Origin of the sequence: Niastella vici, assembly GCF_002077945.1 — a bacterium.
GTDB lineage: Bacteria > Bacteroidota > Bacteroidia > Chitinophagales > Chitinophagaceae > Niastella > Niastella vici.
The window spans coordinates 1-114,662 of sequence record NZ_LVYD01000061.1 but is presented as its reverse complement, the minus strand read 5'-3'; the positions used below and the strand labels follow the sequence as shown (position 1 = coordinate 114,662).

Below are 114,662 nucleotides of genomic sequence, written 5' to 3'. Positions count from 1 at the left end.
GCGTTAACCAAAGGCAAGGGTGTCCTCCGTGAGGAGGAATCTGAAGGAAGCCGGCGGTAAATCTCCGGCCTGACGAACAGGAGGCGGATGAGGCAATTATCTGTGGGCGAGTTTGCAAATCAAAACAAAGCCCTAAACTATCCGAAACAGGTAGTTGTATATCTGACAGGTATATGGAGAGAAAGTTTGCGCATCTTACCCGGGGAGATCTGTTAAACCGTGGACGGAGGGAGAAGCGCCGCCCGAAGGAGCAAGAGCATATAGTGATATATGCTCGTTTAACAGAAGTCAGCCGAAGCCATAGTATCCCGCACCAGCGGGAGAAGGGCCGAACATTAAACGTCCGCGGAGTATCTCCGGAAATGGGATGATCGTAAAGAAAGCAGAAAACTTCGAATGGAGAGCTGCCCTGCAAGAGCTATGCTGGAAGCAGAAGGGTACCAGGGAGCGCTGAGCGACATCTTGAAAGAAGGAAGGAAACAAGGAAACAGGAGAAAAAAAAGTAGATGGAATGTTATTGGAAGAAATCTTAAGCAGGTCAAACATGCTAGCTGCTTACGACCGTGTGGTTGGCAACAAAGGAGCTGCCGGCATAGATGGAGTAGAAGCCGGAGACTTCCAGTCTCAGTTACAACGAGACTGGGCACAGGTCAAACTCCAACTGGAAAATGGGAGCTACCAACCTGGAGCAGTAAAGCGAGTAACGATCCCCAAACCCAATGGAGGTGAACGACATTTAGGGATACCCGCGTACATGGACCGGCTGATCCAGCAGTCTATCTCGCAAGTATTAGTGAAACAATACGAGCCTACGTTCTCAGAAAACAGTTATGGGTTCCGCAGTGAAAAGAACGCACATCAGGCAGCCTTGAAGGCAAAGGAATACATCAATGCTGGTTACAGCCATGTAGTAGACCTTGATCTGTCGCAGTTCTTTGATCGTGTCAACCATGACTACCTGATGAACGAGCTAAGCCGTCGAATAACGGACAAGCGAGTGCTAAAGCTGATCCACAAAATACTTCGAAGTGAGATAGTAGAGGGAACAAACCGCATACCCTGCAAACAAGGCGTTCCTCAAGGCGGCCCGCTAAGTCCCCTATTGTCAAATATTATCCTTGATAAACTGGACAAAGAGCTGGAAAAGCGAGGCCTCCGATATGTAAGGTATGCCGATGACTGTAGTATTTACGTAAAGAGCAAACGTTCTGGAGATCGTGTAAAGGAAAGCATAACCCGTTACATAGAGAAGGAATTGAAGCTAAAGGTAAATACCGAAAAGAGCAGTGTAACCCGCCCATGGTAGATGAAGTTGCCGGGGTTTACCTTTTACCACCGGAAAGGAGAAAAGGGGCTTAGCGTTCACCGCAAAAGCATTGCAGCGTATAAGGATAAAATCCGTGTAATTACATGTAGAAGCAAACCTTATAGTATGTCACTGCGGCTGGAGCGCATCCGTCAACTAAATCAGGGATGGGGTCATTACTTTAGACTAAGCGACGCAAGAACGGTGTTTGAGGATCTGGACAGATGGGTGAGGAGCCGCATCCGCCTATGCTACTGGCAGCAATGGAAAAGGACCCGAACCAGAATCGAAGGACTGACGAAGTTGGGTATATCGCCCAATCAAGCCTACCAATGGGGTAATACCCGCAAAGGGAAATGGCGAAGCGTACAAAGTCCATTACTTAGACGAGCACTGAGTAAAAGCTACTTAAAGAAAGAAGGCTTTACTAGTCTGATGGACATCGTAAAGCCCTCCTGAAACTGTTTATGTTTAATGAACCGCCGTATGCCGAACGGCACGTACGGTGGTGTGAGAGGCGCACCGTGAGCCTATGGCTCACGGCCGCCTACTCGATCGATAGGTCAATTTTTTATTTTTTACGCCCCAATATTCTATCCATTGATTCGGAATAGTTTAGACGGTTCGATTCCAGGACCGAGGGCTGGTGATGAAAAATACATGATATGGTGTAACGAAGTGTTGAATATGCGAAGAGTGGTGTAACTCAATATGAAAAGCAACGATCATGCATTACCGTAGTCTAGAATTCACCTGTCATTTTCAGAAAGTCATCCAGCCGCTCAATCCCAGTCTTTCATATAGATAGTTTTGCGGTTGAGCGCCTGCAATTCTGCTAATTCCAATGCGCTGTTTAATCAGAAAAAAAGAGCAATACGAATCCGTGTTGTTCTTTTTTGGCAATTTACATTACTAATTCAAAAATTGTTCTCTGTATTCTGTTGGAGTAAGACCAATTTCCTTCTTAAACAACCGGGAAAAATAAGGTGGGTTTTCAAAGCCTAATTGATAGGCTATTTCTGCAACGGTGTTATCTGTACTCATCAAAATATTTTTAGCCTCATTCACCAAGGCAATGTGTATATGGTCTAATGCAGTTTTGCCAGTCTCCTGTTTTAGTAAGTCGCTTAAATACCTTGCAGACAGAGCAAGTTCTGATGCCATGTATTTTACGGTTGGCAATCCCTTTTTCTGAAGCATACCACTTTCAAAATACTGTTTCAAAATTTCAGTAAATTTAGATACCGTCGTGCCTGACAATACTGTTCTATTTAAAAACTGCCTTTTGTAAAATCGTTGTGAATATTTTAAGATAGAGTCAATATGTGTTAAAATAATTTCTCTGCTGTACTCATCCTGGTTGTTATAGTATTCGCCTTTTATTTTATTGAACAGATCCCAAAGTGTTTCTTCCTCTTTTGGTGATAAATGCAGGGTTTCGTTGGTTTCGTAATCAAAGTAACCATATTTTTGAATGCTGGAGTGCAAAGCATGATTGGTCAAAAAATCTTCGTGAATATAAATCATAAAGCCTTTTTCTGTCAGTTCTATATCGTTCATTTGTATAATCTGATTGGGCTTTAAAAAAAACATAGAACCATTATCGTGGTCATATTTTGTTTTGCCGTACATAACTGTACCTGACTTTACCTTTTTCAAGGCTATTTTATAAAAGCCCAATGTAAATTCTGTTTCTGCAAATTTGCAACCCCTTATATCGTCAAAGGTTACCAAACCAAGTAAAGGATTTTCCGGTGGCGGAAAACCGTTTCCGGTATATAATTCGGTGATTGTTTTATAATGTTTCATTGTATTGTCATTTCAAAATTATCATAATCTTCGCTTTGAAGCATAGATTTACAATAACTGTATAAATGTGAAATTTACTAAATTCTTCAAACTTCTTCAAGATAAGTAACAACAGGGGCAGCCATAAGTTTATCATTCAAAAAAGCAAAAAACGTTTTAATATAATCCTGCTCCAAATGCCACTCGTATGTGTCTTTTGAAGTATAAATTGCAAATATGACAAGAGTATTTGGTTCATCTTTTTTTCTTGTGAGGTTAAATGCTTTACAACCTTCCTCAAGCAAAATAATATCTCTTGCTGCTGATGCCTTTACCAACACCTCGCTGATAAATTCAGGATTTACCTGGAGTTCTACATGCGTAATAATTTTATCGTTTCTCATAATTTTTAAATTGATGGTTTAGCTGGGATATCAGAATTCCAAATATCTCTGTACATTTTCCATTCGCTATTTTCCTGTTTCCAAATCACAACAAATTTGCCTTTATCAATAGAGATATTGTTCTCAACAAAAAGTTCATAATTGCCTGTTTCTACAACCAGTTCTGGTCCGCCCATTACTTCGTTTGCCGTTAATTTGATATAACGCACCCCCATTTTATATGCACCATCAAAAAATGAATTGATGGCATCTGTGCCGCACATTTTCGGAAAGTTAGTTGGAAATATACAGCCATCGTTTGCATAATGTTTTGCAAATTGCATAGCATCGCCTTTTGCAAAATTCTCACCGTAAGCAATGTGATTTTCCTTAATGCTTTGTTTTATTTCATCTAAATTGAATTGTTCCATTCTTTCTAAAATTTAAAATAGCGGTGTTACTTTATTTTTCACACCGCTATTAATTGTTATATAATTATTTCTTCTGCTGCTGTACTTGTTTGTTTCCTTCACCAAGATAGAACCCCATATTTTGCTCTAATTTCTCTACACCTATTTTACCATACATTGCTCCGAAAATCGGCACTCTTAGTTGTAAACCTGGCCACGATAATGATTTAAGAAATTCAGCATAGGACGCTAAACGTTCAGCCTCAGAAGGTGCAGCCACCAAATTAAGTTGTTGCTTAATAGTAAGCAATGCTGTTTTATCAAATGTAGCCAGGCGATTTGCCAATTTATTTACAAATGAATCCAATTCAGCATTTGGTAATGTTCTTGTAACCATGCCATATTTTTCTGCTATCGTAGCATCGTAATCATTTCCAGTTGCAAATACTTCCAGGGCTCTGTCTTTCCCAATTAATCTTGGAAGCATATTGGTGCCACCACCGCCAGGGAACAGACCAACGCCAACCTCTGGTTGTTCAAAAACTGCCAATTCTTTACTTGCATATCTCAGGTCAAAAGCCATAGTTAATTCATCGCCACCACCTTGTGTACGCCCCTTTATAGAAGCAATTGTAATAAACGGTGCACTATGAATATTAGTGATTAAATCAACCCACATTGGTTTCCCATCAGCAGTTCTTTGAGCTGCAAAATTTGCAAATTGTGTCAAATCAAAATGGTTAAAGAAATACCCTTTCACATCGCTTGAAAAGATGACCACTTTTACTGTTGAGTCTTTACTTAAATCTTTAATTATTTCATTTAAAGAAGAAATTGTTTCAGGCACGATCACATTAATAGGTGGATTTGCAAATTTTACCTTGCGAATTTCTGCTGATACTTTCTCTACGCTTATGGTGCTCTTCGGAGTTGTTTGAGCATAACTGTTTATATTGAAAACCGAACCAAAAAATAATACCAGTAATACTTGTAAATTTTTCATTTTGTTGTTTTATTTAATGATAATTAATCTTTATTTTTTTACTTATTTAGTTTTTAAGAAAAGTGGAGATGTACCCAGCAGCTAGTTCAGGATATTGATGTTGTGGCCCGTGGCCGGCATCAGGAAAGACAATGAGTTGCATGGTTGGGGCTTTACGAACCAGCGGATACCAGTTATCTACGGCAAAAGAGATATCATGGTCGCCAGAAATTACCATTACAGACGTTCTGAGTGTAGCATAAGCAGCCCTGAAATTTTCTTTATCTTCTACAACTGCTGCATTTGGTGCAAAGTATCTTTGAAGCACTTCAGGCTTTTCAGGTACTTTGGATTCATCCAGTCTTTTTGAAATTCTTTCGATTGATTTACGTGCGGCTTCCCGGCTTTTTTCTGACTTTGGTTCGAAGAATAAGATTACATAATCCTCCAATTGGAGCTCTTTATTTGGCTTCATCCCACTTTTAGCAAAAGCAGGATCCATAGGGATTTCATTTTTACCCATCGCATTGGCATCAATAACTACTGTTTTTGCAATTCGTGAAGGGTATAAAAATGTGACATATTGAGCGATCCAGCCACCATAAGACCAGCCCAACATATTAAACTTGTCAATCTTCAGGTAATCTGCCAGGCTGATTACTTCCGCAGATAAGTCTTGCATGGTTAACGGTAATTCTCCTTCAGAATAACCGATTCCTGAATAATCAAAAGTGATCACCGTATTCTGCTTTGCTAATAAGTCAAGAAACAGTGGGTCCCAGGTGTCTAATGTACCCCTGAAACGATTTGCCATAATTAGCGGTACACCGCTTCCAAATTTTCTATACGCAACTTTGTGATGGTTTACAATTGCAAATTGCGTTGTTGCTTTTAAAGAAAGCGATTGGACGGTTTTACCTGCTACATTTTGTGAATAACCGGTTATTGAATTGAAACAAAGAGCTATAAATAATATAGCTACTAATTGTATTTTTTTCATTTTTATTTATTTGAAATAAATTTCAATTCTGGCAGAGAAGTACCCCCTTTTTTAAAATTGACTGTCTATCTTATTTTGCCTGGTTCATCATGGCAAAGGCTTCCGATGGTGAATCCAAAAAGAATTTTCGAAATTCGGCTGTTTGCCCAACCTGAATTTCATAAACATTGTTTTCAATAGCATCTTTTAGTGCTTGTGCTACTTCGCCTGCCGGCATTCCATGCTCGCCACCTATATCTTTTGAAAATTCTGTGTTCACCATCGGGGGCAACAGTTCAAACACTTTAATTGCTGTATCCTTTGCTAAACTATGCCTGAGAGAAAGTGTATAGGAATGCACCGCCGCTTTGCTATCAGAATAGGTAGGCAATAAAGATTGGGGCGAATAAGCCACAATAGAAGATACGTTTACAATGGCAGCATCCTTCTGCTTCTTTAACAGCGGCAGCAATTTTTCTGTAAGCCTTATTACCGAAAAATAATTGGTAGCAAACTCTTCGGTAGCTTTTTCAAAGGCTGTTGCATTTTCGTTATGCGTATAGGCAAAGGCCCGGCCTGCGTTGTTAATTAGCACACTTAAGTCAGCATGTTCTTCCGTTACTTTCTGCACTAAACTTTGTACATTATCCTCGTTATTGATGTCGCAACGAATGGCTGTTGCACCAGGCAATGTTTCTGCGGCTGCTTTTAATTTGCTTTCTGTTCTTCCAACAATAATAATTTTGTTGCCGTTTGCATGGAGCAGTTTTGCAATTTCATATCCAATACCAGAACCGCCTCCGGTAATGAGAACTGTTTTATTCGTGATATTCATTTCGTATATTTTTAGATTAATCGTGCTGTTGTTTATTGTGTTTTACTTTTACCAAAAGTGCCTTTTCAATATTTCTATCCGGTATTAGCCAAACGATATTTATAACCAGAAAACAGACTGCTGAGATCTGCGGAATGAATAAGGCAAATAGCATTGCGACAAAATAAATTGCTCCCGTAATCCTTCCTCTCTTTCCCTGTTTTTTTAAAGCTGTCATTAAACTGGTTTCATGTTGCCATGAGGCTATTATAGTTTGTTGTAAAATGTAGTAAGCCGCCCCGGTGAACACGAAATTCAAAGCATATAAGAAAACAGGAATTTTATCAAAATGTGTTTCACCCATCCACTTAGTAGTAAAAGGAACTAATGATAGAAAAAACAAAAGGGTAAAGTTTGCCCAAATGATTTTACTGTTTACAAGGGGTAAAGTGTGCATTATATGATGATGATTTCCCCAGTAAATGCCAATAGAGATATAGCTTGATACATAACTTACAAACACTGGCAACATTGCTGCAAGCGCTTTCCAGCTTGCTTCGTGTGGTGTTTTCATCTCCAGCACCATAATTGTAATAATGATGGCGATGATTCCGTCCGTTAGCGCATCTATTCTGTTTTTGTTCATGGCTCTATGTTAGCAGCTTACCTGCAATTACCTTGTTGTGTAAACATTATCCATTGCCCTAAGAGGCTAAAATTTGTCCAGGCTTTTCAGCATCGTACTTTCAAACATTTTTGGGGCGAAACTGCGTAAAAAAACAATCATACCTGACTGCTTTCCAACAGGGTTACTGAATTTGGGCTCTTTAGTACCAATTAATTTCGTTATTGTATTTACTACTGCTTCAGGAGACTGTGCATCATCTAACCCTTTTTGCGTGAGTGCATTTACTTTCTTTCTGTAATTGTTGTAATCTGCAATTTCATTGCCTTTGGGGGTAACAGAATGTTGCCCAATATTGGTTTTAAACCATACTGGTTCAACAACGCTTACTTTAATATTGAATTGATTTAATTCATACCGCAGTGATTCGAAATAACCTTGCACTGCATGTTTTGAAGCAGAATAGAAAGACAGATTTGGCGGACCAATCAATGCAACAATAGAACTTACAGTAATAATTTTCCCATAACGTTGCTTCCTGAAATAAGGCAATAAGGCATTGGTTACTCTAACAGTTCCCCAAAAGTTTGTTTCAAGCTGCTGCCTTCCTAATTCAATAGGTGTTTCTTCTGCAATGCCCGTTACCATATAACCGGCATTGTTCACTAATACATCAAGGGTTGAAATTTTTGAAAATAATTCTTTGGCAAATGCCTGAATGGAATTATCATCAGCAATATCCAACCGTAATAATTGGAATGCAATTTTGCCTTTGTATTTTTCGGGTTCACGGCTGGTGCCTATTACATTAAACCCTTTTTGATGCAGTTGTGTCGCCAGCATCAATCCAAAACCTGATGATGCCCCGGTAATTAAAATTGTCTTGCTCATTATTATATTTATTTTGTTGTTGAAATAATGAGGCAAAGCTACCTTTAGGGTATACCGTGGTTGTTATACAGAAGTATGGAAGTGTGATACATTTTTACGGATACTAAGCTGATAAATGTAGTATTGCTAGTTATTGTTGAAGTGTCCGGACTACTGAGATAGATATTCGTCTGCTTGGGTGGGTGGGCTTTGTGTCGAGGTTTTGTGTGCCTTGCAATGTGCTAAAAATAGTGTGAGGTACCATCATCTAAGTTATAAATGATTCAAAATCAATTGTTTTAATGAATAGATGTCTTTTAAATCTTCTATCTCCTGGTTCGATAACTCCTGGTTCGATAATTCTAAAACACTTCGAACCCTGAACCATAGAGCTTAATAATATTGTAAATTTTACACAAGCAGGGGCTAAACGCAAAAACAAGTGCTGGCGCTATCGCGCCTGGCATTTTCCATTTGTCCGGCTTGGCGAGCAAGCTCGCCACCCTCCCAAATGCAAAATGCCCCTAACTGATACCCAGAACTTAAGGATTCCTGTTCTGGGCACTTGAAAGCTGTGTAAGTCATTTATTTACAGGGCTTTTTAGTTTAGTGCTTGTCAAAAATGTGTCACTTTTTTACGCTTTCTACCACTATTTCTGACGCATAATTGACATACTCAATGACACGCACAACCGGAGGAACATGACCGGCACATTGTGTTTATTAGAATTCATTCTATACATTTGATTCGTGGTTTGTCGTACCGTTCCTTTTAAAACACCCTACGTCCTTATGCCCTCTAAATATCTACTGCATTTTACTTATGTCACTTCCATATTATTGTTGTGTTTATTACCTGGTGTAAAATGTCTTGCTCAGGCTCCCAATATCGAATGGCAAAAAACGTATGGAGGCACCGACAATGATGAAGCGGAAAAGATTATTCAAACTAACGATGGCGGATATATCATTTTAGGGTGGACATACTCCAATAATGGAGATGTTACCGGGCAACATACTGGCGGTGATGGCGATTGCTGGATTATAAAAACCGACCCCGTCGGAAATATTTCATGGAAAAGAACAATAGGTGGTACCGGTTATGAAGATGGGCTTGATATAAAACAAACGAACGATGGCGGGTATATTGTTTGCGGCCACATGGTCCTGACATGATTTCGGTTACAGTGGGCATTTTATTGTACAAGGATTTTGCATCATAACGTGAAAGTGCCCAGACCTTCGGATTTACTTCACCAGTAGCCAGATGTTTCCTTTTTTATCTTCGATTATTGCAAAAGCCCACCTCTGCGATACCTTAGTAAAGGTTCTGCCGTCATGGCGCCAAAGGCCATAATTGTCACCAAGCCAAATGTTTCCTTTTTTATCTTTGATTATTGACCAAACGTTGTTAAACGCTTTACCGTCTTTGTTTTTGAAAACGGTAAATGTTTTTCCATCATAAAAAACCGTTTATCATATCATCATTGATCCGGCGATATTAGTTTGATATCTTTCCTTGCGGAAATTCTGATTGTAAATAAGAATGTAAACTTTGTAAATAAAAGCTTGACACTATGCATCTTAGGCAAAATCTGCACCCCGGACGACGGAAATACCTGTTCGCATTGATACTGGTCTCATTTATCTCCGTAATCTGCGTGGCTTTCAGTATGGGTAGTGACGATTTTGATATTTCCCGGAGGGAGGTTTTACTCCGCCGGATCGGACATGAAATACTCCTGCAGTCGGGCGATAGTACATCACGGATACTGCCGGTAAAAAAGATCGCTGAAAATGAATACCAGATCAGTTTTGAGAATGCGTTTACTTTTCAACCAGAATCCCTGGTGAATACTACCCAGCGCTTGTTAGCCAAAGACCCGCTCGCCAGTGATTACGTTGTTAATGTACTGAACTGTGCCAATGCCAGTGTAGCCTATGGATATGCTATATCAAAAAATAAGAAAGATGATATTATAGCCTGTAAAGGAAGAAGGCAACCCGTAGGATGTTATATGATCAACATTAAATTTAAACCAACGGGTATCATTACAGCAAAGAATGGATATTTACTGGGCGGCCTTTCATTTTTAGCATTTGTTGGATTTATGTTTTTTAGATATGCTAAACCGAAGAAGGCCTTACCTGACAATCAGCATAATGATGAAAGCAAGCATAATGAAATGTTCACTATGGGTTCAATGTCGTTCAACGCGGAGGCCCGTAAGCTCATGATAAATGGACAGACTATCGACCTGACCAGAACTGAAACCCGTGTACTACGCATTTTCGCGTTGTCGCCTAACGTGGCTATAGAGCGAAGCCGGCTACAAAAAGAGATATGGGAAGATGAAGGTGTTATAGTAGGCCGCAGTCTGGATATGTTCATTTCAAAACTTAGAAAAAAACTGGAACCTGATCCAACTATCAAAATTGCTGTTATACGCGGCAAAGGATATAAGCTGGAAATCAGCTCTTAAGAAAATCTTTCCGTTCCGTCTATCGGTTTGAAGGATCGTCGGCTATAGGCCAAAAAGGGGCTATAGTGGCGATGATCAAAGGTACTCAGGCAGGTCCCAGAGGTAGCGTGGGAAATCATTTTGCAATAGCCGAAATGTGTTTCTTCCTTCATACTTTTTTATAGGAATTTCAAATACAATCCACTGGTCATACCCTAATAAACCGGATCATTCCGAGTTATGACTGCTTTTATTGATAACAATCAACATTTCTGGTTCATTTTTATTCCTACTTTTATATTAAATATACGTTACAGAATTTTTTACTGATCAAGGCTTAATTTACATGTAGCAATGTTCAGGCTCTATTAGCAGTAATAAATTAATTCCAATCAGGTATCACCTAAAGAAACCCGCACCTCGCCAACCTGTTTTAAAACCCTATATTATCCCAAGATCATTATCAAAGGAATGACTGGCTATTTGTCTTTCCCGGAGGAGGAGAGACGTTGGTATTATAATCATCCGATTTTGAATAAAAATCTATAATAGTATGATTAAAAGGCATTTCCTTGCAAATATTCTTTCCGTCATTAGTTTGTTTTTACTCGTTTTCCTTGCATTTAATGCAATGTTCTCCCGATCTGCTGCTCAAACGGCCAGATGGATAGCCCCTAAAGACGCCGATAATTTGAAGAATCCACTGGTGGCCAACAGAAGCGTATTGGCGGCTGGCAAAGCTTTGTATACTGCAAATTGTGGCCCCTGTCATGGCGATAAAGGTCGTGGTGATGGCCCTGCGGCTTCCGGCTTAAATCCCAGGCCAGCCGATCACACTTCTGGTACTGTGCAAAACGAAACAGACGGCTCCCTTTTCTGGAAAATCACTGAGGGCCGCACTCCAATGCCCTCCTATAAAAAGGTATTTACCGACGAACAGCGATGGGAGCTTGTCACTTATATCCGATCGCTTGCAAAAATGGCTAAGAAAAAATAGCACTAACCGCTAAATGAAATTTATAATTTAAATGAATTTTTATGACCCCGGTAAAAACCATAACGCGATTGATGATCTTTACACTTGTTTCTTCTGTAACGACAAGCATAGTAAACGCACAACTTGTTACAGCAGCAGATTCAGCTCTTATTGAACGCGTAGCTGCGCTGGAAAAGCAGGTTGCAGATATCAAACCCGCCGAAAGCCATTTTATGGTTGTGGGGCTGGCCACATTTGGCTATGTTTCTTCAACATCAAAATACAAACCGCCGTCAGGGCCACATCAAATTATTAAAACAAACAGTTTTCCTGATGCTGACCGGTACGAATTCAGCCCCATGCTGCTTTGGCGGCATGGCACAAAATGGCTTCTTGAATTTGAGCCATCCTATACCGGCGGCAACCTGGAAGTGAACTGGGCTGATTTAAGTTATTATGCCGCTCCCGGACTAATCATTAGAGGTGGTTATTTTGTATTGCCCTTCGGTATTTATAACAGGCGATTGGCAGCAGGCTGGATCAATAAATTGGCCCCTGACCCCGAAGGAATTGATCTGCCAGGAACCGATTTCGGTATAGAAGTAAGCGGTGGGCTTCCTCTGGGCAATATGAAATGGAGCTATGCAGTAAGCCTTACGAATGGACTGCAACTTTTGCCCGATGGAGAGCTTCAAACAGCAGGCGTTACAGATAACAATACCAAAAAAACAGTGTGCGGTCGTCTTGGATTGCTGCCTTTTTCCAACTCATCTCTTGAAATAGGTATTTCCGGGCTTTATGGTGGTACAGGTGATGCCGACTCCCGATTTAGTAAAGCAAACAGCACAATGTATGGGGTCGACCTAAACTATGTTAAAACTTTCACGCCTATTCTTATAAACGTGAAAGGACAATATAACAGAAGCACCACCGATAACCAGCAATATATCAAACCTACCGATTCAACGCTTTACACCTTCGACAACAAAAGTTCTTCGGCTTTTGCACAAATATCTATCAGACCTGTATCTGCGGAAAGTAACCTGGTAAAGAATCTTGAGCTGGCATTCCGATATGTTAATTTTAAGACTCCCGAAAATTCTAACTGGGGACAAAAATACAATGAAGAAGATATCGGACTGGATTACTGGTTATCATGGAGGTCTGTACTTAAGTTTACCTACGCCTGGACACACTCTACAAGTACGGCTAATGTTTCGGCCGGAGGCATTCCTGGTACAACAGATACGAACAATCTGTATTTACAATTTTCCATTCAACTTTAATAAATCAGCATATGAAAATGTATAAAATTAAAAAAAACACATTGGTCATGGTAGCGGGGTTGAGCATATTGCTGGTTGTTCTTATAAATAGCTGCGTGGAAAGCCGGAAAGTTGCTGAAAAAACAGGGGCACAGCTTTGGGCTGAAAATTGCCAGAGATGTCATAATACTCCATTTGCGAATTCATTTTCCCACGAGCAATGGATAACGATTGGCATGCATATGCAAACAAGGGCACAGCTTACCGATAAGGAAAGAGACAAGATTATTTCATTTTTAAATCAATGACTCCGCCCACCTTTTCCTGTAAACAGAAATAATTCATCCTCAACGCTTTGAAGAGTATATGTAAAGTTGGGCCCTGACGAAAGATGAAAACTGGAACGTGCGCACGCCTTACTTATCTGATTTCAAATAGAATTCCAGATTTGAGTAGATAGATATAATATATAATTACTATCACTGGCAAAATGGTAGCGATAGTTTTATTTGATTTAAATAATCGGTATTGCAATTTTCGCCAGGGCAACATAAGCGGCAGTTTTATTGAGTTTGCTTTGCTGTGCCCAATTTGATGTCTGGGAATTTAATGGTAAGTTTTTGTCCGCTAAGGTTCATATTATACTTATCCTCTACCGTCGATACTATGTCTTCTATTTGTTCTGTGATCTTTTCCAGTTTGGGTATTAGGGAATATTCCTTTTCCGGTTTATCAAACAATTGAATAATAATCGCAGCTGCTTTGTCTACTTGTTTTGACAACTGCCTGCGATACTTTGGTGGAAAATTTTCATGTCCGGTAACTGTGTATTTTGAGTTTTTTAGTTGGTCTATATTATCAAAGAAAGTAGCAAGCCAGCTAAGGGATGGGTCGTTTACAATCTTTTGTTTCAGCGCAAATAAATTCCCTGTCTCTAAAGAAAATTGCTTTACCTGAATTGAAGTGTCTTTTTGCGCATGAAGCAAATTAAATGAAGATAGAGCAAAGAATACCATAAAGAACAATGTGAGTAAAAATTTCTTCGTCATAGTTTATTTTTTGTTGTGCGGAATAATTGCCGTTTGCACTTAAGTATATGCCGTCAATCGCCTTTGCCTGATCATAGTAATAGTATTCGCCTTTTCCACATATCATCAAAGAACTCTCAAAAGTAATTTCTTCGTACTAACGTGCAAATAGCGCCCGGTAGTTTTAATGTTAAAATGCAGTAAAAATCGCGCGTCTCTGGTCCCACGTGGCCGGGTGATATTAAGAAAACAAAACTTTAAAATTTACATATTACCCCAGGCTGGCATAAACATCTTGTTAGCAAAGTGGGGGAGAGAAGCCCTGATATGGCCGCATAAGGCTTGTGTAACATTCTTCATAGTTTTTTATTGGAAGTTTTTTATAGCAGCCTATACTACATTGTATGAAATTGTTTGCTATGAAAAAAACGCTGCTACTTTTCGGCGGAGCACTATGCTGCTTCGCATTTTCTTCATGTTCAAAAAACAAGGCAGGAGATAGTACACTGGATATTAACGCTGCCCATACTGAATCGTATGCTGCTAAATGCGGATGTGTACCTGCTGACTCCAGTATCTTTGATGCAACCTGTTTGGTGGCGCCCAATTCGCACTTAACGCAATTAGGTGAAGGTTTTAGTTTCACGGAAGGCCCTGCTGTTGATAAACATGGCAATATTTTTTTTACTGATCAGCCCAATGACAAGATCTATAAGTGGTCATCAAACACCGGCATGATCACCCCATTTTTAACGGGTACCGGCCGCTCGAACGGAATGGAATTTGACCGAGATGGAAATCTCATTACCTGTGCCGATATGCATGGTGAATTATGGAAGATCGCTCCAAATGGAAGCCATACCGTGCTGGTAAATAATTACAATGGCAAATTACTGAATGGTCCCAATGATGTATGGATCAATCCTCAAAATGGGGGTATGTATATTACTGACCCGATATTTCCAAGAAGTTATTGGGATGCCGGTGACCCCCGCCAGCAGGCATGGCCGCCTACTCATTCTGAACAGGCTGCAAGTGGCAAAGGCGGTTATGTATATTACCTGGCTCGCGGCAGCCACAACCTGGTAAGGGTAACAACCGAGGCAATGGGCTGGGACGCTGACGGTTGGCCAAACGGTGTTGTAGGAACGCCTGATGGAAAAAAGCTGTACGTGAACAAATGGGCGCCCGATATCAATACTGCCGGTACCTGGGTTTTTGATATTAAACCTAACGGAACCCTTGCCAACATGAAGAAGTTTATAGATATGGGTGGCGACGGAATGTCGATGGATGAACGGGGTAATATTTATATAAGCAACTCATATGGGGTAACCGCTTTTGCTCCCAATGGCACCAGGATATTCAATGTGCCTACAGGTGGCGGCGCAACGAACAATGTTTTTGGGGGAAACAATAATAAGACCTTATTTATCACCGGACCGGTTGACAAGTTAACTGCGTTAAAGATGAATGTAAAAGGCGTGGAAAAATTCAATTAGTTAACAATAAGCAGTAAGGGTTCAGAGGATGGCCGGCTGTCATATTTTTATATGTCAAACCGGCCTTTTCCTTTGTATCAAAACCGCACACCCGCTTACCAAAACCGAACAATAATATTCCTGGTATTCGTATATTGCTTTGGTAATCATATGTGATAAAAATTGGCACTTTATTATATAAGAAACCGGCATAATTAGCAATTGAACCGGTTGCTCCGGCATTATAATATGAATACGACCTTAAAAAAATGGCACCGCCGCTCAGGCATTATCATCGCAACTTTCTTATTGTTTCATGTACTTAATCACCTTTTTGCTTTGGGAGGCCCTTCGCTGCACATAGCTGTAATGAACCTGTTCCGTCCTATTTACAGGTTTTGGCCAATAGAGATCCTTTTATTATCAAGTGTCCTGTTTCAGGTTATAAGCGGTCCGGTACTGGTTATTAAGAAAGGATTTTTAAGGCAGCCTGTTTATGTTATTATCCAGGTTTTGAGCGGGTTATACCTGTCTTTTTTCATGATCTACCATGTGCGGGCTGTGATGCTGGGCCGCTACATGTGGAAGGTTAATACAGATTTTTATTTTGCGGCCGGGGTGGCCAACCGGTATCCCGAAAAATTATTTTTCATTCCCTATTATACGCTTTCGCTTGTATGCCTGTTTGCACATATTGCCTGCGTGCATTATGTAAAAAGAATGGAATATCTTCAGAAGATGCCGGATGCAGCCACCGCAGAGAAATTATTACGGAAGTATAATCGGGAAACTATTGGCATCAGCCTTACAGGAGGTGTAATTACCCTGTTGATAATGCTTGCCCTGTGCGGCGTATTTTATAACATTTGATCTTCTGGATCTCGTTGCCGGTTATTCCTTACGTTGCAACCGGCCAGGAATTCAATTCGCGGGATGCTGCATCAGACCTCAAGTAGCTTTACCTTACTTAATGTAATCGATTGCAATATAGTCAGTTTCACGTTTTAGCAACAGCTTCCGGTGGAAGCCGGTAATGCATCGATATAAAATTCCTTATATTCGAAAAAAAAATCGTCGCTATTACTGGGTAAATCGCGATTTTGTGTACTATCAGGGGATTCTTGTGCTGAACAACACGGGGTCTTTCTTAATAAATTTGTAGGGATGCGTTTTTTTACATCGATTGTATTACTGCTGCTGTCGCTTGCTGTTTTTGCCCAAAGTGAGCACTATAATTTTTCCAAACTCGATATTCATACCGGACTTTCCCATAACCAGGTAAATGCTATTCTGAAAGATAAGGATGGATTTTTATGGTTCGGTACTCAGTGGGGCCTCGACCGCTATGATGGATATTCCTTTAAAATATACAGTAAAATACCTGGTGACAGTACTTCGCTGTACGACAATTTTGTACTCTCGCTTGCTGAACTGCCCGATGGAAAAATGTGGGTGTTTAATAGAGGCGGCGGCTGTATTTACGATCCCAAAACGGAGAAATTCGATGCTGATTTAAACAAATACTTACAAACGCTTGGGTTACCTGCGGGTGATGTTAAAACTATAGTAAAAGGAAACAACGGGCGATATTGGTTTTTATACGACGTGCTTGATCTATACCAGTACTCGGCTACAGAAAGAAAAGCGGAACCTTTCAGACGGCCGGGTTTTAAGCCCAATGAGGGGGAAAAAATAACTTCCGTTAAAGAAACTGCAGACGGCAAATTATGGCTGGTGTATCAAAATGGTTTATTGCAGCAATATGACATTGCTTCCAAAAAGGTTATTTTCTCGACGGATGCTTTTCAAAAATTGCATAAAGAAAATGATGTTCATTCTCTTTTTGTAGATAATGAAGGAGATCTCTGGCTCTACAGCTTTAGATACGGCGTTGTTTATTACGATCCGCATGATAATTCGATAAAACAGTTTAATGAAAATTCGTTACCCACGCGATTGAGTTCTAACCTGGTAAGCCAGATAGTTCAGGATAACAATGGTTTAATTTGGGTGTCTACCGATCATGGTGGAGTCACTTTGATCGATAAGAAGAACAATTTCAGCACCAGTTATTTGTTAAACAATCCCAAAGATCCCAACAGCATCAGCCAAAACAGCATTAATGCATCGTATAAAGATGATGACGGCATCATTTGGCTGGGCACCTATAAACAGGGCGTTAATTATTTTAACAGCAACATTGTCACGTTTCCGAGGTATCACCACCAGGAGGCAAATGCAAAGAGTATTCAGTACGATGATGTGAACCGTTTTGTGGAAGATAAGTGGGGGAATTTGTGGATTGGCACAAATGGCGGCGGTTTAATCTATTTTGACCGCAGGAACAACACCTTCAAACAATACCAGCACGATCCCGGCAATAAGAACAGCCTCAGTAATAATGTAATTGTAAGCCTGTGCATCGATCATGCAGGCGTACTGTGGATCGGTACTTACTTTGGCGGCCTTAATAGTTTCGATGGAAAAACTTTCACGCGCTACCGGCATAATGACAACGATTCGTCAAGCCTGTCTAATGATAATGTATGGGAACTATATGAAGACCGCGATCAGCAGTTATGGATAGGCACGCTGGGCAGCGGGCTCGATAAGCTTGACCGGAAAACGAACCGGTTTGAACATTTCACCTTTAACGATGCCGGCCGCAGCCCATTCCCCCTTACTTATATTTCTGCACTGCTTCAGGACAGGAAAGGTAATTTATGGATCGGAACTGCTTCTGGGATCGTGGTGCTGGAAAAAAATAAAACGGCTCCGGTATTTTATTACCATACCAACGATAAAAAGAGTTTAAGCAACAATAATATTTTCTGTTTTTTAGAAGACAGTAAAGGACGGATGTGGGTAGCTACCCGGGAAGGGATCGACCTGTTTAATGAGCAAACAAAAAACTTTCAGGTATTTACAACTTCAGATGGTTTGCCGCATAATATTATCCTCGATATTCTTGAAGATGATCATGGAACATTCTGGCTTTCTACCCCCAACGGGCTATATAATGCTATTCCCCGGCAAAAAGAAAGTGGCCCGGCTTTTTCTATCATTGCTTACGATGAAATGAACAACCTGCAGAATAGAGAGTTCAACGAAAGTGCAGCGCTGAAAACAAAGGCCGGTGAATTGATCTTCGGAGGGCCGTCGGGTTTTAATATCATTAACCCCGGCGACATCCGCAAACCGGTTTACCATCGAAAAATTGTGTTCACGGGTTTGCAGATCCTGAATAATGATGTAGCGCCCGGTGAATTGATGAACGGCCGGGTACTGCTGCAGCAATCTGTAACCCAATCGCAAACTATTGATCTGAAGTATAAAGAGAACGTTTTTTCCATCGAATTCGCTTCATTGGGTTTTGCTTACGGCCCCCGTGAAAAATACGCCTATATGATGGAAGGCTTTAATTCAGATTGGTTGTATACCGATGGCGATCATAGAAGAGTCACCTATACCAACCTCGATCCGGGCCATTATAATTTTAAAGTAAAAGTGCTGAATGGAGATGGGACCTGGAGTGACGTAAAGAATTTACAGATCAATATTCATCCCCCTTTCTGGCGAACACCGCTTGCCTACATTATTTATACCCTGGTTACTGCTGTATTGTTGCTGTTGGCCCGGCGTTTTTTCCTTGAAAGGATCCATATGCGCTATGAAGTAAAGCAGCAGCGGCGGGAGGCGGAAAGGGCCCATGCGCTGGAACAGTTAAAGACAAAATTCTTTACCAACGTTAGCCATGAGTTTCGTACCCCATTGAGCCTCATCATTGCTCCTTTAGACAGGATCATTAAAAATACAGCAGATGAAGAGCAGAAAAAGCAGTTGAACCTGGTTCAGCGAAATGCAAAACGGTTGTTGAACCTGGTAAACCAGTTGCTCGATTTCAGAAAAATGGAGGTGCAGGAAGTAAAATTACATCCCGCAATAGGCGATATAGTAAGGTTTAGTGAAGATGTGAGCCACTCGTTTATGGATATCGCCGAAAAAAAAGGCATTCAATTCGCCTTTTCATCAAATGTGAGCAGTCTTGAAATTTATTTCGATAAGGATAAAATAGAAAAGATCCTGTTTAACCTGTTGTCGAACGCCTTCAAATATACCCAGGATAACGGACAGGTGAGTATCAACCTGGAGTACAATGCGCCTGTTAATAATGAAGTGGATGGAACGCTGGCCATAGCCGTAAAAGATACAGGTATAGGCATTCCTGCCGATATGCAGGAAAAGATCTTCGAACGGTTCTTTCAAACAGACGTTCCCCAAAGTATGGCCAACCAGGGAACCGGTATTGGTTTGGCCATTACAAAGGAGTTTGTAAAACTGCACAATGGCGTAATAACCGTAAAAAGCGAACCCGAGAAAGGCACCTGCTTTACGGTTTTGCTTCCGGCCAAAAAGATCTACGAACCTGTGGTGCGCACAGCCGCTACTTCCATACCGGTACAGGATATGGAAGAAGTACTGGCTGAAGAAAGTAAAAAGACCGATAAAAAGAAAACGATCGTAGTAGTAGAAGATAATGAAGACCTGCGGTTTTATTTAAAAGACAATTTGAAAGCACAATACCATGTTGAAGAAGCCACGAATGGAAAGGAAGGGTGGGAAAAAATAAAACAGTTGAATCCCGACCTGGTAGTGAGTGACATTATGATGCCTTTGATGGACGGCGTTGAGCTGGCCCGGAAGATCAAGACGGAAACGCTTACCGCCCACATTCCGGTTATTTTGCTTACGGCCATGGGTAGCGAGGAGAAACAGTTGGAAGGCTTTAAAGTGGGCGTAAACGATTACATAACCAAACCGTTCACTTTTGAAATACTGGCCTCCCGCATTAGGAATCTGCTGGCCCAGCAAAAATTACTGCAGAAAAGGTTCCAGAAGCAAATTGAGGTCAATCCTTCAGAAGTAACAGTAACCTCTGTTGATGAAAAATTCCTGCAGCAGGCGCTGGAAATTGTAGAAAAGCAACTCGATAATCCCGATTTTTCGGTAGAGGACCTCAGCCGCGACATGTGTATGAACCGGGTAACCCTGTACCGGAAGGTGCAGTCGCTTACCGGTAAATCGCCCCTGGAATTTATCCGTTCCATCAGGTTGAAAAGGGCCGTTCAATTACTTGAAAAAAGCGGGAAGTCGGTTAGTGAGATCGCCTACGAAGTGGGGTTCAATAGCCCAAAAGTATTCACTAAATTCTTTAAAGAAGAATTCAATGTAACTCCCTCGCAATATGTTGCCAGTAAAAAAGACAAACCCGTTTAAGGGCTGTTTTTGACAAAAGTCTCTTGAAGATCAGTATTTTGCAACATTTCATGCACTATTCTGAAACAATTGGCCCCCCTGGCTGAGCAGGCAGAAGAATAGTTTTACAGCATCAAAATCTATCAAAGATTGCTGTATATGAAAATGCGACTATGGCTGTTGCCTGTGTTATTATTTTACAATTCCGTTGTTGCACAATCCAACTTCATACGAACAAGATCATTTAATGACGGCTGGAAATTCTTTTTAGGTGATGCGCCGGCTGATGAACCTTCTTTCCCCGATAACAACTGGCTAAAATTAAACCTGCCCCACAACTGGTGTATTGAAACGCTTTTTGACAGTACCAACCCAACCGGTACGGGCTGCGGCGTTTTACGGGGCGGCATTGGCTGGTACCGGAAAGCACATTACGAAAAAATTTTGGTTGATGCTAATACTTAAATGTTCACATTAGCACACGAAACGGGCCTATTTCTATAGCGCCCGTTCTTTAAATTTTACAGATTTAAAAAATATATATAATCACAGTAATGAAAGCATTTGTTTCCACCCTTTTTTTGTTAACGATGTACGCAGGTTATGCGCAGCAATCAGTAAAAGGCGGTTCGGCTACAGAACAAAAGATAAGTGAACTTATAAGCCAGATGACCCTGCCCGAAAAAGTGAGCCTGCTGCATGGCAATTCGAAGTTTTATGTAGCAGGTATAAAAAGGCTGGGCATTCCCGAATGGGCGCTGAGCGACGGGCCACATGGGGTACGCGCCGAGGTTAACCGGCACGATTGGGCATATGCCGGTTGGACGAACGATTCAGCCACCTGCTTTCCCCCGGGAACAGCGCTGGCCGCTACCTGGAACCCGGCGCTGGCCTATAAGCAGGGGTTGGTGTTGGGTGAAGAAGCCCGTTTTCGCAAGAAAGATATCTTATTGGGCCCCGGCGTAAACATTATTCGTTCACCATTGTGCGGAAGGAATTTTGAGTACATGAGTGAAGACCCCTTGCTGGTTTCAAGGATGGCCGTTGCATATATTAAAGCGCTGCAATCGAAAGATGTGGCAGTAAGTGTGAAGCACTGGCTGGCCAATAACCAGGAAGCGCATCGCGACTCTGTTGACGTAAGCATGAGCGAAAGGGCCTTGCGCGAAATATATTTGCCGGCATTCAAAGCTGCGGTAATGGAAGGCGGCGCCTATACCGTAATGGCTGCTTACAACCGGTTCAGAGGCGAATGGTGTTCAGAAAATGAATACCTGAACCGCCAACTGCTGCGTAAGGAGTTTGGCTTTAAAGGCGTGCTCATGACCGATTGGTCTGCTGCCCATACAACCGTAAAAGCGGCTTTAACCGGGCTCGACCTTGAAATGGGCACCGATAAAAACAATTACAACGAATGGTATTTTGCCGACCCGTTAATTAAAGCAGTAGAAGAAGGAAAGGTACCTCAATCGGTGGTTGATGAAAAAGTGGCCAACGTATTGCGTGTTATGTTCAATACAAAAATGTTTGATGAGCAAAAAAGGGCAGCCGGTAAAATGAATACGCCCGAACATCAGCAGGCTGCCTATAATTCCGCTGCCGAGGCGGCAGTGCTTTTACAAAATAATGGAAAGCTGCTGCCGTTGCATTTTGATAAATTAAGATCGATTGCCGTTATTGGTGATAATGCTACCCGCAAACATTGCGGCGGCGGGCTCAGTTCAGAAATAAAGACCCTGTATGAAATTACGCCCCTGCAGGCCCTGCAGCAAAAGTTTGGCGACAAGGTGAAAATAAACTATGCACAGGGGTACGAAAAGCAATCTACATTTAAAGAAGGCAATAACGCAGGCCAGTCCGGTTCGGCCAACGTAAACTGGAAGCTGATCGATGAAGCGGTGGCCGTTGCAAAGGAGTCGGATGTAGTGCTCATCTTTGGCGGGTTAAACCATGATTTTGATACCGAATCTTCTGATAAACAAAATATGGACCTGCCGTACGGGCAGGAGATCCTGATGCAGGAAGTAGCGAAAGCTAATCCCAATACCGTAGTAGTGATCATTGCCGGGTCGCCGGTACAACTGGCCGGCATAGTTAACCGGGTGCCTGCTATTGTGTGGTCGTGGTTTGGTGGCATGGAAGCGGGCAATGCAGTGGCCGATGTACTAAGTGGTAAAGTAAATCCCTCGGGCAAGCTGCCATTCACGTTGCCGGTATCCTTAGCACAATCGCCTGCACATGCCCTCGGTAATTACCCGGGCCGTGACCTGAAAGTGAAGTATGAAGAAGATATCCTGGTAGGGTACCGCTGGTTCGATACAAAGAAAATACAACCGCAATTTCCCTTTGGGTATGGGCTTTCGTATACGGGTTTTTCCGTTAGTCATTTTGCAACAGATAAAATAAGTTATGGAAAAAATGACATCATTCATGCCAGCTTCACTATTAAAAATACGGGCAGTGTTTACGGTGGTGAAGTAATGCAGTTATATGCAAGCGACCCGGTTTGTTCGGTATTGCGTCCGGAGAAAGAGTTGAAGGCTTTTGAAAAAATATTTTTGAAGCCCGGCGAAACAATGACGGTGAGCATGGAAGTGAAAGTGGCCGACCTGGCATTTTATGACGAATCAAAAAAAGCCTGGAATACAGAGTCAGGCGAGTATGTTTTGCAGTTAGGTAATTCGTCGCGCCATATTTTTCAACAGGTAAAAATTTCAGTTAAGTAAGACTATGATCAGAATGACAATGAATAAAGCAATTAGCCGGTCAGTTTTTATAGTATCAATATTTTTATTCCCTTTGCTGTGTAATGCGCAGCTCACATTGTCAAAAGTATTTGGCGACAATATGGTTTTACAGAGAGGGATCTCAATTCCTGTTTGGGGAACCGCAAATCCCGGATCAGTTATATCAGGGCAATTGGGAACAGTGGGTGCAACGGCAAAAGCCGGAAAAGACGGGATGTGGACGCTTCACTTTCCAAAGTTTATCGCAGGCGGCCCTTATACGCTCAAAATAAATGAACAGGGAAAGCCCAATACGGCAATTGAGTTAAAGGGAGTTCTTATAGGTGATGTTTGGCTGGCTTCAGGACAATCGAATATGGAATGGCAGGTGCAGCAGGCAGCGGATGCGCGTAAGGAAATTGAAAATGCTAATTTCCCTCAAATACGTTTTTTTGTGGTTGAGCATGATAAAAAATTAAAGCCTCAATCAGCTATTCTGGCCGGTAAATGGAAAGTTTGTGATACCGCAAATGTAAAGGACTTCTCGGCGGTGGCTTATTATTTTGCGCGTAAGCTGCACGGTGACCAGCATGTTCCGGTTGGTATTATTCAAAGCACCTGGGGCGGAACGCCGGTAGAAGCCTGGACGAGCCGCGATAAGTTGCTTACATCGCCCATTACCAGGGCTCGTACACTCAGTAATGATACCCTTAGTTTTGACCGGGAAGATTTTGTGACCGATAGTTTGAACTGGATCCGCATTTGGCATCTTGTTTACAATCCGCAGAATAATGCCGATAAAATATTTCCGGCTCCGGAATATAACGATGCAGGATGGGCGCCTGTTGAAATGCCCGGTGTGCTAAAAGATTTTGGGATTGGATATTATGAAGGAATGGTTTGGCTGCGGAAAAAGATAACATTGCCTGAATCCTTTGCGGGAAAAGACCTCACGGTGAACCTGGGCCATCCGGAGATGAACTATTCGCTTTATGTAAATGGACAGGAGATCTGTAAGAATATCTGGAATTCCAGTCCCTCTCATTCTTATACCATTCCGGCGCGTTTGCTGCAGCGTGGAGAAAATACCATTGCTGTGCGGGTGGCCATGCTGTGGGGCGGTGGCGGCCTGAATCAGCCGGCAGATGATCTTTATATTACCGATGGCGCTTCTACCATTTCTTTAGCGGGGAAATGGTTGTATAAAAAAGACCTTGAGCCCGCTTTTCCGAAAATACTCAACTATCAGTATTACCCCACCGTGCTTTTCAATGCCATGATAAACCCGGTTATTCCTTATGGCATTAAAGGATTTATCTGGTACCAGGGCGAAGCCAATGCACAGGCGGCTTACAATTATAGAAAATTATTTCCCATGCTCATCACCGATTGGCGGCAACGCTGGCAACAGGGCGATTGTCCATTTTTGTTTGTTCAGCTGGCGAATTTTATGAAAACAAAACCGCTTCCCACTGAAAGTGAATGGGCCGAATTGCGTGAAGCGCAAACGCTCACCTTATCTCTGCCTAACACCGGCATGGCATGCATCATAGATATTGGTGAAGCGAATGATATTCATCCAAAAAACAAGCAGGAGGTGGGCCGCCGGTTGGCATTAATTGCCAATAAACAGGTGTACAAACAAAATGTTATTGCATCAGGGCCACTATTTAAAGAATTTAAGAAAGAAGGGAATCGCATCCGCATCAATTTTACCAATACAGGGGCAGGTCTTTCAACCAAAGATGGAAAAGAGCTCACGGGTTTTGCCATAGCGGGTAAAGACAAACAATTTTATTGGGCAAAAGCCATTATTGAAGGAGACCATGTGATCGTTTCCTGCGATAAAGTGGCTGAGCCTGAAGCCGTGCGCTATGCCTGGGCCGATAACCCGGTGTGTAACCTGGTGAATTCAGAAAAACTGCCTGCTATTCCTTTCAGAACGGATGTGTGGAAAGGAATTACTGAGAAATAAAACAGAAAGCCGTGAACAGGTACAAAAAAAGATCGGAAGAATGGGTTCTTGCTCTTTTTTTCATTCTTATTACAGTAGAGCTGGCTAACGCCCAAACGGCAATGATAAATGTACAATCGAGGAATGTAACAAGTTTAAATGGCGATTGGAGCGTTATTATTGACCCCGCTGGTAGTGGTCAATGGCAGCAGGTTTGGTTAGAAAAACAGCCACAAAAGAAAACCGATTTTTTTGAGTATTCGTTTCAGGGCGCCCCGGTATTGAAAGTACCGGGTGACTTTAATTCCCAATTGTGCGAATTGACCTGGTATGAAGGAACAGTCTGGTACAAAAAAGAATTTAATTACAGGGCCCAAAAGGGGAGGAGGCTGTTCCTCCATTTCGGGGCTGTTAATTATTGGGCCGATGTGTATGTGAATGGTGAAAAAGCAGGAAGCCATGAAGGTGGTTTTACTCCTTTTCAGTTCGAAATTACCGGCAAAGTAAAGGATGGGCCAAACGCATTAGTTGTTAAAGTAAATAATGGGCGTTATAAGAGCGGATTGCCTGGCCTGGGGTACGATTGGTTAAACTATGGCGGCATAACACGTGATGTTGACCTTATAGAAACCGGCAACACTTTTATTGAAGATTATAACATTCAATTAAAAAAGGGCAGTTTAAATACTGTTTCAGGTTGGGTGCAGTTAAATGGAAGCCAATTGGCCCAAAACATTACAGTAAAAATTCCGGAACTCAACATCTTTTATAAAGCAAGAACGGATAATGAGGGTGTGGCAAAGGTGGAATTTTCAGCCGCTTTTAAGCTATGGAGTCCCGGATCTCCTAAACGGTATAAGGTAATGATCGAAAGTGAAACAGATACCGTTGAAGATAATATAGGGTTCAGAAGTATTGAAGTGAAAGGAAGTAAAGTAGTGCTAAACGGAAAACAGCTCTTTTTGAAAGCGGTAAATATTCATGAAGAAAATCCATTTAAAGGAGCCCGGGCATCTTCAGCGAAGGATGCTGTTTTATTACTGAATGCGGCTAAAGAGTTAGGCTGTAATCTTGTTCGGCTGGCCCACTATCCGCACAATGAGCATATGATTAAAGAAGCTGAAAAGATGGGGTTAATGGTATGGAGCGAAATTCCGGTATACCAGCATATTGATTTTGCCGACAGTTCCCTTCCGTCTAAAATGGAGGGAATGCTTAAAGAGATGGTGCGGCGCGACAGGAATCGCTGCGCGATCATAATCTGGAGCCTTTCGAACGAAACCTATCCGGGAACTCCGGGCCGCGATAAAGCGCTTGCTGAACTTACAAAAAAATGCAAAGCCATTGATTCTGCAAGATTGATCACCCATGTTATAAATACCCAGCGTTACCAAAACAATACTTTCGATTTGTGGGATACGCTTTACCGGCAGGCTGATATTATTGCCATCAATGAATATATTGGCTGGTATACTCCCTGGCAGGGTTTACCGGCTGCTACAAAATGGACATTGGTTTGCCCCGAAAAACCGGTATTTATCTCAGAGTTTGGCGGTGAAGCATTATATGGCAATAAAAACGTGCCAACGGATGAAGCTGCTTATTGGACCGAAGCGTACCAGGCAAAAATATATACCGATCAAATTGAAATGTTTAATACGGTGCCTGATTTATGCGGAGTATGTCCCTGGCTGTTGTTCGACTACCGGTCGCCAGGCAGAATGCACCCTGTATATCAGAAAGGATACAACCGGAAAGGATTGTTGTCGGATAAAGGAGAAAAGAAGAAGGCCTGGTATATAATTAAAGAGTATTATAATTCGATTCGATAAAGAATATAAAAATGATCAGAATTTCCTGGCTGCCGCTGTTGTTTCTTTGCCTGTTATTTGTATCAGCTGCAACAGCGCAGAACAGTAATACCAAAATTTCCTTCGATTTTGACTGGCGGTTTGCTTTGAACGATCAGCCCGGCGCTGAGCAGCCTGAATTTGATGATGCCAAATGGCGGGTACTCGATGTTCCGCACGATTTCAGCATAGAGCATGCTTTCGATTCCGCCTATACCACCGGCCCCGGTGGCGGTTATACGTATAGCGGTATTGGCTGGTACCGGAAACATTTTAAAACCGCAGCCAATCTTTCGGGCAAAAAAGTATGGGTGTTGTTCGACGGCGTTTATCGCAACAGCGAAGTCTGGATCAACGGGCATTACCTGGGCATAAGGCCATACGGTTATTCTTCTTTTTATTATGACCTCACGCCCTATTTAAAACCCGTGGGTCAGCAAAATATCATCGCGGTAAAAGTGAATACCACCCAACAACCAAATTCAAGATGGTATACGGGTTCGGGTATTTACCGGCATGTATGGCTGGTTGCAAAGAACAGCCTGCATCTTGAACAATGGGGTGTTTTTGCCCATACAACGGAAGCAAACGATGAAAAAGCCAGCATTGACGTATCTGCTGAATTGCGCAATGAAAACAATGTTGATCAGTCATGCACCGTGATCACAAAACTGATAGATGCAACAGGAAAGGAAGCGGGCCGGGCCCAATTCAATGTGAAAGCCGCATCAGGTGTAACACAAAAAATAGATCAACATATCACGATCAACAAACCTGCTTTATGGTCTGTTGAACAACCCAATTTGTATCGGTTACAGGTAGAAGTGCGATCGGGTGGAAAACTGATCGATCAGCATGTTACTCCATTTGGCATCAGAATAGCTCATTTCGATGCCAGTAAAGGTTTTTTGTTAAATGGGAAACACGTGAAACTGAAGGGGGTGAACAACCATCACGATGGCGGGCCCCTGGGCGCCGCCGTACTGGATGGCACGTATAAACGCCGCCTGCAAATATTGAAAAGCATGGGCTGTAATGCGCTTCGTATGAGCCATAACCCGCCCTCACCTGAATTACTTTCGTATGCCGACAGTCTCGGTTTTTTGGTAATCGACGAGATCTTTGATGAATGGATGGACGGAAAAACGCCTGCCGGTTATGCCCTGCAATTTACCAACTGGTACCAAAAGGATGTGGCAAACTGGATCAGGCGCGACCGCAACCATCCCGCTGTTATTGCCTGGAGCATTGGCAATGAAGTAAGAGAGCAGTATAATAAAGAAAATGCATTGAAGATCACAAAAATGCTGATGGATGCTTCGCGCATGTATGATACTACGCGCCCGTTTACCGCAGCCTGTAATGAGATCCTCAATGTGAATTCCTTTGGAATGGGCGAACTGCTCGATATAGTTGGTTATAACTACCAGGAAGCGTATTACAGGCCTGACCATGAAAAATATCCCAACCGCGTGATCTTTGGTACTGAAACGGTGATGTATCCATACCACCCCGGCAATTGCAACCAATTGCACTCTTATGAGCAATGGCTCGAGGGGCAGCTAAAAGATTATGTGGCCGGCGAATTTCTTTGGACCGGCTTCGATTATATTGGCGAAGCAGGTATTGGCGATGTGGGTACAGGTTGTGAATTCTGGAGAAAATGGCCAACCTGGCCCTGGCGTGGCGCTTCCTGTGGCGTCGTTGATATGTGCGGTTTTCCAAAACCCGGGTATTGGTTCAGGAAGGCGCTTTGGAATGATGAACCAATGGTTCATATTGCTGTTCAAACCGATCCTTCGGCAAGAGACAGGGACCTTTGTTCTTTCTGGAGCTGGCCAAAAGTGGAAACCCATTGGAACCATAACAGAAAGGGCGATACGCTGGCGGTACATGTGTATACCAATGTGCCCGAAGTTGAATTGAAATTGAATGGAAGGTCATTGGGAACGCGCAAATGGGACCTTAACAGGGAAGCCTTTCTTTTCTGGGAAATACCGTATGAACCAGGTAAGCTGGAAGCCATTGGGAAAACAGCAGATGGAAAAAGAGTTTCCTTTGCTGTGCAAACTGCGGGCGAACCAGCTACAATAAAACTTTCGCCCGACCGGAAAGCGCTGAAAGCAAACCGGCAGGATGTAAGTTATGTTGCTGTACAGCTCCTTGACGCCAACGGCGTACCGGTGCCTTTTGCCGGCAATAACATCACATTTCAAGTTACCGGCGCCGGAAAACTGGCAGCAGTAGGCAACGGTGATCAGCAAAGCCATACCCCGTTAAAAGGGACCCAGATGGAAGCCTGGCAGGGAAAATGTATGGCCATTATTCAATCAACAGACAAAAAAGGCGAAATAATCATTACCGCCAGAAGCGGAAAGCTTCCGGTAGCAACGGCGGTCCTGAAGGCGGAATAAAAAGAAAATCCGGCTTTCGTTTAGGGTGAACTTTGGTTCTATTGACTATTACACAGCAATAGTCATAAATATTTTTAAATGATGAAGATCGTAAGCCTGTTTACCGTTTTATTTCTTCTTTCCATTGCCTGCTTTTCCCAGCCGGGATTATCCGCTTTTCCGTTATCGTCCGTTGAATTGTTGAACAGTCCGTTTAAAGAGGCGCAGCAAATCGATCTGCAATACCTGCTGCAACTGGACCCCGATCGTCTTTTGGCCCCCTTCTTAAAAGAAGCCGGCATAGCACCCATCAAAGAAAATTACGGTAATTGGGAAAGTATCGGGTTGGATGGCCACACTGGCGGGCATTATTTGTCGGCCCTTGCAAACATGTATGCCGCAACCGGCAACAAAGATGTGTTGGGCCGGTTGAATTATATGATTGACTGGCTCGATTCGTGCCAGCGAAAAGATGGGCATGGATATGTAAGCGGAGTACCTCGTGGAAAAGATTTGTGGAAAGAAATGGCAGAAGGAAAAATAAAAGCAGGCAGTTTTTCATTGGGCAACCGGTGGGTACCACTTTACAATATTCACAAATTGTTTGCCGGGCTGCGCGATGCGTATTTGATTGCAGGCAATGAAAAAGCAAAAGCAATTCTCATTAAATTGTCCGATTGGTTTATTTCCATCACCGCAGCGCTCACCAATGATCAAATGCAGCAAATATTGAAGACCGAACAGGGCGGTATCAATGAAGTGTTTGCCGATGTAGCAGCTATCACCGGCGATCATAAATATTTGGAAATGGCCAGGAAGCTATCGCATAAAGCCATATTGTCCCCGCTTTTGCAGGGAAAGGATTCTTTGACTGGTTTGCATGCGAATACACAAATACCCAAAGTGATCGGTTTTAAGCGCATTGCCGAGATCGACGGAGATACTGCCTGGGCGAATGCCGCAGATTTTTTTTGGCACACGGTTGTTCAACACCGAACCGTTTCCATTGGCGGCAATAGTGTTCGCGAGCATTTTCATCCGGCCGCCGACTTTTCTTCCATGATCGATGATGTGCAGGGGCCCGAAAGCTGTAACACCTACAATATGCTGCGCCTTACAGAGAAATTGTTTCTTTCCAATCCTAAAAGCGCTTACCTCGATTATTTTGAAAGGGCCCTCTACAATCATATTTTATCTTCCCAAAGCCCTGAAGGAGGATTTGTTTATTTCACGCCCATGCGGCCACAACATTACCGCGTGTATTCGCAGCCGCAGGAATGTTTTTGGTGCTGCGTGGGTACCGGCATGGAAAATCATGGGAAATATGGCGAACTCATTTACGCCCATGACGCCAATGATCTTTTTGTGAACCTGTTTATGGCATCAAAGCTTGAATGGAAAGAGAAAGGCATTTCATTGGTGCAGCAAACGAACTTTCCATACCAGGAAACATCTTTGCTTAAGTTTACTATAAAAGAACCTAAACAATTTAAAGTGCATGTGCGGTATCCTGGATGGGTGCCAAACGGGCAAATGCAGCTAACCGTGAATGGCCGGCGTTTACCTGCAACGAAAGATGAAAATGGCTTTGTGGTCATAAACAGAACATGGAAAACAGGCGATGTGATTGCCGTTCGGCTGCCTATGCATGCTGCCATGGAGTATTTACCAGATGGGTCACCATGGGCTTCCTTTTTGTATGGGCCAATTGTACTGGCTGCTAAAACAGATACTTCGAACCTTGTTGGGTTGAGAGCCGGCGGAAGCAGAATGGGACATGTAGCCGGCGGGCCGCTTTATGCAATTGACAAAGCGCCGGTGATCGTTTCTTCCCAGGGCAATCCTGCTTTACAATTAAAGGCGGTGAAAGATAAACCCCTTCATTTCACCGCGGCTAATGTAATATATCCGGCTACATCCAGGAATTTAATACTCCAGCCTTTCTCTACCATTCACGATGCCCGCTACATGATCTACTGGCGGGTGACTGACGAAAAAGGGTTGAAAGAAATGCTGCAAAATTTAGCGCAACAGGAAAAACAAAAGCTTGAACTCGAGAATAACACTGTTGATCAGGTTGCACCGGGCGAACAACAATCGGAGGTAGATCATCAGTTCAAAGGTGAGAATACAGAAGCCGGAATATTCAAAGACAAACATTGGCGCAGTGCGGGTGGATGGTTCAGCTATCAATTAAAAAATAGCCGGCATGCAGCAAAGAAGTTGCGGGTAACGTATTACGGAGCCGATAAAAGCAGCTTTGAGATTTTTATAAACGGCGCTTTATTAAAGAACGAAAATTTAGATGGCGCAAAGGGAAATTCGTTCTTTGATGTTGATTATGTTATACCGGATAATATGCTTAACCGGGAAACCGAAGCTGTTGAGGTAAAATTTTCGGCTTCCGGCAACTCAAAGATGCGGGGCGTTTATTATGTGCGGTTGATGAAATGATTGTATAAAACATAAACTTTTTTAAATGAAACGCCGAACATTAATAAAAGGAATGGCGGTCACACTGCCTTCTCTTTGGTTATCACGGGCGCTGGGAAATAATTTCATTGAAGCGCCATTTTCAGGTGAGGCCATTGCAAAAGGCCCATTCCTGCCTTCGTGGGAATCGTTGCAGCATTATAAAACCCCCGAATGGTTCAGGGATGCCAAGTTTGGCATGTGGGCGCACTGGGGGCCACAATGCCAGCCCGAAGCGGGCGACTGGTATGCAAGAAATATGTACGAGGAAGGATCAGGACAATATAAGGTCCATCTTCAAAAATACGGCCATCCTTCAATATTTGGTTTTAAAGATGTGATCAACGAATGGAAGGCCGCAAACTGGGACCCTGAGGAATTAGTGAGCCTGTACAAAAAAGCAGGTGCAAAATATTTTATGGCCCTTGCCAATCACCACGACAATTTTGATTTGTACGATAGTAAGTATCAGCAGCATTGGAATGCTACCAAAATCGGCCCTAAAAAAGATCTGATCGGCGGTTGGGCAAAGGCAGCCCGCAATAATGGCCTTCCCTTTGGCGTAAGCGTTCATGCTTCACATGCATGGCGTTGGTACGAAGTGGCGCAACGGGCCGATAAAACCGGTCAGTATGCCGGCATTCCTTACGATGGAAAACTGACCAGCGCAGATGGCAAAGGAAAATGGTGGAATGGATTGAACCCCCAGGAATTATATGCACAGGACCATCCCTTAAGCGAGAACAGTTGGGATAATAATTTCGACGTCGGGCAATGGGATTGGGGCAATGGGGTATGCCCGCCCGGCAAGGCATACATCGAAAAGTTTTACAACCGCACTATTGACCTTATCAATAAATACAATCCTGAGCTTGTTTATTTCGACGATGACCAGCTTCCCTTATGGCCTGTTAGCGATGTGGGCTTGCGCATTGCCGCTCATTTGTACAACAAAAGCATTAAAGAACATGGAGCGCTTCGGGCAGTGCTCAATGGAAAAAAGCTGAATGAAGATCAACGCAAGGCCATGGTATGGGATATTGAAAGAGGACAGGCAAGCGAAATTAAACCGCTGCCCTGGCAAACCGATACCTGCATTGGCGGCTGGCATTATGATCGTGGAATATATGAACGCAACGGTTACAAAACAGCTAAAACGGTTATTCATAGTTTGGTTGATATTGTGAGCAAGAATGGCAATTTAATGTTGAACATACCTGTACGCGGTGATGGCACCATCGATGAAAAAGAAAGAAAGGTTGTTGAACAAATTGGTGCCTGGATGAATGTAAATAGTGAAAGCATTTATGGAACCAGGCCATGGAAAATATTTGGGGAAGGGCCTGCACAGGAAAAAAAACTGGCCGAGCAGGGCTTTAATGAAGGAAATGGAAAACCATTTACCCATGAAGACATTCGCTTTAATGTAAAAGGAGAGGTGTTGTATGCTACAGCCATGGGCTGGCCCGAAGACGGAAAAATTGTAATAAAAAGCCTGGCGAAGAACAGTCCGCATTTCCCGAAAGAAATTCAAAAAGTAGAGTGGTTACCCACAAAGCAATCATTGGTTTTCGAAAGAACGGAGAAGGGCCTGGTAGTGCTGCTGCCCGGCAAAACTTCTGATGAATTGTCGTATGCAAATGTGATAAAGGTCCTTTCTTAAGTTCACCCCATTACAACTATACTATAATGCGCTACGAGACTCAACGTTTCGTAGCGTTTTTTTTTGACGGTAATGCATGATGGAATGAAAATCATCTGTTTGCAACATTTATTACCATAGTCTGTAACATTCTGAGACCATACTTTAAACTTCCCGGCAATATTTTTACAGTGTTCATTTGACGATTGTTTTGCGGTATGAAACAACAGCTGTCTCATTTTGGGAATTCTTCAGTAGCCAAGTCTTATTGGCAGCAATGGCTGTTTTCACCACAACAACTTCAAGCGTTTTAATGAGCCACCCGCAAAGGGAAAAACGACCAAAACTAAACAGTTTATTTTTTTAACGCTAACGCAATTGTTTGCTTATGAGATTTTCAACGATTGTACAGAAAACTCTGTTATGGAGTTTCTCCTGCTGCCTGCTGATAGGCTTGAACAGCCAGGCACAGGAAAAGGCCGGTAAAATAAAGATTACCGGAAAAGTTCTCGCTTCTGCCGATAACAAGCCATTAGCCGATGCTTCCGTTTCTATTCCCGGGAGCTCTGCAATCACAGTTTCTAACCAGAACGGCGAGTTTACCATTGTAGCCGCCCCCGGCGACAAACTGATGATCTCCATGATCGGTTACCAGCCCAAAGAGGTGAAAGTAGGCAAGGGTACTACCATCGAAGTGAAACTGGACCAAACTTCCGTCAAACTCGACGATGTGGTGGTAATTGGTTATGGCCGGGTAAAACGAAAAGACGTTACCGGCGCCATTTCTTCTGTTACCGGCGATGAGTTGCGTAAAGTACAGCCTGCTACATTTGACCAGGCTTTGCAGGGAAAGATGGCCGGTGTAGTGGTACAACAGATCTCCGGCCAGCCCGGTGGCGCTGTGTCTGTTCAGATCCGGGGTGTATCTTCTTTCGGTTCCACTAACCCATTATATGTGATCGATGGAGTAATTGTAGGCGGCGCCGGTATTACCGGCCCGGGAGCAAATCCTTTGGCTGCCATCAATACCTCTGAGATTGAGTCGGTAGATCTGTTGAAAGACGCATCTGCCACGGCCATTTATGGCTCTCAGGCTACCAATGGGGTTATCGTCATCACCACAAAAAGAGGCCAGGTAGCAGCGCCCCGTATAACTTATGATGGCTATGCTGGTTTTCAACAAATATTAAGAAGATTACCCCTGATGAATTTGAGCGAGTTTGCAGCTTTCATTAACGACAGAAATTCCGGCATGGGCTGGGGCTTCGATACAAGGCCCGAGTTTGCCAATCCGCAGTACCTGGGTAAGGGAACCGACTGGCAAAAAGAATTATTCAGGAATGCACCCATGTCGAATCATTCAGTTTCTGTAAGTGGTGGCGATGTAAGAACGCAATATCTCCTTTCAGGTACTTTATTCAAACAGGAGGGAATTGCATTGGGATCAGACTTCAGAAGGATCTCTGTGCGGCTGAACCTCGATAATAAAACAACCAACTGGTTGAAAATAGGAACAAGCCTGCAATTGGTAAACATCAAAGAGAATGTCAATAGCACCAGCAGTAACGTAATTAATACAGCACTCAGCCAAACCCCCGATATACCGGTAAAGAATGCAGATGGCAGTTGGGGCGGCGCCTATAATCCAAACGGATGGGTGAACCCCACCGTGAACCCGTATGCTATCGCTCTTATAAATAAAGACCAGGGAAAAAGAAACCAGCTTTTCGGTAATGCCTATGCTGAGATCTCCTTTATCAAAGACCTGGTTTTGAGAAATGAAGTGACCGGAAGTTTTTCTATGGGCACTGAAGACCGCTTTTATCCCTCTTATACCTTTGGCCTTGTAGTGCGCAACACGAACAGCGCATCTTACAACTATGGCCAAAACTATTATACTACAGTAAGGAATTATCTTACTTATAATCATTTATTCAACAATAAATACAATGCCAATATAATGGCAGGCCATGAGGCGCAACTGAGCACTTATGAAAATGTAAGCGCCGCCCGCAACAACTTCCCGTCGAACAATGTACAGGTGATCAGCAGCGGCGATCCCACTACCGCCTCCAACTCAGGCGATAAAGGACAAAGTGCGCAGGAATCCTGGTTCGGCCGGTTGAATTTGGGAATAAACGACAAGTACCTGTTTACAGGTAATTTCCGTGCCGACGGGTCGTCAAAATTTGCTCCCGACAATCGTTGGGTGGCCACCTGGTCAGGTGCGTTCGCCTGGAAGCTCAATAATGAGGAATTTTTAAAGACGGTGAGTTTTGTAAATGAGCTGAAACTGCGTGCCGGTTATGGTTTAACAAACAACCAGAACATCAGGGACTACGCTTACACCTCAACGCTGGGTACAATTGCTACCGGCTTGTCGGGCATAGCCCAGCTTACTACCAACATGGCTAACCCCTATGTAAAATGGGAAAAAACAAATTATGCGAACATTGGCCTCGATGGTGCCTTCCTTAACTGGCGTATCAATTTCTCGCTTGATTATTATAATCGCAAAACCGACGGGCTGTTGATGAAAATTCCGCTGCCTACGTATTCAGGCGTAGCAACCGGATACTCTCCCGGCGCCATGGAATCACCTTATGTAAACGTTGGCTCCATCAGCAACAAAGGATTTGATCTGAGAATAAGCGCTCAAATGATCAGGAAGAAAAACTTCAGTTGGAAAACAGACTTTGTTGCTTCGCACAATATCAATGAGATCTTAAAGCTCAATACCGACGGCGCCTCGCTGCCTGGTTATTACGGCGGCAGCATTGCATCGAACTCAGTGGTGGGAAGATCTATCGGTGAATTTTATGGGTATATGGTAGATGGTGTTTTTGCCACTCCCGATGACTTTAAAACACATGCTATTCCGGCAAAGGCCGGCGTGAAGCTGCCTGTGGGCGCAGCCGGTGGTAGTATCTGGTATGGCGACCTTATGTTCAGGGATATGAATGGCGATGGCATCATTGATGAAAAAGACCAAACATTCCTTGGATCGCCCATTCCAAAATTCCAGTTGGGATTAGGCAATACCTTCACATACAAAAATTTTGACCTGAACATCTTTTTCAGCGCCAATATTGGCAACAAAGTGCTGAATGGCATGCGCATCAATGGCGAGTATCCCGGAACAAGCTATGGTTACCTGAAGTCATTGACAGGTTATGCGAAGCTTGCTTTAAAAGACCCCAATGGATCGGCTACTGATATTAATAATGTGTATGTAGTGAACCCCGAAACCCGGATCGTAGGCATCCGAAATGACAACACCAATGAAAACAACAGGATCTCGGATAAATTCATTGAAGATGGCTCTTTTGTAAGATGCAAGACCATTGCACTGGGTTATAATTTATCAGAAAAATTATTGTCAAAAGCACACCTGCATGCGCTCAGGCTTTATGTGAATGTGACCAATGCCTTCATTATTACAAAGTATAAAGGCATGGACCCTGAAATTGGTTCCTGGGACCCGCTTAGTGCAGGTATGGATAATGGTTATTATCCCCAGCCGCGTGTATTTACCATTGGAGCGAACGTTGCGTTAACCAAATAAAATAATAGTATGAAACTCATATATAAAGTATATTTCTGCTTATTCGTTGCTGCCACGTTTTCGGCAGCCTGTAATAAACAGTTTCTCGACCGCCCCCCATTGTCACAGATCAGCACCGATAATTTTTATCAAACCTCCAATGACCTCAGGTTGGCCACTGCTGCATTGTATGGAGGAAAGATCTGGGGCGACTGGAATTATAACTGTTATCTTCCGGTTGGTGAAGTGCTGAGTGGTAATATGGCGGTAGGGTATTGGGGCGATGCCGTTCAATTGCTTACATTTTCAGTTACCGGTCAAAATTCCATCATGGCCGCCAACTGGAGCGGCATGTATAAAGTGATTGCGCATTGCAATGTTACTATTAATGCCATTCAGCAAAAATCACCGGCTACGCTTGCTGAAAAAGACAAGAACGCCGCTATTGCCGAGGCCAAGTTCATTCGGGGGTTTGCTTATTACAGCCTGGCTACCTTATGGGGTGCAGTGCCTATTATCGAAGATAATAGCAAACTGATCAATTCCCCATTGGTTAACCGGGTTGCCGTGGAAGATGTTTTTAAGTTTATTACCAATGACCTTATGTTTGCCGCCCAAACCCTGCCTGTTACCGATGCACCAGGAAGAGCAACAACCTGGTCGGCCCAGGGTATGTTGGCAAAAGTGTATTTAACGATGGCCGGCCTGGGACAAACTTCAGGTGTGCGCAACCAGGCTTTTTTAGACAGTGCAAAAAAATATGCGGGCAATGTTTGTAAAAAAAGCGGTTTATCCCTGTTGCCTTCTTATGCCAATCTTTTCAGAACACAGTATAATGATAATCCCGAATCATTGTTTGCGTTGCAATGGGCGCCCGGTGGTGGCTGGCTCGAAGGAAATATGTTACAGATCTATTCGCCCGGCGGTGCCGAGATCTCGGCAAATGGATCAGCTGGTTGGTTTAGTATCCGGCCTACAGTTGATATGTTTCAGTTATACACGAAAAATGATTCTGTACGGCGCAAAGCAACTTTCATGCTTAAGGGTGATTATTATCCCGAGCTCAATGCTGCAGGCGGTGGATATACCTTTAAAGGTAATAACGGTTTAAAGAAACATATCATAGGCACAAATGTAGATAACAATGCGCCTACCATGAACCTGACCTCATCTGCCGAGCATAATTCTTTATTAAGACTGGCAGATGTGTACCTGATCTATGCAGAATCTATCCTGGGTAATAATGCAACAACCGCAGATGCCGACGCACTTTTATATTTCAATAAAGTACGTCAACGGGCAGGCATTGATCCGGTGACCGTGCTCAATGCCGATAGCATTTTTAATGAAAGAAGGATTGAGCTGGCGGGGGAAGGCCATTTCTGGTACGACCTGGTTCGGCTGTCTTACTACAATCCTCAAAAGGCAATAAGTATTTTAAACAAGCAAGACCGGGGTACGTTTACCTATGACAACGGTACGGTAACACCCGAAACCCCTTTCGGTATTATTACACCGGCTAACAGCAATACATTCTTATTCCCGTTGCCATCGGCTGAAGTAACAGCCAATCCAAAGCTGGCTGAACCACCGGTACATTATTTCTGATATTAACCGATAAAAAAAATAGAATGAACAAGAATATATATAATCGCATACCTTGTTTACTGCTTTTATTGCTTGTTGCAGCTTCCATGCTGCCTGCATGCAAAAAAGATAAAATGAGCGCACCTGTTATTACAAGTGTGAGGAATTATGCCGCTGCACCTAACGATACCGTTGTGCAAACGGTGAATGCCGGCCAGTGGGTTGTTGTGATGGGGAATAATTTAAGCAACGTTAGCAGGGCCTTTTTTGACGGCGTTCCTGCTTCCGTTAAATCAACTTTTACAACCGACCAAAGTATTGTTATTCAAATACCTTCCATTGCCTTTCAATCGGTGCCAAAAGATAAGATGGATGAAATTATGGTAGTGGGCGACGGTGGCACGGCTACTTTCAAGCTCAGTATCATTGGGGCGCCGTTCATTTCTTATGTAAGAAGCGCTTCTCCTTCCCCCAACGACACCATTGCGAAAGCTATATTTCCCGGAGAAAAGGTAAATATACTTGGATTCAATATTAAGAATCCGGTGAAAATAGCATTCCAGGGCGTTGCCGCTGATTTAACGAGTATAGTGTATACCGATTCAAGCGCTATTGTAACGGTGCCGGCTGATCTGTCGGGTGGCGATGCTACGTTAGCCAATATGATCAGTTATACAAACAATGTTGGCACCGGCACTTTCGCTATCGCAATAATTGGCCCGCCGATCATTACAGGTGTGTCTAATGAGAACCCGGCCGCCGGTGATTCGGTTTACCTGTATGGGAATAATTTCTTCGCTGTTCAAAACCTCAGCTTTGCCGGGGCAACAATTACTTCCTGGAAAGCTGCTGATGATGGATCTTCTGTTGGATTTGTTGTGCCATCGCTTTCTCAAAGCGGGCCGGTCGTAATTAAAACTACCGCGGGCACTTTCACCACAGCTTACAATGTAAATGATGTTACTACTGGAATAGTATCCAATTTTGAGTGGGGGCCACTGTTTCACTGGGATTGGTGGGGCGGCGCTGAACTCACAAGCGGCGACCCCAGTTCTGGATGGCCGCCATATGACGCTGCTTTCACAGGCAATTCATCAATGTTTCTCGCGCTGAAAACTAATGTAATGAACGCCGGGGCCGGTGATGAGTTTAGTACTGCCATTCGCATGGGTGGTGTGCAATGGTTGCCTGCAGGTAATGTTGGAGACAACGTTAATGCCTGGGCCCTCAAATTCGAGATCAATGTTCCTGCTTCATGGAATGGCGGTACCATTGGTATTAAAAGTTCCAATGGTTATATGGCGCGCTATGAACCCTGGAAGATTACTGAAACTTCCACCGCCCCCTATAAAACAAAGGGGTGGCAAACCGTAACCATTCCGCTCTCATCGTTCCGTAAAAATGATGCTACGCTGGGCGATGGTAAAGGAGCGCCCGTAACAAGCATTAGCGACCTGGTGGGAAGCTCAGGCACCAGCGACATGATACTGGTTATGCATAATTACGGCACTTCGCCAACAGCGACTGCCTTTAAAGCCGCCTTTGATAATTTCAGGGTGGTGAAAAGATAATATTATTTCTGACTGATAAACCCGCTCATAAGCACACAATGACCTGAGGATGGGCAATGAAAATTGTTCCATCCTTCAGGTCTATTAGGAGAAAATTACCTTTCTATGAATACAAAAAGTGATAAGCTCACAAAGGGATTTGCAATGACAGGATTTCTGGTTGCCGTATTGTTTTTTACCGGTTGTCATAAAAGTGGGTCGGCCGCAGCACCGGAACTTTCGGTGTCGCCCGCTGAAATCAATCTTCCGGCCGGCGGAGGTACGGCAGACCTTGCCATTAACGGAAATGCACACTGGAGCGTCAGTAATGCTGCTGCCTGGTTGCAATTAAGTAAAACAACCGGCAATAGCGGCAACAACACGATTCAGGTGACTGCAACGGCCAACACAACCGGCGCTTCGCGCTCAACTGTAGTAACCGTAAGCGCTGATAACGGCCAGGCCCGCAGAGTTACCGTTTCGCAGCTCAGCCAGATCTATCCGTCCTATAATACTTCACCCAAAACCCCTGATTCAACAGGAATGAGTGCCGCTGTGCCACTGGCAGCCAAATTCAAATTGGGATGGAACATTGGGAATACCCTGGAAGCTACAGGCGGAGAAACAGGCTGGGGCAATCCCCTGATCACCGAATCGTATGTAAAAGCTGTAAAACAGTTGGGCTTTACTGCTATTCGCATTCCATGCGCCTGGAATTTACATATTGATAATAGTGCAACTGCGCACATTGATCAAAATTGGGTTAACAGGGTAAAAGAGGTGGTGGGTTATTGTGTAAATAATGGCATGTATGTTATGCTTAATATTCACTGGGACGGTGGCTGGCTCGAAAATAACATCAGTAAACTAAAGCAGGATTCTGTAAGTGCTAAACAAAAAGCATTATGGGAGCAGATCGCTACCGCCATGCGCGACTTTGACGAGCATCTGATGTTTGCAAGCGCTAATGAACCGGCTGCTGATAATGCTGAGGAGATGGGCGTGTTAGCAGTTTATCACCAGACCTTCGTTGATGCTGTACGTTCAACAGGCGGAAAAAACAGCTACCGCGTTCTTATTCTTCAGGGGCCAAGTACATCTATGTCATTGACATACGACCTTATGAATACACTTCCTAAAGATCCGGTGACCAATCGCCTGATGGTTGAAGTGCATAATTATACGCCGGCACAGTTTTGTTTCCTTAACCAGGACGTGAGCTGGGGTAAAATGGCTTACTACTGGGGCAACGGCTATCATTCATCCATTGAGCCTGATCGTAACGCTACCTACGGAGAAGAGAACGACCACATTGCTGACTATAATAAGATGAAAACAAAATTTGTCGATAAAGGGATCCCGGTGCTGATGGGGGAGTATGGCGCCTACAGGCGTGATGGTTCCGCCAATATTCCAAAAGAGCTGGCCCTGCATAACGCTTCGGTGGACTATTGGATAACCTTTACAACGAAAGAAGCACTGGCCCGTGGCATAAAACCTTTCTGGTGGGATACAGGTGGCGCGTTGGACCGGCAGAACAATACGGTAAAGGACCAGCGTACGATCGATGCAATCATCGCAGGGGGCAAATGAAATAAATAAGCCTCGCTTAAAAGCGGTATATATATAATTGAGGTGCATGGAACAGATTGGTTAAAATCATGTAAGGTTTTTAAAATGAAATAGAGGAATAAAAGGATCAGGTATGTCTGAAATATTGAGGTGCCTGGTCCTTTTTGTAAGCCGTAGCAATAACATTTCGCACCCCAATCAGAAACATTTGTTCACCCTGTTGAAACAGCAGCGTGCTAGTTTTGTGGCAATAAAGAAATTGGAATGAATAAGATCATATTAGCTGTTTTACTGATCCTTGTTACAATTAATGCATCTGCACAATATCAAACCAGGGCCGGAGAAACAGGCCCTGGTTATTATTTGAACCCGGTTTTTGCAGGCGATTACCCAGACCCCAGTATATTACGGGATGGCAATGATTATTACATGGTGCATTCGTCATTCGAGTATTATCCCGGTTTGCTGATCTGGCATTCAAAAGACCTGATCAACTGGGAACCGGTAACAAATGCCTTATACAAGTATGTTGGTTCTGTATGGGCGCCCGACCTGGTGAAATATAAAAATAAATACTACATCTATTTCCCGGCCAATAATACCAACTATGTAGTTGCAGCCGATTCAATAAATGGCAAATGGAGTGATCCCGTTGATCTCAAAATTGGCAACATAGACCCTGGCCATGTGGTAGATGAAAATGGAAAGCGGTATTTATTTTTCAGCAATGGCGGATATGTTCCCTTAGCTGACGACGGACTTTCCCTTGCAGGTGAATACAGGCCTTCCTACAGCGGCTTTACGATACCACGGGCATGGTCTATCGAGTGTTTTTGCATGGAAGGCCCCAAACTGGTAAAGCGTGGTGAATATTATTACCTCACCGTTGCAGAGGGAGGAACGGCCGGTCCGGTAACAGGCCACATGGTAATTTCTGCCCGTTCCCGATCACTGGCCGGCCCCTGGGAAAATTCGCCTTATAATCCCATCATCCGCACTACAAATAATAATGAGCAGTGGTGTTCAAAAGGTCACGGTACTATTTTCGAAGACGCGAAGGGAAAATGGTGGATGGTGTACCACGCATATGAAAAAGGGTTTTATAATAAGGGACGCCAGACTTTGCTGCAACCCATTGAATGGACAAAAGACGGCTGGTATAAAATAGCTGCGGGAACAGGTGACAGCAAGCCAATTGAAAAACCCAATGCCGCGGCTTCCGTGCCTGCCTTTACATTGAACGATAATTTTGAAGGCAATAAATTAAAGCCGCACTGGAAATTCTTTGAAGAATACGATACAACAAGATTTCAATTGGTTGATAATAGTATTGTGATAAAAGCGAAAGGGAATGCAGTGGGCAATTCATCCCCCTTGCTTTGCATCCCATCGCACCATTCTTATATAGCCGAAGCAGAGCTGTTGATCGAAGGAAAGGCAACCGGGGGATTAGTGCTTTTTTATAATAACAATGCCTGGTCGGGCATACTGGCCGATAAGGAGAATATTTTGGTAAATCTTCACAGCTGGCAGTTTGCAACAGAAAAGAATGTAATCAACAATCACGTATATCTTCGCCTGAAAAATTTCAACAACACGGTCGATATGTATTACAGCACAGACGGGCTTACCTGGAAAAAGATCGAGAACTCGCTGGAGGTTTCAGGAATGCACCATAATGTGCTCAGCGGATTTTTAAGTTTGCGAATAGGGCTGTGTGCCACAGGCGATGGCAAAGTAACGTTTAAACATTTTAAATACAGTTCAATAAAATAGAAAACGACCTTTCGGTGAACACACTGGAATACAATAGACGATATAATCATTTAGTATGAAAAGGAACAGGATCATTTTATTTGTGCTTACTTCTCTTACTGCAACTTTTGCTTTTGCGCAAAGTAAATCACCTAAAAAGGCCGAGCCAGCCGAAAGGCGCATCAGTATTGATTTCAGCCAGCAAAAAGGCCCTTTGAATACGATGTTCAAAGAATGTGTAGGCGCCGGCAGGGCCAATGAAGGATTGCGGGCCGACTGGCAGCAGCAACTGGCTTACGTAAAAAAAGAATGTGGTTTCAGGTACATTCGCATGCACGGCCTTTTAACAGATGACATGGCCGTTTATAAAGAGGATAGAAATGGAAACCCGGAATACAATTTCATGTATGTAGATGTGCTGTTCGATTTTTTGCAAAGCATCGGTATGAAACCTTTTGTTGAATTGGGATTCATGCCTGGTGGGCTCGCCAGCGGTAATCAAACCATTTTCTGGTGGCGGGGCAATGTTACGCCGCCAAAGAATTACGATAAATGGGCAGGTTTGATCCGTACCCTTACACAACACTTTACCGAACGGTATGGTGTTGAAGAAGTAAAGACCTGGTATTTTGAAGTATGGAATGAACCCAATCTTTCACCAGGCTTCTGGTCGGGTTCACAGCAGGATTATTTCAAATTATACCAGTACACTGCGCAGGCAATTAAAAGCGTAAATAAGGATTACCGGGTGGGCGGTCCGGCTACTGCCGGCGCCGCATGGGAACCTGAACTGATCGATTTTTGCCATAAGAACAAGGTGCCCATTGACTTTATAAGCACCCATGCCTATGGGGTGAAACAGGGATACCTCGATGAGTTTGGCAACTCGGGCACCGTGCTCGATAAAAACCCTGGGAGTGTAAGTGGCGAAGTGCTTGAGTCGCGTAATGAAATTGCCCGGTCGCCAATGCCAAACCTGGAACTGCATTATACCGAATGGAGCGCCTCCTATACGCCTGCCGATCCCATCCATGATAGCTACCACGAAGCAGCGTATGTGCTGCAAAAACTGAAACAGGTTGGCAATGCGGCCAACTCCATGTCGTATTGGGTATTCACCGATATTTTTGAAGAAGCCGGGCCCCGGTTCACGCCCTTTCATGGCGGGTTTGGCATGTTGAGTATCCAGGGCATTAATAAGCCCGTGTTTTATGCATACCAGTTCCTGAACCGGTTAGGAAATATTGAACTGGTGAATAAGGATTCCGCTTCCTGGGTGTGCAGGGATTTACCGGGAAATATCCAGGCGTTGATCTGGGATTTCACCAACACCCACCCGGGCGATTCAGTGCACAACCAGGATTATTATATCCGCGATCTGCCGGCAAAGGCCAAAGGAAAGCTGCAGGTCAATATCGCCAATGTGCCCGAAGGGTCATATGCGCTTGAAATTTATAAGGTCGGTTACCACAATAACGATGCTTATGCAAACTATTTGTCGATGGGAAGGCCGTCACAGCTGAACAGGCAACAGGTAGAACAGATAAAAAAACAAAACGATGGTTCACCGGTTTATAAAGAGATCATTACTGTAAAAAATGGCATTCCTTTTTCAAAAGAATTGGAACTGCGCGAAAACGATGTGTACTTTCTCAATTTGATCAAACTTTAAATTTCTGCTTAGCAACAGGATGTGGAAGGTAGGCAGTAATTGCCATCTGCATTTTATAAGAATTTCATAACGGTAAAAATGACACCAATAAGATATTACAAACCTGAGTTAGACCTGCTTCGCCTTTGTGCATTTCTGTTTGTGTTCTTTACGCACCGGATGGACCTTGCACCAATTGATTCGGGAAAATATTACTGGGGATACCATATTAGTTTGGTGGGCGTTTTTGGCGTACCGCTCTTCTTTTTTCTTAGCGCCTTTTTAATAACAGAATTACTCACCAAAGAACAGGACCAGTTTGGAAAGATCAGTATCAGGGCTTTTTACATAAGACGCATCCTTCGTATTTGGCCATTGTATTTTACCTTCTTTTTTGGAATGGTATTGGTTACGCACTTTTCACACAAATTCGGTTATATTTCACCCGGAACACAACTTGCATTCACTTTGTTTTCCGGAAACTGGTATATTACTTTTAATGACTGGCTTCCGTCTTATCCTATTAATCCGCTTTGGAGTATTTCTGTTGAAGAACAATTATATATTTTACTTCCGTTAGTGGTGTTTTATGCCGGCAAAAGAGGGCTGAAGATTTTTTCATTTCTTGCCCTTCTGCTGGCATACGCAGCTGTTTTTTACTATGCTCAAAACCCCACAAAAGGATTTAGTGGCCAGTGGACAAATAGTTTTGTACATTTTCAATTTTTTGCTGCAGGAATTCTCCTCTCTGTTTATTTAAAAGGGTGGCAACCAAAATGGCACATAGCCTCCAGGATGGTACTATTTACAACCGGATTGGTATGTTGGTTATTAGCCTCCATTGTTTGTGAAATTCATGCCGATGCCCCACACCTTTCAACGATTCCACAAGCTGTTTGCGGCTGGTTGCTGATACTTGCCGGAGTTCTACTGTTTTTTCTTTCCCTGTATGGAACACCGTCAGCATATCTGCCACCTGCGTTAGTGTATCTGGGGCGTATATCTTATGGAATGTATGTGTTTCACATCACCATGTTTTGGTTCGTTTATGAAATATTTAAGGATGAACTGGCGTCTTTTAGTAAAATGATTGGTTTGTTTGACTGGCGTAACGAGGTTGGCTTCATAATCGCTTTCGCGGCCACAGTAATTATCTCACTATTGTCTTATAGATTTTTTGAAAAGCCATTTCTACAGTTGAAAAGGCAATTTACATTCATTCCTTCGAGGGACTAAAATGTCATAAGAATGTTGCCTTAAGTAAGACATTTGTAGCTATTTATGAAACATCCGGGGGCTGATTATGCCCTTTCAGTTACGCCCGCAACGCGATCACTTTTTTGAAGTGACCATGTTGTGGGCTTCTTTTTGCCCTTGAAAATCATGCATCTGTAACAAATCATACCATAATCTGTAACATTTTGGACCCTTGTTTTACACCGCACGACGATAGCTTTACACTATCCGTTTAACGATTGATTGTTTATATGAAATTACGAACACTGCTGTTTGGCTTATTCAATGTTGTTATCATTAATACATTATTGGCAGCAACTCCCCCTGCTTACAAAACAACGCCCAATGGCGTAATAATTTATACCGATCCGCTTGTTACCGGTACATCCAACGCCGTTAAGCTGGAGGTGATCACAGACAATATTATAAGAGTGATTGCAGCTCCGGAAAAAGAGATCACCCCAACTGAAAGTTTAATCACCGTTTATACAAAAAGGCCCGACGTTTTCTGGAACGTGATTCCCACTAAAGAAAGCATAACAGTAAAAACAAAAAAGTTGACTGCTGTTGTTGACCTGAAAACAGGCGCCGTTTCTTTCCGGGACTCGAAAGGTGAAAAAATACTGGCTGAAAAACAGCCATTGGGCCGGCATTTCGGGCCTGTGGTATTTGACGGAAAAAGATACTACAATCTTACTCAATCATTTCAAACAACCGCAGATGATGCATGGTATGGATTAGGCCAGCACCAGGACGGAATATATAATTATAGAGGTCAGCAGGTTAGTTTTTTTCAAAACAATACCGAAGTGGCCATTCCTTTTTTAGTGTCACCCAAAAATTACGGCATCCTTTGGGATAATTATTCACTTACAACGGCTGGCGATACCAGGCCGCTTCACCAGCTTGCTGCTTTACAGCTTTATTCAAAAAAAGGAGAGGCCGGATGGCTTACGGCCTCCTATGCCAACAACAAACTGCAACCACAGGAAGTAATTACCGAAAGAGCCGAGACGAGCATCGATATGCCGTTTTTAGGTGATTCAAAGATCAACCTTCCTGCTATATTTACACCTGCAACCGGCCTCGTAACCTGGGAAGGCAGCCTGGCCAGTAATCTCTCGGGCCTTCATCAATTCCGGTTTACATTTGGCGGCTCGCTGAAAGTTTGGCTCGGTGGAAACCTTGTTCTGGACCACTGGCGAAAAGCATGGAACCCTGCGCCTGCTTTGCTTTCCTGCAATTTTAAAAAGGGAGAAAAAATACCTGTCAAAATTGAATGGACCCCTGAAGGCGGCGAATCCTATTGTTCGTTGAAATGGCAGGAACCATTGAGCGCAACGGAGCAAAACAGTTTCAGTTTTTCTTCCGAAGCAGGTCAGCAAATTGACTATTATTTTATCTATGGCAACAACATGGATGAAGTGATCTCCGGATATCGTGATCTTACCGGCAAGGCGCCCATCGTTCCAAAATGGGCATTGGGTTTCTGGCAAAGCCGCGAGCGGTATAAAACACAGAATGAAATACTCACCACCATTGATGAATTCCGTAAAAGACAAATCCCGATAGATAATATTGTATTGGACTGGAGCTACTGGCGCGAAGCCGAATGGGGCAGCCAGGATTTTGATGAAAAACGTTTTCCTGCTCCCGATAGTATGATCGATGTGCTGCATAAAAAGTACAACACGCAGATCATGATCTCGGTATGGCCGAAATTTTACGAAGGCATCTCAACCTACAATGAATTCAACAAAAAGGGGTGGCTCTATAAAAGGAACATAGCCGACCGGCAAAGAGATTGGATAGGACAGGGATATATTTCCTCTTTTTACGACGCGTTCAACCCCGAAGCCAGGAAAGGATTCTGGAATTTGATCAGCAATAAAATTTACAGCAAAGGCATCGATGCCTGGTGGGTAGACGCCAGCGAACCCGATATTCTTTCTAATGTAAGTCCCGAAAAAAGGAAAGCGCAAATGTCGCCTACTGCATTAGGTCCTTCAGCAGAATACCTCAATGCGTATCCCTTACAGAATGCAAAAGGATTTTATGAAGGACAGCGGTCGGTAGACCCCAACAAGCGGGTGTTCTTACTCACCCGTTCGGGTTTTGCAGGTTCCCAACGTTATGCTGCATCGATATGGAGCGGCGACATTGGGAGTACATGGCAGGATATGAAAAATCAAATTGCCGCCGGCGTTAATTTTTCTATGTCGGGACTTCCTTACTGGACGATGGACATTGGCGGTTTTGTGGTGCCGGAAAAATTTGAAAAACCCAACGCAGAAAGCCTGGAAGAATGGCGGGAGCTGAATGCACGCTGGTACCAGTTTGGCGCATTTGTTCCTTTATTCCGTTCGCATGGGCAGTTTCCCTACCGCGAGATCTTTAACATAGCTCCTGATGATCATGCCGCTTACAAAAGTTTCCTATACTACGATAAATTGCGATATCGCCTGATGCCTTATATCTATTCATTGGCAGGCGCCGCTTATCACGAGAATTACACGATCATGCGCGGGCTGGTAATGGATTTTGCAAAAGACACGGCGGTTTTGAACATCGGTGATCAGTACCTGTTCGGGCCTTCGTTGCTTGTAAATCCTGTTTACCAATACAAACAACGCAACCGTGAACTGTATTTGCCAAAATGCGCAGGCTGGTACGATCTGTATTCGGGCAAATGGTATACCGGCGGCCAAAAAATAAATGCGGAAGCTTCATACGAACGCATGCCTGTGTTTGTAAAAGCAGGTTCCATCATTCCTTTTGGACCCGGGTTGCAGTATACCTCAGAAAAACCGGCTGATACCATAACATTGAATGTATACACCGGCGCAGATGCTTCTTTCAATTTGTATGAAGATGAAGGCGCCAACTATAATTATGAGAAAGGTGCATTCACCATCATTCCGGTAAAGTATAATGAAGCCGCAAAAACTATTACAATAGGCGACCGTAAAGGCACTTTTAATGGAATGCTGCCAAAAAGAACGTTTCGCATCAATGTGATAACACCTAATGAAGCAAAGCATTTGGAATTTGATGCCAAATGCGATAAGGAAATAATGTATGAAGGGAAGAAACTAACAATAAAAATCTAGTCAAAGTCACGTTAAATATATACATATGAAATCAACCAAAACGATTCGCTTGCGATCATTACTGCTATGGGGAATATTATCGGTATTCCTCTCGGGCACAAGTGCTTTTGCGCAAACAGCAAAGGTTACCGGTACAGTGTTATCTAAACGTTCAGGTGAGCCCATTGTGGGCGCTACCATTACGGTGAAAAAAACGAGCCGCTCCGCCGTTTCAGACATGAACGGAAAGTTTGCTATCAATGCAGATGCCGGCGAAGTACTGGTGGTGTCTTCCATTAGTTTTACCACCCAGGAAGTAAACGTGGGTTCCGGAGAAATAAGAATTCTTTTGCAGGAAGCCGACAATTCACTGGAAAATGTAATTGTGATCGGTTACGGTACCCAAAAGAAAAAATTAGTTACAGGCGCTACTTCCCAGGTAAAAGGGGAAGACCTTGCCAAATTAAACACAACAAATGCTTTACAGGCATTGCAGGGGCAGGCAGCCGGTGTTAACATAACCTCTACTTCAGGGCAACCCGGCGGCGGTTTTAAAGTACTTATCCGCGGCGCCGGAACTATCGGGAATCCAAATCCACTGTATGTTGTGGACGGGGTTCTCACCGGCGACATTACCTACTTAAACAATTCAGATATTGCTTCGGTCGATATCCTGAAAGATGCTGCATCGTGTGCCATCTATGGTGTTAATGGTGCAAACGGTGTTGTATTAATTACTACCCGCAATGGAAAATCAGGTAAAAAAGACGGGCAAATTTCAATTGATGCTTATTACGGTGTTCAAAACATTGCCCGTAAACTGCCTTTGCTGAATGCTGAACAATATGCTACCATACAAAATGAAGCAGCCATTAATAGTGGTAAAGCACCGCTCTTCACGCAGGCTCAAATTGACGATTTAGCCAAAGGGAGCAGCATTTTGCAGGCTCACGGAACCGACTGGTTGCACCAGCTGTTTTCTTCCAATGTGCCGATCCAGAATATCAATGTATCAGCTAATGGCGGATCTGACGTATCATCTTATTCGTTGGGCGGGTCATATACTGAACAGGGTGGCATCATTGGCGGTGCAAACCTGTCAGATTATAAACGTATCAACTTTAAAGCAAACTCTGAACGTAAAATGTACGGCGGCGCATTGAAAGTAGGTGAAAATCTCACTTTTTCTATGATCGATCAAAAAGGAGTAGCCGACGGCGGATTGTATTCGGGTAACGTGTTGGCCGGCGCCATAGGTACAAGCCCCTTATTGGCGATGTACGATGCAAAAGGCAATTACCTGAGCAGTCTCAATTCAACTATATATAATGGCGGAAGTTGGAATAACACCGAAGCCAACCCGTATGCGTTGATGAAATACAATAATCAGAATGCTACCAAAACGCAAAGAGTGCTGGGAAACGTTTATGCAGAGCTTGAGCCCATCAAAAACTTAAGAATAAGGTCAACCTTCGGTTTGGATTATTCTTCATCGGCAAATCATAGCTACAGGCCTGCATATGATAAGTTGTCGATATATGCTTATAACCTTTATGAAAACATTAGCCAGGGCGGATCTCAGGGATACACCTGGAACTTTGATAATACGATCAACTATCTTTTCAAGGTTAAAGAGCACAGTTTTGATGTGTTGGCCGGTACTTCAATCAGAAAAGCTCAGGGAACATGGATAAACGGAAGTAATACAGGAGCTACGCTGTTCAGTTCTTTTGATCGTGGCTATCTGACTAATTCCATGGTAACCGGTTATACAATGAGTGCAGATACTTCCGCAGCCAACAGGCAAACCCTCACTAATAGCATATCGCTTAACGGAAATGCCAATGCTGTATACGCCCTGTCTTCATTCTTCGGCCGGGTGAATTACAGTTTCAAAGAAAAATATTTAGCTACTGCTGTTTTCCGTGCTGATATGTCTACCATGTTTGCTCCCGGTTTTCGTCAATGGGGATATTTTCCATCGCTTTCTGCCGGTTGGGTAGCCAGCAATGAAGATTTCATGGCATCAACCCATACCTGGTTGAACTTCCTGAAACTAAGAGCAGGCTGGGGTACTAATGGTAATGATCGTATTGATGCCTTTAACTACCTGTCTTTAATTTCCTTATCTAATGCCCGGTACAATTTTGGTAATGATAATACTACTTTAACTCAGGGGGCATTTCCTCAAACAATTGGTGTTATAGACACCAGATGGGAAAGTTCTCATCAAACCAATATCGGTTTTGACGCAAGGTTCCTGAATAATAAATTAGACGTGAGCCTTGACTGGTACAACAAATCCACGAAAGACTGGTTGGTTCAGGCGCCTTTGTTGGCAACTACTGGTGTTCCCAATGCTCCATACATCAATGGCGGACTTGTTACCAATAAAGGAATAGAGCTTCAGTTGGCTTATAACGGAAATGTTGGCCGCGATTTTACCTATACCGTTTCGGGTTCTTATGCCTACAATAAAAATGTGGTGAACAATATTCCAACTGCCGATGGCATCATTCACGGCGGTACAAACAGTTTATTTGTTAATGGTCCTGAATTTTTCCGTGCTGCTGCCGGAAATCCTATTGGTTATTTCTGGGGTTATAAAACTGCAGGAATTTTTCAGAATACCGCCGATGTTCAGGCATGGAATGGTAAAAACGGATTACTTCAGCCGAATGCACAACCCGGTGACCTGAAATTGGTAGATTTAAATGGTGATGGAGTAATTGATGCGAAAGATAAGACCAATATCGGTGATCCCAATCCGCATCATATTTTTGGTATCCGGTTTTCAGCCAACTACAAAAACTTTGATCTTTCTGTTACAACCAATGGCGTAGCAGGTAATAAAATTGTTCAGTCTTACCGTAGTCCGGGTCAATGGGCTAACTATACAACTGATATTCTTAGCCGTTGGCATGGTGAGGGAACTTCGAATAAAATGCCCCGCATCACGCAGAACAGTTCTAACTGGGTAGAATTTTCAGATCTCTATATTCATGATGGAAGCTATTTAAGAGTTTCAAACATTACCCTCGGATACGACGTGGCTAAACTTATAAAATGGAAATATTTAAGTCAGTTCCGCTTATACGTAGCTGCACAAAATCTGATCACTTTTACAAAATACAGTGGTATGGATCCTGAGGTTGGTGCTTCCGCTCCGGATGGAACCGGCAACGGCGCCACTGCTAATAATCCTCATTCTTTTGGCCAGGGTGTTGATAATGGATTTTATCCCCGCCCCAGAGTGTACATGGCAGGTGTGAATATTAATTTTTAATTGAGAAAAAGAAAAATCATGAAAAGATATAGAGTTGTCATTATTGCAGTTGTTGCAATAATAACATTTAATTCGTGTAAAAAATTTGTTACAACCGAATTGACTGATGCCAAGCAGACCACTGTGTCCTATTATAAAACGCCTTCTCAAGCATATACTGCCCTGACAGGTTGTTACAATGGGCTCGATCAGATCTATAACAATGATGCGATCCCTTCTTTGCTGGAAGTTTTCTCTGACAACAGTTTTGGCGGCACGGGAACTTTCGACGGGTACGGATGGGCAATGATGGATGAATTTGATAAATCAGTTTCTCCTTCTGATATTTCGGTGCATTCTGGAGGCTGGAAAGCGTATTACCAAACCATTTACCGCTGTAATGTATTGTTGCAAAATATTGATAAGGTGGCATGGGGCGACAGTACTGCATTAAAAACAAAATATGCTGCCGAAGCGAAATTCATTCGTGCTTACTGTTATTTAGATCTGGTTCGGTTGTTCGAAAATGTTCCCCTGGTAATAACACCTACCCTTGCCAATGTGCCACAAGCCAGTCCTGATGAAACGTTTAATCAAATCATGACTGACTTACGTGAGGCCTCGGATAGTCTTCCTTCAGCTTCGTACAAAAGTGTACCCAGTGGAAGAATAACCAAATGGGCTGCGGAATCTTTATTGGCGCGTGCCTATCTGTACTATGCTGGTTTGTATGGGAAAACTACTATTGCCAAGGAAACAGCAGCTACTGCTTTAGCAGCAGTAGAAGATGTAATTGCCCATAGCGGACATTCATTGGTAAGCGATTTCAACACTTTATGGCCGGCACCTTCAACAGCAAAAAGTGTTGCTTATGCAGGTGAAGACAATCCGGAAGTGGTATTTGCAATTAAGTATTCTTCAACAGATAACTGGTCTGCAGATGCTACCGGAAACAGGTGGATGGTAATGGAAGGAATACGTTCACAGAGTATCTATCCTTACCAGGCTGGCTGGGGTGCATGTACTGTTGATCCTAAATTTTGGAACCTTTATGCATCAACGGATACACGCCGTTTTGCTACCATCACTTCTATAGCTGACGAAAATCTTGCTTACACTAAATCAAGTGACTGTCGCGAATACACAGGATATTTTATGAAAAAATATTCGATGCTGTGTGACAAGAGCGGAACTTCTATTGTTTCCAATTTTCAAACCGGACAGTACCAGGATTTTTTCGCCATTCGCTATTCAGATGTTTTGCTGATGGCTGCAGAATTGGGAAGTCCCAACGCTGTAAGTTATTACAATCTGGTACACCATAGAGCTGATCCTTCAGCTGCTCCTGCTACTGCTGTATCTAAAGCGGATATTTTAGCAGAACGCAGGTTGGAATTTGCGGGTGAAGGTCTACGCTATTGGGATTTATTGCGCCAGGGTATTGATGTGGCAGCTTCCACAATTGCTGCCAATACAACTGTTTCATTATTCCAGGATGGTACTGCAAATCCACCGTCTGCTTCAAAATTGCAGGCAAACATTAAAGCAACCCGCGGGTTTCAGCAAATACCTAACGACCAAATTACTTTAGCGTCAGGTACCCTGAAGCAAAATGCCGGCTGGTAATAGATATGTCTTAACCAAAAAATAAAAGGAAATGAAAAATAATTTAATAATAGTACTTGCATTTTTAGGATCAGCACTGCTGTATGCTTCGTGCAGGCCCCAAATATTTGAATTGGGTGGATTAGCCAACAAGGGTGATCTGAAGTTCACCATAGCGCCTTCATCGGCAAATCCTAATGATATTGTTTTAACAAGTTTAACACCCAATGTTACTCCATACTGGGTTACTCCTTATGGACAATCCATAAAATTAAATGATACTACCAATGTTCCTTTCCCCGGAACTTACAAATTTGTGTATGGAGTTGAAAGTGGAGGTGGTCTTGTTCTGGCCGATACAACTCTTGTAACTATAAATACTATTGATAAAAAGACCGTAAGCGACCCAATGTGGATTAAACTCAGCGGTGGGTTAGGAAATTCGAAAACATGGGTGTTGGATCTGGATGCTAAGGGGGTGAGTAAATATTTTACGGGACCATTTTACTTTGGTGGTACCGGGTGGGAATGGGACCCTGCCTTTAAAGATATTCCCTGGGCTGGCGTTTCTGCAGGCGATTATGGTACCATGACCTTTGATTTGATTGGTAATGCAAATTTTAAATCCGATAATAAAATGTTTCCTGACCTGTCGGGAACAGGTAAATTCATGTTGTACCCAGGTACAAATGAGTTGGCAACTATTGATGCCCAGGTTTTACATGACAAAGCACAAGGTGGTCAGGTGGCCAACTGGAATGCAAGAATGACAGTCAAAACACTTACCGACAGTACAATGCAACTTATTGCTAAAAAAGATGCCAATAACTGGCTCGTCTACAATTATATAACAAAACAGTATTACGACACACATTAGAGCTGTTTAAGTAATGAGGCCAGGCCTCGGATGTTAAAATTTCAATATTGCACCAGCTTTCGGGTTGGTGCAATTCTTTTTTCAGACCCTATAAAATGCAGGGATAACTCATAATAAGCAAGGGACACTGCATAAAAAGCTACTGATGAAAAATAAAAAGTTACTTATGTCTTGTTCTATAGTAACTCTGCAACATTTCATGCCATCATCTGCAACATTTGAGGGCCATATTCTACGCTGCACAGCAATAGTTTTACAGTACCTCTATTCAAACAAACATTCAAATCGATGGGCAGGAAATTAGTTCTTTTTTTGATTTTGTGCACAGCAATAAGAATGCAGGCACAGCAGGTGGCCAACCTGGCAAGTCCCGATAAGTCAATTGTGCTAAATGTGTCGTTATCTGCTGAAGGCGAAATTCAATATGGGGTACAAAAATCGGGCATAAACGTCATTGAACCTTCGGCGTTGGGGGTACTCATGAAAGGGCACGATTTTACCCGGCGCATGAAGCTGGTCACCCTGGCGGGCCCTAAGCAGGTGCTTGATAGCTACCAGATACAAAACGCAAAAAAAAGCAACATTCATTACCAGGCGAATCAGTTGACCGTATCTTTTGTAAATGATGAACAGAAGAAGATGGACATCATTTTCCGGCTATCGAATGACGGGGTGGCTTTCCGTTATTTCTTTCCCTGGATCAATGGGGAAGAACAGGTCATTCAGCAGGAAATATCTTCCTTTTGCTTCAACAAAAAAGCCAGCGCATGGCTGCAGCCTATGTCTGCGGCCAAGGAGGGATGGAATCACACATACCCAAGCTACGAAGAACATTATAGCCAGGATGTTGCCGTAGGTACAATGCCGCCCTTTCATGCCGGCTGGGTGTTCCCGGCGCTTTTTAAAACCAATGGGGTATGGGCTTTGATCACAGAAGCGGCGGTTGACGAACATTATTGTGCCAGCAGGCTGGTAAATGATTCACTCAGCCCGGTCTACCGCATTGGCATGCCCGATCCAAGAGAAGTGTTTACCGGGGGCGGATCTCTTCCCGTAAACAACCAGCCCTGGTATACACCCTGGAGAATTATTGCAGTGGGCAGTTTGAAAACTATAATGGAATCTACGCTGGGTACCGATCTGGCGCCGGCAGCTATATTAAACGATGCCGCATTTGTAAAACCCGGAAAGGCCAGCTGGAGCTGGATCAATAGCAAGGATGATTACATCACGTTCGCCGAACAAAAAAAGTATATCGATTATGCGGCTGACATGCACTGGCAATACTGCCTCATAGATGCCGACTGGGATACAAAGATCGGGTACGATAGTATAAAGATGCTGAGCGATTATGCCGCCGGAAAAAATGTGGGTTTGCTATTATGGTATAACTCCGCGGGCGACTGGAATACCGTACCCTATCATCCCAAAGATAAACTGCTTACACATGAAGCCAGGATAAAGGAGTTTTCAAGGATCAGCGGTATGGGAATAAAAGGGGTTAAAGTTGACTTCTTTGGCGGTGATGGCCAAAGTATGATGAAATATTATCTGGACATTTTAAAAGATGCAGCGGAATACAAATTATTGGTGAATTTTCATGGCGCCACGCTGCCAAGAGGCTGGCATCGAACTTACCCAAACCTGGTCACTACAGAAGCCGTAGTAGGAATGGAGATGGTAACCTTTAGCCAGGAGCATGCCAATGTGCAGGCGAATCATTGCAGCATGCTGCCATTTGCGCGCAACATCTACGATCCTATGGATTTCACCCCAATGAATCTGTATAAGCTTACCTACAGTCCTTGCGAAAGAAAAACTACGTCGGCATTCGAACTGGCGTTATCCGTTCTGTTTTTGTCGGGCGTTCAGCATTATGCCACCTCACCCGAAGGCATGGCGATGGTGCCCAATGATGTGAAGGATTTTTTAAGAACCCTTCCCGATTATTGGGATGACGTTATGTTTTTAGACGGCTATCCGGGAAAATACATTGTTGTTGCCAGAAGAAGTGGCAACCGTTGGTACATAGCTGGCATTAATGGCGGCACTACAGAAAAGAAAATAAGTGTTGACCTCACTATATTCAGGAAAAGCATGGCTACGCTTTTTATGGATGGTGCAAAGGGAGAACTGTTCTCAAAATCAGCCCTGAACACCGCAGCACAAAAAAAGTGCGATATAACAATGAAAGTAAACAGTGGTTTTGTAATGGTCGTTGAGTGATTTTTAAAAAGAAAGATCGTTGAATCGAAAACTTTCGAACCAGATTTTTTTAATCACTATAAAACCAGAAAAAGCATTTGTTGCAACCTTCGTTGGTTTTAATAGTTGTTGGGTAACCAGCAATTTTAAAGCAGATCCGGAGGGAGTTTCTACTCCTTCCTTTTCTAAGTAATTTTGTATCCTTAAACGGTTGTTGTTGAAAAAGTCGGAATTGTACCATAGAAAGTCGATTTTAGGTAATTTTTTAAGGTTATTATCTTTTTACTTTTGAGCATTTTCAACCCAAAATTGCCAGTGAAAATGCGACATCCGGGAAAAAAACATGCCCTGTTTTTTGCTTTTCTTTCCATTACAACTTCATTCGTTAATGCCCAATCTTCTTTAAAGCTCTGGTACAATAAACCCGCCACACAATGGGTAGAAGCCTTGCCCGTTGGCAACGGGCATATTGGCGGTATGATCTTCGGCGGGGTAGAGGAGGAATTGATCCAGCTCAATGAAAGTACTTTATACAGTGGCGGTCCGGTAAAAAGGAACATCAATTCCGAAGCGCCGGCTTATCTTCCTCAAATAAGGGAAGCCTTGCTGAAAGAAGAAGACTATACAAAAGCCAATCAGCTAACGAAAAAAATGCAGGGCCTGTTTACCGAATCATACATGCCCCTGGGCGACCTGGTGATAAAACAGAACTTTCACAATGCAGTTCCATCTGCTTATTACCGCGACCTCGATCTGCAACGGGCCATTGCAATAACCCGTTTTACTGTTGATGGTATTGAGTATAAGCGGGAAGTTTTTACCGCAGCTCCCGGCAACATTATGTTGATTCGCATAACATCGGGCCGTAAAGGCGCTTTGAATTTTGATGTGTTGACCAAAAGCCAGTTGCATTATAAGTTATCGGTGAATGGTAGCAATGAGCTTTTAGTAAATGGGAAGGCGCCCGCCCATGTAGATCCCAGTTATTATAATCCGAAAGACAGGGAGCATATTATATATGAAGATACTACCGGTTGCAATGGCATGCGGTTTCAATACCGCATTAAAGCAATAGCGAAAGATGGTAAAGTGGTTACTGACACTTTGGGTATTCATGTGCAAAACGCCAGTGAGGTTATGCTGTATGTAGCAGCAGCTACCAGCTTTAATGGCTTTGATAAATGTCCCGATAAAGCGGGGAAGGATGAAAAAGCCATTGCTGCTGCCCTCATCAATAATGCCATTAAATTGCCCTATGCTTCTTTAGTACAGGCACACATACAGGATTATCAGAAATATTTTAATCGCGTATCCTTCACTATAAAAGACACTGCAACTACAGGCCAAATTAATCCTTTGCCTTCCGATGAACGTTTACAGGCTTATACCAAAGGCGCTTATGACCCGGCACTGGAAACATTGTATTTTCAGTATGGGCGTTACCTGCTCATCTCTTCCTCAAGACCCGGCGGGCCGCCGGCTAATTTACAAGGCATCTGGAACAGGGAATTGAGAGCGCCCTGGAGTTCGAACTATACCATCAATATTAACACGCAAATGAATTACTGGCCGGCGGAGGAAACCAACCTGCCGGAGATGCACCAGCCTTTACTTGGTTTCATCAAAAACCTTTCCGTAACAGGCGCCAATACCGCAAAAGAGTTTTACCAGGCGAGGGGATGGGTGGCGCATCATAATTCTGAGATCTGGTGTACATCAAATCCGGTGGGAGATGTAGGCGCCGGTGATCCTGTATGGGCTAACTGGTACATGGGCGGTAACTGGCTTTGCCAGCATTTGTGGGAACACTATGCATTTACCAGAGATAAAAAATTCCTTGCCGAAGCCTATCCCATCATGAAAGAAGCAGGGCTGTTTACATTAGACTGGCTGGTAGAAGATAAAGACGGTTATCTTGTTACGGCGCCTTCTACTTCCCCGGAAAATAAGTTCAAAGATAAGAACGGTACGCAGCAATCGGTATCAGTTGCCACCACCATGGATATGTCGATCATCCGTGATTTGTTTGCTAATTTGATAAATGCTTCTGAAGTACTGGGAATTGATGCTGAATTCAGAAATACACTAAAGGAAAAAAGTAAAAAGTTATATCCCATGCATATTGGCGGTAAAGGGCAATTGCAGGAGTGGTATAAAGATTTTGAAGAAACCGATCCGCTGCACCGGCATGTGTCGCATTTGTTTGGCTTGTATCCTGGCAAAGAGTTATCTGTTACCAATAATCCTGAATTTTTTAATGCGGCCAGGAAAACCCTGGAACTGCGGGGTGATGGCGGCACCGGATGGAGCAAAGGCTGGAAAATTAACTGGTGGGCCAGGTTGCTCGATGGCGATCATGCCTATACTTTAATACGTCAGCTATTGACTTATACCAATACCGGCAGAACGGAAATGCACAACGGTGGCGGCACCTATCCTAATTTCTTTGATGCGCATCCTCCCTTTCAGATCGATGGAAATTTTGCAGGCACTGCTGGTATGGCCGAGATGCTGCTGCAAAGCCAGTTTGGCGAAATACATTTACTGCCTGCACTGCCCCATGCCTGGAAGGAAGGAAAAGTCACCGGCCTGAAAGCCAGGGGCAATTTTGAAATAAGTATACAATGGAAAAACAATGGGCTGTCAACAGCTACTGTTAAATCACTCAGTGGCGGCAGGTGTATTGTAAGGACCAATGTACCGGTAACAGTTATTGGCGTGAAAGCAAATTCGCAAAAAACAGCCTATGGCTTTGTAACTTCTTTTGACACCGAAAAAGGTAAAGGGTACCAGGTAAATGTAAAATAGCCTGCATCAAATTAATAATGTAATAATCAACTTTATATTCAATGAGAACGCTGGTATGTATAAAGCCCGGAGAGTTTGAATATGTAACCGGAGAACAACCGGAATTACAAAAAGGACAGGCTATTATAAAAATAAGGCGGATTGGCATTTGTGGAACCGATCTGCACGCTTACGAAGGCACACAACCCTTTTTTGAATATCCCCGCATCCTGGGCCACGAGCTGGCCGGTGAGCTGGTCGCCTTTGATGAGGCGCCTGGTTTTGAAATTGGCGAGGCTGTAACTTTTATTCCATATTTCAATTGTGGCAAATGTATTGCCTGCCGGTCGGGAAAGCCTAATTGCTGCAGCTCTATAAAAGTATGTGGGGTGCATCAGCATGGGGGTATGGTAGAATATCTGTCTGTTCCTTCCTGGTCTCTTGTTCATGGCGAAGGATTAAGTTTTGACGAACTGGCGCTTGTTGAACCCCTGGCCATTGGCGCACATGGGGTGCGCCGCGCGGGTGTAAGCCCCGGAGAATATGTGTTGGTAATAGGGGCCGGGCCAATCGGGTTGGGAACCATGGAGTTTGCACGCATTGCCGGCGCTAACGTAATAGCGCTTGATGTAAACGTAGCGCGTTTGAAATTTTGCAGGGAAAAGATACAGGTGGCTCATACTGTCAATGCCCTTGATCCCCATGTTGCGGAGCAATTAAAGAAAATAACATATGGCGATATGCCAACGGTAGTTATCGACGCAACCGGAAATTTAAAAGCCATCAACAGTGCTTTTAATTATATGGCGCATGGAGCCAGGTATGTTTTAATTGGCTTACAAAAAGGAGAGATATGCTTTAGTCACCCCGAGTTTCACAAAAGAGAAGCTACATTAATGAGCAGCCGCAATGCAACAAGAGCTGATTTTGAGCAGGTGATTGGTTCTATGAAAGCCAAACTGGTCGATCCAACCACTTATATTACACACCGGGTGATGTTTGAAGAAGTTAAGGATAAATTTGAGCAATGGTTAGATCCTGCCAATGGAGTTATAAAGGCAATGATCGATATGTAAAACGGGTCGTTTCTCTTAATGTTTTTGCTAAAAATGGTCGGATTTGTATAAAACAAAGTCTTTTTAATACAACAAAAGCCCAAAAGGTAAATGATAAATTTGAGGAAACGGCTTATGCCTGGTGATACTGCTTTGGGTTAGGGAAAGTACGTTCAATAAAAATGATTGTTTTGTTCTGTTGGTTGAGAAAATGATTGCAAACGGTTGCCAACTGCTTATATATGAAAAGGCTTTTTCAAAAGCATATCTTCTTTGTAGTGTTCTTTCTGTTTCTTGCCTCGTATACCTCTTTTGCCGGCTATCGGGTGAGTGCCTATCTGGGGATCGATCAGGGCTTGTCGAACAATTTTGTAAGATGTATTTACCAGGACAAAAATGGTTTTATGTGGTTTGGCACCTATGACGGACTAAACCGCTATGATGGATATGAATTCAGGATCTTCAGAAATAATTTCAAAAACAACCGCTCTCTCATTAACAACTGGATCAACACCATCGGTGAAGATGCAAAAGGAAATTTGTGGGTAGGCACAAGGCAGGGCGCATGTGTTTACCAAAGTATCTCTGACAAATTTTCATTTCTTTATTATTATACCCCTGAAAAAAAAGTGGAACCGCTAAATTCGGTCACCAATGACATAGAAGCGGACGGGCAAGGCAATATGTTTGTTGCTACAGCCGACAAAGGCTTGTTTTTTTTCCCAAATGGCCAAAGCATTGCTTACAGAATACCATTAGAGAACGATGCCAATTCCCCTTATAATGCTACTTCAGTCAAAGCAGGCAATGATAAAAAAGTCTGGCTCTTTGTCGCAAATAAAGGCTTGTATGCTTATGAGTATAAAACCAATAAGGCAAAATTGGTAAATGCAACCATCAAATCAGCCAATTGTATTGAAGCGGCAAATGGTTATTTATGGATAGGAACGAATGATGGATTATTCCGGTACAACATCGCTTCCAATTCCTTCGACAAAGTATATAATGTAGCGAATAAAAAATTAAACTACAATACTGTTTCAGGGATCACTGTAGGTAAAAACAATGAATTGTGGATTGCAACAAATGGCGGTGGCGTTGTTATCTTAAATACAGAAACGGATGAAGCACAATTTTTATCGAGTACAAGAGAGCCTAATTCGTTATCAAGCAATGCTGTCTATTCTATTTGGATTGACAGACAATCAAGAAAATGGATTGGCACTTTAAGAGGCGGCATCAATGTTATTGATCCCAGTAAAGATCGTTTTCAAAATATTGTTTCCAATCCTGCCACAACCAATACGCTGATCAGCAATTATATTTTATCGTTTTACGAAGCACCCAACAATGATTTGTGGATTGGCACAGATGGTGGCGGACTCAGTATCTGGAACAGGACATTGAACTCCTTTACCAATTACCGCCACGACAGTGGGGATCCCTATTCATTAAGCGACAATTTTGTTACCGACATTCAGTCAGATTTTCAAAATAACATCTGGATAACCACTTACCGGGGAGGCGTAAATCGTTACAACAACGGAAAGTTTGAGCATTATAGCTGTGTTGATCCTGATAACACTACCCTTACTTTTCATCCTATAGGCCCGAACCTTCTTGAAGATGGGGAGAAAAAAATCTGGCTAAGCGCCCAGCAATACGGCCTGTTCAAACTGAACAGGCAAAAGGGCGTTTTTGAATTGTTTGATGGCAGGCTTAAAGATCTGTATGTATTGAGGGAAGACAGGAGCAATGTTTTTTGGGGAGGCGGCATAAACCACCTGGTTCAAATTGATAAAGCCGGCAAAAAACATCTTTCTTATTTCATTGGTAAACCGGTTAGTGTTATAATGGAAGACCGCGCAGGTAACTTCTGGGTGGGTACGGAAGGAGGGGGATTGATCCTGTTCGATAGAAAGCAGGGAAAGATCATTGCCCGCTATACTACAGATGAAGGACTTTGCAGCAATTCTATATTAACCATTTTAGAAGATGCAGCAGGTAATTTGTGGATGAGCACTTTTAATGGCATTGCCAAATTCAATCCTAAAAACAAAACCTTCAAGAACTATTATCAGGGCGATGGATTGCAAAGCAACCAGTTCAATTATCATGCTGCATTAAAATTACGTTCCGGCGAATTTGCTTTTGGTGGTATTAAGGGATTTTCTTTGTTCCGCCCCGAAAGCATCGCCGCAGCCAACGGCAATCCGGAAATTTATTTAACAGATGTGAAAGTTGCCAACACTTCTCTTGAAAAGGATGCTGAGCTTGAAACCCAAACGAATTTCAATCGTATTGAGCTCATCAGGATCCCTTATAATAAAGCGGTTCTTTCATTTGAGTTTGCAGCGCTGGAATATTCTGCCCCTGATAAAATTCAATATGCCTATTATATGCAGGGTTCGGATAAAGACTGGATCTATTGCGGCAATACAAGAAAAGTAGTTTATAGCCATCTTTCCGAAGGCACCTACACTTTCAGGGTAAAAAACACCAATGCCGAAGGTCAATGGAATAAATCAGCCGTGCAGATCGAAATTATAGTGCTGCCTCCCTGGTACAGGACCTGGTGGGCATATTTGATGTATACAGTGATGAGTGGCGCAGCCGTTTATTTTTACCTGCAATACCGGGCAAAACAAACCAGGCTGCAATACGAAGTAAAGATTGCAAAGCTTAATGCAGAAAATGAACGCTCGGAAAAAGAAAGAAGTCTTGCCGAATTAGCTGTAGAGAAAGCGGAGCTGGAAAAGGAGAGAGCGGAAAGAGAAAGGGAACATGCCGAACTTGAAAAAGAAAGGATCCTGAATGAAAAAGAAAGAGAGATCAATGAAAAGAAAATTTCTTTCTTCACCAATATCTCTCATGAGTTCAGAACACCACTGACATTAATTATTAATCCGGTTAAGGAGTTACTGCAGAAAAATTCCAGTGAACAAAAAGACAGGGGTGATTTGAACATTGTTTACCGGAATGCAAGGCGAATGCTCAGCCTTGTTGACCAATTGCTTTTATTCAGGAAAGCCGAGAGTGGTTTAGACAAAATAAAGCCATCCAGGCTCCATCTTCACGATCTGGCGTACGAAGTGTATCTGTGTTTTGTTCAACAGGCAAAAACGCAGCGCATCAATTATGTTTTTGATTGCGCAAATAAGGAAGTGGAAATCTATGCAGACCGGGAAAAGCTGGAGATCATTTTATATAACCTGCTGTCCAATGCATTAAAATATACAGCCGCTGAAGGCAGCATCTGGCTTTCAATAGTAGAAGCAACAGAAGATGTTGTAATAAAAGTGCAGGACAATGGGGCTGGTATACCGGCCGAAACCGGGGAAAAGCTATTTGATAAGTTTTATAAAGCTGAAAGAACGAAAACAAGTTCCAGGGCGGGTTTTGGCATAGGGCTCTTCCTTGTAAAACATTTTACAGAGTTACACGGTGGAACCATTTCCTACGAAAGCGAGGAAGGGCAGGGGACAACTTTTATCTTAAAGCTTCAAAAAGGTAAGGCGCATTTTGGTGCGGAGGTGATTATTTCAGAAGCAGAAGCTGCTCCTCAATTGCTGGAAGCGCTGAAAGAAGAAGCTGAGATCAGGGAAGATACTGATACCGGAGAACCCTTACCTGAACTGGTTTCCGAAAAGCACTCTGTTCTGATAATAGATGATGATGAGGCCATCAGGCAATACCTTGTTCGCCTGTTTAAAGACACCTATATAATATATCAGGGCGAAAACGGCGAAGCTGGCTTTTCTATGGCTCAAAAGTATTTGCCCGACCTGATCATCTCCGACATTCACATGAAGGAGATGAATGGGATTGACCTTTGCAGGGCGGTTAAAGAAAATGAGCAGCTAAGCCATATCCCGGTTATCTTACTTACCGGCGCCACGTCCGATGAACTCAGGCTCCAGGGAGTGGAAGGCGGGGCGGATGATTATATTGTAAAACCTTTTGACAGCAAACTGCTGGTTGCACGGGTTACCACGCTTTTAAAGAATCGCAATACGGTTCAAAAATATTTTTACAATGAAATAACCCTTAATAAAAACGATTTCAAGGTTTCGCCCGAATACAGGGAGTTTTTGGACAAATGCATTTCTATTGTTGAGAACCATTTAAGGGACAAGAACTTTAGTGTTCAAACTTTACTCAACGAAATGGGCATGAGCCATTCCAATCTTCTCCGTAAAGTAAAGTCAGTCTCCGGCCAGCCCGTAAATATTTTTATCCGGTCAATCCGTCTTCGCAAAGCTGCGGAGTTGTTTATAAATACGGACTATAGTATCAAGGAAACAGCATACACCGTCGGTATAAGGGATATTAAATACTTCAGGGAACAATTCAACAAGCTTTTCGGCATGAACCCTTCCGATTATGTAAAAAAATACCGCAAGGTCCATGGCAGGCAGTACACGATAGATAAGGAATCACTCAATCCCGGAGATTAATTTGATAATGCTTCAAGGTCTGGTAGTCCCTTAAAAAGGCAAAGCTCACGCGAAAGCATTTCATTATGCCCTGTATTTCATTAGCACATTAGCACATTATCGAATTATCACATTGGCATTTGGCGTTTCAGCCCCCCCTTTTGGGAGTTTACCCCCCGCCTGAATTCCCCAAAAAACTGGTTTTACACTGGTAGCTTTACATTATCGAATTGTTAAAGCCGGTTTTTCCTGGTTTGAAACGATTAGATAGGAATCGGAGCTGTACGCACCAGTCAGAGTCGATGCATCCGGCTCCTTGTTTTATGTGCATCATTAAATCGATTAACTACAAATTTGACCCGGGATCCTGGTTGCCTGCTAAAATGAAGAAGAGAATTTCCATACACGACATTGCCAGAGAGCTTAATCTTTCTGCTACCACCATATCATTTGTATTGAATGGCAAGGCGGAAGAAAAAAAGATCAGTGAGGATGTACGGAGAAAGGTATCGGATTATATAAAGAAGGTAGGCTATCAGCCAAACATGATAGCAAAAAGCTTACGAACAGGGAAAACCAGGGTTATAGGAATGCTGGTAGAAGATCTTTCCGACCCGTTCTTCTCCGGTATTTCCAGGGGAATTGAAACCATCGCCTATGATCATAAGTATAAAATATTTTTTGCAAGCACTGAAAATGATACCGAGAAAACAAAAGCGCTGATAAAGGTATTCAGGGAGCGGCAGGTAGATGGATATATTATGGCGCCACCTTGTGGCGTAGAAGATGAAATAAGCGCTCTCATGGAGGATAATGTGCCGGTTATCCTTTTCGACCGCTACCTGCCCTCACTTAATACCAATACGGTGATCATTGATAACTTTTCCGGCTCATACCAGGCCGTAAAACATCTGCAGGAAAATGGTTTTTCCAACATTGCCCTCATAACACTGAACTCGGAGCAAACCCAGATGCATGCCCGCCTGCAAGGCTATAGCAAAGCAATTGAAGAAAGCGGGTTCCAGCCTGTTGTACAAAAGCTTCCCTGCAAATTAAGTCATCAGGCAGGCGCAGAAATGGTGCGGGAATTTATTAAACAGCATGACAAAGTTGATGCGATCATTTTTGCGACTAATTATTTAGCCATAAGCGGACTACAGGCGATCAGAGATCTGGGATTGGCAATACCTGGTAATATTGCGGTAGTAGGTTTTGATGATAATACCCACTTTAATTTATTTACTCCTTCCATTACCGCAGTAGCGCAACCAACAGAAGAAATTGCACAGGAAGTAGTACACCAATTGCTCAATGCTTTATCAAATGAAAGAGAAAGCAAAAAACGAAGGATGGTCATGTTGCCGGTTAAGCTAATTGTAAGAGATTCTTCATTTCCCAAGGTGATAAAGAAAATTGTTCACTCACAACCATCAACTATGAAAACCAGTTAACCGATTTAGTAATCAATCAAAATTTTATAGTAACTCATTAGGGTAAAAAACGGTTTTTTGCCCTGACAGGGATCTTTTTGTCGTTAAAAATTGCCATTATGAAAAGAAAACTAACTGCAGGTGTTCTGCCACCTTCTTGTTTGGGGAGGCAAGTGTACTGTAATGTTAACCTGGTTCTCCTGATTGCTATGCTGCTTCTATTTTCTTCTGCCAGGGCACAGGTTGCCCATACAAAGGCCGGTGTCAGATTGGATTCTGTTATTGAGATCTCAAAACCACCGGCGGCTGTTCCAATTCTTTATGGAGAACAGGCAAAAAGCAGGTTGGTGCAGTCGGTAGCAACAGTTTATACCAACCAGTTAACCACAACCCCAAGTCCTCAATTTTTACAGGCTTTACCGGGCCGCATTCCTGGTTTGAATATTTTTTTCAGCAGTGGCGGACCTGGCCTTGACGGTAACGGAATGGGCTTCAATATCCGTGGGGCACGAGCGCAGATCATTTTGATCGATGGGGTTGAAAGAGGATATCAGTCCATTGACCCTGAACAGATAGAATCTATAAGCGTTTTAAAAGATGCGCTTTCGACGGTAATGTTCGGTCAGCGTTCTTCGTACGGAATAATCTCCATCAGAACAAAAAAAGGGGATATAGGTAAACCCCGCATTTCATTTACTGCGCAATCGGGTTTTGAAACACCGACAGCTCTCCCCAAACCATTATCTGCCTGGCAATATGCAACACTGTATAATGAGGCCAAACAAAACGATGCCGGAACAACGCCGGTTATTCCCCAATATACACCCGCCCAGATCGATGCCTACCAAAATCATACAGATCCATACACCTACCCTGATGTGAACTGGTACAATCAGGTTTTGAGAAACAGGGCCGGAGAGCATCGTTATAATTTAAATATCCAGGGTAGTGGAAAAGGGTTCAGGTATTTTGTTGACCTGGACAATATGAAAGAAAAAGGGATCATTCAAACGAGTGATGCCAATAAATACAATACAAACGCTCAATTAGACCGGTATGCTTTGCGTACGAATGTAGGGGTTGATGTAACACCGGTAACCTTTGCGCAATTGAACATCTTCGGCCGTTTTCAACGGTACAACCAACCGGGTGGGGGAGTTGGTGGTATTTTTTCGTCCTTATTAAATACACCGGCGCTTGCTTACCCTGTTTTCAACCCTGATGGTTCATTGGGGGGAAGCGATAAATACCAGGGCAATACGAATATATGGGGCCAGGCCGTTGCGCGGGGATACCAGTTCCAGGATGTAAGAGATATTGCGGTTGACGTGGAGGTTACTCAAAAGCTGGATGTGCTTACAAAAGGCCTTTTCCTGAAAGCAAAAGCTTCCAACAACAATACTGTTTATTATACTACCACACGGGCTAAAAATTTTGAAGTTTACCAGTATCTGAATAACGGGTACACCAAGTATGGGTCTACGACCGAGCAAACAACTTCGGGAAACCCAAATGACAGGTATCGAATTGTGTACCTGGAAGGATCGCTTGGTTATGACAGAACGTTTAAAAAACATGCCATTTCCGCTCTTACGGTTGTCAACCAGCAAAGCAGACTGACATTCAGTACCACTAATCTTCCGGAAATATATACGGCTTACTCAGGTAAATTGAATTATTGTTTTAATGAAAAATATATAGGGGAAGGCGCTGTTAGCTATGGCGGGTATAACTGGCTTGAACCATCAAAACGTTGGGCAACTTACTGGGCCGGAGGAATTGGCTGGAACCTGCATAAGGAAGCGTTCATCAGCCGCAACCTTCCTTTCATTAGCAATCTGAAACTAAGAGCAAACTACGGATTGACCGGTCAGGCAAATGCAGGGTATTTTACGTATATACAAACCTATTTTAACGCCAATGGCTATTGGTTTGGCTCCGGCTCTTCGCTTGACAGGGCTGCTGGAGAAAACGCTATTGCCAATACAGGTCTTGTTCCTGAAAAAGCAAAAAAGTTCGATGCCGGAATTGATCTTGGTCTTTGGAACAACAAATTGACGATCACTGCCGACTATTTCTTCAATAAGTTCTATGATCTGGTTGCTGCACCTACTTTTACGACTGCGATATTTGGCGCAAACTATCCGAATAAAAACTATCAGCGGTTCAACTATTGGGGCACAGATATTTCCGTAACCTGGCAACAAAGTATAAAGAAATTTACCTGGTTCGCTTCAGGTAATTTCTCGCTGGTACAATCAAAAGTCGTTTATAATGCAGAACTGCCCAAAAATTACGACTATCAGGTAACGACCGGAAAGCCTGTGGGACTGCAATATGGTTATACCGCCATTGGCCTGTTTAAATCGTACGATGAAATTAACGATGCCGCCAACGCAGTGCTGCCTTCATCGCCCCGGTCTTCTCTGAGGCCCGGCGACATCCGTTATCTTGATCGAAATGGCGATGGCCAGATCACGATTGACGACCAGGCGCCCATTGGTAATGCAAAACCCACAGTCTATTATGGCCTCCATACCGGTTTCAGTTTTAAAGGTTTTGATCTTTCCCTGCTTGTTCAGGGTACGTTTAACCGACAGAGTTATTTAAACGGCGATTTCATGAACGGCTTTGGGAACGGTGGGCAAAACAATGCCTATGAGTATAACCTGGGCCGGTTTACCACCGCCACGGCAGAAACGGCACAACAACCAAGGTTATGGTTGGGCAGCAACACAAATAATACCCAGACCTCTTCCTTTTGGTTGAAGAACAATGATTTTGTGCGCCTCAAAAACGTAGAGCTGGGCTATACCTTCCCCGAAAAATTATCCCGCAAAATTGGCCTTCCTTCGGTACGCTTATTTGCCAACGGACTGAACCTGCTTACCTGGGCAGAAATTTATGACGTGAGAAAAGATCTGGACCCTGAGGCCTGGGGCGGCGCTTATCCTGTTATGAAGATTGTGAATTTCGGTATCAACATTAAATTTTAACGATAACGTATTGTTATATGAAAAAGCATTTTGGCTGGCTCGGTATTAGCTTAACTGCCGTCATTTTTACCCTATCATCCTGTAAAAAAGCTTTTGAAGACAAACCGCTCGAGCTGTTTACTATAGACTATATCTTCGATGAGAATGACCCTACAGGCGCCCAGGCATTTTGGTGGGTCGGAAATATATATGGGAAAATTCCTACCGGGTATAACCGGATGCTGGGCAGTTCCAGTTGGGCTTTCAATAACTCACCAAGGACCAACACTTCCCTGGTGCCATTGGAATGTTTTTCTGATGATGCCGTTCCCAGTGGCGACGGAAATGAGGGCTGGAATGTCATTCGCGGCGGATACAGTCCTGTTGCACCATTTGATGATAACTGGGGTAATAGTTACAGTGCCATACGGGCAGCGAACATTTATTTAAACAATTATCAGCGGATTCCCTGGGCCGATTCATCCCGTAAAATATGGCTCACCAACGAGGCCCGTGCGCTCAGGGCTTATTTTTATTACGAACTCATCAGGCGGTATGGTGGTGTTCCCCTGGTAGGTGATAAAGTGTACGAGCCCAATGATCCTGAATTATTGAATTTAAAACGCAACAGCTTTGAAGAGTGCGTCAATTACATTGTTTCGGAATTGGATATAGCTAAAGACAGCCTTCGTCCCGATGTTCCCCTTAGCGGCAGAACAACCGATGCCGACTTCGGAAGAATGCGTAAAAGTATTGTATTGGCCATTAAGGCCAAGGTGTTACTGCTGGCCGCAAGTCCCTTGTTCAATCCTTCCTCAACCCCCGATAAACCCTATACGGGTTACCCTTCTTACAGTGCAGAAAGATGGAAAGTGGCCGCCGATGCCGCGAAAGCGGTGATGGACCTGGGTATTTATGACCTGGAGCCTAACCGTTACACCCTGGTATTGCAGCGGGCGAACAAAGAACACATTTTTTTCAGGATGAGTGATCCCCGTAACGATAATGGATATGCTTATTACATGTCTCCGCCCGGATACAAGCCGGCAAATCGAAATAGTGAAGGCCGGGTAAGCCCAACACAGGAATTTGTCGACGCCTTTCCCATGAAAAACGGGAAAACAATTACCGATCCTTCTTCCGGTTACAATCCATCGAATCCTTACGCCGGCCGCGATCCCCGTTTAGAGCAAACGGTATTTTATAATGGCGCTAAATGGCTGCAAAGACCAATAGAAACTTTTGAAGGAGGCAAAGACAAACCGAATGATGCTACACTGGCTCCTGTGCAAACGCAAACGGGTTATTACGCCAAAAAGTTTTGCGCAAACGATAGCAGCAGCGCCAATTATTCAACCACTTTTGTGCGGGACGGTGGCTTTATTCCGCCATGGAGTATCATCAGGTATGCCGACATTCTTTTAATGTATGCCGAGGCAAAGAATGAATATTCCGCACCTGATGCTTCTGTATATGCGGCTGTTGAGAAAATTCGCCAGCGGGCCGGCCTTTTGCCCTATTCGTTGCCTTTGGGATTGTCGAAAGATCAGATGCGCGATGTGGTGCGTAATGAGCGTCGTATTGAGCTGGCATTTGAAGAACAAAGGTTTTGGGACATTCGCAGGTGGAAAATTGCAAAAGCAGTTTACGGCACCACGCTTCATGGAGTAACCATCACCAAAAATGCAAATGGAACATTCAACTATTCTCCGAAGAATGTTACCACTCCTTATTTCACAGATGCCATGTATTTATTACCTATCGCCATAAAAGAAACGCAGGTAAATCAGGGGCTCGAACAAAACCCCTGGTATTGAATCTTTTTGACCTAATAAACGACATAAAATGAAAATAAAATTATTCATATTGATGTGGTTTTCGCTGCTGTCATCCACTGTATGGTCTCAGAATATAACAGTAAGAGGCCGTATAGTAAATGATAAAAATGAAGCCATAAGCGGAGCTACTGTTTCAGAATTCGGCAATGAAAAGTATGCAGGCGTTGCTGATGAACAGGGGAATTTTGTTATCTCAATAAAGCCTGGCAGTGGCAGGAAACTGGTGATCGCAAACGTTGGGTATCAGCCTCAAACGGTTGCTGTGATTTCAGGGACTCCCATGCTGATTCGCCTGGTGCGCGATGTAAAGGGATTGGAAGACGTGATAGTAATTGGGTATGGGCGTCAAAAAAGGATCACAAGTACCGGGGCTGTTAGTTCGGTAAAGGGTGAAGAGATCAGGACGGTGCCTACGGCAAACATTCAGAATACCCTTGTAGGCCGGTTACCCGGTTTTTTCAGCCAGCAAAGAAGCGGCCAGCCGGGATCCGACGCTGCCGATTTTTTTATCAGGGGGGTTAACTCAATCAATGGAGATAACAAACCGCTGATCATTGTGGATGACATCGAGTACGATTACACCCAGCTTTCACAGTTAAACGTAAATGAAGTAGAATCAGTCTCCATTCTGAAAGATGCGGCTACCACGTCTATTTACGGATTAAAAGGCGCCAACGGTGTTTTGGTTATTACCACTATCAGGGGGCGTATCGGAAAACCGCGGATCAATGCCACGGCTGAGAACGGCATTAACAAAGTGATCAGGATGCCGACCTTTCTTGATTCGTATACTACTGCCTTGCTTCGAAATGAAGCAACTATAAATGATGCATACGGTCAGTCGCAGGCGCCTGTACTTCCTTTTACGGCCGACGATCTGCAAAAATTTAAAGACGGCTCTGATCCTTATGGCCATCCGAATGTTAACTGGACAGATGTTTTATTAAACAGAACATCTACACAATCCCGGTATAATGTAGATATAAATGGAGGCAATTCTTTTGTGAAATATTTTACGTCCCTGGGTTATTATTCTGCAAATGGTATTTTAAAAGATTTCAAGCCAATTGGAGATTATGTCAATGTCAATTATTTCTACAGGCGTTTCAATTACCGCTCCAATTTGGATATTACCCCTACAAAAACGTTAAAGATCCGGTTCGACGTCAATGGTCGCTTTGAAACGGTCAACAACCCGAGCGGCACTGTAGAAGCGGCCGGGCTTTTTTATGAATTGAGTGCATTTCGTTACATGGCCCCGTATGCCATGCCGGTAATAAATCCGGATGGCAGTTACGGCTATGCATCACATGCCGGCGCCATAACTAATAACGGCGCTATTAACCCGGTTTTCAGGTTGGCTAATGGCGGGTACATAAGAAATTTCAATAACAACTATAACATTGTTGCAGGCGCCGACCAACGGTTGGATTTTATAACTGCAGGCCTGTCTGCTAAAGTAAATATTTCTTATGCCGGCAATAACAATGATGGCCGCAACCTTAACCGTAGTGGTTTGCCTGCTTATAAATATAACCCGGTTACGAATTCTTATTCAATAAGGGACGCAGGTCAATACCGTATGCTTCCCTATTCAGTTGCATCTAAAAGTAATGCCTTCAACTCTACCACTATTGTTCAGGCATCGCTTAATTATGATCGCACATTTGGCCGTCATCATGTTACCGGGCTTTTGTTGTTAAATCAACGGAATTATATAAACGGAGGAAATATTCCCATCAACTACCGGGGCACCACTGCGCGGTTGGATTATGATTTCAAGCGTAAATACCTCTTTGGCGTTACCATTGCCCGCAATGGTAATGATCTGTTCCGCAAAGAGAACCGGTATGGGATCTTTCCGGCAGTTTCCTGGGGCTACAACCTGTCGGAAGAGCCGTTTTTCAAGAACCTGTTCCCATTTTTTGACCTGTTCAAGATCAGGGGCTCTTATGGCCTTGTTGGCTCAGACGCCAGCTATCCAAGCACTGTAACCTCTGTTATTCAATATGCAACAACAGGTACAAATTTTTATGGCAATACCACCGTGGAAGGGGCTATGGTAAATCCTGATGTTACCTGGGAAAAAGAAAGGAAGGCAGACCTTGGGCTGGAGGTGAACATGTTCCAGGGTAAGGTTATATTAAGCGGAAGCTATTTTTACAACTACCGTTATGACCAATTGATTGACCAGGGTGGTGTTCCCCTGTTAATTGGACAGTCGCTTCCAAAAAAGAATATCGGTAAATCAGAGAACAGAGGCTTTGATGGAATGATTGCTTATAAGAACAGGATTGGGGATTTTAATTATTCGATCAGTGCAAATGCGTCTTATGCTGTAAACCGGATAGTTTACATAAGTGAGGCGCCCGATTATCCTTACCAGGCCAGAACGGGAACCAGGTTGGGTTTAACAATGGGCTATCATAGCCTTGGATTTTACCAGCCTGATGATTTTGATGCGAGCGGAAAAGTAACCAAAGGCGTTGCTGCTCCGCTTTGGAGTGTGATACAACCGGGCGACCTGAAATATGCCGATATGAACGGCGACGGCGTAATCACCGATGCCGATAAAACCTGGTTGTCGAAACCTAATTTGCCCAACATGAATCTGGGTGCTGAATTTACGATCGGCTACAAAGGGTTGACACTAAGAGCACTGCTTCAAGGCGCTTATGGTTATGCCGTGCAGGTAGCAGCGGAGGGCGCCGGTGATGCTTTCAATGGCAATTTGCGTCCCTGGAACCTTGAGCGCTGGACACCCGCCACTGCGGCTACGGCCACTTATCCACGCATTGGGTTGAACACGAACGTAAACAATATATCGTGGCAAACGGTCTCTGATTTCTGGTTTGCCAATACCTGGTATGTACGATTAAAATCGCTGGACCTGGCTTACCAGATCCCCGGCAGTTGGTTAAAAGGTACCAGGGTACTTCAGAATGCGCGGGTGTATGTCTCAGGATATAACCTGGTGAATATACAGAACATGGGTAAGTTTCAGCAGGACGCTGAAATTGCAAACGGCACCGGTGGGGCCTATCCCAATACGGCAAACTTCAACCTTGGATTGCAACTGGGCTTTTAATTCAAAAAATTACTTATGACCTTACATAAAATATATTGGAGGCCCTTATTGGCCGGGCTTGTTACAGCCACCTGTTTTATCACCGCATGCAAGAAAGATTTTCTTGATCAGAAAACCTTATCAGCTATCGATGAAGCGGCAGTCTTTCAGGATAGCACCAGGTCACTGGGAATGATCAATAACCTTTATTCCAACCTGGGAATATCTTTTAACCCCAGAAGATTCAACAATACAGGGTTAGACGCTGCCTGCGATGAATCGGAACCGCTCAGCGATCCTACCTTTTACACCTATAAGATCTCAAGTGGCGGCATTAACCCCAATAATGCCGATAAAGGTCTGTGGTCGACCACCTTCGGGATGGTTAGGGCCGCGAATATCTTTTTGAAAAATAAAGACAGCATTCCTGTATCAAATGCAACGAGAGACTACTGGACGGGGCAGGTACGGTTTTTTAGGGCATGGTATCTCTTCACGCTCTTAAAACATTATGGCGGCATACCCCTGATTGGCGACCAGGTCTTTGGCGATAAAGAAAAAATAGACGTGCCACGAAGCTCATTTGAAACCTGTATAAAATATTTAACCGATGAACTGGATGCGGCCGCTGCCACACTTCCGGCATCTTACCGTTCGGGCGATGCAAATCAGCTGAGAATAACGAAGGGGTCAGCACTGGCAGTAAAAGCACGGATGCTTTTATACGCAGCCAGTCCGCTGTTCAATAGCGGGCCAAGAGCAGATGATCCTGAACATTTACTCACTTTTCCCGGTGCAGATCCCGAACGTTGGAAGCAGGCTTCAGATGCGGCAAAAGCGGTGATCAACCTGGGCGTTTACAGCTTATATACGGCATCTTCAACGCCTCTTTATACGCTCTTTTTGCAAAACACCCCTCAACCGGAGCATGTGCTCGTGTATTGGCAACCTGCAGTAACTTCCAATAATTTTTATATTGAAAACAGCGCCAATCCTACTTCAAGAGGAGGCATGAATGGCTGGCAGGGCGTAAAGTATTTTCCAACACAGGAGTTGGTAGATGAATTTGAGATGATCAACGGGCTAAGAATAACAGACCCTGCTTCCGGTTATCCCGGCGTTGGCAATAATATGTATAAGAACAGGGATCCCCGGCTCACTTATACAGTTAACTATAATGGTTCCATTCGCAACCTGGGCTCATTTGGCGACCAGCCCGTCAATACCTACACAGGCGTAATTCCAACAGGTAATGCAGCGGCAACCAGCGCCAGCCTTGACGGCATCTATACACCTACAGGCACGTTAACGGGTTATTTCAGGTACAAGATGTGTAATGGCGCTGTGGGCGAGTTGTATCGTCCCTGGGTAGTGATGCGGTATGCAGAAGTGCTGTTGAATGCAGCCGAGGCAACGAATGAATACTACGGTGCAACTACTGAAGTGTATGACTGGTTAAAGATGATCCGCAGCCGTGCCGGGATCACTGCAGGTACAAACGGATTGTATGGTTTAAAGGCTGGTATGAGCAAAGAGGAAATGCGGGAAGCCATTTGGCATGAACGCCGCGTGGAGTTGGCTTTTGAGGAACACCGGTTCTGGGATGTGCGCCGCTGGAAGATCGCTCCGCAAACGGAGAATGCAGAAACCCACGGAATGGAAATTACAAGAGCTGCGAACGGAAGTTTTTCGTACCGGGTGATCGTTATACGAAAACATAAGTTCACCGACGCCATGTATTTCTGGCCCATACCGCAAAGTGAAATTACGAAGTCGCCTTCTTTACAACAAAACCCCGGGTATTAAAAGACATGCTTTAAACAATTTTAATGTTCAAGTTATGAAACGCATTATAACCGCGCTTGCTCTTATTGCCGCTTTTTCAATAATTGCCTGTACAAAAGGAGGAAAGCTGGAAAGGATCAGCGGCGACCAGTATACGATCACTTCAACTGCGGGCAGCAAACAACTGGTGCCGGCAATTGATACCACTTCCACCGGAGCATTTACAGGTTTTTATGATGAGCAATCGAACATATTGAGCTTCACCATAACGTGGAATGATCTGTGGCGAACGGCCAGCAAAGACACCATTACTTCGGTAAACTTTTACGGTCCTGCCACTGCGGAGACAAATGGCGCCTTAGTGCGTTCGCTGCCTTTTGTAAGCACAAACAATGCAGCGAGTGCCAATTTAGGCCTGGCAGGCATACGAGGATTTACAACGAGCGAACAGGCAGACTTCCTCTCAGGAGCCTATTACTTTACCATCAATACGAAAAAGTATCCCAACGGTATCGTTAGAGGGCAGTTGGCAGCAACAAAACAATAAATCTTATTCATTTGATTCGTGAGCTTATGCAAAAGTTTCAATCCCTGGTCTTTTTTCTTTGTTTTTATGGTTTGAAAACAAATGCACAACAATTGATCACTTATCCGGTACCGCAGGCAGTTGTTTACTCCATGCACAACGATGACTACACCGTGAAAGTGCGCCAACCCGGCGGGGAATGGCAGGATTTGTATGAATACAATGTAAAAGTCGATCTCGATAAACCGCAGGATGCTTCGATGGTTTACTTTGATTTTTCAGGAACAGTAGAAGTGTTCGTTCAAAAGAATAACGGTACCGTGCAGTCGGTTAAGGTCCGTCCGTCTTCTTATGAAATAAAACCGGTCTTATATGGCAATAGTCTCACTTTCACCTTAACTGAACCCCGGAAAATCTCCATAGAGTTTGATGGCGATAAATTACACAACCTGCACGTATTTGCCAACCCCATTGAAACGGCTCGTCCCGATCCCAACGATCCCAATGTTGTTTATTTCGGGCCAGGTGTTCACCTGCCGAAAGACCTGCCTGGTGACGCGTTCAACATTTCCTCAGGTAAAACGGTTTACATTGCTGGCGGCGCCATCGTGAGAGGAAAATTAATGTGTGATAAGGTGCAGCATGTGCGCATTACCGGTCGCGGCATTATTGACCAACCGGAGCGAGGTGTAGAGATCAGGCACTCAAGTGATGTTACCGTAGATGGGGTCATTGTAGTAAATCCAAAACACTATACAGTTTTTGCCGGGGGATCGGACCATATTACCATCCGCAATTTGAAATCATTCAGTGCCAATCCCTGGAGCGATGGGCTCGATTTTATGAGCTGCAGTGACGTCACTGTTGATGACGTGTTCATGCGCAATTCTGATGATTGTATCGCCGTGTATGCACACCGGTGGGAATTTTATGGCGATGCCAAAAATTATTCCGTTACGAACTCCACTCTTTGGGCCGATGTAGCGCATACCATTAATATCGGCGTTCACGGCAATACGGAAAAAACAGGTGAGGTAATTGAGAATTTACTGTTTAAAAACATCGAGATCCTGGAGCTCGATGAAGACGATCCCTCTGCCGAGGGGTGCATGGCCATTCAGGCAGCCGACATGAACCTGGTTCGCAATGTTCGCTTTGAAGATATACGGGTAGATAATTTTCAGGAGGGGAAATTGCTGCAATTAAAAGTCGCCTTCTTTGATAAATACAATGCGGCTCCCGGGAGGGGAGTTGAAAATATTTATTTCAAGAACATAAGTTATAACGGCTTTAATAATTCTTGTTCCATCATTAATGGTTTAGATAAAGATCATCTTGTAAAGGATGTGACGTTCGAAAACCTGCGCATCAACGGAAAACTGATCAACAGTGTTGAAGAGGCAAATATTAAAGTAGGCGAGTTCGCAAAAAATATAACGTTCAAAAATTCGCAGCCGGCAAAGCCGGGTTTGACGAGTGCAAAGAACTAAAGGCAGGAAAAACGATCAATGATACCAAATAACCAATAACAGTAAAACCAAATTCTTGCTATGAATCAGACGAAACACGTATTATTTTTCCTGTTGCTGTTTTACAGTATTACAGCAACAGCACAAACATTTGTGCATCCCGGCGGCTTACATACACAAACCGATTTAGACCGGATGAAAACCCAGGTGGCGGCCGGTGCGCATCCCTGGATAGATAGCTGGAACGCTTTGATCGTTCACCCAAAAGCACAAAATACCTACACTGCCGGGGCTCAGGCCAACATGGGCGCCAGCCGTCAACGCGCTTCTGCCGATGCAGTGGCCGCCTATCTCAACGCATTGCGTTGGTATATCTCCGGTGATACTTCTTATGCAGCCTGCTCGCGAAGAATATTAAACGCCTGGGCTTATGCGGTGAACCAGGTGCCGAGTGGCCAGGACATTCCCGGCCTGATGGGAATAGCGGTGTATGAATTTGCAGTGGCGGCAGAAGTGCTGCGGCTGTATCCTAACTGGTCATCAACAGATTTCAATCAGTTCAAAAGCATGATGACCACTTACCTGTACCCGAATTGCCATGATTTTTTAACGCGGCACAACAATGCCTGTATCACCCATTACTGGGCTAACTGGGACATCTGTAACATGACAGCCATTTTAGGCATTGGTATTTTGTGCGACGACACCGCAAAGTTCAACGAAGCGATCACTTATTTTAAATCCGGGGCAGGCAACGGCAATATTGCTAACGCAATTCCTTTTATACATCCGGGTGGTTTGGGCCAGTGGCAGGAAACGGGCCGCGACCAGGAGCATGCGCTGTTAGGGTTGGGTATGCTGGGAAGTTTTTGCCAGATAGCCTGGAACCAGGGACAGGATATGTATGGTTATGATAATAACCGCCTGTTGGCAGGCGCTGAATATACAGCCAAATACAATCTATGGAAAGATGTTCCTTATACCACTTATAACAACTGCGATAACGTGCAGAACTATTGGGCTTCTGAACAAAACGCTTTTGGCCGGGGAAGATTACAGCGGCCCATTTGGGAAATGATCTACAACCACTACGTGGTACTCAAAGGCCTGAGCGCCCCCAATGTAAAAGCTATGGCCGAAGTGAACCGGCCCGAAGGATTCGAGAATGATGATAACCTTGGATTTGGCACGCTCTGCTATACCCTCAATGCAGCAACATCGCCATATCCTGCATCACCTGCTCCACCGGCGCCTGCAGGCCTGAAAGCGACAGCCAGCGTGAAAAAAGTATGGTTAAGATGGCTTCCTGTTGTTACGGCAAATGGATACAATGTGCTGCGTTCAACAACAAGCAGCGGGCCCTATACTACGATCGCCACTTACAAAGGGACTAACCCTTTATACGAAGATACCGGTGTAATCAACGGCACTGCGTATTATTATGTGGTATCAGCCATCAATCAGGCGGGAACCAGTAGTAATTCGTTGGAAGTAAATGCAACTCCGGCCGCTACCGGTGCATTGCCCACCGGCTGGGCCTGGCAGGATATTGGAACCGTTGCCACGCCCGGAGGCGCCGGTTATGCGAATGTGAGTAATGGAACTTTTGTAGTGAGTGGTTCCGGCGCCGGCATCGGTGGCGCCGCAGACGGTTTGAGTTATGTGTATAAAACGGTGACCGGTGATGCAACCATCACTGCACGGGTTGCAGCAAATACCTGGGTTGGCGGTGGTGCACAAAAAACGGGCATCATGATCCGCGAATCGCTTGCTGACAATGCCATCGCGTTCAGTATGACTTTTGGTGACGGGGGCGTTCGCGAAGCAAGGTCAGGACGCCGCACTACTACAGGTGGTTCTATGAGTTTTCAAACAGGTAATTTATACACCCGTGCGCCTGGCTGGTTCCGCCTGCAACGAGCCGGCAATACGATAACAGCTTATCAATCTACCGATGGAAGAACATGGTTTACGGTAGGGGCGCCTGTTACGGTATCAATGGCCGCTACTTATTATGTTGGCCTGGCTGTTTCTTCAAACAGTTCCAATGTAAACACTGCCACCTATGATAGCGTAACGATAACGAGCGGTGCCATCGCAAACGGCACTTACCGCATCATCAACCGTAACAGCGGTAAAGTGCTGGATGTAGCCAATAAATCAACAGCCAACGGCGCCAATGTACATCAATGGACGTGGCTTAATGGCGCCAATCAACAATGGAACGTGAATGATCTTGGCAATGGGCAATACAACATTGTTGGCGTGCAAAGCGGAAAATACCTGGATGTTGCCAGTGGTTCTACCGCCGATGGCGCCAATGTGCAGATCTGGCAATCTACCGGTGGCGCCAATCAAAAGTTTACATTCACGGTTACCGACAGCAATTACTTTCGCATAACGGCGGTGCACAGTGGTAAAGTGTTGGAAGTGGCCAGTGGTGCTACAGCCGATGGCGCCAATGTACAGCAATGGACCTGGAATGGCGCCTACAACAAACAATGGAAACTGGTGCCTGTAAGCAATGCATCTGCAAGAATTGAAAATACTGTTCCCGCACAAACGCCCGCATCATCGAAAGATCTTGTGCTGTATCCCAACCCGGTAACTAATCAACTGATGCTTCAATTGCAAAATGGTTTTGCCAAAGGAGCTACACTAAAATTATGTGATGTTTCGGGCAAAACGATCTACAGGGTGAAAATAACAGGCAGTCAATACCAGCTTTCTACAGGCAAACTACCTGCAGGTATGTATGTGCTGGAACTGAGTAATGGAAGCAAGACCATAACCGAAAAGATCATTAAAAAATAATCAATAAGCCAGCCGGTAAGCGAATAAAAAAGCTTGCAGGCATAAAACATTTTTTGAAAATATCTGATGATACAGATTTTTTTTACCCGTCCAAAACGAACCATATGATGAAAATTTTAACAGCTTTACCAAAGATCAGAATGCTTAACTGCCTTTGGGCGATCATCTTTACGTTTTTGATTTCCCCTAATGCAGGGGCGCAAACCTTTACGCATCCGGGAGCCCCGCTTTCAAAGTCTGACCTGGATGTCCTGAAGGCACATGTGAAGGCCGGAGATTATCCCTGGAAACAGGCTTATGATATTATGGCTGCCGATGGCAAATCTCAGTTGACTTATACTTATCAGGCTTTTGCTACGGTTACCCGTAGTCCGGATCTAAACCTTTACCGTTGGAGAAACGATATGACGGCTGCCTTTTATTTATCGCTGATGTGGTATTTTACGGATAATGAGGCCTATGCAGCAAAGGCGAGGGATATTTTAATAGCCTGGGCCACCACCCAAACGGAGTTTGGAGGACAGTTGGGAAACCTGGACTTAGGTGATTACGCGTATGCCTATGGGGGAGCTGCCTCCATCCTTCGCGGAACCTGGAGCGGCTGGACGGCTGAAAATACAGCAGCCGTAAAAAACCTGTTTAATAACGTATACTGGCCGGCTTCAGGTTGTTCTTTTTATGCTATAGGTCCATCCAATAAAGGTAACCTGAGTATGGCCGCAGGTGTCGTGATCGCCGCATTTTCCGACGATCCTGATAAAATAGCCCATATTGTCTACCTGTCGAGATATATTGCTTCTTGCGGGCTTAAAAATACCTTGCCCAGTGGCCAGAATGGAGAAAGTTTAAGAGATCAGGGGCACGCCCACGGCACCTGGAACAATCTGGCCTTCACGGCAGAAGTGCTCTATAAACAGGGTATCGACATTTATTCCGACCTGGAGGACCGGATTATGGCCAATGCCGAATATTTTGCCAGGAAAAATTTAAGCATACCCATCGGGTTCGTCCCTTTTGGTACTATTGATGCCTATTATTTAACAGATATAACCAACCCCTGGGACCAGGGAAGGTTTGGCCCTACTTTGGCTCACGGGGCTTATGTTGTCCGTAAGAAGCAAAGTTCGGTTTACCTGAGCAAACTGCTAAATGCCATCCCCAGACGTTTTGACCCGGTAATCACCTGGTTCTATAAGTCGGAAGACAACTCTACGGCTACTGTTCCACCGCAAACGGAAATTGTCCCTGAGCCTACCAAAGTGGGAACAGGGGGCTTAACCTCTCTGGACATAGGCACGGCGTCCCCTGCCGGAAGCAGTTCCTACAATAACAATGTGTGGACGGTAAAAGGAAGTGGGGATATATGGACACATGGAGCGGATGCTTTGCACTTCGTGTATAAGGAAGTGACCGGAAATTGTTCCATCATCGCTAAAGTGGAATCAGTTGAGGGCACTGCTGCTAATGCCAAGGCGGGGGTAATGATCCGTTCTGATCTGACGGCTACTTCAGGGCAAAGGGCATGGATAGCGGTAACTCCGGGGGTGAACGCAGAGTCGTTTATGCATGGATGGTCAGAACTAAGGGGCGGTTCTTATTATGAGAAAGAGTCCAGGCCAATACCTGGCATTCCTTATTGGGTAAAAATTGAACGTGTAGGGGAGATGATTGCCACCTATTATTCTCCTGATGGCGTAAGTTGGGCGGCGGCAAATGAGGGCAGGTATACGGGCTTTACCGGCAAAGCCTACATTGGCCTGGCGGTTTGTTCCGTTGTCAATGGTGTTTTAAATACGGCTACTTTTAGCAATGTAAGTGTTACCGGAGGGCAAGGGGGAGTTGTTACTGCACCCGAAGCTCCGCATTCTATATATGCCTATCCCGGAGATAAACAGATGCGGGTAAAATGGCTATCCTCCTTCGGGGCGGATAGCTATACGCTTAAACGCTCAACTTCTGAGAACGGGACCTATTCTACCATTGCCACAGGCCTTTCAGGAAATACGTTTCTGGATAATAATTTATCAAACGGTCAGACCTATTATTATAAGGTTTGTGCTGTAAATGCTGCGGGCACCAGTGCAGATTCACCAGGAGATGGAGGTGTTCCGGAAGCGCCGCCGGTTCCGCAGGTATTGAATTCCGATAGTTTCAATGGGATATATCGAATTATAGCAACTCATAGCAATAAAGCAGTAGAGGTTAAAGATGGTTCAACAGCAGAAGGCGCCTTATTGGGACAAAACCCGTATTCTTCTTCAGGTAACCAGCATTGGAGAATAACTCCTATATCCGGTACAGATTATAAGATCATAAACCTGCGGAGTGGAAAAGCAATGGATGTGGTGAACAATGCCATAACCAATGGTGCGGCAATCGAACAGCGCACTTATTCGGCTACAGATTCAGCCCAGGTATGGTCTATTAAGGACCGGGAGAACGGAACGTTCAGTATTGTGGGAAAACAAAGCCAGAAAGCGCTGGAGGTTGCCGGCTCAAGTACTTTAGACGGTGCGGCAATGAATCTCAACAGCTGGCTTGATAATCCTAATCAGATCTTTAGAATAGAACCTGTTACGGCAGCAGACATGGACTCCGCCTACCATAAAAAGCTGGCTGAAGCCATAAAACTACGCGATACCACACAGACGAGTGACTCAATTGTGGGCGGTAAATTTCCGGTAGCGGCCAAAGTACAGTTGAACGATAGCATCATGTATGTACAGTCCTTGTACAATCCGCAATCAACAGTTTTTCAGATTAATGACTACGTTACGCTATTGGAGAATGCTATGGAACGGTATAAGGCGGCTATGTATTACTTTACGAATACACTTGCTGACGGCAATTACTATCTTAAACCACTTGCCAGCGATTCGTTGTGGACCAGGAATGAGACCAACAAGCCTTTATTTGATGTGTCGAATCCCAATCCATTAGTGCAAATGTGGAATGTGAAAAAGCAGGGAAACGGCAGGTATAAAATTACCTGTCTGAGCGCCCCACCTCCGGCATTTAGCAATTATATCTATGAGGACGCATTATTTGGCCGTAATGTCATTGCCTACTCAGACGCTTACAATTCATTTAATATTTACTCTAACGGTACCTCGCATGCGGTTCAACGGGCACAAAACGCCGGAAACGGGTACTGGTATAAAAGTGGCAATCAAATACTTGCTGTACTTGGAAGTAATAATGATCCGGTTCCCTATAGTTTCCCATTCCGTTTTGAACCTGTGGGAACTGTTCCCATAAGCCTCACCGCTTCAGCAGCAGATGGTAAAAACGTCCTTGAATGGGACCCTATCGCTGATTTTACTTACAATGTAAAACGTTCCACCACACCGGGCGGGCCTTATACCACCGTCGCCACCGTGAGCACAGCCAGGTTCACCGACACTGCTGTGAATAGTGGAATAGCTTATTACTACATAGTTGCTTCGCCGGATAGCGTCGCATCCAGTACGGAGGTGTTGGCATCCCGCAATGTTGGGTTAATTTATCTTAAGTTTGATGAAACCAGCGGAACACGCTGTGTTAGTAGCTGGGGAACAACTTACGCCACCATGGCAGCTACAGCAACACGCGATACCGGGAAAGCAGGAAATGCACTTAAACTGGATGGTACGGCCAACGCATATGCTACGCTGCCAGCCGGAATAATGAGTACTGTATCTGATTTTACCATTTCAACCTGGGTGAAAATGGATACGCTTGCCAACTTTATGAGAGTGTTTGATTTTGGGAACAGTACCACACAATACATGTTCCTTACAGTCCAGGCAGGAACGCCAACGGTAAATGGCGTAAGGTTATCAACCGTTCGGTATGCCATTAAAAACGGAAGCCCGGCCGAGTTGAACCTAAGTTATAATTATGCCTTCCCGGTAAATGCCTGGGTACACCTGGCGGTTACTCAATCGGCGGATACAGTCAAACTGTATATCAACGGAGCGCTGGTTGGTACCAAACTCAACGTCACAATTAAGCCTTCCCAATTGACCCCTGCGGGTGCTACTACAGGTACTGCTAAAAACTACCTGGGTAAATCTCAATTTAATGATCCGATGTTTAAAGGTTCAATTGACGAATTTAAGATCTACAAGCGGGCTTTACCTGCTTCGGAAGTTGCAGAAAATATGAAGGTAGGCCAAACGATCACGTTCAACCCCATTACTCCCAAATTAATGGGTGATGCAGATTTTGATTTGGAGGCTACTGCTTCTTCAGGTCTTCCGGTAACTTTCACCAGTTCGGATACCACAGTTGCAACGATAGACGACAGAACGGTCCATCTCTTAGCTGGCGGAACTGCCATCATTACCGCTTCACAGGCAGGGGATGAGGTTTATGGCCCGGCATCACAGGCAAGATCATTACTGGTTGGCATTACCAATAATACGCAGCTTACTACTTTAATGGGCAGGCCATTTAGCCATACCATTACCGACAGGCCATACAGCAATTTTACGGCAACAGGTTTGCCCGCCGGCTTAAGCATAAATGCTACTACAGGTATAATATCAGGTACACCTACGGAATACGGTACTTTTACTGTAATTATAGGCGCCACCAATGGCAGTATCCCGGGTACACAAGCCATTACGTTAACGGTACAGAATAATGTGGTAAGCAATGTTCTTGTTGCCTCAGGTGATGCTAAAAATATCCTGGAATGGGATGCTATTCAGAACGTTACGTATAGCATTAAGCGTTCCACTACATCAGGCGGGCCTTATACTACTATCGGAAGTGTGAGTACTACCAGGTTTACTGATACCAACGTTAGTAATGGAACTACTTATTACTACGTGGTTGCCGCAGTTGATAATGCAGGAGAGATGCCTCCGGGTACAGAGGTTATAGCATCGCCGAATGCCGGTCAGCTTACTTATCTGAAAATTGACGAAATAGAGGGAACACGTGCTATTGATAGCTGGGGAGCTACTCATGGTACCTTAGCCGCCACAGCAACACGGAGTGCCGGAAAATATGGAAATGCATTGAAACTTGATGGTACGGCCACAGCTTATGCTACGCTGCCCGCCGGAATCATGAGTACGGTAACTGATTTTACCATTTCAGCCTGGGTGAAAATGGATGCCCTTGCCAACTGGATGCGGGTGTTTGATTTTGGTAACAGTACTACCCAATATATGTTCCTTTCGGTTCAGGCCGGAACTACTACTGTAAATGGCGTATCGTCATCAATAGTCCGTTATGCCATTAAAAACGGAGGCACAGAGTTAAACGTAAGTTCTCCCTATGCCTTCCCGTTGAACACATGGGTTCACCTGGCTGTAACCCAATCAGGGAATACCGCCCGCCTGTATATCAACGGAACTTTGGTTGGTACGAATACCAATGTCAATATTACGCCTTCGCAACTTACCCCTACGGGCACTATTACCGGCACCTCGCTAAACTACCTGGGTAAATCGCAGTTTAATGATCCGCTGTTTAAAGGTTCAATTGACGAATTTAAGATTTACAAGAGGGCTTTAAGCGATGCGGAGATTGCAGAAAGTATGAAAAGAAGTCAAATCATCACCTTTAACGCCCTTTCACAAAAACAGGTAGGAGATGATGATTTTAATGCTGGTGCCATTGCTTCATCGGGTCTTGCTGTAAAATATAGCAGCTCAGATACGACTGTAGCAATGATCGTTAATGGTCTTATCCGAATTGTGGGAAGAGGTACCACTACCATCACTGCCTCACAAAGCGGAGATTCTGTTTACAACGCTGCAACGGCAGTATCGCAACAGCTTACAGTATATCAACTGCCAACTGTAAAAACAAAGAATATCAGTGCAGCACTTGATTCCAATGGAAAGTTGTTTATTACGCCAAACCAGGTAGATGATGGTTCGGTGAGCTATTCAGGTGCATTGACATTGACTTTGAATAGAACTGATTTCACCTGCTCTGATGTTGGTTCACCAGTGACCGTAACCCTCACTGCAACGGATGCAGACGGGTATTCAGATTCAGCAACGGCAGAAGTAACAGTTATTGATGACCTGAAACCAACTGTAACTGCGCCTTTCCCACAATTCTTCTGTTTCAGCCAATCGGGATCTTACCCTGTTCCTGCATTAGCTGCTTTTGATAATTGTGGCATTGCTTCGATAAGTTACGCTGTAAGCGGAGCTACTTCAAGAAATGGAATAGGAACAGATGCCAGTGGTGTATTCAATGCCGGTCAATCGACCATTACCTGGATGGTAACTGACATGCATGGTAATGTGGATACAGCTGCAACTATAGTGACCGTGAATGCAGCAATGAGTGCAGGCATTCCTGATGTGTATGCCATGAATCCTGCAGTAGATTCTAAAAATACCATTTATATAGGTTATGGTCCAACATCGCTTTCTGTAACGGTTAATGCCACTGGCGGCACTGCACCTTACACCTGGTCATGGAGCAGTGGAGCAACCACTCGATCCGTTAGTGTAAGTTCGGCAGGAACATATACGGTTATTGTTACAGACAGCATGGGCTGTACTACCACCGCCTCTATTGTTATGAATACGCTCGATGTAAGATGCGGCAATAACAACGACAAGGTGATGATCTGTCATAATAACAATACCATTTGTGTAGCCTCTTCTTCTGTTCAGGCGCATTTTGATCATGGTGATCATTTGGGTGGATGTACTGCACCGGCAGCCCGTATAAACACTGAAAACAGTTCAGTGGAAGCAACCAACGGGAAAATCATTGTTTATCCAAATCCTGTTACAGAAGAGCGGAATATTCAGGTAAGTGGAGTTGAAGCGGGTTCTGTTGTAAAAATGTACGATCAGAACGGGGTGTTGGTAAAAACCTTGTTGGTGACCAAAGCATCCGAAGCGATTTCAATGCGTGGATTAGCAAAGGGCATGTATTATTTACAGATAAAGACCCGCGGAGTGCTCATTACTAAAAAGATCGTGAAGCTATAATGTAATTGCAGACAGTTTCTCAATGTAAAGTATAGTCAGGAGGTGAATCCAGTACGGGACGGTAGCATTGCTGCTACTGTCCCTGAACCTGGAAAATTTCAGGGATATAAAAGTATCTTTAATCTAAAAAAATGAAGCGCAGAGCATTAATAAAAGGAATGGCAGCCACCTTGCCTTCACTATGGTTATCCCGTGTAGTAGGCAACGATCTTTTGCAAACCGAATATTCGGGCGAGCCTATTGCAAAAGGACCCTTTAAACCTACCTGGGAATCCTTGCAGAATTATAAAACACCCGGTTGGTTCCAGGACGCAAAATTTGGTATGTGGGCACATTGGGGGCCGCAATGTGAGCCGGAGGCCGGCGATTGGTATGCAAGAGCCATGTACCAGGAAGGTTCGCGGCAATATAAAATACACCTGGAAAAATATGGCCATCCTTCGAAGTTTGGATTCAAGGATGTGATCAATGAGTGGAAGGCAGCCAACTGGAACCCTGAGGAATTGGTGAGTTTGTATAAAAATGCGGGTGCGCAATATTTTATGGCGATGGCCAACCACCACGACAATTTTGATATGTATGATAGCAGGTATCAAAAGCAATGGAACGCTACTAAGATCGGTCCCAAAAAAGATATCATCGGTGGTTGGGCAAAAGCGGCAAAAAAGAATGGACTTCCGTTTGGGGTAAGTGTGCATGCCTCACATGCCTGGCGCTGGTATGAATCGGCGCAACGGTCCGACAAAAACGGTCAATATGCAGGTGTTCCGTATGATGGAAATTTGACCAAAGCAGATGGCAAGGGAAAATGGTGGGAGGGGTTGGATCCGCAGGAACTGTATGCACAAAACCATCCTTTGAGTGAAAACAGTTGGAATGACGGCTCCATTCACCGGCAGTGGGGATGGGGTAATGGTGTTTGTGAGCCAGACAAAGCCTACATTGAAAAATTTTACAACCGCACCATTGACCTTATCAACAAGTACGATCCTGACGTGCTTTATTTCGACGATTCGCAACTGCCATTCTGGCCCATTAGTGACGCCGGTTTGCGCATTGCCGCCCACCTGTATAACAAAAGCATTAAAGACCATGGGGAGCTTCGGGCAGTGATCAATGGAAAAATTTTGGATGAGAACCAGCGCAAGGCCATGGTATGGGATATTGAAAGAGGACAGGCGAATGAGATCCAACCATTGCCCTGGCAAACCGATACCTGCATCGGAGGCTGGCACTATGAACGTGCGATCTATGAGCGAAATGGGTACAAAACAGCAAAGACTGTTATTCAAACCTTGGTTGATATAGTAAGCAAGAATGGGAATTTAATGCTCAACATCCCGGTGCGGGGCGATGGCACAATAGATGAAAAAGAAAGAAAGATCGTTGAAGAAATAGGCGCCTGGATGAAAGCAAACAGCGAAAGCATTTATGCCACCCGGCCCTGGAAAATATTTGGTGAAGGACCTGCACAACAAGCCGCGGCGCAGCTCAATGCACAAGGATTTAATGAAGGGAAAGGAAAAGCATTCACCCATGAAGACATTCGCTTTGCAACAAAAGGCGATGTGCTTTATGCAACTGCCATGGGCTGGCCTGAAAATGGAAAGCTGGTTATAAAAAGCCTGGCAAAGAACAGCCAGTATTTTCAGCAGGAAATTCAAAAGGTGGAGTGGGTGCCTGCAAAACAATCGCTCACCTTCGAAAGAAATGAAAATGGGTTGATTGTTTCATTACCTGAAAAAGCTTCTGATGAATTGACGTACGCAAATGCGGTAAAAGTACTTTCATAAGAACGGCTGTTGGTGAAAATTAATTTTTACGTTTGTGTTATGATGAAAATAATATTCAGTTGCTTTTTGTGGACTATTGTTCTTTCGGCAACAGCTCAAAGTGAAAATCCTTTCGGTCATGCGTTGGTTCCCGATATGATCGCTGATGCCAGCATCCAGGAGATCAACGGAACGTTTTATTGTTATGCAACAACCGATGGATACGATCAGGGGTTAAAAACATCCGGCCCACCGGTAGTCTGGAAATCGAAAGACTTTGTGCACTGGAGTTTTTCGGGTTTTTATTTCCCCTCTGCCGTGGGGCAAAAATACTGGGCGCCCAGCAAGGCTGTAGCTGCCAACGGCAAATACTACATTTATCCAACGGTGAACGGTTTCATGTATCCGGCCGTTGCCAGTTCGCCAGACGGGCCATTTAAACTGGCAAAAGGTGTTGATACGTTTTCTAAAACTTTTACATCGGCTACCTTATTACAATCGAGAGACCCCAAAGGCCCGGCCGGTATAGATGCGGAAATTTTTATTGACGATGATGGACAGCCCTATGTTTTCTGGCAGCGCCGGTTTGCGGCTAAACTGAACCGCGATATGGTTTCTGTAGATACTGCTACAGTTATTCAGATCTCTACAAAACGGCAAGGTTATTCTGAGGGGCCCATCTTTTTTAAACGAAAAGGAATTTATTACTACTTATATACCCTGGGCGGTGATGAAAAATACCAATATGCTTATGGAATGAGCAAAACATCACCGCTGGGCCCGTTCGAATTTCCTGAGAATGATATTATCGCCACTACCAATTATGAACGCCAGATCTTTGGTCCGGGCCATGGTTGTGTCTTCAATGTGCCGGGCACCGATGATTATTATTTTGCCTATCTGGAATTTGGCCGCAGAAGCACCAACCGGCAAACTTATGTGAACAAGCTGCAGTTTAACGAAGATGGCACCATTCGCCCGGTTGATCTGACGATGAATGGGGTAGGCGCTCTGCATCCTGTACCACGGGAAAAAAGGATCCCGGTCGTGAACGCAACAGCATCAGGTGTTCGCGCTGATTTGAACATTAAACGTAATCAGGATTCTTTGTTTAAAAGAACAGAATCCTTTTCTCCGCAGTTTGCTTTCGATGCGGCAAATGGCTCGAGGTGGATGGCTGCTGCTGAAGATTCAACCGCCTGGATCATTGCAGATGTAGGTAAGTCGCAACTGATCAAACGCAGTGACCTGTATTTTGTTCGCCCTACTGCAGGGCATGCTTACCGGCTTGAGTATTCCGTCGATGGTAAAGCATGGAAGCCTTGCGGTGGGCACCAGCAGGTTATTGTTCAATCGCCTCATACAGACAGGTTGAATATAAAAGCCCGCTATTTACGGGTGAAAATTTTAAGTGGCGTCAGGGGTATTTGGGAGTGGCATATTTATTAAAAACTAAACGGCTTTATTTTCAGATGATTCGGCTTCAATCTTTATCGCTGTTGTTTTGCCTGCAATTGGCTTGTGTATTTTCAAACGCTCAAATGAATGGGAACTGGGGCGACCAGGGAAATGGAACGTATGTTAATCCGGTTCTTCCCGCAGATTACAGCGATCTCGATGCCATACGGGTAGGCGATGATTATTACGCCATCTCTTCTACCATGCAATTTTCGCCGGGCATGGTAGTGCTGCATTCCAAAGATCTCGTTAACTGGGAAATTGCCGGTCATGTGGTGGATGACCTCACCCGCATAAGTCCGCAATTGAACTGGGACCGCATGAATTGTTATGGCAAAGGCATTTGGGCAGGTTCCATCAGGTATTATAAGAATAAATTTTGGGTGTATTTCGGTACACCTGATGATGGTTTCTTTATGAGTTCCGCTGCGAATCCTGCGGGGCCATGGGAGCCGGTTCATCAATTATGGAAAGTAACTGGTTGGGACGACTGCTGTTCGTTTTGTGATGACGATGGACAGCTCTATTTTATTGCCACCAATTTTGCGGTTGATCCTAAAAACAATAAAAAGTACAACATTCATTTATTTAAAATGGCGCCCGATGGAAGAAGTCTCATCATGGAGTCTGATTCCATCATCCATCAATCACCAGGGAGTGAAGCCAACAAGCTGTATAAGATCAATGGGCTTTATTACCACTATTTCAGCGAAGTGAAACCGGAAGGCCGGGTGATCATGATGGAACGTTCAAAAAACATCTATGGCCCCTGGAACATCAGGCAATTAGATCATGTTGACGGGAAAGTTGACAGGGAACCGAACCAGGGCGGATTAATGCAGACGCCAACCGGTAAATGGTATTTTCTCACGCACCATGGCAGTGGGGATTGGGAAGGACGCCCGGCCAGTTTGTTGCCTGTTCACTGGATAAATGGCTGGCCGGTCATTGGCGAGCCAGGCGCCGACACAATAGGGCGGATGGTTTGGCGGGGTACAAAACCTGTATCCGCTAAAAGAAAAATTTCGATTCAGACTTCCGATGCCTTCAATGCCCAAAAAGTAAATGTTCAATGGGAATGGAACTATCAACCACGGGTTGGCAAATGGTCTTTGACAGAGCGAAAAGGGTTTTTGAGGTTGTATGCTTTTATGCCCATTGACTCGAACAATAAAAGAAGTATTATACTTCGTGCAGGAAACACACTCACACAACGCAGTATGCGTACGCCTTCCAATATGGCAGCGGTAAAAATAGACCTTAGCGGCATGGCCGATGGCCAATTCAGCGGATTGACACATTTTTCAACTACGAGCAATAGCCTGTTCGGTATCAGACAGGAAAACGGGATACGCAGCTTGGTGTATTCCGATAATGGGAAAGATAGTACAGTTGTCATTGTTACCGGAAAGTCGGTCTGGCTTCGCTCCACCTGGGATGCCAACGGAGTAAGCCGTTATGCTTTTAGTACAGACGGCAAATCTTATCAAACGCTTGAAAGTACTTATCAACTCACCTGGGGCGGCTACCGGGGAGACCGTATCGGGATCTTTAATTTCAATACTACAGAGGATAAGGGGTATGTAGATGTTGACTGGTTTCGATATGATTATAAGTAATAAAGCCGGAAAATGTAACGGGTTGAATCCGCATTTTCTATTTAATTCGCTTCATGCCATACAGGGAACCGTTAACGGCAATAACAGCAGCGAAGCGAATAATTATATTAGCGATATAGCCAGCTTTATGCGCAATGGCATCGATTAAGGTAAGAAAGAATTGTTTGTCTGCAGGATGAGCTGCATCCTGATACAGAGTACCTGCAACTGGAACACAGGCGAAAAAAAATTGCATTTCATTTTTTTATCGATAAAGCGATAAACGTTTCTCAAATCGACAACACACATAAACCGGAGAGTTATAAACGGCAAAACGGCGGTTATCTTCGACGCAAAACGTATGGATGTGCCTGTAAGCAGGCGGCGCAGACATTTGCAGAAGACGTTATAGTTTGGTATTATTGATGCTGCTCAATTACTTTCGAAACGTCTTCGAGTAGGGTATTTGAATAGCCGTCAACAGTAAATATAATTTTGCCCTCCTTATCTATCATGATCAAAGCTGGTGAGCCATAAATGCCATATTTACTTTCGATCGACTTGCCATTGTATACACATGGGATTGTAATGTTCCTGTTTTTTAGAAACAATTCCAGTTTATCTTTTACAGGGTCATCAATGGTATTGACACTGATGAACATGACCTTGTTCTTTTCAAATTTGTCGTGTAATTTTTGTAAGGAAAGCATTTGTTTTTGGCAGGGCGCACATGCTTTATACCAAAAGTCCAGGATGACGATCTTACCTTTTAGAGCTTCCAATTGTAATTTACCGCCCGACAGTAAAGGCAGTTCCCAATCCGGCGCCACAGTTCCGACAGCAAGTAACTTGCTTTCATGTTTGTCGCCGGAAGGGTCATACAGTTTCTCTTTATTATATGCAGCTAATATTTCTTTAGAAAACTGGTTTTTGGCAACAGGTGCAGGTTTTAAATCGGTGATCCAGTAGTCGAATGTCTGTATTTCCTTCGCCTGCCCGATAATGTTTTCAAATTTTACAACTTGCCTGACAGGCAGAAAAGTGCTGGTTGAAATAAAAAAGTATACCTCAGTTTTGTTTTTATCTGAAGGCCGGGAAGCATTGGTTTGTAGTTTATAATAATTCTCGCCGTTGAAAGATTCAATGCCAAGCAATGTAACCTTGCTTAACAGTTTGTCATTATTGAAATGCTGGATGTGCTTATTCAGGTACTTAAATAAGGGGAAAATGAAATAATCGTTAGCCAGGTCTTTTATTTTGTCCGGGTATTTTTCGCTGTAAGTAATTTGTAAAATTTTGTCCCAGGGAGTTACTGTAAACAATGCATTCCCGTCATACAGCTGCTGATAGCCGTCATTGTGAAACGAAGACAACTGGTAACCGGTTAGCGAATCAGACTTCAGTCTTTTAAAAGAACAAATTGAATATTTCGCACGCTTTGTCGTGTCTTCGCCCACGGAGATCTTAGAGATGGTGTTATGCAAAGTGAACTGGCCTTCAGTAATGCTATTTACAGATCTATCGATCTTTTCAAGGAGTTCCTTTGTGTTATATTGCTGGGCATTGGATTTATTAAATAACAGTAACAATAGAAATAGTGTGAGGGTAAAAATTGTTCTCATAATTGCCGTTTGGTCTGTAAGCGGGTTTGCTACAAATAATATTGTTATTTTTCCTGAACCTGTTAGCCTTCAGGAACCTGGTTAATGTCAGGAAGTCCAAATATAACTTAGATCGGGACAACCATTCGGTTGATAATTATTTTTAATAAATCTTTACCAAAGTGTGAATAGATATAGATTGAACTTCCACAAAAGATCGTCCCAGTGGTTTCAGGTATTAATATTATATTTAATCCGATTTTGTACTGCGTACGTTGTTCTCATAATAGATGATTGACAACGAATTTCATCGCCTCCCGCGGCCCATTTGGCGTTTCCACCCCCCTTTTTGGGAGTTTACCCCCCTCCTGAATTTCCAAAAAGAATTGTTTTATGCTGGTAACTTTAAATCATCGCAATCAAAGGAAAATTCTCACGATGTGTCCGTTTTAAAGGCAGGATGTCCGCTTTTTCTCTAGGGTCAAATATAAAACACTAGGAAGCTGTAGGGGGTAATCAGAAATTCGTTGAAATAATGTACATAATACCGCCCAACACACGCTAACAACATGTCTTTTAAAATTATCGAACGATTAGAACGTATTGACCGGCTAATTGCCAAAAAAAACACTGGCACGCCTTCTGAACTATCAAAAAAAATCCGGGTTTCAGAAAGGCAAATACACAATTATCTCAATCTGTTAAAAAAGATGGGGGCCCCGCTATGTTATTGCGGCAAATGCAAGAGTTATTATTACAGGGAACAGGGAAATTTTAATTTCAGGTTCTACAACTATCAACAACAAAAACAGTAATGTGAAAAATACGAATGCATATTCTGCAATGGCAGCTTGCCTGCTTACGGTGTCATTCATTGCGGCCTGCTTATTTTTTATTTTTTACTACCGCTTTTCATTTAACTACGAAACTGAGATCAGGCACCAATATAACCTTGTATTTTTTATGCCCATAACTGCGGTCATTTATTTGCTGCAAACAGGCTGGAAAAAAACCTTTTCAATAAAGCAGATCGCAGCGCTGCTAATTATAATTGTTGTTTGCATTCTCCTTTTAAGCAGCACTTATTTCAGCTTTGGAAATGAGCATTTTTTTATTTGCTGTTCGGTGTATTTATTATGCAGTCCCTTTCTTTTTTTCAGGAAAACAATATCGTTTCACATCATACTGTTGTTTCTTCTGCTTGTGTTTCTATATGAGTTAGGAGCGGGCTTCAACCAACTGTTTCAGGCTGATGATGCTGACAATGGTGACAGGAGCTTGCTGTTAACAGGGAGCCTGCAAAATTCAGGAATTTATGGATGTTATCTTGTTACCCAATTACCCTTTGCATTTTATGTTTTTCTGCAGTGGAAACCTTTGAATAATAAAGAAATTAGCGCTTTGCCTGTCGGCTTAAGAGTAACCGCATTCTTGTTGATTTTTGCTACCTCCTTGTTCATGATCTATAAAACACAGAGCCGTACAGCTTACATAGCCTCCTTTGTCACTACAGCGGCATGGGTTTTATTTAATTATGGTGCATTCATAAAGCAGAGGATCTTGGTACTTCACAAAGCATGGCTGACTGCTTTATTTTTTGTGGTGCTCAGCTTCATCGGCTTTGCCGGATATTTTTTGTTTGGCATGAAAAAGATGTCTGCTGTGGGCCGCATGATGAAGTTGCAAATTACATTGAATCATATTACTGATCATTTTTGGCTGGGAACAGGGCTGGGGCGTTTTACCTGGTACTATCCTCAATGGCAGGCTCAATACTTTAAAGATCATAGCCAGGTTCCAACAGATTATTTTCTCAGTGCAGGAGAAAGCTACATTATCTTCAATGAATATGTGCAGTTGTTAAAAGAAGTGGGGCTCATCGGCTTCATTGTTTTTGCGGCTTTGCTTTTGTATTTTTTTACTTCAAAATCAGCAGAAAATAGAAAGCTGATGTTTACTGCTAAGTTAACAACGACTGCTGTACTGGCATGTGGCTTTACTTCATATCCCTTTCATGTAAATGTATTTTTGCTGCTTTTGGTTTTTTGTTTTGTGCTTGTCTTTTCTTTAAGAGAAAATCCCTTCATTTTAAAATCCTCATTTTTTATACACAACCGCCGTCTTGCTGCGGCAGTCACCGGCTGTGTGTTTTTGCTGACAGTACTTGCAGGTTATCAAGGTATGAAGGCTTATACTGCTATTGGTAAATGGAATGATATACAAAATAACTACGTGTTGCCTGCTGAGGCAAAACCTCAGCTTTCTCCTGTTTATAATGTTTTAAATTCGGATGGAAAGTTCCTAACCGAATATGGCGAATGGCTGGCACAGAACAACGGGAATGGCGAAAATACCATTGCCGTTCTTGAGGAAGCAAAAAAGTTTTTTATAACAAAGCAAACGGTGGAAGCCACGGCGCAGGCTTACGCTGCGATGCGAAACTATCCTCGAGCCATTGAGAACATGGAATGGTTAAGCAATTACCTGCCAAACAGGTTTACCCCAATGCATGAGTTGCTGAAGCTGTACCAACTGCACAACGATAAGGACAACCTACAAAAAGCAGCTTTAAAGATTTTAAATATGCCCGTAAAATTTCCTTCTGCCGAAGTGGATCAGATAAAGAACGAAGCCAGGTTGTCAATCAATATTTACAGAAGTTATGAAAATAGTTACAGAAGAGTTCACTGAAATTATAGTGCAGTGCATGCAGGTAAATTTGAACCCGTTAAACATTTTTTATTAAACCAAAAACCTAGGTTATGGTAAAGAGAAAATCGAAATTTGCTATTTTGTTTGCATTTGCCCTTATTGGATTCGTAGGATTGTCGTCATTTGTTGATGAAGGAGAGTCAAGTGCTCCTTCTGCTTGTTTAGAAGTTTCGGGAACGGTACAGAACGATAAGATCAGTATCGACGATTTGAGATGCTATAAAACAAAGACCGGGCAAGATGAGTACATGGGGATGACAACGAAATGTCTCTCCAGTTTTGGTAACACCTGTAATCAGGTAACCTGTTCCAAAACCGGTTGTTACACAACAAATTGAGCGTAAAATTGTCGACTACAGGATTGTTACAATAACTAACCAGGTTACTATTGTAACAATCCATTTTAAATTTTGAAAATTGATAACGTGAAAAACGTAGTTAGAAATGTAGTCCAGGTGCAATGTGGTCTTTATGTGATACTTGTTTTGATTTCCAGTTGCACATCTGGTGCCAAAAGGGTAATGCCTGAAATTAATATTGAGAACGGCAAAGCAGAATTAAAACAAATGAATCTCTCGGCGATTGCCGACAGTATATCTTATGTAAAGTTATCAACGCCTGACAGCGTTTATTTATCTGATAATTTAAACATTAAACTGTATGAAACGCATATATTAATTTTCGATAAAAGTACAAAAGGCGTCTTTTTATTTGATAGGGCAGGTAACTATATCCGAAGTATATCTTCTATTGGTGAGAAGGATATAGAGTATTTGGAAGCTGTTGACTGTGTGGCCGACGAAAAAAATAAGGTGATCTATATCTTGGATATCGGACAGCAAAAAGTAGCCACTTTTTCATTTAGCGGAAATTTTATTGGTTCTTTTAAGATACCTGGCTTCCCGCTGTCTATTATTTTTAAGAATGACAGTTTCTTTTTTATTACTCCGTCTTGTGGCAAATCTCATCAAAAACGCTGGCCTGATATTTATAAGACGGATTTGAACGGAAAGGTGGTAAGAGAATTTATGCATAACGAGGAATATGTGCAAAACAGGCTGGCGAATTATTCAACATACGTTTACAAAGACACTTTGACTTTTTGGCAACAGTCATCCGACACTATTTTCTATATTGATGCTGATTTAAAAATGGTACCTAAATATATAATTAAGGATAAGGACCTAATGCCCAAAAGCAAACTATTTTCAACTAAGGTGCGAAACTTCTTAGGTCAGCATTTTGTGATAGATAAAATAATTGAAACGGAGCACTTTTGCTATTTTGAAGGGATTTACAAGCTTCATGACGCTGTAATCATACATAATAAGCTGACTGGCGAAAACTTTAATTTGCTTTATAATTTGGACATTTGGGATCATGGATTTTTAAACGATCTGGATGGCGGACCGCCCTTTCGCCCACAGTTTCAATCAAATGAAAAGGTTTTATACAGCTACCTCAAACCCAGGGATTTTCTAAATGTTTATGAACATCCCTATACACAAAATATTAAAGCATTGCATAAGGATTGGCGCCATAAATTGGGTGTACTTGCTAAAAAAATAGATTTGAAGGATAATGGGATTATACAAATTGTTTATTTAAAATAGAGATCTGAAATGCATTACAAGATTTATCACTTTACAATTATTTCCTTTCTAACGCTGCTACTGATCGCTTGTAAAGAAAATAGAACTGGGCAAACTGTCGCTTCGGAAAACAACTTAATTCTAAAGACCAGAAATATCCAATATGAAAATTATCTCGAATCGAACTTATTATTTAATCTGGATGGCAATTTTAAATACGATTTAAATAAAATTAAACCCATCAGGGATAAATATGCACTGCTGTTTATTAGTGCCGGCAGCGATTGTTCTACCTGTATTAACCAGGAGATCACCTATCTTTTAAGAAGTTTCAGGGATCGAACAAAATCTGTTTGGATCGTCTCAGACTCTGCCGGCCTGCAAAATCTGGAATATGAATGGAAGAGGGCATTGCCGCTGTTTAGTGTTTTAAAAGTATCCAAAAATGAAATAATAAATAGTATGGGATATTCGGGAAGCCCTCTATATGTGTTAATTGAAAAAAACACAGGGGTTGCTTTTAAATATTTTATTAATCCCAATTATGCGGTGCTAAATCAAAAAGTAGTTGATCGTATCAAACATCGTTTTTTTTTATGAAAGTAATTAGTTCGCAAATTTGTGGTTGCATTATTTGCATCATTCTTTTTTTTGAAACGAACGCGCAGGTGATTGAAAAGCTTCGTATTAATCCTGCAATCTCTTACGGAGGAAATGCATCGGAATATATTAAAACTATAGAATATATTCCTTTGGAAACCACAAAAGAGAGTTTGTTTGGAGCGGTAAGTGAAATGCTTATTACTGACAGTAGTTTTATTATTTCAGATCTGGATACAAAGGCGCTTCTTTTTTTTACCAGGAGCGGCAGGTTTCTTCAAAAAATTAAAGGTAAAATAGTATACCCATCTGCATGGCTTGACAAAAAAAGCAATACAATACTTGTATGCAATACTTTCCCATTGACCGATCCCCATAGCATCCCTTGTATAAGGTATTCTCTTTCTGGTAAAAAACTGCAATCATTATCTCTTACCCGAAATGAACTGGATTTAATTAGAGGGATCGATTTGGGAAATGAATATACTGTAACCCGCACAAACTATGATTTGCCGGTTGACGGCAAAATAAAGGACACAACGCTTTTTTTGATAAGTACGTATAAAGGCGGTTCGCTGTATAAACGTATATTCCCTTTTAATACATTAGAACATCAGCTGTTTTTTAAACAAAATCGCTCCCTGAACATTGGGAGTATGTCTGAAAATGGTAGCGTTTATGTTGTAACGCCTTTTGATCATTTCTTGTATAAAGTAAGCAAAGATAAAGTCACGCCAATGTATCAATTTGTGTTTCCGGCAAATAGGACCTTGCCACGTGGGATAATTGAATCCAAAGACAGTCGTGTAATTGATAGTGTGCAAAAAATATTAGCGCACGATCAAAATATTATTGTTAACGTGAAGAATATAATTTTCAACGGGAAAAAGATGTATTTTAATGCAGGTGTAAGTGTATATCCGTATAGTGATTTAGGTTCTGGTGGTTCGAATCAGTTCAATTTCATTTATGATTTAAATTCAGGTAAATTGACGTCTTTTGAGCGCTTTACACCAGATTCAACCACCTGTTATTTGCCTTTTACCAGCCTTCGGTCAAGATATTGGGGGATGGATTACTTTGATGGTTTTTTTTACACCAACATATCCTCGTTAAATATATTTGCTGCTAAAGGGGCTACCAAAAGTAAGAACCCTAATTACCCTCCGGTATTACAGGAATATTTTAATACGCAAAACAGCAGAAGCAATCCGGTAATTGTAAAAATGAAACTGAAAGAGTAAGGATCACATCTGATATGCAGATCAATTGTCTGTGTGCGGCAAAGGGTAAGAAATTAACTGCGTTATGAAAAAACTTCATTTTTATATACCTGCTGGCTGCAAAGTAGGATGCCATGTGAAAAATAGCAGGCTCTCTATCTTTATTTTCTGTCTTTTGTTCTGTTCCGGTCAACTATACGCCCAACAGACAGATTCTTTAAAGACAGGTCACGTTACAGGTAAGGTAAAGGACTCGGTGTACAATTTTATGCTGATCAGCGCCACTGTTGCGGTGTATAGGGATGCGGATTCCTCCCTGATGCAATTTACCCTGCCTAATAGTTTTGGGGAATTTACCGTAAAGCCACTGCCCTTGAATGTGCCCTTACACCTGGTTATTACCCATGTTGGTTACAAGCCGCTGTTCAAAAGGTTCCTTCTTACTAAAAGTGAAAGCATTCTTGATTTTGGCCTGCTCTATATGTACCAAAATACAGATAAGAACGGCAACCTGCTCGAAGAAGTGGTGGTAAAAGCAAAGGTCCCGATGCGCATGAACGGCGATACGCTGGAGTTCAATGCCGATGCTTTTAGGTTAGATAGCAATGCCACCGCTGAGGATCTGATGCGCCGTCTGCCAGGCTTTACGATTTGGGGGGATGGCGACATTACGTTCAACGGTAAAAAAATCAATGCCGTATTGGTAGAGGGAAAACCTTTTATGGGTACTTCAGACGTAACCATAGCAACACAAAACCTGCCCAAAGGTGCTTTGGATAAAATACAGGTATACCAGCAACGCGATGAAAAAAACCCTTTGGATTCTACCTTGTACGCAAATATAAAGTTGAAAGAAGACAAGAAGACGGGTTATTTTGGCAAGGTATCGGCGGGATATGGACTATCAAACCTATCGCCAGGCAGGGATAAACGCTACGTTGCTGACGGCATGCTCAGTGGCTTTAACAGGAAGATGCAAATTACTACCGTAGCCGCCGGCAATAATGTGAACAAATTAGCCAGTGATGTGGATGCCCTGCTGCGCAACAGCTCCTTTAAAGGGGAGGGTGCCAGCCTGGAATACCAGAGCAATTTTAACATGCGCGGTGTGAACAGGCCTGTTATGGGCGGCGTACGCCTGCAATCTGATTTTATAGCTGAGGGGCAATTCCGGGGAATCAGCCGTTTAAATGCGGATTATTTCATCAATCACAACGCTACCGATGTAATAGATACCAGCCTGGAAAGATCATTGATAACGCCGGATACTGTTTTATCGCGGCAATCAAACAGTTCGTCTTATAACCAGAGCGACGATCAGCGTGCAGGCGTTCAGTATGAACGCGCTGCGGATAAATATTCACTTAATGTTTCAGCCTCCGGTACTATCAATGAAGACAGGAATAAAAACCAAAGCAGCAGCATACAGGAAAAAACAGGCATCGGGGTTGTTAATAAAAACAGTTCGGTGAGCGAAAGCCGCAATATCGCCAAAAATATGCAGGCCGGTTTTTCCTTTTCCAGGCGGGAACCTTCCTTCTACGGAAATAGTAATAAAAGGGTGCCCACTGAATTTACTGTCGGGTACACCATCACCATAGGTGACAATTCAGGAAAATCCCAAAGTCAGAATAATTATGAATTTACCAAAGAGCCGCAACGCAATCGCAATGTATCGCGTGTTTACGATCAGCGCAACGGTAACAGTGTTGAACATAAATTTAATGTAACTTATCCGCGTCTGAAAGAATTGATATTTGGCAGAAGAGGTGTTGGCGGTATTGATATGGAACTGTCTGCCAGTTACAGGTTATTCCAAAATGATAACAATGATGCGGTGCGGGACCTGGATACTACTACGCATGATTATGTTCCCAACACCGGCCTTACTTATAGCAGAACGGAAACAGTCAGGGATTTTGTTCCCAAATTCCGGTTGTCAAAAAGATTTTATAAAGGGCTTACCAACAGGTACAATAAATATTTCTCTGTAAATGTTAATGCTGCACAACAATATTACAATTATGCCAATAACAGTACGCAGGCTATTCAAAACCTTGGCTACAGTTATCAAAAATTTATACCTGATGCTTCAATAGAATACTTCAATCATCAGTACGGCCAGTATGAAGTAAAATACAGTCTCGATTATAAAACAAGAGCTAATTATCCTACTGTATGGCAAATGGCGCCGTTGGTGGATGCTGCAAACCCGCTATACGTACCCAAAGGGAACAGGGACCTGAAACCGGAATACCAGCAGGATGTAAATTTTAAATATAGTTTTACCACCCGCAAACCTAAGAACCCCTGGAATGTTGACGCGGGAATTACCCTGGGAAAAATTACCGGCAATATTGTTGATAGCAGCTTGTATGATAATAGTGGGGGCAGAACGGTGTATATGATAAATATTGATGGAAACAAATACCTGAATGGCAATGTGAACATCCGCAAGGCGCTGGCCATAAATAAGGCCAATACTTTTGAATTTGGCATCCGTTATAATAATGGATTGTCGAACGACCCGCGATATATTGATGGTATCTTAAACACTTCTGTTAACAGAAGCCAGGGTGGGGGTTTTAATATAAACTACCGCAACAAAGACATTGTGCAGCTAAAGCTGGAACAGGGGCTGAATTATAATAATGCCGAGCAGCGTGGGTTCCGGAATAACCGGTTTAAAAGTAATAGCCGGTATACCCGGGCTATTGTTACGTTACAGTTTCCTAAAGACCTGGTTTGGAGTAGCAATATTACCTACAATCGCAGTGTAGCCGGTGGCGCAAATGCCATCAACTTCACTATCTGGAATGCCAGTCTTACCTATCGTTTTCTGAAAGAGAACCAGGCCGAAGTAAAGTTTTCTGCCCTCGATCTCCTTCGGCAAAACAAAGGCATTACAAATACCATTAAAGGCAATGTGCAGAATTTTGGCTATAGTAACGTGCTGCAACAGTATTTTATGCTTACGCTGGCGTATTATCCAAGAAAGTTTGGCAAATGACAAAAGTGTGCGGTGTATTCAATCCCATAGATCAAACATTATTAGGCTAATGAAAAAATACTTATTGTGTGTAATCGCTATGATTACGGCCAACATTTCTATAGCACAGGTAGTGCCAAGATTGCGCATAGATTCTGCGCAGTCTTATGGTGGTACGGTTTCAGAATATTTTTACAGTGTAGAATATATTCCCTTGGAAACTACAAAGGAAAGCCTGTTTGGTGATGTATTTCAATTATTGGTTACAGACAGTAGTATTATCGTGTATGACCTGGATACTAAATACGTATTGTTTTTTACCCTGTCAGGGAAATATATTACAAAGATTAAAGAAAATTGGCCTCCTGTTATATTTTACGATAAAAGTAAGCAGATACTAAAGGTTATTTCAACTGTTATTGGAACAAATGGACAACAGGCTAAAAAGTTGAATAGTGCCTATTATAGCTGTACTGGAAGAAAACTTAATGAGAAGCCACCAGTCAGTTTAATGAAGATTGACGAAAATGCCGCACTGTTTCCCATGCAAAACGATTTTTACCTTTCTGCCCGCAGCTGTTATTTTCCAAAGGGGAAACTGCCGGAAGATTCAGTAATATACTTAGCTAATATATATCACGACGATTCTTTGTACAGGTCTGTTTTTCCGTTCAATCAAAAGGATAATCCCTGTTTCTGCTCTGTTTTAGGTGGGCAGGCAGCTATTACGCCCGTACCAGATGATCCTGATGCATTTTACGCATCGCTGCCTTCAGAGTACGCAATCTATAAAGTAAGTACAGATACTATTATTAAATTGTATCAGCTTGTGCTTCCGGCGAACAGCAGCGTTCCTAAAAACTTATTGGCCTCAAATAACCAGGCATATCTTGATAGCTTCAGAACTGGCAGAGGGATTGCTCAAAGGGTTATTAAGGGAATAAAGAATGTTTATTTAAGTAACCAATTGCTGCTATTTAAGCTGGATCCTTTTGGCGTTCCATTATTTCATAATAGTTCCGAAAGCGAATATCAGTATAATTTTATTTATAATACAGGAAGCGGTCGCCTTGTCTCTTTAGAGCGAATAACATCAGACGCAAAAAATTATTTTTTACCATTGGCCGGTAGTTTTCAGTTTGCCTTATTTGGCCTGCAGTATGCCAACGGTAACTTTTACACATGCGTCTCTTCATTAGACATGTTTTCAGCCCGCGAAAATACAAGATCCAAAAACCCGCAATACCCTCCTGTTCTGCAGGAATATTTTAATACTCAAAATAGAAAAAGCAATCCGGTAATTGTAAAGATGAAGCTGAAGTAATATTCCAACTTACCGGTGCTAAACCAAAAAGTAATTGACCGTATTAAATATCGTTTTTTTATGAAAGGAAGTGGCTTGCAAATTGCCTCTGCACAAATGATACCCAAATTGCGCATTGGTCCTGCGCAGGCTTATGGAGGTTATATATCGGAATATAAATACCGATACCTCATGTTTATTATTTTTAAAAGATATTTGATTGTAGCCTTTCTATTCTTGCTGTTGTGTCCGGCTATTTTGTTTTCTCAAGACATTTATAAGCTCAGAATAGATCCTTCTCAGGCATATGGAGGAAACATCTCAGAATATTTTGACCAGGTGGAATATATACCGCTGGAAACAAAAAAAGAAAGCCTTTTTGGGAATATTGATCAGCTGATAGTTACCGACGAAAGCTATATTGTATATGATTGGGACACAAGAAGCGTTTTATTTTTTAGACCTGATGGACGATTTTTAGAAAGAATTAAAAAGCCCTTGAACAACCAATTGAGCATATCTTATGATTCATACAGGAAAATTATAATACTGTCAATTTATAATTTATCAACACAGAAGACCACTATTGAATTATATGATCCGGTTGGAGTTCTGGTTAAGGATCAGGCAGAATCTCTTAAATTGAGTGGAGAGTCTGAACTAACTGCCTTTGGCAACAATTATTTTCTATCTCAGGGTAATTGCTATTTAGCACCCGGGCGGCCCGCTAAGGATTCCGTTTGCTATTTGGTAAACATATACGAAGGCGACAGGCTGTACAGGTCCTTCCTGCCTTATAATCAAACTAAAAATCCAGGCGTTTGCTCCATACAGGGATACACCCGAAAGATAAAGATAGTTGGAGAAGGATACTTTTACATTGCAACACCATTGGATCATATTGTTTATAAAATCAGTAAAGATTCTGCTGAAAAAATGTTTCAGTTTGTTTTTCCCTCTAAAAGAACATTGGGAAAAGAGGTTTATACTTCCAGGGACCGCCGCTATATAGATAGTGTTAGAAGGACAATCGATAACGATCAAAACATCATAATGGATGTCAGTAATATTTTTTACAACAGGAAATATTTGTTTTTCAAAATAAACACAAGAGTCTATGCTTCTTATCTGGGTTCGGATATAAATAACCAATACAATTTTCTATTTGATACAACGTCCGGGAAACTGGTTTCCATAGAAAGAATGCTGCCAGATAAGCGCTGTTTTTATTTACCAATAGCAGACAACGGTCTTAAAATTTCAGGATTAAATTATTACAAGCAGAATTTTTACACAGCCTTGTCTTCTTTAACAATGTTTACGGAAATGGAGAAAACTAAAGACAAAAATCCTCAATACCCTTCTGTGTTACAGGAGTACTTCAAATCTCAACACCGCAAGAGCAATCCGGTAATTGTAAAAATGAAACTGAAGGGCTAAGGTCCACTTCCCAATATAAAAAATAAACTGATGAAATATACATTTCGTATTCCGGCGCAACGGAGTATTATTCTGTTTCTTTGGTTGAAACTTTCTGTTTCCTGCTATGCTCAACCTGAAAACAAGATTGCGACCGCTGACAAGCCGGTTCAGCAGCTGTTGAATTGGAGACTAATTGGGCCGCTTAAAGATACGTTGAAGAATATCAGCGATCTTACTACTCCAGGGCTTAATGCGCTGGAAAGCCGACAGGGAATTATTGATACCATTTATCACCTGGAAAATGAACAAATCGATCTTTCGGCCTTGTTCAAAACCACTGAAAACGCAATAGGGTACGCAATATGCAAAGTGTTTTCAGACAGTGTTCAGGAAATGCAATTTATTATCAATGTAGATGATGCCTTGCGATTGTGGGTTAATAACAGCCAGGTATTATCAGTGCCGCGTTATACACGGAACGGTGGTGTTGTACGAAGGGCTTATTTAAAAAAAGGCATGAATACGCTGATAGCCGAAATAAAAAATGGAGGTGGCATTTGGCTATTCGACATTGATATAGCTACAAATAATGTCCGGGATCTATCATCAGCTTTTTTATCCTTACCTGTACCCGAAAACAGCATTAAAGAAGTGCAGCAATCCAAGGTGCAGCTGCAAAATTGGAGAATAACCGGTCCCTTTAATTCTACGTTAGCAGATATCGATATGAACCAACTTGGTTATTTGAGATTTATTCCCTGGAATACCAGACAAAATATTATAGACACATTGTATCGGCAGGAAAAAGAGGGGGGTGATCTTAATGGTCTCTTAGGCGCAGATAGGAAGGGGGTAGCATATGCTATCTGTGATGTAGTATCAGATGAAAATCAGGATTTAGCCTTTTTGGTTAATGTGAATGTGAATGATGAAATGCGATTGTGGATAAATGATAGCCTGGTATTGTCCGAAAGATCATACACGCGCGGTGCAACTCTTTTAAGAAAAATACACTTGAAAAAAGGGGTGAGCCGCCTTATAAGTGAAATTAAGAATGTGGGCGGAGCGTGGGGGTTTATTATAACCACATCTGGCTACGAGTATGTTAGAAATAATGCCTTGCTGCCCGGTTTTTATTCAGGTGCCCAAAAATTTATTATACCTGAAGGCGATAGCTTATCCCTCGGAGTGGCCGACCCTGATTTTGTACCTGTAAATAATATCTCAACAATAAAAATTTTTGATGCCCGCAACAGAAATTGTTATACTGGCCAGATCGACCTGAAGAAATACAGCAAATTTGCTTTGCCCCATCTGGCTACCGGCGCATACAGGTTTGAATTATATACCGACCGCGACACGTTGAATGAATATTTTTGTTACGGGGCGCTTGATAAAATTTACAGTAAGGAAGAACTTGCTCAAAACTATGAACATAACAAGACGGTTTATGATGCTTTATTGCCTTATATGAAAAGGCTCGACCGTTTACTTGACGATTATAAAAAAGCACCTAATATTCCCGTAAGTAAAAAAATTGTATACTGTATTTACAAAGTAAAAGAAATTGACAGCGCTTACCAATATAAACGACTTGCCGATTTAAATAGCACAGGATTGAGTATAAGGATGTTTACTTCTGCAATAGAGCGAGGCGAAGACTATTATCTGTTGTATGTGCCTGAGAATCTAAAAAAACAGCATACCCCCATTCCCCTGGTGGTTATTGTTCCGTATGTAACCAATAATCTTCCATTTTATACAGGCGGTGTAATAGCTAATACGGAACGGATAACTTATATCTCCAAATTTGCAGAAAGATGCGGAATGGCGGTATTGTGGCCCAGTTCACGGATCTTTAGATGGTATAATCAAACTCCGATAGTTACAAGATCTATTACAGAAAGTATAGAAGATGCATGCAGGCATTATACTATTGATAAAAAACATATCTTTTTGTATGGTGATTGTTCCGGTGGTTTGTTTGCGTTTCAAGCTGCTATTAGAAGGCCCGACCTGTTTGCAGCAATTGCTGTTGACGGTCCTGAGCTTAGTACTGTAAGTTCAGACGAGTCAGCTATTTCCGGATCACTTACTAATGATCTTTTTGATCTAACTGAAAATCTCTACGGAAAACACATTCTTATTCTGCATTCTGCCAACGATCAAAAGATACCTGTTGATCATTCGTTTAGATTGATGGATTCGATTAAAAATACAGGCGGCTCTGTTTATTATGATGACCTGAACAATGTATTAAAAACAAGGAATAACAGGCTATATTCCGAGGCAGAAGCCATGAATAAGATATTTTCATTTTTTAATACACAAAAATATTCCAGTCCCGGGCCTGTAAAAAAAATTGCCACCTTTGGATTTTATAATGATACGGTTTATGGCGTTTTTGTAAAAGAGAAGACGGGTCCCGGCAAATCTATAATCTCATACCAGATAAATAAAAGCCGATTAGAGCTGACTACCAAAAATGTACGCAAACTGATCATTGATACAAGAAAAATGGATTTTGAAGATTTAAAGAATATCATAATACATTTTAACGGAAAAAGGTTAGCTAAAGGAATTGATTATAAAATTGCGGGGCCTATTATTGAGATAACCAATGCTGCCAACGAAAAAGGCAATTATTTTACGAAAGAAGTAGGTGGCCCTGTGAATAAGGTTTTTTTAAACACTTTTGCAATAGTGCGGCCGGCAGCCTTCAATGAAAGAATAAAAAGATCTATTGCAGCCATAGATTCTTTATGGCTGGGTGAATACAGGAACTATGTGCTGGTCATTGATGAGAACCAGGTGGATAGTGCAAAACGGAAAGGCGTCAATCTGATATATATTGTAAATGATCTACGCCAGGTGCCGGAGCCGGTGTTAAAAACCGGAGGAATACAATTGAAGAACGATAGTTTAAAATATAAGGGGGAAATCCTGGAGGACCTTCGTAAAACTGAATTTTCTTTTGCTTTCTATTTCAGGGATAAAAACAATACTGATAATATGTATTTAGGGTTAAATACAACATACATGCCATTGGAAATGTTGAAGTCCCTGTTCATTAGAGAAGGGTGGTACGATTTTGAGCTGTGGCAGGGTGAATATCCGGTTATTCAAAATAATTATGAAGGCAACAGCCTGATTATGCGGCGCTGATCAGGTAAAAAAGTCGGATTAAGCCAAAAAAAAGTCTTTTTTGTGCAATGGTAACCGCAGTCTTTTGGATTAGGTTTGACGTTTTGAATAATTTAATTAAGCAGAATTACGATGTTTGTCATGATCAAATGGAGCACATTTTTGTTGCTGTTAACTGCTTTGTGCATTAGTAATAGTAGTAATGCACAATCCTGTCAAAAAACAGATCTTGGAATTAAAGCAATAGTCAATTCCACCGCCATCGAGATCCAATATTATACTCCTTCAACTGTAAGAGTACTGAAATCTCCTGAGGGGCGCCCTTTCACTAAAGAAAGCCTTTCCGTTATTAAGAAGCCGCAAAAAACACCATTCAATGTTAAGCAGCAGGGTGATTTAGTGAATGTAAGAACGGCAGCTCTTAATGTTGTGCTTAACCTGAAAACCGGTGACATATTTTATTCAACAGCAAATGGTGAATTGCTGCTGAAAGAAAAACGGGAAGGCGCACAATTCACACCATTCAATGATGCCGGCAATAATACGTTAACCGTTCAGCAATCATTTGTGTTGGACAACGATGAACCCATTTATGGCCTTGGCCAGCAGCAACAGGGCAAAATGAGTCAGCGTAATGTAACCCTCCACATGGTGCAGGGAAACCTGGATGATTACGTTCCTTTCTTTCAATCGGTAAAAGGCTATGGTGTTTTTTTGGGACAATTATTCCCCCACGGTGTTTACTGATAATGGCGAAGGCACCTCTTTTAGATCAGATGTAGGAGAGGGGGTTGATTATTATTTCATGTACGGCGGCAATGCCGATGGGGTGATCGCCCGCATGCGTGAATTGACGGGGCAGGCGCCCATGTTCCCATTATGGACTTACGGCTATTGGCAAAGTAAAGAAAGATATAAAAGCCAGGATGAATTAGTGGATGTAGTAAAGCAATACCGCAAGTTGGGTGTGCCGCTTGATGGTATTATCCAGGACTGGCAATATTGGGGAAGCAATTATTTGTGGAATGCAATGGACTTTTTAAATCCTGAGTTTCCCAACCCGCAAAAGATGGTGAGCGATGTGCACAAGATGAATGTGCACATGATCATTTCTATCTGGAGTTCGTTTGGCCCGCATACAAAACAGTACAAAGAGCTGGATAAAATAGGGGCGTTGATGGATTTTAAAACATGGCCGGAATCAGGGTCCGAAAAATGGCCTGTAAGACGTGATTATCCTTCAGGTGTTCGGGTATATGATCCCTACAATCCTGCTGCCCGGGATATTTACTGGAAATATTTGGAGCAAATGTATAAACTTGGGTTGGATGGCTGGTGGATGGATTCATCGGAACCGGATCATCTTGATCCTAAACAGTCAGACTTTGATAATAAAACCTGGTTGGGATCATTCAGGAAAGTTCGCAATGCATTTCCTTTGATGACGGTAGGCGGCGTATCAACGCATCAACGGGCCGTTGATTCGGGCAAAAGAGTGTTTATACTCACCCGTTCAGCATTTGCCGGTCAGCAGCGGTATGGAGCCAATACCTGGTCGGGTGATGTAACTTCATCCTGGAACGCATTGAAGAACCAGGTTTCTGCAGGCCTGAATTTTTCACTTACCGGCATACCTTACTGGAATGCCGATATCGGCGGATTCTTTCTTTCCCGGTTTAAAAGAAAATTAGAAGACCCCGAGTATCGCGAATTATATGTTCGCTGGTTGCAGTTCGGCGCTTTCACCCCCATGATGCGTTCGCATGGGGCAGATGCGCCAAGGGAAATTTATCAATTTGGTGAAAAAGGAAGCAGATATTACGACGCTATTGAAAAATACATCAACCTGCGCTATCATTTATTGCCTTATATCTATTCTGCAGCATGGGATGTTACAGCCGGTCAATCGAGCATGATGCGGGCCCTGGTGATGGATTTTCCAAAAGACAAAAAAGCTTTGGATATTAACGATGAATACATGTTTGGCAAATCCCTGCTGGTAAGTCCTGTTACCAACGCCATGTATGTGAAGCCGGATGTTAACGAAAAAGAAAAAATACAGGTAGAAGACTTCAGCACCATCAGGTCAAAGGAAACGTATTTGCCGGCAGGAGCTGACTGGTATGATTTCTGGACAGCTGAAAAGTTTTCCGGAGGTAATAAAGTTAGCAGGCAAACGCCACTCGATATCATTCCGCTTTATGTGAAAGCAGGTGCTGTCATGCCTGTTGGGGCTTCTGTTCAATATGCACAGGAGAAAAAATGGGACAGCCTTGAAATAAGGGTTTATCCCGGCGCTGATGGAAAGTTTGTTTTATACGAAGACGAGAATGATAATTACAATTATGAGCGGGGAGTTTATTCAACAATAACTTTTACCTGGGATGATGCAAAGAAGACTTTATCAATCAGCGATAGAAATGGTTCGTTCCCCGGAATGCTTACAGAAAGAAAGTTCAATGTTGTGATGGTAACCAGCCAGGCAAACAAGGAAATCACTTATACAGGGAAAAAAGTAGTAGTAAAATTTTAAGAATTAAAAAAAGTATGAAGCGTCAGTTAGTTCTTGTAATGCTGTTTTCAGCTATCAGCAGTATCGCTTTTGGGCAAAAAGCAGCATTTCAATCTCCGAACCAAAAGATCGTTGTAGAACTTTTCAATAAGCAAAACAATGATATTGGCGAGTGGTACATCAAAGCATCTTACAATAACAATGGAAAAATTACAGAAGCTATTTCGGGTATTGATGTAGGCTTATCACGCAGCGACCAGGATTTTTCAAAGGAACTAAAATTTTTGAAAGCAGGTAAACCAGTTTTAATTAACGAAGAATACACGGCGCTGCACGGTAAAAGAGCTGTTTGCAAAAATGCTGCAAATGAGGTCATATTCGCTTTTGAGAATCCAACAAAAGCAAAACTGAATATAATCATCAGGGCTTACAATGACGGCATTGCGTTTCGCTATGAGTTTCCCGACAGGCAGGGAAGCTTTGTTGTAAAGGATGAACTGACTGCCTATTCAATTCCATCACAAACTACGCGGTGGCTCGAAAAATGGAATCCTGCCAACGAAGGCCTGTATACAGCAATGGATACTAACAAAATACTTTCGGGCGAATGGGGTTATCCTGCGCTTTTTAATACAGGTAATAAAGATTGCTGGTTCTTATTGCATGAAGCAGATGTGGACAGAAATTACTGTGGTACCAAATTGAGCAATGCCCTTGATGCTGGGAAATACAAACTCACCTTTCCGGATCCCAAAGATGGAAGAGGGCTTGGAGCATCCACACCTGCCATAACGCTTCCCTGGAAATCGCCCTGGCGGGTGATCATTATGGGAACATTGGCCGATATAGTCGCATCTACTTTGGTAAATGATGTTTCCGCTCCATCGGTTATAAAAAATAGCAGCTGGATCAAACCTGGAATAGCCTCCTGGAACTATTGGTCGGCCAATCATGGCACCAAAGACTATAAAACCGTTTGCGATTTTGCAGATCTCGCTGCCCAAATGAACTGGCCGTATACCCTGCTCGATTGGGAGTGGGATGCCATGGGCAATGGGGGTAAACTGGAAGATGCGGCAAAGTATATAGCATCAAAAGGCATAAAACCATTGATCTGGTACAATTCAGGCGGACCGCATACCTATGTTAGCGCCACTCCCCGTGACCGCATGCTTACCCATGAAAACCGGGTGGAAGAGTTCACCAAATTGAAAAAGCTGGGTTTTGCCGGTGTGAAGGTTGACTTTTTTGAAAGTGAGAAGCAGGATATGATCAAATATTATCTGGATATTTTAGAAGATGCCGCTCAGTTCGACATGATGGTTTACTTCCACGGTTGTATTGTGCCGCGAGGCTGGGAGAGGACCTATCCGAACCTCATGACACACGAAGCCGTGCGTGGCGCCGAGTGGTACAACAACACGCCTGATTTTACCATGCCTGCACCCGGGCACAATGCCACCCTTCCTTTTACCCGGAATGTAGTAGGCCCAATGGACTACACGCCTGTTACCTTTACCAATTCGCAATATCCACATGTTACTTCCTATGGCCATGAACTGGCATTGAGTGTACTCTTTGAATCGGGCATACAACACATGGCTGACCGGCCCGAGGGCTATTATGAGCTACCCGATGCAGCTAAAACATTTTTAAAGAATGTTCCCAATGCGTGGGATGATACCAGATTGTTGGATGGTTATCCCGGTAAGGAGGTGATCATGGCCCGCCGCAAAGGAAATGATTGGTATCTGGGCGGCATCAATGGAGAGCAAAGAGAAAAAACGAAAACAGTAAAATTCGATTTTTTACCTGATGGCGTAAAATATAAACTGACGTTGATAGCCGATGGAAAGCATGATAAAGCTTTTGCCACGCAATATCTGGTTGTAGATAAATCAAGCGCTTTGGACGTGAAGCTCCTTCGCAGGGGTGGCTTTGCAGCGTCGTTGATGCCAATTTAACAACCAAAAAAGGAAGGCGTCTCAAAAGTAAGAGGCGCC

At 43.1% G+C, this 114,662-nt stretch carries 67 protein-coding genes and 1 pseudogene; 57 read left to right on the top strand and 11 right to left on the bottom strand.

Annotation, left to right across the window (positions count from 1 at the left end):
• The first annotated feature begins 511 nt into the window (after positions 1-511).
• Positions 512-1,306: a group II intron reverse transcriptase/maturase gene (gene ltrA / locus A3860_RS41745; RefSeq protein ID WP_216823523.1), complete on the top strand. Its 795-nt coding sequence runs from the start codon at positions 512-514 to the stop codon at positions 1,304-1,306.
• Positions 1,307-1,765, top strand: a complete 459-nt coding sequence (locus A3860_RS42345) for a group II intron maturase-specific domain-containing protein (RefSeq protein WP_216823522.1) — start codon at positions 1,307-1,309, stop codon at positions 1,763-1,765. It abuts the gene before it with no gap.
• Between the two features lie 453 nt (positions 1,766-2,218).
• Here A3860_RS42345 and A3860_RS28415 read toward each other — a convergent pair whose 3' ends face one another.
• The 8 genes from A3860_RS28415 to A3860_RS28380 form a co-directional block, all read right to left on the bottom strand.
• Positions 2,219-3,115, bottom strand: coding sequence for a helix-turn-helix domain-containing protein (locus A3860_RS28415; protein WP_081153036.1), 897 nt, complete (start codon positions 3,113-3,115; stop codon positions 2,219-2,221).
• 86 nt (positions 3,116-3,201) lie between these two features.
• Positions 3,202-3,498 carry a putative quinol monooxygenase gene (locus A3860_RS28410; protein WP_081153033.1) on the bottom strand — a complete coding sequence of 99 codons (297 nt, stop codon included), beginning with the start codon at positions 3,496-3,498 and terminating at the stop codon, positions 3,202-3,204.
• 5 nt (positions 3,499-3,503) lie between these two features.
• Positions 3,504-3,908 (bottom strand): YybH family protein, encoded by a 405-nt coding sequence (locus tag A3860_RS28405; protein WP_081153030.1) that lies wholly within the window; start codon positions 3,906-3,908, stop codon positions 3,504-3,506.
• A gap of 64 nt (positions 3,909-3,972) precedes the next feature.
• Positions 3,973-4,890 (bottom strand): enoyl-CoA hydratase/isomerase family protein, encoded by a 918-nt coding sequence (locus A3860_RS28400; RefSeq protein WP_081153028.1) that lies wholly within the window; start codon positions 4,888-4,890, stop codon positions 3,973-3,975.
• Between the two features lie 46 nt (positions 4,891-4,936).
• Positions 4,937-5,869 (bottom strand): alpha/beta fold hydrolase, encoded by a 933-nt coding sequence (locus A3860_RS28395; RefSeq protein ID WP_081153025.1) that lies wholly within the window; start codon positions 5,867-5,869, stop codon positions 4,937-4,939.
• Between the two features lie 70 nt (positions 5,870-5,939).
• Positions 5,940-6,683 carry an SDR family oxidoreductase gene (locus tag A3860_RS28390; protein ID WP_081153022.1) on the bottom strand — a complete coding sequence of 248 codons (744 nt, stop codon included), beginning with the start codon at positions 6,681-6,683 and terminating at the stop codon, positions 5,940-5,942.
• Between the two features lie 16 nt (positions 6,684-6,699).
• Positions 6,700-7,308 carry a TMEM175 family protein gene (locus tag A3860_RS28385; protein ID WP_081153019.1) on the bottom strand — a complete coding sequence of 203 codons (609 nt, stop codon included), beginning with the start codon at positions 7,306-7,308 and terminating at the stop codon, positions 6,700-6,702.
• Positions 7,309-7,374: 66 nt separating this feature from the next.
• Positions 7,375-8,178, bottom strand: a complete 804-nt coding sequence (locus A3860_RS28380) for an SDR family oxidoreductase (RefSeq protein ID WP_081153017.1) — start codon at positions 8,176-8,178, stop codon at positions 7,375-7,377.
• A 771-nt stretch (positions 8,179-8,949) separates the two neighbouring features.
• Here A3860_RS28380 and A3860_RS41735 point away from each other — a divergent pair.
• Positions 8,950-9,333 carry a hypothetical protein gene (locus A3860_RS41735; RefSeq protein WP_216823521.1) on the top strand — a complete coding sequence of 128 codons (384 nt, stop codon included), beginning with the start codon at positions 8,950-8,952 and terminating at the stop codon, positions 9,331-9,333.
• 72 nt (positions 9,334-9,405) lie between these two features.
• Here the strand turns inward: A3860_RS41735 and A3860_RS42340 are convergent.
• Positions 9,406-9,570, bottom strand: a pseudogene (locus tag A3860_RS42340) (two-component regulator propeller domain-containing protein); the annotation flags it as partial.
• A 164-nt stretch (positions 9,571-9,734) separates the two neighbouring features.
• Here A3860_RS42340 and A3860_RS28370 point away from each other — a divergent pair.
• The 4 genes from A3860_RS28370 to A3860_RS28355 all read left to right on the top strand — a co-directional run bounded on the left by A3860_RS28370 (position 9,735) and on the right by A3860_RS28355 (position 13,168).
• The gene (locus tag A3860_RS28370; protein ID WP_081153014.1) at positions 9,735-10,640 is read left to right on the top strand and encodes a winged helix-turn-helix domain-containing protein; all 906 of its coding nucleotides are present in this window, start codon (positions 9,735-9,737) and stop codon (positions 10,638-10,640) included.
• 532 nt (positions 10,641-11,172) lie between these two features.
• Complete coding sequence (locus A3860_RS28365) at positions 11,173-11,616, top strand: c-type cytochrome (RefSeq protein ID WP_081153011.1); 444 nt, start codon at positions 11,173-11,175, stop codon at positions 11,614-11,616.
• A gap of 41 nt (positions 11,617-11,657) precedes the next feature.
• Complete coding sequence (locus A3860_RS28360) at positions 11,658-12,881, top strand: hypothetical protein (RefSeq protein WP_081153008.1); 1,224 nt, start codon at positions 11,658-11,660, stop codon at positions 12,879-12,881.
• Positions 12,882-12,892: 11 nt separating this feature from the next.
• Positions 12,893-13,168, top strand: coding sequence for a c-type cytochrome (locus tag A3860_RS28355; RefSeq protein WP_245843648.1), 276 nt, complete (start codon positions 12,893-12,895; stop codon positions 13,166-13,168).
• A gap of 255 nt (positions 13,169-13,423) precedes the next feature.
• On the opposite strand, the gene A3860_RS28350 is transcribed toward A3860_RS28355, so the two are convergent.
• Complete coding sequence (locus A3860_RS28350) at positions 13,424-13,909, bottom strand: hypothetical protein (protein ID WP_081153006.1); 486 nt, start codon at positions 13,907-13,909, stop codon at positions 13,424-13,426.
• Between the two features lie 398 nt (positions 13,910-14,307).
• On the opposite strand from A3860_RS28350, the gene A3860_RS28345 reads away from it, so the two are divergent.
• The 38 genes from A3860_RS28345 to A3860_RS28160 all read left to right on the top strand — a co-directional run bounded on the left by A3860_RS28345 (position 14,308) and on the right by A3860_RS28160 (position 93,730).
• Entirely contained in the window at positions 14,308-15,390 is a 1,083-nt protein-coding gene (locus A3860_RS28345; protein ID WP_081153003.1) for an SMP-30/gluconolactonase/LRE family protein, read from the top strand.
• 228 nt (positions 15,391-15,618) lie between these two features.
• The gene (locus A3860_RS28340; RefSeq protein WP_143774301.1) at positions 15,619-16,239 is read left to right on the top strand and encodes a hypothetical protein; all 621 of its coding nucleotides are present in this window, start codon (positions 15,619-15,621) and stop codon (positions 16,237-16,239) included.
• 294 nt (positions 16,240-16,533) lie between these two features.
• Positions 16,534-20,646, top strand: a complete 4,113-nt coding sequence (locus A3860_RS28335; RefSeq protein WP_081152997.1) for a hybrid sensor histidine kinase/response regulator transcription factor — start codon at positions 16,534-16,536, stop codon at positions 20,644-20,646.
• Positions 20,647-20,784: 138 nt separating this feature from the next.
• Positions 20,785-21,090: a hypothetical protein gene (locus A3860_RS28330; protein WP_216823520.1), complete on the top strand. Its 306-nt coding sequence runs from the start codon at positions 20,785-20,787 to the stop codon at positions 21,088-21,090.
• A gap of 89 nt (positions 21,091-21,179) precedes the next feature.
• Complete coding sequence (locus tag A3860_RS28325; RefSeq protein ID WP_081152994.1) at positions 21,180-23,351, top strand: glycoside hydrolase family 3 C-terminal domain-containing protein; 2,172 nt, start codon at positions 21,180-21,182, stop codon at positions 23,349-23,351.
• A 121-nt stretch (positions 23,352-23,472) separates the two neighbouring features.
• A complete protein-coding gene (locus tag A3860_RS28320) occupies positions 23,473-25,326 on the top strand; it encodes a sialate O-acetylesterase (protein WP_245843647.1) in 1,854 nt (617 codons plus the stop codon).
• An 11-nt stretch (positions 25,327-25,337) separates the two neighbouring features.
• The gene (locus tag A3860_RS28315; RefSeq protein ID WP_245843646.1) at positions 25,338-27,137 is read left to right on the top strand and encodes a glycoside hydrolase family 2 protein; all 1,800 of its coding nucleotides are present in this window, start codon (positions 25,338-25,340) and stop codon (positions 27,135-27,137) included.
• Positions 27,138-27,148: 11 nt separating this feature from the next.
• A complete protein-coding gene (locus A3860_RS28310) occupies positions 27,149-29,569 on the top strand; it encodes a sugar-binding domain-containing protein (RefSeq protein ID WP_081152989.1) in 2,421 nt (806 codons plus the stop codon).
• Between the two features lie 78 nt (positions 29,570-29,647).
• The gene (locus A3860_RS28305) at positions 29,648-32,002 is read left to right on the top strand and encodes a glycoside hydrolase family 127 protein (protein WP_081152986.1); all 2,355 of its coding nucleotides are present in this window, start codon (positions 29,648-29,650) and stop codon (positions 32,000-32,002) included.
• Between the two features lie 25 nt (positions 32,003-32,027).
• Positions 32,028-33,683: an alpha-L-fucosidase gene (locus A3860_RS28300; RefSeq protein WP_081152983.1), complete on the top strand. Its 1,656-nt coding sequence runs from the start codon at positions 32,028-32,030 to the stop codon at positions 33,681-33,683.
• A 367-nt stretch (positions 33,684-34,050) separates the two neighbouring features.
• Positions 34,051-37,227: a SusC/RagA family TonB-linked outer membrane protein gene (locus tag A3860_RS28295; protein ID WP_081152980.1), complete on the top strand. Its 3,177-nt coding sequence runs from the start codon at positions 34,051-34,053 to the stop codon at positions 37,225-37,227.
• Positions 37,228-37,236: 9 nt separating this feature from the next.
• Complete coding sequence (locus A3860_RS28290; protein WP_081152975.1) at positions 37,237-38,814, top strand: RagB/SusD family nutrient uptake outer membrane protein; 1,578 nt, start codon at positions 37,237-37,239, stop codon at positions 38,812-38,814.
• A 23-nt stretch (positions 38,815-38,837) separates the two neighbouring features.
• Positions 38,838-40,364 carry a glycan-binding surface protein gene (locus tag A3860_RS28285; RefSeq protein ID WP_081152972.1) on the top strand — a complete coding sequence of 509 codons (1,527 nt, stop codon included), beginning with the start codon at positions 38,838-38,840 and terminating at the stop codon, positions 40,362-40,364.
• A gap of 105 nt (positions 40,365-40,469) precedes the next feature.
• Positions 40,470-41,936 carry a cellulase family glycosylhydrolase gene (locus A3860_RS28280; RefSeq protein ID WP_143774300.1) on the top strand — a complete coding sequence of 489 codons (1,467 nt, stop codon included), beginning with the start codon at positions 40,470-40,472 and terminating at the stop codon, positions 41,934-41,936.
• Positions 41,937-42,179: 243 nt separating this feature from the next.
• Positions 42,180-43,691, top strand: coding sequence for a family 43 glycosylhydrolase (locus tag A3860_RS28275; protein ID WP_081152969.1), 1,512 nt, complete (start codon positions 42,180-42,182; stop codon positions 43,689-43,691).
• A 55-nt stretch (positions 43,692-43,746) separates the two neighbouring features.
• Complete coding sequence (locus A3860_RS28270; protein WP_081152966.1) at positions 43,747-45,342, top strand: GH39 family glycosyl hydrolase; 1,596 nt, start codon at positions 43,747-43,749, stop codon at positions 45,340-45,342.
• 78 nt (positions 45,343-45,420) lie between these two features.
• The gene (locus tag A3860_RS28265; RefSeq protein WP_081152963.1) at positions 45,421-46,557 is read left to right on the top strand and encodes an acyltransferase family protein; all 1,137 of its coding nucleotides are present in this window, start codon (positions 45,421-45,423) and stop codon (positions 46,555-46,557) included.
• Between the two features lie 251 nt (positions 46,558-46,808).
• Positions 46,809-49,667, top strand: a complete 2,859-nt coding sequence (locus A3860_RS28260; RefSeq protein WP_081152961.1) for a TIM-barrel domain-containing protein — start codon at positions 46,809-46,811, stop codon at positions 49,665-49,667.
• 25 nt (positions 49,668-49,692) lie between these two features.
• Positions 49,693-52,932 carry a SusC/RagA family TonB-linked outer membrane protein gene (locus A3860_RS28255; protein WP_081152958.1) on the top strand — a complete coding sequence of 1,080 codons (3,240 nt, stop codon included), beginning with the start codon at positions 49,693-49,695 and terminating at the stop codon, positions 52,930-52,932.
• Positions 52,933-52,950: 18 nt separating this feature from the next.
• Positions 52,951-54,537, top strand: a complete 1,587-nt coding sequence (locus tag A3860_RS28250; protein ID WP_081152956.1) for a RagB/SusD family nutrient uptake outer membrane protein — start codon at positions 52,951-52,953, stop codon at positions 54,535-54,537.
• A gap of 31 nt (positions 54,538-54,568) precedes the next feature.
• On the top strand, positions 54,569-55,393 hold the full coding sequence (locus A3860_RS28245; RefSeq protein ID WP_081152953.1) for a hypothetical protein: 825 nt from the start codon (positions 54,569-54,571) through the stop codon (positions 55,391-55,393).
• Between the two features lie 288 nt (positions 55,394-55,681).
• Complete coding sequence (locus A3860_RS28240; protein ID WP_081152950.1) at positions 55,682-57,619, top strand: glycoside hydrolase family 97 protein; 1,938 nt, start codon at positions 55,682-55,684, stop codon at positions 57,617-57,619.
• Between the two features lie 300 nt (positions 57,620-57,919).
• Entirely contained in the window at positions 57,920-60,406 is a 2,487-nt protein-coding gene (locus A3860_RS28235; protein WP_081152948.1) for a glycoside hydrolase family 95 protein, read from the top strand.
• A gap of 41 nt (positions 60,407-60,447) precedes the next feature.
• Positions 60,448-61,461: a zinc-binding alcohol dehydrogenase family protein gene (locus A3860_RS28230; protein WP_081152945.1), complete on the top strand. Its 1,014-nt coding sequence runs from the start codon at positions 60,448-60,450 to the stop codon at positions 61,459-61,461.
• Between the two features lie 221 nt (positions 61,462-61,682).
• Positions 61,683-65,897, top strand: coding sequence for a hybrid sensor histidine kinase/response regulator transcription factor (locus tag A3860_RS28225; protein WP_081152942.1), 4,215 nt, complete (start codon positions 61,683-61,685; stop codon positions 65,895-65,897).
• A 362-nt stretch (positions 65,898-66,259) separates the two neighbouring features.
• Positions 66,260-67,327, top strand: coding sequence for a LacI family DNA-binding transcriptional regulator (locus tag A3860_RS28220; protein ID WP_158085388.1), 1,068 nt, complete (start codon positions 66,260-66,262; stop codon positions 67,325-67,327).
• A gap of 98 nt (positions 67,328-67,425) precedes the next feature.
• Positions 67,426-70,302, top strand: a complete 2,877-nt coding sequence (locus tag A3860_RS28215; RefSeq protein WP_081152936.1) for a SusC/RagA family TonB-linked outer membrane protein — start codon at positions 67,426-67,428, stop codon at positions 70,300-70,302.
• Between the two features lie 17 nt (positions 70,303-70,319).
• On the top strand, positions 70,320-72,098 hold the full coding sequence (locus A3860_RS28210; protein WP_081152933.1) for a RagB/SusD family nutrient uptake outer membrane protein: 1,779 nt from the start codon (positions 70,320-70,322) through the stop codon (positions 72,096-72,098).
• Positions 72,099-72,126: 28 nt separating this feature from the next.
• Positions 72,127-75,207 carry a SusC/RagA family TonB-linked outer membrane protein gene (locus tag A3860_RS28205; RefSeq protein ID WP_081152930.1) on the top strand — a complete coding sequence of 1,027 codons (3,081 nt, stop codon included), beginning with the start codon at positions 72,127-72,129 and terminating at the stop codon, positions 75,205-75,207.
• 15 nt (positions 75,208-75,222) lie between these two features.
• Positions 75,223-76,992, top strand: a complete 1,770-nt coding sequence (locus A3860_RS28200; RefSeq protein WP_081152927.1) for a RagB/SusD family nutrient uptake outer membrane protein — start codon at positions 75,223-75,225, stop codon at positions 76,990-76,992.
• 34 nt (positions 76,993-77,026) lie between these two features.
• Positions 77,027-77,518, top strand: coding sequence for a CHRD domain-containing protein (locus A3860_RS28195; protein WP_081152924.1), 492 nt, complete (start codon positions 77,027-77,029; stop codon positions 77,516-77,518).
• A 26-nt stretch (positions 77,519-77,544) separates the two neighbouring features.
• Positions 77,545-78,987, top strand: a complete 1,443-nt coding sequence (locus tag A3860_RS28190) for a glycosyl hydrolase family 28 protein (RefSeq protein ID WP_081152921.1) — start codon at positions 77,545-77,547, stop codon at positions 78,985-78,987.
• Positions 78,988-79,047: 60 nt separating this feature from the next.
• Positions 79,048-81,780 (top strand): RICIN domain-containing protein, encoded by a 2,733-nt coding sequence (locus A3860_RS28185; RefSeq protein WP_081152918.1) that lies wholly within the window; start codon positions 79,048-79,050, stop codon positions 81,778-81,780.
• Positions 81,781-81,884: 104 nt separating this feature from the next.
• Positions 81,885-88,733 (top strand): LamG-like jellyroll fold domain-containing protein, encoded by a 6,849-nt coding sequence (locus A3860_RS28180; protein WP_081152915.1) that lies wholly within the window; start codon positions 81,885-81,887, stop codon positions 88,731-88,733.
• A 131-nt stretch (positions 88,734-88,864) separates the two neighbouring features.
• A complete protein-coding gene (locus A3860_RS28175) occupies positions 88,865-90,526 on the top strand; it encodes an alpha-L-fucosidase (protein WP_081152913.1) in 1,662 nt (553 codons plus the stop codon).
• Between the two features lie 39 nt (positions 90,527-90,565).
• Positions 90,566-91,954: a family 43 glycosylhydrolase gene (locus tag A3860_RS28170; protein ID WP_143774298.1), complete on the top strand. Its 1,389-nt coding sequence runs from the start codon at positions 90,566-90,568 to the stop codon at positions 91,952-91,954.
• Positions 91,955-91,977: 23 nt separating this feature from the next.
• A complete protein-coding gene (locus tag A3860_RS28165) occupies positions 91,978-93,582 on the top strand; it encodes a glycoside hydrolase family 43 protein (RefSeq protein ID WP_216823519.1) in 1,605 nt (534 codons plus the stop codon).
• Positions 93,569-93,730 (top strand): histidine kinase, encoded by a 162-nt coding sequence (locus tag A3860_RS28160; RefSeq protein WP_158085387.1) that lies wholly within the window; start codon positions 93,569-93,571, stop codon positions 93,728-93,730. The genes A3860_RS28165 and A3860_RS28160 overlap by 14 nt, the downstream gene beginning before the upstream one ends.
• A 250-nt stretch (positions 93,731-93,980) precedes the next feature.
• Here A3860_RS28160 and A3860_RS28155 read toward each other — a convergent pair whose 3' ends face one another.
• Entirely contained in the window at positions 93,981-95,183 is a 1,203-nt protein-coding gene (locus A3860_RS28155) for a TlpA family protein disulfide reductase (protein WP_081152904.1), read from the bottom strand.
• A 548-nt stretch (positions 95,184-95,731) separates the two neighbouring features.
• Between A3860_RS28155 and A3860_RS28150 the strand changes: the two genes are divergently transcribed.
• The 12 genes from A3860_RS28150 to A3860_RS28095 all read left to right on the top strand — a co-directional run bounded on the left by A3860_RS28150 (position 95,732) and on the right by A3860_RS28095 (position 114,623).
• Complete coding sequence (locus tag A3860_RS28150; protein ID WP_081152901.1) at positions 95,732-95,977, top strand: HTH domain-containing protein; 246 nt, start codon at positions 95,732-95,734, stop codon at positions 95,975-95,977.
• Between the two features lies 1 nt (position 95,978).
• A complete protein-coding gene (locus A3860_RS28145) occupies positions 95,979-97,853 on the top strand; it encodes an O-antigen ligase family protein (protein ID WP_081152898.1) in 1,875 nt (624 codons plus the stop codon).
• 446 nt (positions 97,854-98,299) lie between these two features.
• Entirely contained in the window at positions 98,300-99,487 is a 1,188-nt protein-coding gene (locus A3860_RS28135; RefSeq protein ID WP_143774297.1) for a 6-bladed beta-propeller, read from the top strand.
• Between the two features lie 9 nt (positions 99,488-99,496).
• Positions 99,497-100,066 (top strand): hypothetical protein, encoded by a 570-nt coding sequence (locus tag A3860_RS28130; protein ID WP_081152890.1) that lies wholly within the window; start codon positions 99,497-99,499, stop codon positions 100,064-100,066.
• A complete protein-coding gene (locus A3860_RS28125) occupies positions 100,063-101,310 on the top strand; it encodes a 6-bladed beta-propeller (RefSeq protein WP_081152887.1) in 1,248 nt (415 codons plus the stop codon). The genes A3860_RS28130 and A3860_RS28125 overlap by 4 nt, the downstream gene beginning before the upstream one ends.
• 64 nt (positions 101,311-101,374) lie before the next feature.
• On the top strand, positions 101,375-104,299 hold the full coding sequence (locus tag A3860_RS28120; protein WP_081152884.1) for an outer membrane beta-barrel protein: 2,925 nt from the start codon (positions 101,375-101,377) through the stop codon (positions 104,297-104,299).
• A gap of 49 nt (positions 104,300-104,348) precedes the next feature.
• Positions 104,349-105,602, top strand: a complete 1,254-nt coding sequence (locus A3860_RS28115) for a 6-bladed beta-propeller (protein WP_158085386.1) — start codon at positions 104,349-104,351, stop codon at positions 105,600-105,602.
• A gap of 60 nt (positions 105,603-105,662) precedes the next feature.
• The gene (locus tag A3860_RS28110; protein WP_081152880.1) at positions 105,663-107,021 is read left to right on the top strand and encodes a 6-bladed beta-propeller; all 1,359 of its coding nucleotides are present in this window, start codon (positions 105,663-105,665) and stop codon (positions 107,019-107,021) included.
• A gap of 30 nt (positions 107,022-107,051) precedes the next feature.
• On the top strand, positions 107,052-110,168 hold the full coding sequence (locus A3860_RS28105) for an alpha/beta hydrolase (RefSeq protein WP_081152877.1): 3,117 nt from the start codon (positions 107,052-107,054) through the stop codon (positions 110,166-110,168).
• Positions 110,169-110,279: 111 nt separating this feature from the next.
• The gene (locus A3860_RS41725) at positions 110,280-110,894 is read left to right on the top strand and encodes an alpha-glucosidase domain-containing protein (RefSeq protein WP_216823518.1); all 615 of its coding nucleotides are present in this window, start codon (positions 110,280-110,282) and stop codon (positions 110,892-110,894) included.
• A complete protein-coding gene (locus tag A3860_RS28100) occupies positions 110,851-112,680 on the top strand; it encodes a glycoside hydrolase family 31 protein (RefSeq protein ID WP_216823517.1) in 1,830 nt (609 codons plus the stop codon). The genes A3860_RS41725 and A3860_RS28100 overlap by 44 nt, the downstream gene beginning before the upstream one ends.
• A gap of 14 nt (positions 112,681-112,694) precedes the next feature.
• On the top strand, positions 112,695-114,623 hold the full coding sequence (locus A3860_RS28095; protein ID WP_081152875.1) for a glycoside hydrolase family 97 protein: 1,929 nt from the start codon (positions 112,695-112,697) through the stop codon (positions 114,621-114,623).
• The last annotated feature ends 39 nt before the right edge of the window (positions 114,624-114,662 follow it).

Coding starts and splice junctions, on each gene's coding strand:
- A3860_RS28410 (WP_081153033.1), bottom strand. CDS start 3,498: ATGAGAAACGATAAAATTATTACGCATGTAGAACTCCAGGTAAATCCT.
- A3860_RS28115 (WP_158085386.1), top strand. CDS start 104,349: ATGAAAAAATACTTATTGTGTGTAATCGCTATGATTACGGCCAACATT.
- A3860_RS28295 (WP_081152980.1), top strand. CDS start 34,051: ATGAGATTTTCAACGATTGTACAGAAAACTCTGTTATGGAGTTTCTCC.
- A3860_RS28120 (WP_081152884.1), top strand. CDS start 101,375: ATGAAAAAACTTCATTTTTATATACCTGCTGGCTGCAAAGTAGGATGC.
- A3860_RS28215 (WP_081152936.1), top strand. CDS start 67,426: ATGAAAAGAAAACTAACTGCAGGTGTTCTGCCACCTTCTTGTTTGGGG.
- A3860_RS28350 (WP_081153006.1), bottom strand. CDS start 13,909: ATGACGAAGAAATTTTTACTCACATTGTTCTTTATGGTATTCTTTGCT.
- A3860_RS28415 (WP_081153036.1), bottom strand. CDS start 3,115: ATGAAACATTATAAAACAATCACCGAATTATATACCGGAAACGGTTTT.
- A3860_RS28340 (WP_143774301.1), top strand. CDS start 15,619: ATGAATACGACCTTAAAAAAATGGCACCGCCGCTCAGGCATTATCATC.
- A3860_RS28210 (WP_081152933.1), top strand. CDS start 70,320: ATGAAAAAGCATTTTGGCTGGCTCGGTATTAGCTTAACTGCCGTCATT.
- A3860_RS28260 (WP_081152961.1), top strand. CDS start 46,809: ATGAAATTACGAACACTGCTGTTTGGCTTATTCAATGTTGTTATCATT.
- A3860_RS28345 (WP_081153003.1), top strand. CDS start 14,308: ATGAAAAAAACGCTGCTACTTTTCGGCGGAGCACTATGCTGCTTCGCA.
- A3860_RS28310 (WP_081152989.1), top strand. CDS start 27,149: ATGATCAGAATTTCCTGGCTGCCGCTGTTGTTTCTTTGCCTGTTATTT.
- A3860_RS28385 (WP_081153019.1), bottom strand. CDS start 7,308: ATGAACAAAAACAGAATAGATGCGCTAACGGACGGAATCATCGCCATC.
- A3860_RS28150 (WP_081152901.1), top strand. CDS start 95,732: ATGTCTTTTAAAATTATCGAACGATTAGAACGTATTGACCGGCTAATT.
- A3860_RS28330 (WP_216823520.1), top strand. CDS start 20,785: ATGAAAATGCGACTATGGCTGTTGCCTGTGTTATTATTTTACAATTCC.
- A3860_RS28305 (WP_081152986.1), top strand. CDS start 29,648: ATGATGAAGATCGTAAGCCTGTTTACCGTTTTATTTCTTCTTTCCATT.
- A3860_RS42345 (WP_216823522.1), top strand. CDS start 1,307: ATGAAGTTGCCGGGGTTTACCTTTTACCACCGGAAAGGAGAAAAGGGG.
- A3860_RS28160 (WP_158085387.1), top strand. CDS start 93,569: ATGATTATAAGTAATAAAGCCGGAAAATGTAACGGGTTGAATCCGCAT.
- A3860_RS28325 (WP_081152994.1), top strand. CDS start 21,180: ATGAAAGCATTTGTTTCCACCCTTTTTTTGTTAACGATGTACGCAGGT.
- A3860_RS28245 (WP_081152953.1), top strand. CDS start 54,569: ATGAAAAATAATTTAATAATAGTACTTGCATTTTTAGGATCAGCACTG.
- A3860_RS28110 (WP_081152880.1), top strand. CDS start 105,663: ATGAAAGGAAGTGGCTTGCAAATTGCCTCTGCACAAATGATACCCAAA.
- A3860_RS28270 (WP_081152966.1), top strand. CDS start 43,747: ATGAAAAGGAACAGGATCATTTTATTTGTGCTTACTTCTCTTACTGCA.
- A3860_RS28285 (WP_081152972.1), top strand. CDS start 38,838: ATGAACAAGAATATATATAATCGCATACCTTGTTTACTGCTTTTATTG.
- A3860_RS28230 (WP_081152945.1), top strand. CDS start 60,448: ATGAGAACGCTGGTATGTATAAAGCCCGGAGAGTTTGAATATGTAACC.
- A3860_RS28400 (WP_081153028.1), bottom strand. CDS start 4,890: ATGAAAAATTTACAAGTATTACTGGTATTATTTTTTGGTTCGGTTTTC.
- A3860_RS28240 (WP_081152950.1), top strand. CDS start 55,682: ATGGGCAGGAAATTAGTTCTTTTTTTGATTTTGTGCACAGCAATAAGA.
- A3860_RS28180 (WP_081152915.1), top strand. CDS start 81,885: ATGATGAAAATTTTAACAGCTTTACCAAAGATCAGAATGCTTAACTGC.
- A3860_RS28095 (WP_081152875.1), top strand. CDS start 112,695: ATGAAGCGTCAGTTAGTTCTTGTAATGCTGTTTTCAGCTATCAGCAGT.
- A3860_RS28365 (WP_081153011.1), top strand. CDS start 11,173: ATGATTAAAAGGCATTTCCTTGCAAATATTCTTTCCGTCATTAGTTTG.
- A3860_RS41735 (WP_216823521.1), top strand. CDS start 8,950: ATGCCCTCTAAATATCTACTGCATTTTACTTATGTCACTTCCATATTA.
- A3860_RS28225 (WP_081152942.1), top strand. CDS start 61,683: ATGAAAAGGCTTTTTCAAAAGCATATCTTCTTTGTAGTGTTCTTTCTG.
- A3860_RS28125 (WP_081152887.1), top strand. CDS start 100,063: ATGAAAGTAATTAGTTCGCAAATTTGTGGTTGCATTATTTGCATCATT.
- A3860_RS28175 (WP_081152913.1), top strand. CDS start 88,865: ATGAAGCGCAGAGCATTAATAAAAGGAATGGCAGCCACCTTGCCTTCA.
- A3860_RS28280 (WP_143774300.1), top strand. CDS start 40,470: ATGAATACAAAAAGTGATAAGCTCACAAAGGGATTTGCAATGACAGGA.
- A3860_RS28220 (WP_158085388.1), top strand. CDS start 66,260: ATGAAGAAGAGAATTTCCATACACGACATTGCCAGAGAGCTTAATCTT.
- A3860_RS28155 (WP_081152904.1), bottom strand. CDS start 95,183: ATGAGAACAATTTTTACCCTCACACTATTTCTATTGTTACTGTTATTT.
- A3860_RS28255 (WP_081152958.1), top strand. CDS start 49,693: ATGAAATCAACCAAAACGATTCGCTTGCGATCATTACTGCTATGGGGA.
- A3860_RS41725 (WP_216823518.1), top strand. CDS start 110,280: ATGTTTGTCATGATCAAATGGAGCACATTTTTGTTGCTGTTAACTGCT.
- A3860_RS28300 (WP_081152983.1), top strand. CDS start 32,028: ATGAAACGCCGAACATTAATAAAAGGAATGGCGGTCACACTGCCTTCT.
- A3860_RS28185 (WP_081152918.1), top strand. CDS start 79,048: ATGAATCAGACGAAACACGTATTATTTTTCCTGTTGCTGTTTTACAGT.
- A3860_RS28380 (WP_081153017.1), bottom strand. CDS start 8,178: ATGAGCAAGACAATTTTAATTACCGGGGCATCATCAGGTTTTGGATTG.
- A3860_RS28360 (WP_081153008.1), top strand. CDS start 11,658: ATGACCCCGGTAAAAACCATAACGCGATTGATGATCTTTACACTTGTT.
- A3860_RS28390 (WP_081153022.1), bottom strand. CDS start 6,683: ATGAATATCACGAATAAAACAGTTCTCATTACCGGAGGCGGTTCTGGT.
- A3860_RS28275 (WP_081152969.1), top strand. CDS start 42,180: ATGAATAAGATCATATTAGCTGTTTTACTGATCCTTGTTACAATTAAT.
- A3860_RS28355 (WP_245843648.1), top strand. CDS start 12,893: ATGAAAATGTATAAAATTAAAAAAAACACATTGGTCATGGTAGCGGGG.
- A3860_RS28190 (WP_081152921.1), top strand. CDS start 77,545: ATGCAAAAGTTTCAATCCCTGGTCTTTTTTCTTTGTTTTTATGGTTTG.
- A3860_RS28395 (WP_081153025.1), bottom strand. CDS start 5,869: ATGAAAAAAATACAATTAGTAGCTATATTATTTATAGCTCTTTGTTTC.
- A3860_RS28100 (WP_216823517.1), top strand. CDS start 110,851: ATGGTGTTTTTTTGGGACAATTATTCCCCCACGGTGTTTACTGATAAT.
- A3860_RS28130 (WP_081152890.1), top strand. CDS start 99,497: ATGCATTACAAGATTTATCACTTTACAATTATTTCCTTTCTAACGCTG.
- A3860_RS28165 (WP_216823519.1), top strand. CDS start 91,978: ATGATTCGGCTTCAATCTTTATCGCTGTTGTTTTGCCTGCAATTGGCT.
- A3860_RS28290 (WP_081152975.1), top strand. CDS start 37,237: ATGAAACTCATATATAAAGTATATTTCTGCTTATTCGTTGCTGCCACG.
- A3860_RS28370 (WP_081153014.1), top strand. CDS start 9,735: ATGCATCTTAGGCAAAATCTGCACCCCGGACGACGGAAATACCTGTTC.
- ltrA (WP_216823523.1), top strand. CDS start 512: ATGTTATTGGAAGAAATCTTAAGCAGGTCAAACATGCTAGCTGCTTAC.
- A3860_RS28200 (WP_081152927.1), top strand. CDS start 75,223: ATGACCTTACATAAAATATATTGGAGGCCCTTATTGGCCGGGCTTGTT.
- A3860_RS28170 (WP_143774298.1), top strand. CDS start 90,566: ATGATGAAAATAATATTCAGTTGCTTTTTGTGGACTATTGTTCTTTCG.
- A3860_RS28405 (WP_081153030.1), bottom strand. CDS start 3,908: ATGGAACAATTCAATTTAGATGAAATAAAACAAAGCATTAAGGAAAAT.
- A3860_RS28320 (WP_245843647.1), top strand. CDS start 23,473: ATGGTTTTACAGAGAGGGATCTCAATTCCTGTTTGGGGAACCGCAAAT.
- A3860_RS28205 (WP_081152930.1), top strand. CDS start 72,127: ATGAAAATAAAATTATTCATATTGATGTGGTTTTCGCTGCTGTCATCC.
- A3860_RS28235 (WP_081152948.1), top strand. CDS start 57,920: ATGCGACATCCGGGAAAAAAACATGCCCTGTTTTTTGCTTTTCTTTCC.
- A3860_RS28250 (WP_081152956.1), top strand. CDS start 52,951: ATGAAAAGATATAGAGTTGTCATTATTGCAGTTGTTGCAATAATAACA.
- A3860_RS28195 (WP_081152924.1), top strand. CDS start 77,027: ATGAAACGCATTATAACCGCGCTTGCTCTTATTGCCGCTTTTTCAATA.
- A3860_RS28105 (WP_081152877.1), top strand. CDS start 107,052: ATGAAATATACATTTCGTATTCCGGCGCAACGGAGTATTATTCTGTTT.
- A3860_RS28265 (WP_081152963.1), top strand. CDS start 45,421: ATGACACCAATAAGATATTACAAACCTGAGTTAGACCTGCTTCGCCTT.
- A3860_RS28335 (WP_081152997.1), top strand. CDS start 16,534: ATGCGTTTTTTTACATCGATTGTATTACTGCTGCTGTCGCTTGCTGTT.